At 42.1% G+C, this 115,343-nt stretch carries 97 protein-coding genes, 1 tRNA gene and 2 pseudogenes (1 of these 100 running past the window's edge); 9 read left to right on the top strand and 91 right to left on the bottom strand.

Going from position 1 to position 115,343, the window contains the following annotated elements:
- From hemW to DXA07_RS09065, 5 genes are all read right to left on the bottom strand, one after another.
- A protein-coding gene (gene hemW, locus DXA07_RS09085; protein WP_117807359.1) for a radical SAM family heme chaperone HemW crosses the window boundary here: on the bottom strand, window positions 1–880 show its 5' portion. The gene continues 335 nt to the left of window position 1, outside the view; the window shows 880 of its 1,215 coding nt (coding positions 1–880); its start codon is at window positions 878–880; its stop codon lies beyond the left edge, outside the window.
- A gap of 111 nt (window positions 881–991) precedes the next feature.
- Entirely contained in the window at window positions 992–2,806 is a 1,815-nt protein-coding gene (gene lepA / locus DXA07_RS09080; RefSeq protein ID WP_008403015.1) for a translation elongation factor 4, read from the bottom strand.
- 98 nt (window positions 2,807–2,904) lie between these two features.
- Window positions 2,905–4,059, bottom strand: a complete 1,155-nt coding sequence (spoIIP, locus tag DXA07_RS09075; RefSeq protein ID WP_117807358.1) for a stage II sporulation protein P — start codon at window positions 4,057–4,059, stop codon at window positions 2,905–2,907.
- Window positions 4,060–4,102: 43 nt separating this feature from the next.
- Window positions 4,103–5,020, bottom strand: coding sequence for a GPR endopeptidase (gene gpr, locus DXA07_RS09070; protein ID WP_117785464.1), 918 nt, complete (start codon window positions 5,018–5,020; stop codon window positions 4,103–4,105).
- A gap of 74 nt (window positions 5,021–5,094) precedes the next feature.
- On the bottom strand, window positions 5,095–5,406 hold the full coding sequence (locus tag DXA07_RS09065) for a hypothetical protein (protein ID WP_021943476.1): 312 nt from the start codon (window positions 5,404–5,406) through the stop codon (window positions 5,095–5,097).
- Between the two features lie 213 nt (window positions 5,407–5,619).
- On the opposite strand from DXA07_RS09065, the gene DXA07_RS09060 reads away from it, so the two are divergent.
- Complete coding sequence (locus DXA07_RS09060; RefSeq protein WP_118484335.1) at window positions 5,620–8,613, top strand: PBP1A family penicillin-binding protein; 2,994 nt, start codon at window positions 5,620–5,622, stop codon at window positions 8,611–8,613.
- Between the two features lie 90 nt (window positions 8,614–8,703).
- Here DXA07_RS09060 and spoVAE read toward each other — a convergent pair whose 3' ends face one another.
- Together spoVAE and spoVAD are read right to left on the bottom strand one after the other, a co-directional pair.
- Window positions 8,704–9,060: a stage V sporulation protein AE gene (gene spoVAE, locus DXA07_RS09055; protein ID WP_118484333.1), complete on the bottom strand. Its 357-nt coding sequence runs from the start codon at window positions 9,058–9,060 to the stop codon at window positions 8,704–8,706.
- An 8-nt stretch (window positions 9,061–9,068) separates the two neighbouring features.
- Window positions 9,069–10,088 (bottom strand): stage V sporulation protein AD, encoded by a 1,020-nt coding sequence (spoVAD, locus tag DXA07_RS09050; protein WP_182427464.1) that lies wholly within the window; start codon window positions 10,086–10,088, stop codon window positions 9,069–9,071.
- A gap of 147 nt (window positions 10,089–10,235) precedes the next feature.
- Between spoVAD and DXA07_RS09045 the strand changes: the two are divergent.
- Window positions 10,236–11,542: pseudogene (locus tag DXA07_RS09045) on the top strand (chloride channel protein).
- Window positions 11,543–11,630: 88 nt separating this feature from the next.
- Here DXA07_RS09045 and DXA07_RS09040 read toward each other — a convergent pair.
- From DXA07_RS09040 to DXA07_RS08885, 32 genes are all read right to left on the bottom strand, one after another.
- Window positions 11,631–13,340, bottom strand: a complete 1,710-nt coding sequence (locus tag DXA07_RS09040; protein WP_173783364.1) for a VanW family protein — start codon at window positions 13,338–13,340, stop codon at window positions 11,631–11,633.
- Between the two features lie 203 nt (window positions 13,341–13,543).
- On the bottom strand, window positions 13,544–14,002 hold the full coding sequence (spoVAC, locus tag DXA07_RS09035; RefSeq protein WP_021944472.1) for a stage V sporulation protein AC: 459 nt from the start codon (window positions 14,000–14,002) through the stop codon (window positions 13,544–13,546).
- Window positions 14,003–14,081: 79 nt separating this feature from the next.
- The gene (locus DXA07_RS09030; RefSeq protein WP_117785469.1) at window positions 14,082–14,504 is read right to left on the bottom strand and encodes a stage V sporulation protein AB; all 423 of its coding nucleotides are present in this window, start codon (window positions 14,502–14,504) and stop codon (window positions 14,082–14,084) included.
- Complete coding sequence (locus tag DXA07_RS09025) at window positions 14,494–15,123, bottom strand: stage V sporulation protein AA (protein ID WP_021944474.1); 630 nt, start codon at window positions 15,121–15,123, stop codon at window positions 14,494–14,496. Before DXA07_RS09025 ends, DXA07_RS09030 begins: the two co-directional genes overlap by 11 nt.
- Window positions 15,124–15,181: 58 nt before the next feature.
- Window positions 15,182–15,859, bottom strand: a complete 678-nt coding sequence (locus DXA07_RS09020) for a sigma-70 family RNA polymerase sigma factor (protein ID WP_021944475.1) — start codon at window positions 15,857–15,859, stop codon at window positions 15,182–15,184.
- Entirely contained in the window at window positions 15,860–16,291 is a 432-nt protein-coding gene (gene spoIIAB, locus DXA07_RS09015; RefSeq protein ID WP_021944476.1) for an anti-sigma F factor, read from the bottom strand. It lies immediately after the preceding gene.
- Window positions 16,292–16,312: 21 nt separating this feature from the next.
- The gene (locus DXA07_RS09010; protein WP_117821932.1) at window positions 16,313–16,654 is read right to left on the bottom strand and encodes an anti-sigma factor antagonist; all 342 of its coding nucleotides are present in this window, start codon (window positions 16,652–16,654) and stop codon (window positions 16,313–16,315) included.
- Between the two features lie 76 nt (window positions 16,655–16,730).
- On the bottom strand, window positions 16,731–18,050 hold the full coding sequence (locus DXA07_RS09005) for a tetratricopeptide repeat protein (RefSeq protein WP_243013747.1): 1,320 nt from the start codon (window positions 18,048–18,050) through the stop codon (window positions 16,731–16,733).
- Window positions 18,051–18,107: 57 nt separating this feature from the next.
- On the bottom strand, window positions 18,108–18,254 hold the full coding sequence (locus DXA07_RS13075) for a hypothetical protein (protein ID WP_021944479.1): 147 nt from the start codon (window positions 18,252–18,254) through the stop codon (window positions 18,108–18,110).
- A gap of 1 nt (window position 18,255) precedes the next feature.
- Complete coding sequence (locus DXA07_RS09000; RefSeq protein WP_117807350.1) at window positions 18,256–19,590, bottom strand: folylpolyglutamate synthase/dihydrofolate synthase family protein; 1,335 nt, start codon at window positions 19,588–19,590, stop codon at window positions 18,256–18,258.
- 12 nt (window positions 19,591–19,602) lie between these two features.
- Window positions 19,603–20,097, bottom strand: coding sequence for a preQ(1) synthase (gene queF, locus DXA07_RS08995; RefSeq protein WP_008402990.1), 495 nt, complete (start codon window positions 20,095–20,097; stop codon window positions 19,603–19,605).
- Window positions 20,098–20,111: 14 nt separating this feature from the next.
- Window positions 20,112–21,338: an acetylornithine/succinylornithine family transaminase gene (locus DXA07_RS08990; RefSeq protein ID WP_008402988.1), complete on the bottom strand. Its 1,227-nt coding sequence runs from the start codon at window positions 21,336–21,338 to the stop codon at window positions 20,112–20,114.
- Between the two features lie 41 nt (window positions 21,339–21,379).
- Window positions 21,380–23,140, bottom strand: coding sequence for an ABC transporter ATP-binding protein (locus DXA07_RS08985; RefSeq protein WP_118484329.1), 1,761 nt, complete (start codon window positions 23,138–23,140; stop codon window positions 21,380–21,382).
- 16 nt (window positions 23,141–23,156) lie between these two features.
- Window positions 23,157–24,938, bottom strand: a complete 1,782-nt coding sequence (locus tag DXA07_RS08980; RefSeq protein ID WP_118484327.1) for an ABC transporter ATP-binding protein — start codon at window positions 24,936–24,938, stop codon at window positions 23,157–23,159.
- A gap of 208 nt (window positions 24,939–25,146) precedes the next feature.
- Window positions 25,147–25,887, bottom strand: a complete 741-nt coding sequence (locus DXA07_RS08970; protein ID WP_008402983.1) for a YebC/PmpR family DNA-binding transcriptional regulator — start codon at window positions 25,885–25,887, stop codon at window positions 25,147–25,149.
- Between the two features lie 98 nt (window positions 25,888–25,985).
- Window positions 25,986–26,792 carry a hemolysin family protein gene (locus DXA07_RS08965; protein ID WP_021944484.1) on the bottom strand — a complete coding sequence of 269 codons (807 nt, stop codon included), beginning with the start codon at window positions 26,790–26,792 and terminating at the stop codon, window positions 25,986–25,988.
- A gap of 213 nt (window positions 26,793–27,005) precedes the next feature.
- Window positions 27,006–27,350, bottom strand: coding sequence for a type II toxin-antitoxin system PemK/MazF family toxin (locus tag DXA07_RS08960; RefSeq protein ID WP_008402980.1), 345 nt, complete (start codon window positions 27,348–27,350; stop codon window positions 27,006–27,008).
- A 70-nt stretch (window positions 27,351–27,420) separates the two neighbouring features.
- Window positions 27,421–28,587: an alanine racemase gene (alr, locus tag DXA07_RS08955; protein WP_118484323.1), complete on the bottom strand. Its 1,167-nt coding sequence runs from the start codon at window positions 28,585–28,587 to the stop codon at window positions 27,421–27,423.
- A 26-nt stretch (window positions 28,588–28,613) separates the two neighbouring features.
- Window positions 28,614–30,164: an NAD(P)H-hydrate dehydratase gene (locus DXA07_RS08950; protein WP_117821939.1), complete on the bottom strand. Its 1,551-nt coding sequence runs from the start codon at window positions 30,162–30,164 to the stop codon at window positions 28,614–28,616.
- Window positions 30,165–30,305: 141 nt separating this feature from the next.
- Window positions 30,306–31,574 (bottom strand): cell division protein FtsZ, encoded by a 1,269-nt coding sequence (gene ftsZ, locus DXA07_RS08945; protein ID WP_021944487.1) that lies wholly within the window; start codon window positions 31,572–31,574, stop codon window positions 30,306–30,308.
- A 202-nt stretch (window positions 31,575–31,776) separates the two neighbouring features.
- Window positions 31,777–32,541, bottom strand: a complete 765-nt coding sequence (locus DXA07_RS08940) for a cell division protein FtsQ/DivIB (RefSeq protein ID WP_117807344.1) — start codon at window positions 32,539–32,541, stop codon at window positions 31,777–31,779.
- 22 nt (window positions 32,542–32,563) lie between these two features.
- Window positions 32,564–33,718, bottom strand: a complete 1,155-nt coding sequence (gene ftsW / locus DXA07_RS08935; protein ID WP_226800980.1) for a putative lipid II flippase FtsW — start codon at window positions 33,716–33,718, stop codon at window positions 32,564–32,566.
- Entirely contained in the window at window positions 33,715–35,070 is a 1,356-nt protein-coding gene (murD, locus tag DXA07_RS08930) for a UDP-N-acetylmuramoyl-L-alanine--D-glutamate ligase (protein WP_021944490.1), read from the bottom strand. Before murD ends, ftsW begins: the two co-directional genes overlap by 4 nt.
- A gap of 16 nt (window positions 35,071–35,086) precedes the next feature.
- A complete protein-coding gene (gene mraY, locus DXA07_RS08925; protein WP_021944491.1) occupies window positions 35,087–36,046 on the bottom strand; it encodes a phospho-N-acetylmuramoyl-pentapeptide-transferase in 960 nt (319 codons plus the stop codon).
- 71 nt (window positions 36,047–36,117) lie between these two features.
- A complete protein-coding gene (locus DXA07_RS08920; RefSeq protein WP_117821941.1) occupies window positions 36,118–37,848 on the bottom strand; it encodes a penicillin-binding transpeptidase domain-containing protein in 1,731 nt (576 codons plus the stop codon).
- A gap of 89 nt (window positions 37,849–37,937) precedes the next feature.
- Complete coding sequence (locus DXA07_RS08915) at window positions 37,938–40,094, bottom strand: penicillin-binding protein 2 (RefSeq protein ID WP_226800979.1); 2,157 nt, start codon at window positions 40,092–40,094, stop codon at window positions 37,938–37,940.
- 108 nt (window positions 40,095–40,202) lie between these two features.
- Window positions 40,203–40,769: a cell division protein FtsL gene (locus DXA07_RS08910; protein ID WP_021944494.1), complete on the bottom strand. Its 567-nt coding sequence runs from the start codon at window positions 40,767–40,769 to the stop codon at window positions 40,203–40,205.
- A 15-nt stretch (window positions 40,770–40,784) separates the two neighbouring features.
- On the bottom strand, window positions 40,785–41,729 hold the full coding sequence (gene rsmH / locus DXA07_RS08905) for a 16S rRNA (cytosine(1402)-N(4))-methyltransferase RsmH (protein ID WP_118484321.1): 945 nt from the start codon (window positions 41,727–41,729) through the stop codon (window positions 40,785–40,787).
- A gap of 17 nt (window positions 41,730–41,746) precedes the next feature.
- Window positions 41,747–42,193: a division/cell wall cluster transcriptional repressor MraZ gene (gene mraZ, locus DXA07_RS08900; protein ID WP_021944496.1), complete on the bottom strand. Its 447-nt coding sequence runs from the start codon at window positions 42,191–42,193 to the stop codon at window positions 41,747–41,749.
- Between the two features lie 514 nt (window positions 42,194–42,707).
- Window positions 42,708–43,010 (bottom strand): transcriptional repressor, encoded by a 303-nt coding sequence (locus DXA07_RS08895; RefSeq protein WP_008402965.1) that lies wholly within the window; start codon window positions 43,008–43,010, stop codon window positions 42,708–42,710.
- Window positions 43,011–43,147: 137 nt separating this feature from the next.
- Complete coding sequence (locus tag DXA07_RS08890; RefSeq protein WP_118484319.1) at window positions 43,148–45,847, bottom strand: HAMP domain-containing sensor histidine kinase; 2,700 nt, start codon at window positions 45,845–45,847, stop codon at window positions 43,148–43,150.
- Window positions 45,848–45,885: 38 nt separating this feature from the next.
- Window positions 45,886–46,575, bottom strand: coding sequence for a response regulator transcription factor (locus DXA07_RS08885; protein ID WP_117785483.1), 690 nt, complete (start codon window positions 46,573–46,575; stop codon window positions 45,886–45,888).
- Window positions 46,576–47,265: 690 nt separating this feature from the next.
- On the opposite strand from DXA07_RS08885, the gene DXA07_RS08880 reads away from it, so the two are divergent.
- The gene (locus DXA07_RS08880; protein ID WP_117807334.1) at window positions 47,266–48,450 is read left to right on the top strand and encodes a DUF4317 domain-containing protein; all 1,185 of its coding nucleotides are present in this window, start codon (window positions 47,266–47,268) and stop codon (window positions 48,448–48,450) included.
- 70 nt (window positions 48,451–48,520) lie between these two features.
- On the opposite strand, the gene DXA07_RS13510 is transcribed toward DXA07_RS08880, so the two are convergent.
- The 5 genes from DXA07_RS13510 to DXA07_RS08855 all read right to left on the bottom strand — a co-directional run bounded on the left by DXA07_RS13510 (window position 48,521) and on the right by DXA07_RS08855 (window position 54,137).
- The gene (locus DXA07_RS13510; RefSeq protein WP_243013748.1) at window positions 48,521–48,856 is read right to left on the bottom strand and encodes an SbcC/MukB-like Walker B domain-containing protein; all 336 of its coding nucleotides are present in this window, start codon (window positions 48,854–48,856) and stop codon (window positions 48,521–48,523) included.
- 317 nt (window positions 48,857–49,173) lie between these two features.
- Window positions 49,174–50,511, bottom strand: coding sequence for a hypothetical protein (locus DXA07_RS08870; protein WP_118484314.1), 1,338 nt, complete (start codon window positions 50,509–50,511; stop codon window positions 49,174–49,176).
- A gap of 8 nt (window positions 50,512–50,519) precedes the next feature.
- The gene (locus tag DXA07_RS08865) at window positions 50,520–51,527 is read right to left on the bottom strand and encodes an SMC family ATPase (protein ID WP_118484312.1); all 1,008 of its coding nucleotides are present in this window, start codon (window positions 51,525–51,527) and stop codon (window positions 50,520–50,522) included.
- A 2-nt stretch (window positions 51,528–51,529) separates the two neighbouring features.
- Window positions 51,530–52,708 carry an exonuclease SbcCD subunit D gene (locus tag DXA07_RS08860; protein WP_118484310.1) on the bottom strand — a complete coding sequence of 393 codons (1,179 nt, stop codon included), beginning with the start codon at window positions 52,706–52,708 and terminating at the stop codon, window positions 51,530–51,532.
- 481 nt (window positions 52,709–53,189) lie between these two features.
- Complete coding sequence (locus tag DXA07_RS08855) at window positions 53,190–54,137, bottom strand: magnesium transporter CorA family protein (protein ID WP_117807331.1); 948 nt, start codon at window positions 54,135–54,137, stop codon at window positions 53,190–53,192.
- Window positions 54,138–54,340: 203 nt separating this feature from the next.
- On the opposite strand from DXA07_RS08855, the gene DXA07_RS08850 reads away from it, so the two are divergent.
- Window positions 54,341–55,126: a class I SAM-dependent methyltransferase gene (locus DXA07_RS08850; RefSeq protein ID WP_118484354.1), complete on the top strand. Its 786-nt coding sequence runs from the start codon at window positions 54,341–54,343 to the stop codon at window positions 55,124–55,126.
- Window positions 55,127–55,297: 171 nt separating this feature from the next.
- The gene (hslO, locus tag DXA07_RS08845; protein ID WP_118484309.1) at window positions 55,298–56,173 is read left to right on the top strand and encodes an Hsp33 family molecular chaperone HslO; all 876 of its coding nucleotides are present in this window, start codon (window positions 55,298–55,300) and stop codon (window positions 56,171–56,173) included.
- A 98-nt stretch (window positions 56,174–56,271) separates the two neighbouring features.
- Here the strand turns inward: hslO and DXA07_RS08840 are convergent, their stop codons facing one another.
- Entirely contained in the window at window positions 56,272–57,579 is a 1,308-nt protein-coding gene (locus DXA07_RS08840) for a Na+/H+ antiporter NhaC family protein (RefSeq protein ID WP_118484307.1), read from the bottom strand.
- A gap of 215 nt (window positions 57,580–57,794) precedes the next feature.
- Between DXA07_RS08840 and typA the strand changes: the two genes are divergently transcribed.
- Complete coding sequence (gene typA / locus DXA07_RS08835) at window positions 57,795–59,633, top strand: translational GTPase TypA (protein WP_117821949.1); 1,839 nt, start codon at window positions 57,795–57,797, stop codon at window positions 59,631–59,633.
- Between the two features lie 128 nt (window positions 59,634–59,761).
- Here the strand turns inward: typA and DXA07_RS08830 are convergent, their stop codons facing one another.
- The 3 genes from DXA07_RS08830 to aspS form a co-directional block, all read right to left on the bottom strand.
- Window positions 59,762–60,364: a TIGR04100 family radical SAM protein gene (locus tag DXA07_RS08830; protein ID WP_118484305.1), complete on the bottom strand. Its 603-nt coding sequence runs from the start codon at window positions 60,362–60,364 to the stop codon at window positions 59,762–59,764.
- Window positions 60,365–60,379: 15 nt separating this feature from the next.
- On the bottom strand, window positions 60,380–61,222 hold the full coding sequence (locus DXA07_RS08825) for a pyridoxamine kinase (RefSeq protein ID WP_118484303.1): 843 nt from the start codon (window positions 61,220–61,222) through the stop codon (window positions 60,380–60,382).
- 92 nt (window positions 61,223–61,314) lie between these two features.
- Window positions 61,315–63,066: an aspartate--tRNA ligase gene (gene aspS, locus DXA07_RS08820; protein WP_021943673.1), complete on the bottom strand. Its 1,752-nt coding sequence runs from the start codon at window positions 63,064–63,066 to the stop codon at window positions 61,315–61,317.
- Window positions 63,067–64,028: 962 nt separating this feature from the next.
- Between aspS and DXA07_RS08810 the strand changes: the two genes are divergently transcribed.
- Window positions 64,029–65,417, top strand: coding sequence for a TrpB-like pyridoxal phosphate-dependent enzyme (locus DXA07_RS08810; RefSeq protein ID WP_118484300.1), 1,389 nt, complete (start codon window positions 64,029–64,031; stop codon window positions 65,415–65,417).
- Window positions 65,418–65,539: 122 nt separating this feature from the next.
- Here the strand turns inward: DXA07_RS08810 and DXA07_RS08805 are convergent, their stop codons facing one another.
- From DXA07_RS08805 to DXA07_RS08695, 23 genes and pseudogenes are all read right to left on the bottom strand, one after another.
- The gene (locus DXA07_RS08805; protein WP_243013750.1) at window positions 65,540–66,478 is read right to left on the bottom strand and encodes a tRNA-dihydrouridine synthase family protein; all 939 of its coding nucleotides are present in this window, start codon (window positions 66,476–66,478) and stop codon (window positions 65,540–65,542) included.
- Between the two features lie 182 nt (window positions 66,479–66,660).
- Entirely contained in the window at window positions 66,661–68,112 is a 1,452-nt protein-coding gene (gene guaB, locus DXA07_RS08800; RefSeq protein ID WP_008401827.1) for an IMP dehydrogenase, read from the bottom strand.
- Window positions 68,113–68,284: 172 nt separating this feature from the next.
- Window positions 68,285–70,330 (bottom strand): LTA synthase family protein, encoded by a 2,046-nt coding sequence (locus DXA07_RS08795; protein ID WP_118484296.1) that lies wholly within the window; start codon window positions 70,328–70,330, stop codon window positions 68,285–68,287.
- Window positions 70,331–70,888: 558 nt separating this feature from the next.
- Window positions 70,889–70,960, bottom strand: a tRNA-Gly gene (locus DXA07_RS08790).
- Between the two features lie 127 nt (window positions 70,961–71,087).
- Window positions 71,088–72,068 (bottom strand): prolipoprotein diacylglyceryl transferase, encoded by a 981-nt coding sequence (gene lgt, locus DXA07_RS08785; protein ID WP_117821956.1) that lies wholly within the window; start codon window positions 72,066–72,068, stop codon window positions 71,088–71,090.
- 29 nt (window positions 72,069–72,097) lie between these two features.
- On the bottom strand, window positions 72,098–73,195 hold the full coding sequence (gene ychF, locus DXA07_RS08780) for a redox-regulated ATPase YchF (protein ID WP_117807322.1): 1,098 nt from the start codon (window positions 73,193–73,195) through the stop codon (window positions 72,098–72,100).
- Window positions 73,196–73,428: 233 nt separating this feature from the next.
- Window positions 73,429–74,130: a TraX family protein gene (locus DXA07_RS08775; RefSeq protein ID WP_008401875.1), complete on the bottom strand. Its 702-nt coding sequence runs from the start codon at window positions 74,128–74,130 to the stop codon at window positions 73,429–73,431.
- 19 nt (window positions 74,131–74,149) lie between these two features.
- The gene (rlmD, locus tag DXA07_RS08770; RefSeq protein ID WP_118484294.1) at window positions 74,150–75,358 is read right to left on the bottom strand and encodes a 23S rRNA (uracil(1939)-C(5))-methyltransferase RlmD; all 1,209 of its coding nucleotides are present in this window, start codon (window positions 75,356–75,358) and stop codon (window positions 74,150–74,152) included.
- A gap of 107 nt (window positions 75,359–75,465) precedes the next feature.
- On the bottom strand, window positions 75,466–76,068 hold the full coding sequence (locus DXA07_RS08765; protein WP_348980803.1) for a prolyl-tRNA synthetase associated domain-containing protein: 603 nt from the start codon (window positions 76,066–76,068) through the stop codon (window positions 75,466–75,468).
- Window positions 76,040–77,719, bottom strand: coding sequence for a GGDEF domain-containing phosphodiesterase (locus DXA07_RS08760; protein WP_147352409.1), 1,680 nt, complete (start codon window positions 77,717–77,719; stop codon window positions 76,040–76,042). Before DXA07_RS08760 ends, DXA07_RS08765 begins: the two co-directional genes overlap by 29 nt.
- Before the next feature lie 154 nt (window positions 77,720–77,873).
- The gene (locus DXA07_RS08755; RefSeq protein ID WP_118484290.1) at window positions 77,874–78,359 is read right to left on the bottom strand and encodes a low molecular weight protein-tyrosine-phosphatase; all 486 of its coding nucleotides are present in this window, start codon (window positions 78,357–78,359) and stop codon (window positions 77,874–77,876) included.
- Window positions 78,360–78,554: 195 nt separating this feature from the next.
- Window positions 78,555–78,968 carry a hypothetical protein gene (locus tag DXA07_RS08750; protein WP_117807318.1) on the bottom strand — a complete coding sequence of 138 codons (414 nt, stop codon included), beginning with the start codon at window positions 78,966–78,968 and terminating at the stop codon, window positions 78,555–78,557.
- A 664-nt stretch (window positions 78,969–79,632) separates the two neighbouring features.
- A pseudogene (locus tag DXA07_RS08745) lies at window positions 79,633–80,921 on the bottom strand (IS110 family transposase).
- A 115-nt stretch (window positions 80,922–81,036) separates the two neighbouring features.
- Window positions 81,037–81,780, bottom strand: coding sequence for a hypothetical protein (locus DXA07_RS08740; protein WP_117807316.1), 744 nt, complete (start codon window positions 81,778–81,780; stop codon window positions 81,037–81,039).
- Between the two features lie 39 nt (window positions 81,781–81,819).
- The gene (locus DXA07_RS08735) at window positions 81,820–82,407 is read right to left on the bottom strand and encodes a hypothetical protein (RefSeq protein WP_347475204.1); all 588 of its coding nucleotides are present in this window, start codon (window positions 82,405–82,407) and stop codon (window positions 81,820–81,822) included.
- Between the two features lie 68 nt (window positions 82,408–82,475).
- Complete coding sequence (locus DXA07_RS13505) at window positions 82,476–82,832, bottom strand: P-loop NTPase fold protein (RefSeq protein WP_243013751.1); 357 nt, start codon at window positions 82,830–82,832, stop codon at window positions 82,476–82,478.
- A gap of 405 nt (window positions 82,833–83,237) precedes the next feature.
- Complete coding sequence (locus DXA07_RS08725) at window positions 83,238–84,128, bottom strand: DNA-binding protein (RefSeq protein ID WP_118484288.1); 891 nt, start codon at window positions 84,126–84,128, stop codon at window positions 83,238–83,240.
- Window positions 84,129–84,424: 296 nt separating this feature from the next.
- A complete protein-coding gene (locus tag DXA07_RS08720; RefSeq protein ID WP_118484286.1) occupies window positions 84,425–85,471 on the bottom strand; it encodes a Fic family protein in 1,047 nt (348 codons plus the stop codon).
- Between the two features lie 119 nt (window positions 85,472–85,590).
- A complete protein-coding gene (locus DXA07_RS08715; RefSeq protein WP_117821994.1) occupies window positions 85,591–85,965 on the bottom strand; it encodes a DUF4186 domain-containing protein in 375 nt (124 codons plus the stop codon).
- Between the two features lie 73 nt (window positions 85,966–86,038).
- A complete protein-coding gene (locus DXA07_RS08710; RefSeq protein ID WP_118484284.1) occupies window positions 86,039–89,053 on the bottom strand; it encodes a diguanylate cyclase in 3,015 nt (1,004 codons plus the stop codon).
- 118 nt (window positions 89,054–89,171) lie between these two features.
- Window positions 89,172–90,005, bottom strand: a complete 834-nt coding sequence (locus DXA07_RS08705; protein ID WP_226800974.1) for a class I SAM-dependent methyltransferase — start codon at window positions 90,003–90,005, stop codon at window positions 89,172–89,174.
- An 81-nt stretch (window positions 90,006–90,086) separates the two neighbouring features.
- Entirely contained in the window at window positions 90,087–90,683 is a 597-nt protein-coding gene (locus DXA07_RS08700) for a TetR/AcrR family transcriptional regulator (protein ID WP_118484282.1), read from the bottom strand.
- A 35-nt stretch (window positions 90,684–90,718) separates the two neighbouring features.
- Window positions 90,719–91,525 (bottom strand): 4Fe-4S binding protein, encoded by an 807-nt coding sequence (locus DXA07_RS08695; RefSeq protein ID WP_118484280.1) that lies wholly within the window; start codon window positions 91,523–91,525, stop codon window positions 90,719–90,721.
- Between the two features lie 210 nt (window positions 91,526–91,735).
- Between DXA07_RS08695 and DXA07_RS08690 the strand changes: the two genes are divergently transcribed.
- Complete coding sequence (locus DXA07_RS08690) at window positions 91,736–92,410, top strand: Crp/Fnr family transcriptional regulator (RefSeq protein WP_118484278.1); 675 nt, start codon at window positions 91,736–91,738, stop codon at window positions 92,408–92,410.
- Window positions 92,411–92,625: 215 nt separating this feature from the next.
- Here the strand turns inward: DXA07_RS08690 and DXA07_RS08685 are convergent, their stop codons facing one another.
- Both DXA07_RS08685 and pflB read right to left on the bottom strand, forming a co-directional pair.
- Window positions 92,626–93,471, bottom strand: coding sequence for a radical SAM protein (locus DXA07_RS08685; RefSeq protein ID WP_008401904.1), 846 nt, complete (start codon window positions 93,469–93,471; stop codon window positions 92,626–92,628).
- A 317-nt stretch (window positions 93,472–93,788) separates the two neighbouring features.
- Window positions 93,789–96,065, bottom strand: a complete 2,277-nt coding sequence (pflB, locus tag DXA07_RS08680) for a formate C-acetyltransferase (RefSeq protein ID WP_021944115.1) — start codon at window positions 96,063–96,065, stop codon at window positions 93,789–93,791.
- A gap of 228 nt (window positions 96,066–96,293) precedes the next feature.
- Here pflB and DXA07_RS13735 point away from each other — a divergent pair, with 228 nt between their 5' ends.
- Window positions 96,294–96,422, top strand: coding sequence for a hypothetical protein (locus tag DXA07_RS13735; protein ID WP_279221006.1), 129 nt, complete (start codon window positions 96,294–96,296; stop codon window positions 96,420–96,422).
- A gap of 480 nt (window positions 96,423–96,902) precedes the next feature.
- On the opposite strand, the gene DXA07_RS13070 is transcribed toward DXA07_RS13735, so the two are convergent.
- From DXA07_RS13070 to DXA07_RS08595, 18 genes are all read right to left on the bottom strand, one after another.
- Window positions 96,903–97,049, bottom strand: coding sequence for a hypothetical protein (locus DXA07_RS13070; RefSeq protein ID WP_008401909.1), 147 nt, complete (start codon window positions 97,047–97,049; stop codon window positions 96,903–96,905).
- Window positions 97,050–97,085: 36 nt separating this feature from the next.
- On the bottom strand, window positions 97,086–97,505 hold the full coding sequence (locus tag DXA07_RS08675) for a hypothetical protein (RefSeq protein WP_147340888.1): 420 nt from the start codon (window positions 97,503–97,505) through the stop codon (window positions 97,086–97,088).
- A gap of 145 nt (window positions 97,506–97,650) precedes the next feature.
- The gene (locus tag DXA07_RS08670; protein ID WP_181986485.1) at window positions 97,651–98,412 is read right to left on the bottom strand and encodes a YoaK family protein; all 762 of its coding nucleotides are present in this window, start codon (window positions 98,410–98,412) and stop codon (window positions 97,651–97,653) included.
- Window positions 98,413–98,603: 191 nt separating this feature from the next.
- Entirely contained in the window at window positions 98,604–100,208 is a 1,605-nt protein-coding gene (gene pckA / locus DXA07_RS08665; RefSeq protein WP_008401912.1) for a phosphoenolpyruvate carboxykinase (ATP), read from the bottom strand.
- A 185-nt stretch (window positions 100,209–100,393) separates the two neighbouring features.
- Window positions 100,394–102,742 carry a ferrous iron transport protein B gene (feoB, locus tag DXA07_RS08660; protein WP_118484276.1) on the bottom strand — a complete coding sequence of 783 codons (2,349 nt, stop codon included), beginning with the start codon at window positions 102,740–102,742 and terminating at the stop codon, window positions 100,394–100,396.
- Window positions 102,743–102,762: 20 nt separating this feature from the next.
- Window positions 102,763–103,578, bottom strand: a complete 816-nt coding sequence (locus tag DXA07_RS08655) for an HAD family hydrolase (RefSeq protein WP_117807303.1) — start codon at window positions 103,576–103,578, stop codon at window positions 102,763–102,765.
- An 84-nt stretch (window positions 103,579–103,662) separates the two neighbouring features.
- The gene (locus DXA07_RS08650) at window positions 103,663–104,856 is read right to left on the bottom strand and encodes a nucleotidyltransferase family protein (RefSeq protein ID WP_117822000.1); all 1,194 of its coding nucleotides are present in this window, start codon (window positions 104,854–104,856) and stop codon (window positions 103,663–103,665) included.
- A gap of 13 nt (window positions 104,857–104,869) precedes the next feature.
- Window positions 104,870–106,594: an ABC transporter ATP-binding protein gene (locus tag DXA07_RS08645; RefSeq protein ID WP_117822001.1), complete on the bottom strand. Its 1,725-nt coding sequence runs from the start codon at window positions 106,592–106,594 to the stop codon at window positions 104,870–104,872.
- Window positions 106,591–107,061: a hypothetical protein gene (locus DXA07_RS08640; RefSeq protein ID WP_117822002.1), complete on the bottom strand. Its 471-nt coding sequence runs from the start codon at window positions 107,059–107,061 to the stop codon at window positions 106,591–106,593. Before DXA07_RS08640 ends, DXA07_RS08645 begins: the two co-directional genes overlap by 4 nt.
- 27 nt (window positions 107,062–107,088) lie before the next feature.
- A complete protein-coding gene (locus tag DXA07_RS08635) occupies window positions 107,089–107,349 on the bottom strand; it encodes a PqqD family protein (protein ID WP_117807299.1) in 261 nt (86 codons plus the stop codon).
- A gap of 50 nt (window positions 107,350–107,399) precedes the next feature.
- Window positions 107,400–108,203, bottom strand: coding sequence for a hypothetical protein (locus DXA07_RS08630; RefSeq protein WP_243013752.1), 804 nt, complete (start codon window positions 108,201–108,203; stop codon window positions 107,400–107,402).
- 135 nt (window positions 108,204–108,338) lie between these two features.
- Window positions 108,339–108,953: a hypothetical protein gene (locus DXA07_RS08625; protein WP_021944104.1), complete on the bottom strand. Its 615-nt coding sequence runs from the start codon at window positions 108,951–108,953 to the stop codon at window positions 108,339–108,341.
- A gap of 193 nt (window positions 108,954–109,146) precedes the next feature.
- Window positions 109,147–109,866: a CpsD/CapB family tyrosine-protein kinase gene (locus DXA07_RS08620; protein WP_021944103.1), complete on the bottom strand. Its 720-nt coding sequence runs from the start codon at window positions 109,864–109,866 to the stop codon at window positions 109,147–109,149.
- On the bottom strand, window positions 109,863–110,687 hold the full coding sequence (locus DXA07_RS08615; RefSeq protein WP_118484274.1) for a Wzz/FepE/Etk N-terminal domain-containing protein: 825 nt from the start codon (window positions 110,685–110,687) through the stop codon (window positions 109,863–109,865). The genes DXA07_RS08620 and DXA07_RS08615 overlap by 4 nt, the downstream gene beginning before the upstream one ends.
- 23 nt (window positions 110,688–110,710) lie before the next feature.
- On the bottom strand, window positions 110,711–111,724 hold the full coding sequence (locus DXA07_RS08610) for an LCP family protein (protein WP_118484272.1): 1,014 nt from the start codon (window positions 111,722–111,724) through the stop codon (window positions 110,711–110,713).
- 153 nt (window positions 111,725–111,877) lie between these two features.
- Window positions 111,878–112,594, bottom strand: a complete 717-nt coding sequence (locus DXA07_RS08605) for a CpsB/CapC family capsule biosynthesis tyrosine phosphatase (RefSeq protein WP_118484270.1) — start codon at window positions 112,592–112,594, stop codon at window positions 111,878–111,880.
- A 275-nt stretch (window positions 112,595–112,869) separates the two neighbouring features.
- Window positions 112,870–114,120, bottom strand: coding sequence for an ABC transporter permease (locus tag DXA07_RS08600; protein ID WP_118484268.1), 1,251 nt, complete (start codon window positions 114,118–114,120; stop codon window positions 112,870–112,872).
- Between the two features lie 5 nt (window positions 114,121–114,125).
- Window positions 114,126–115,136, bottom strand: a complete 1,011-nt coding sequence (locus DXA07_RS08595) for an ATP-binding cassette domain-containing protein (protein ID WP_243013753.1) — start codon at window positions 115,134–115,136, stop codon at window positions 114,126–114,128.
- Window positions 115,137–115,343: the final 207 nt, after the last annotated feature.

The raw sequence follows: 115,343 nt of genomic DNA, 5'->3' as shown, positions 1-115,343 counted from the left end.
GGATATACTGCTTCATATCCAATGTATTTGAGTATCTTCTTCCATTAAAAAAAGAAGCCGCGCCGATACCAAGTCCGATGTATTCATCCATCGTCCAGTATACAATATTATGCCGGCATTCATATCCGGGCTTAGCATAATTGGAAATCTCATACCGCTTATACCCTGACATCTCAAGCACCTTTCTGGTTGCCTCATACATTTCGCGGTCAGCCTCCTCATCCGGGAGCTTTGCAAGAAGCTCCGTATCCTCTGCGAGCGGCGTACCATCTTCCACAATCAGACTGTAGGAGGAGATATGCTCCGGTCTGCACTTCAATACCCGTTCCAGTGTATCCAGATAGGAATGAAGTGTCTGTCCAGGAATGGCAGAGATCAGATCAATGTTGATATTCCGAAAGCCCGCCTCCCGTGCCATCTGATAGGAAGCTAGGAACTGCTCATATGTATGGATCCTGCCAAGCATGGCAAGCTCATCATTGTGTGCAGACTGCAGTCCGATACTCATACGGTTGATCCCTGCATCCAGATATTCTGCCGCCTTGATCGCGGTCAGGGTTCCCGGATTCACCTCTATCGTGATCTCTGCTGCTTCATCTACCTTAAAGATGCTTCGAAGCGTTGCCAGAATATTCATGATCTCGCCCGGCAAAAGTATAGACGGAGTGCCTCCGCCTATAAATATCGTTCTTACAATATAGTCCTTTGATATACTTTTATAGCTCAATAATTCTCTGCAAACACTCTGGACATATGCTTTTCTGACTGCCCCACTCCGGTTGATCTGCGGATCATCCGCACCAAAAGACAGGAAATCACAATATACACACTTCTTAACGCAAAACGGAATATGTATATAAATACTCAGATTTTTTCTCATGTGTTTTTCCTGCCTTCTCATTTTTCTGTAATTTGCTTTCTTCTTATATCAAAATCACATTTGATTTATTTCATTCTAAGTGTCCCGATATAACCTGCAATTATTTTATATTTATTCCTCATCAAGTTTTAATACGCTCATAAACGCCTGCTGCGGGATCTCTACATTTCCGATCTGACGCATACGTTTCTTTCCTTCCTTCTGTTTCTCCAGAAGCTTCTTCTTACGGGAGATATCTCCACCGTAACATTTTGCAAGGACATCCTTTCTGACTGCTCTTACTGTCTCTCTGGCAATGACCTTATTGCCGATTGCAGCCTGGATCGGAATCTCAAATAAATGTCTTGGAATCTCCTGCTTTAATTTCTCACACATCTTTCTTCCGCGTTCATAAGCAGTGTCCTGATGAAGAATGAAAGATAACGCATCGACCTCTTCTTTATTGATCAGAATATCCAGCTTCACCAGCTCACTTCGTACATAGCCCTTCATCTCATAATCAAAGGATGCATATCCTCTGGATCTTGATTTTAAAGCATCAAAGAAATCATAAATGATCTCATTTAACGGAAGGTCATATCGAAGCAGTGCTCTGGTTTCTTCCATATATTCCATTCCCTGATATACGCCACGTCGTTCCTGACAAAGCTGCATGATCGCACCCACATATTCTGTAGTGACCATGATCTCTGCGGATACAAATGGTTCTTCCATATATTCGATATTCGATGGATCCGGCAGATTGGACGGATTCGTCAGTTCGATCATCTTGCCATCCGTTGTATGCACACGGTAAACAACGCCCGGTGCAGTCGTAACCAGATCCAGATTAAACTCTCGCTCCAACCGCTCCTGTATGATCTCCAAATGGAGAAGTCCAAGGAAACCGCAACGGAAACCGAAACCAAGTGCGATCGATGTCTCCGGCTCAAAGCTTAAGGACGCATCATTTAACTGCAGCTTCTCTAATGCATCACGAAGATCCGGATATTTGGCTCCATCTGCCGGATAAAGTCCGCAATAGACCATAGGCTGTGCCTTCTTATATCCCGGAAGAGCCTCTGCACACGGATTGTCGTTATCTGTAACGGTATCACCGACCGTGGTATCTCTGACATTCTTTAAGCTGGCAGTAATATAACCTACCATTCCTGCGGATAACTCATCACATGGAACGAATCTGCCAGCCCCGAAGATTCCTACTTCCACTACCTCTGCAACTGCTCCGGTTGCCATCATCCGAATGGATGTTCCACGTTTTACCACACCGTCGAATAAACGGCAGAATATGATAACACCTTTATAAGAATCATAAATACTATCAAATATAAGCGCCTGAAGCGGCTTTTCCGGATCTCCTGCCGGTGCCGGTATCTTCGTAACGATCTGCTCTAAGACCTGATCGATATTGATTCCGTTCTTTGCCGATATCCTTGGAGCATCCTGTGCTTCAATTCCGATCACATCTTCAATTTCATTTACCACACGCTCCGGCTCTGCCGAAGGAAGATCGATCTTATTGATAACCGGCATAACATCCAGATCGTGATCGATCGCAAGATATACATTTGCAAGTGTCTGTGCCTCGATTCCCTGTGCAGCATCCACAACCAGGATCGCGCCCTCACAGGCAGCCAGACTTCTTGATACTTCATAATTAAAATCCACATGTCCCGGAGTATCGATCAGATTGAAGATATATTCCTCTCCATCCTGTGCTTTATAGATCGTACGGACGCACTGTGCCTTGATCGTGATTCCACGCTCCCGCTCCAGATCCATATTATCAAGCACCTGATTCTGCATCTCACGTTCAGTCAATAATCCTGTCTTTTCTATAATTCTGTCCGCAAGTGTCGATTTACCATGATCGATATGCGCTATAATGCAAAAATTTCGTATCTTTGACTGATCTATATGAGCCATCCTGTTTTCCTCCGGTATCTGAATTTCTTTTCTCTTTTTTATTTTAAGCATGCATTCCTGCAGGCAAATAATTTCGTGTTCATTATCATAACACAATCTCACTTTCCGCTCAATACTTTGTAGAGAATTGCAGCCAGCGGCTCCATGGCATTTTTTGCTTCTTCTACTGTGTTCGTCTGACTTCCGACTTCTACTAACAACGACCGTGGTTTCAGATCCAGATTATACCGGTAACCCTTAACAAATATCTTTCTTACAAAGGAATCATAATTGGCCTGCGCTGTCAGATACATCTGCAGACTGAATGCAAGATTCTCTGTTTTGTACGGATTGGCAAGATATGCGATATCACCATTCTTATTAAGACGGCTCACTCCGTTTAAGAACATGACCTGTGCTGTTTTTTTGCCATCTATTTCCGTGATCAGATATGTATCTTCGGATACCCCATCCCTGTGAAGATCGATCACGACCTCAATGGACGGATACTCCGCAAGGATCTTCTGGACCCCTTCTCTTGCATAATCATAAGCAGCACTTCGATCTAACTCTCCACCTGTCATATCATAGGCCGTTGTATCATGATAGACTGCTACCCCGTAATTTTCTTCAAGAAGCTCAGTCAGATAGTCTCCAAGTCCGATTACGGTATCCTCAACCCTTCCCGGCTCGGAATCTTTAAAGCTCTCCGTTCCGTGTGTATGGTAGATCAGTACCTTATAATTCTTTTCTTCTGTATCGATCGTCAGATCCATGGAAGCAAGATCCTGTCCATTTAATTCTTCTCTGGATACACTTGTTGTACTGTCTATAACATAAAAATTTGATCTCATATAATCATAATCCGTCAGTTTCTCCCGCATATATCCATATTTGTCTGACATGGCGGCAACTATGGCTTTCGCCCGGTGATCCAGTGCGATCACAGTCTGCGCCGGCAGATTGTCCGTTCCTTTTTCATCCGTCATCTGTCCCGCCGACACAGTCTGATCCTTCTGTCCGCTTCCCTGTACCAGTTCTCCTGCCAGACAATATTCCTGCAGCATATCCTCCAGATATTTCCCGGATGCCGACACGGTTTCCATATTTTCGGTCTGTGTTTCGTATCCATTTCCAAAAAACAGCCAGTTCACCATCCGGTTTACCAATTCCATCCGATATGTTGCGTCACAATTTGCGAACCAGATCAGTATCGACAATCCGGCCCATAAAAGGCAGTATTTTGTTTTTCTTATGATCCGTCTGTTCTTCATCCAGTAAATACTCTTATTTTAGTTATTTACCAGTATATGTTGGTTATGTGAAAATCATGCTGTTTATTGCTTCGGATATTGTGAAGCTTATTCGTTTTACCAGTTCATCGATATTTTTTGGTGTTACAAACATATCCGCAAGCTCCGGTTCAGCCAGATGATATGCCAGCTCATATCGCTGCTGTTCGGAAAAAGATTCCATCAGCTTTTTTCCATAAGACTGGTTAAATGTATCTGCAATAACATCCAGAGAACCATCTATAATGGACGGAACTGAAATAACGGTTGGAACACCAAGAGCGATCACCTTTGCTCCGATCGTCTGTGAATTGATCTCCGTACGATGATTCCCAACACCGGATCCCGGACTGATACCGGTATCCGCAAGCTGTATCGTTTTATTTAAACGTCTGCTGCTCCGGGCGGCAAGTGCATCGACTACAACGACTGCATCGACATCAATATTGTCACAGATTCCACGGATGATCTCCACCGTCTCGATCCCCGTCTGGGCCATGACACCCGGACAGATCGCAGAGATTTCATATTCCGGCTCTTCCTGCAGGTGTATATGCTCCATCTGCAAATGTCTGGTTATAAATAAATGATCGGTCACCAGTGGTCCCAGCGAATCCGGTGTTACCTCCCGGTTTCCCAGTCCCACAACCAGGATGGAACGGGCTTCTCCCAGCATTTTTTTCAGATCATGTGCCAGCTCTTTACAGAGCGGCTTATGGATATCCTCATCAAATTCCCGGATTTCCGGACATTCAATGGTGATATAAGTGCCAACCGGTTTTCCCAACGTATCGGCTCCTGTCTGGTCATTTACATGTATAATAGTCGTCTTTATTTTTTCCTGGCTGATCCTTGTTTCAATTTCGATCCCGTCTATCTTCCCGCGGTCCTTGATATCCTCCCGCAGCTCAATGGCAAGATCGGTTCGTATTGCCCGGTTCATGTATACGCCTCCTATCTGTTATCCCAATACATATAAAATACCCGGGTGAATTTCTTTTTATTCACCCGGGCAGTTTACATGATCTTTTTTAATATACGGCTGATCACCTCAGGATAACCACAGATCGTCATGACCGGCGGATTCCATCTGACATATGCTGTATTGTAAAAACAGGTCGATACTCCTACTTCTATACCGCCTTCCATCTCGGCAGATCGTATGATACGCTTGAATTTACTCTCACTCTTTACCAGACTGAAGGCAGCTTCATGGATCGTAAAATCAACAACCGGATACCCTCCGTCATATCCTGTGACCTTCGCATCCTCAATAAAGGAAAACTCCTCTTTCCATACGGAAATTGCTTCTTCAATTGACTCAAACATCGCTGTTCTGTTTCCTCTCTGTTTATTTCTGTAACCATCATACTACAAAATCCACCTATAGTGTAACAAAAAAACTATAAAATATTTGGGATTTATCCGCATTTTTATATGTCTTAATTTTATTTCACATCAGAAGTTTTACTTTATTATTATGTAAATCTCTGCTATAATGAGTTGTATTTATGATTGAACTTAATTTAAGGAGGATTTTCCATGGATTTTAGCAAAAAGGGCGTGGAAAAGAAACAAAAAGCACTTGTTTCCAAACTACCCCGAAATAAACGAAAACTATCGGTTTCGCTGTTCAAAACACTACTGGTCATATTCCTTGCGATCATCGTACTTGGAATCGGTTCCGGTTTTGGTATGTTAAAAGGCATATTGGACGACACACCAGAGGTGAATGCCAAGGATCTGATCCCGAAAGGATATCAGACAACCCTGTATGATCAGGACGGCAAAGAGCTTATGGTTCTTGCGAGCTTTGATGCCAACCGTGAGTATGTTTACTACGATGATATACCGGAAACACTTGTAAATTCCTTCATTGCTATTGAAGATAAACGTTTCTGGGAGCATAACGGTATCGATGTCCAGGGTATCATGCGTGCCTTCGCCCACGGTCTCCAGTCCGGTGACTTTGATCAGGGTGCCAGTACACTGACCCAGCAGCTGATCAAAAACCAGATCTTCAATGTCGGCCTGGATGAAAAAACCATGTTTGACAAGATCGAACGTAAGGTGCAGGAGCAGTATCTGGCAGTTGAGATCGAAAAGGTGCTTCCGAAAAAGAGCATTGCCGAGTATTACCTGAATACAATCTATCTCGGTCAGGGACGTTACGGCGTAGAAACCGCTGCAAAATACTATTTCAATAAAGAACTGAAGGATCTGTCCATATCCGAATGTGCGGTACTGGCAGCCATCCCTCAGAACCCAAGTAAATTTGACCCTATCGTTTTCCCGGAGGAAAATGCCAAAAGACGACTGATGGTTCTTGAAAATATGCTGGATCAGAACATGATCTCCCAGTCCGATTACGATACTGCACTCGCTGATGATGTATATAGCGAGATTGAAAAGGTATCATCGATCAAGAAATCATCCCCTACCAAGGTCAACTCTTATTACATTGATGAGGTCATCAGCCAGCTTGAAGATGATTTCATGGCTATGGGCTATTCCAAGTCAGAGGCAGACAGCCTGATCTACTCCGGTGGTCTGGATGTCCGTACCTGTCAGGATACACAGATCCAGAATATCTGTGATGATGTTTTAAATGATGAAGATAACTATCCGGCTGACAGCTATCAGTTATCCTATGCACTGACACTGGTAGATGACAACGGTGAACAGTACAACTACAGTCAGAATATGATGGTAACCTGGTTCCAGGAAGAAATGGGACAATCCTCTTTCGACCTAATCTTCTCCAGTGAAGAAGATGCCCGTGCTGCTGCTGACGAATACAAAGCGCACCTGATCGAGACAACCGGTTACAAGGAACAGCTTGAAAGCTATAAGGTCACAGTGGAACCACAGATCTCCTTCACCCTGATGGATCAGGAGACCGGTCAGGTAAAAGCCATCGTCGGCGGTCGTGGTGAAAAGACAGAGGATCGTTCCTTTAACCGTGCTACGGAAGCAACCAGACAACCCGGATCAACCTTTAAGGTTGTTGCCTCTTTTCTTCCTGCACTGGACGGCTGCGGCATGAGCCTTGCAACCGTATACAAAGATGAACCATACACCTATACAAATGGCGGCGAAGTCAGGAACTGGTACAGTGGCTACCGTGGTCCAAGCACGATCCGACAGGCTATTCAGAATTCCATGAATATTCTTGCTGTTAAGACGATCACAGATGTTACTCCGGAGCTTGCTTACGAATATCTGTTAAAGCTTGGATTCACAACCCTAGTAAAAGAACGTACAAATTCAAGCGGAGGGATTGAATCGGATATCAACCAGTCCCTTGCCCTTGGTGGTCTGACAGATGGTATCACAAACCTTGAGATCACCGCTGCTTATGCAACAATTGCAAATGAAGGCAATTATATCAAACCTATCTTCTACACCGAGGTATATGATCATGACGGCAAGCTTCTGATCGATAACAGAACACCGGAAGAATCCCCCGTCATCTCTCCTCAGAATGCATGGTTATTAACAAGTGCCATGCATGATGTAGTTACGATCGGTACCGGTACTGCTGCAAATCTTTCATGTGGTCTTTATACAGCAGGTAAAACAGGTACAACCTCCAGCAACTACGATGCATGGTTCTGTGGATATACTCCATATTACACCGCTTCGATCTGGATCGGTTTTGATGTAAATACTAATTTTGCTGCTGGAAGCTATCATAAGAACATGTGGCGTAAGATTATGGATGCAATCGTGGAAGCAAAGGGTCTGGATACCTCCAAGACCTTTGAAATGCCAAGCGGAATCATACGGGCAACCGTATGTAAGGATACCGGACTTCTTCCTGTTGAAGGCTGTTCAACAATAACAGACTATTTTGCAGAAGGAACCGTTCCTACCAAACGATGTGGTGGAAACAAGAAGGTTGTGATCTGTAATGATTCCCATAAGGTAGCAACCAATACCTGTAAGGAAACAACAACCTACTATTATACAGAAGATGATGACGGCAAGATTGAGATCATTGATGCAGACTTTGAATACGACCAGAACATCCTGAAAGAGAAATGTCCGCTTCATCCGGAGGAAGAAAAACCCGAAGACCCTTCTGATTCTGAAGATCCAAATAAGACTACAGAGGACAACAAGAAGGACAGCTTCAAGATCACATCCGGTGTAGATGGAGCCGGTGGTTCTATCTCACCAAGTACAACCGTAAAATCCGGCAAGAGTACAACCTTCTATATCACACCGGATAAGGGTTATGTGATCTCGGATGTATATGTAGACGGAAGCTCCGTCGGACCGGTTTCACAGTATAAGTTCTCAAAGGTAAAAGGCAATCATACGATCACTGTTAAGTTCAAAAAGGACAAGACAGAAGAACCAACAACAGAGAAGCCTACAACAGAGGAACCAACAACGGAAGCTCCTACAACAGAAGAACCGCCAACGGAACCTCCTACAACAGAAGAACCGCCAACAGAGGAACCTACCGATGAACCATCTTCTGATGAACCTTCCTCAAAAGAGAACAAACATAAAAATACAGAAGAATAAAAACGATATATGTAAAAGGGAGCCATGAGAGATCATTCTCATGGCTCCTTTCCTGTTCCCTGGGATCTATATAAAAAAATATACTTTATACTATTTTACCATCTTTGGCTTAAAGATCAGGGATGCCAGATAAGAAAAGATCAATGCTGCCGATGTTCCTACTGCCGCCATCTTGAAGCCTCCCCGGAACAGCCCGATAAATCCATCCTGATCAACTGCCTCTTTTATTCCCTTCCAGAGATTATAACCAAATCCGGAAAGAGGAACCGAGGCTCCGCAGCCGGCAAATTCAAGAAATGGTTCATATATCCCGATTGCTCCAAGAACAGCACCGATACATACCAGGATCACCATGATCCGTCCCGGAAGCAGCTTCGTCTTGTCCATCAGTATCTGAACAAGCACACAGACAGCACCTCCGATCACAAATGCCTTTATATAATCCATAAATAACTTTACCTCCGTTCTATTATAACTGCATGTGCCACGCCCGGTATATTCTGTCCTTCATTATAGCTTACTGTGGAAAGAAGTGCTCCGGTCGGTACAAACAATACCCTCTTCCAGGTTCCGTCCCGTAACTGCTTTAATACATAGCCAGCCAGCGTAATAGCCGAGCATCCGCAGCCGGAGCCACCGGAATGTGTATCCTGTTCTTCATTATCAAAGATCTCGATACCACAATCCATATGCTGGTTGCTGATATCTATTCCATTGTCCTTTAAAAGATCAAACAGTATCTTCTGCCCGATCTTCCCCAGATCCCCGGTAATGATACGGTCATAATACGTTGGCTTCCGATCAAAGTCCTTCAGGTTCTGATAGATCACATCTGCCGCTGCCGGTGCCATACAGGCTCCCATATTAAAGGAGTCCTTTACCCCATAATCCACGATCCGTCCCGTTGTAATCCCGGTAATCTGAATTGCTCCTTCTTCCGGCTCTGCCTTACCAACAACAAACGCTCCACTTCCGGTTACCGTCCAGGTCGCAGATAACGGTCTCTGATTTCCATATTCCAGTGGAAACCGGAACTGCTTCTCTGCACTTCCAAAATGACTGGACGTTGCTGCCACTACACAGTCCGCATAACCGGCAGCAACTGTCATGGATGCCAGCGACAATCCCTCTCCACAGGTGGAGCAGGCTCCATACAACCCAAATACCGGTATATCAAGATCCTTAATACCAAATGTGGTTGCGATCAACTGTCCCAGCAGATCCCCCGCAAATATATACCGGATCTCCTCTTTCTTTTTATCCGCCTTTTTGATTGCAAGCTCGACCGCCTGCCGGATCATCTCACTTTCGCCCTCTTCCCAGGAATCCTTTCCAAATGTAGGATCTTCGGAACGGATATCAAAGTAATCCGCCAGAGGTCCTTCAGCTTCCTTTGGCCCACAGATAGAAGCCGATCCCAGAATACATGGAGGATCTGAAAAACTGACACTTTGTTTTCCAACCATTTTATTCATTTTCTGCCTCCTTATTTCCATATGTTCTTCTGTTGATAGTCATTTGCTTCTTTTCTTTATTTTATTCATATTTAATATGTTCTGGACAAATCCGCTGATTCGGGGTAATCTATGAAAGAATAAAAACAATCTGGATAGGTATGAATTATGATATTTACAAAAGAATACTGGTTAAATTGTATCGATCGAACAAAACGATACGCAAAAACATTTATTAAATGGCTGATCTGTTCTGCCATTATCGGAATCTCCTGCGGGGCTGTCGGAACAGCCTTTCATTACAGCGTTGAATATGTCACACAGTTCCGTTCCGGGCACAGATGGATCATCTTCCTGCTCCCGGCAGCCGGTCTGTTGATCGTATTTCTGTACCGTGCAGGCGGCATCAAGCATGACAAGGGAACCAACCTTGTTATCGGATCGATTCGGAATCCGGAATACAATGTGCCTTTCCGTATGGCACCTCTGATCTTTATAACAACCGTTATCACGCATTTATTTGGCGGATCTGCGGCCGGGAAGGTGCTGCCCTGCAGATTGGCGGAAGTCTGGGTGCATCGATTGGCAAATTGATCAAAATGGATGACAGCGATAAACATATTATGACCTTGTGTGGTATGAGTGCCGTATTCGCTGCCCTGTTTGGAACTCCTGTTACGGCCGCACTTTTCAGTGTAGAGGTTATCAGCATCGGAATTCTGTATTATAGTGCACTGGTACCATGTATCCTGTCAGCAACCATTTCCTATGCGATCACAGAAAAATTTCACATCACCCCTACCTATTTCATTCTGAATCAGGTTCCTGAAATGTCACTGGCAACCGGGATCCGGGTGATCATTCTCTCGGTCGCTGCTGCCGTACTCAGCATCCTTTTCTGTATGTCCATGCAGGTCATCGGAAAAACATTTAAGAAATATCTGAAAAACCAGTATCTTCGTATATTGGTTGGCGGTGTGCTACTGGTTCTCCTGACGCTTGCCGTCCGCTGCAATGATTACAATGGTGCCGGTATGAACATTATTGAACAGGCGATCCATGGAACAGCAAAACCGGAAGCCTTCATTCTGAAGCTCCTGTTTACCTGCATCACGATCGGCTGCGGATTCCGTGGCGGAGAGATCGTTCCATCGTTCTTCATCGGTGCAACCTTCGGATGTACCCTTGGAGGCTGGATTGGACTGGATCCAGGATTCGGAGCTGCTATGGGGCTTGTATGTCTCTTCTGCGGCGTTGTAAACTGTCCACTGGCATCTCTGGTCTTAAGCATCGAATTATTCGGTGCAAGCGGTATCCTGCTGTTCGCGATCGGTTGCAGTGTCAGCTATATGTTATCCGGTTATTACAGCTTATACAGTGAACAGAAAATCATATATTCCAAGCTTCGTCCTCACTATGTAAACCTGTATACCAATCAGGAGGTCAAAACAAACGAACACAGTGAAGCGGAATAATATACTATCAATAACACAAAAGAAAGCTCATATGGCTGCCTGATCCTTACGAACCGGCTTCCATATGAGCTTTTCTTTGTTTCTTTATTTAATCATCTGTCTTTGTATCATTCTTTTTCTTATTGTCTGACTTTTTATCCGATTTCTTATCATCCTTCTTGGAATCGTCTTTCTTGTCGTCCTTCTTTTCTGTCGTATCCTCAGTTGTCTTTTCCTCGGTTGTTTTTTCCTCCGTCTTCTTCTCCTCAGTCGAATTCTCCTCTGAGGTATCTTCCTTCTCTTTGGTTCCACGAAGAACTACTTTATCCCGTTTATCATACACACTGACAGATTCCGGTTCAGATGAGATTACCTCTCCATTTCCGTCATATACCGTCCGGTAGGTCTGATATTTAGTTCCTGTGATACCTGTAACGGAAACTTCCTCTTCACCTTTCTCCAGTGTATCGTCGTCCTCATATTCCGTATCATAATCATAAGTTGCTACCAGTTCACTGGACAGTGACACTCTGAAGTCCTTTAGCTTCGTTCCATAAATCGCACATGACACAACACCACCACTATAGGAGGCGGTCACCTTGAGCGGATAATCCGTATTATTTATAAAACGGTAATCCGGTCCGCCCCAGGATACTGTTGCATCAAAGCCTGCATCTACATAAGTGGATGGATGCGGATGGCAATGACGTTCTGCAATTTCCAGATTCGCATACAGACAGGCATCATAAAGAGTGGATGATACCTGACAGATACCTCCGCCGACTTCATCTACTGATTCCCCATTGACATAAGATGGAGCTGCCTGAAACCCATTCTCAATGGTTCTCTGTCCTACCACATTATTGAATGAAAACTCTTCACCCGGCATCAGTATCGTGCCGTTACAATTCTCTGCCGCCTTTGCAACATTTCCTTTTCTTGCATCCGTTCCACCTACATTGGTACTGAAGGATCCCAGCGTATCACGGAAGAGATAGGCCTGTAATGTCTCCTTCGACAGCTCCGGTTCTGTATAAACCAGATCAAAGCTGACTTCTTCTCCATCGGCTGCCGCATCCAGCTTCTTCCTGGCAGCATCTTTATCAAAGCTGATTCCTACCACAGAATCTGTTACGCTGTAATCATTTTCCGGATCCAGTGTTGCATCCGCCGGTGCTACATAAATCTGATCATATACCAGATCCAGATCGACATCACTGTATGTAAGTGGACATTCAAGCTGCGCATCATATTCTCCCTTGCTGATGCAGGAAGCAATCTCATCTGCCAGCTTATCCGAATCTACCGTATAACCTCCGCGGCCCTTTGTAACAATAACCTTGTCATCCTTCACGGTGTAAGAGGAATCTTCTACCCCTTCCAGCTTCGTCAGCCCGGACTGTTCGATCGCAGTATACAACGGCTTCTTATCCTTCAGCGATGGTCGTGCAGTATATTCTGCCTCACCAAATAATGCCTTAATAAAATTAAAACCTCTTGTTAAAAATCCATGGCTTTCATCGTTTGCCTGTTGTACCGCATCGATCACATCCAGATCCAGAGCTTCTTCGATCGCAATGCAATATGTTTTACCTTCCAACGTTACATCAATCCCGGCGTTATTGTACTCCGTTGCAAACTGATCTTCTACAGCCGCTGCAGCTTCCTTCACCGTCATGTTACTGACATCAATTCCATTTATACTGGTATTTGGAAAAAACTTTTTCTTACCAATAATTCCGCAAAATATCAGATAACACACACACAATGCAACAATAACACATACTGTTGTAGTAACACTTCTTTTTGCTTTTTTCATGATGTATCTCCATTTACTACACATGCGAGTATACGCATCCTGCTAAAGGATACAGATACCTACTATTATTAACTTAACCATTTGTTAAAGTTATCATAGGTATTTTTATCTGTCAATACAGATTCCCCTTAAATCTAATATTTCACAAAACCATCATTTTACCTTAAAACATATGTAACATTTTTGAAAAAACAGGCCGGGAATCATACCCAGCCTGCCAGCTTACAGATCCAGTATATCAGTCCCAGCACCCATGATGTAAAGATACCGTACATGATGACCGGGCCTGCAATCGTAAAACATTTTACACCTTTACCGAAGACCTCACCTTCGGTCTGAAACTCTATGATCGGAGCACAGACACCATTAGCAAAGCCCGTGATCGGTACCAGAGTTCCGGCTCCACCATATTTTGCGATCTTCTTATAGACATTCAGACCTGTGAGTACCACACTGATGAGTACAAGAACGATCGATACATAAGACGAACTGTCATCCTTATCCAGTCCCGCATATTCAAACAAATTAAATAACACCTGTCCGATCGTGCAGATCAGTCCTCCGATGAGAAACGCCCACAGGCAGTTTCTTGCCGAATTGGATACCGGAGTAATCGTTTCAACATACTGATTGTATTCCTTTTCTTTTGGTTCAAACTGCATATACTTTCCTCCTGTCTTACCGGGTTCTATTCTTCAGTATTTTCCATTTGCATGAAAACTATGCATATAAATCGCATTCCTAGACCAGTCCGGTTGATATCAGACCAAGAACAGAACCCACGAGTTTCCCTGCTGCAACCATGTATATGATGTAAGGAATATAACGCCGGATTGAAAACCGTCTGGATATGATCGGAAATACATTCAGCACCTCTGCGAGCGCACCAACCAGACAGCCTGTAAAGATACCGCCAAGCAGGGTTACAAAAGCCAGCCCAGGAATTGCAAGCGGGATCCGGATATTAAATATATATACGATATTTCCTGCCACAGCACCATATGCCAGCAGACATTCCACCAGCATATAGTGCCGGTTGCCTTTCACCTTTTCCGCCAGCTTGGGGAATACTCCGATCAGGGATATAAATGCAAAATAACCACTGGATATAGCTGCCCCTCCGATAAATGCAACCAGTGCATAACAGATATGTCTAATCAGCATCCCGCACATCCTTCTTTCTTACAGAATCCGTGATCACTGTCTGATTGATCTCCTGTTCATACTGCCGCATCTGCACCTGAAGCGGGGTCGGATCATCGGTAAATTTCTTATTGGCTCCATGATTAAAGAATACAATGATTCCAATGAACAAGCCCAGTGAATAGGCAACACCGCCAATCATGGCTCCTGATTCACTGCCTCCGGTAAATACATTCTGAAGCAGATCAAGCTGTCCGACCAGATTCACATCCGAGTTATAGGATATAATTGAAAATCCAGCACCAAAGAATGCGATCAGGCATAGAAATATAAATTTGAACTTCTGCTTTATCCGGTCCGACGGATCGAATGCCTTATAATATACAACGACATCAGGCTGTCCAAGATTCTGAATACACAGCTCCCCATCGCAGTTTTTTCTGATCTCCTCTATGATATCCAATATGGATATGACCTGCTGTTCCTTTGAACTGGTAGAAAAATTCATCAGTTCAATTTTTTCGATTTTATTTTTCAGATCCAGATTGTCGGATACGACCTTCGATACATCCCGGATCAATACCTTTCGTTTTTCCGCCAGAACACTTTCTGCCAACTGCAAATATACCATTTCTGCCATATTACGAAACCTGCTTTCCCATATTCTTACAGGATTAGGGTATCCGCATCTGTTCTTTTTATACACTTTCTTTTAATTTCTCAAGGATCCGTTTTTCCTGCCGGCTCACCTGAACCTGGCTGATACCAAGCAGTTTTCCGGTCTCCGACTGCGTTTTGTCTTCAAAATACCGAAGCTGGATCAAACGCTGTTCCTCCGGCTCCAACCGTTCCAACATCTGCATCAACGACAAATGATCAACAATCTCCTGGCTATATTCCTCCGTTTTTGAATATACACCCGGAGCATCCAGAGACTCCGGCTCCAACGAAGCCTCCATTGCCATTACGATCTCCCCTGCATCATAAGAAAGGGCAGCAGCGATCTCTTCAATCTCAGGCTCATAGCCCTTTTCCTTGATCACCCGCTGCCGGTATTGCTCTACCTTACTATTCATCTCCTTCAGACTACGGCTGACCTTGATTGCGCCGTAATCCCGCAAAAAGCGGCGGATTTCCCCCTGGATCAGCGGAACTGCATAGGTCGAAAACTTCACATCATAGTCAAAATCAAATTTATCAATACTTTTGATCAATCCGATGCAGCCGATCTGAAACAGATCCTCGATATCATATCCACGTCCTGTAAATCTTCTGGCTACGCTCCATACAAGTCCAAGGTTCTGTTCTACCAGTTTTTCTTTTGCACTGTCATCACCCTTCTTCGCCTGTAAAAGAAGATCCAGATTATTTTCCATTTATACTGCACACCCAGCCCCTATTTTTTTTGCCATCTTTACTGTCGTTCCTTTTCCCGGCTCCGACTCTACCGTAAGCTCATCCATAAAGGCTTCCATAAAGGAAAATCCCATTCCCGACCGTCCATCCTTTCCTGTTGTAAACATTGGCTCCATTGCCTTTTCCACATCCTCGATACCACAGCCATAATCGGTGATCTCTATGTACAGCTTCCGCTCTTCTATGTATGCCCGTATCTCGATTGTTCCCTCTTTTTGCCCATAACCATGAATGATCGAATTCGTAACTGCTTCCGACACGGCTGTCTTAACATCAGCGACCTCCTCCAGCGTCGGATTCGTACGGGTCATAAAGGATGCTACGACAACCCTTGCAAAGCTCTCATTTCTTGGATCACTTCCAAACTCTATTTTCATTTCATTTCTGTTCATTCTTTTCTTCTCCTTTTCATTTTATGACATATGTACTTGCTTGTACGCAGTCTCAAAATCCTCTGTCTGCTCTGCGATCTTAAATATTCCCGACATTTTAAGAATACGCTGCATTCTGTCATTTGCATGGATCACAAACACCTTTCCACCTCTGTCATATACATTCCGGAATCTTCTCGTGATCAGACCGATCCCGGAGCTGTCCATCACGCTTGTATGCCGGAAATCGAATATCACGTACCGGATCCTGCCATCCTGAAATACCTCTTCCGTTTCGTTCACCAGTATCGATGCCCGGTAATCATCAACTTCTTCCGGAAGCTCTATTAACACAGTATCCCCTATTTTCTCATAATTATTCATACGCCACCTCTTTTTTACAAAAAAAGACAAATAAGCAATATTGCTTATTTGTCTTTTGTATGATCCTGATTTCTTTTTATTCATTTGTCGGATCCATACCGGATTCCGTTGTTCCTTCCGAACTGCCTTCTGTCGTGTCATCTCCGCCATCCGGTGTTCCACTCGTTGTGTCTGTACCAGACAATGCTACTGCAACTGTATAATAAATGGAATTCGGACATTTCTGGATAAATGTATCAAAGGCTTCTTTGGCCTTATCCTCATCCTCCGTACCCAGATAGCATAGAGCTTTATAATACAGAGCAACATCATAATCCGGGCTGGTCTCCAGCACCTTGTCGATCTCTGTCATTGCCTTATCATATTGGGTATCATTATAATACTTCATGGCAAGCTGCATCGTAACCTTATCCGTATCTGATATATCTGCCTTGCTTTTTTCCTCATAATCTGCGACCTGCTTCGTAAGATCTTTATTCTTTGTTGTCAGGGAATCAACCTCATCCTGCAGAGAGGAAAGCTTGGTATTCTTATTGGCAATCTCTTCGCTGTAGGCAATCTTAACATTTCTGCTCTCATCATCTGCATTCTTATTATGCTGTGGCATAACAAGGAACCACATGACAGCCAGTCCCAATACCAGTCCTGCCAGAACATAGGCAAGCGAATATTTGTAGAAATTAATATCCTTATATCTGCCAACCGGAGTCGGTCTTCCATTCCGGTCAACATTATCGGATTCCACATATGCCCGTGGCTGGTCTTCCACAAACAGCAGATCCGCATCATAATCATCATCCGGATAATCACGAAAGCTCATGATCTCCTCATCCGTATGCCCCATCTCATTGAAATAGCGGACAGCCAGGGGATTGGTTCTGTCGATCTTGATGACACGTTTTAATGCTTTTCTTGCCTTATCATATTTGTTATCATCGATCAGTAGAAGTGCCATCAGCAGATAACCATTTACAAACTTCGGATTATCCGATAAGACTTTTCGAAGCTGGATAAATGCAAGATCCTTACTGCCCTGTCTGGCATAGTTTACTGCCTGATTGTATTTTCTTGCTGCATTGTTCGTTGTTTCAAGCTTGTGTGGATTGCCCTTCACCTCTTTGATATAACGTTTTGCAACATTTCGTCCGCTGAAATAATTCACACTGATGACCCAGTGGCTTAATGCCAGAACAACTTCACCGGTTTCATAATATACAAGCCCCAGCAGATTTCTGGCATCAATATTCAACTTGTCATATTTAAGGGCTGTCTTTAATGCATCTTCTGCACCACTCATATCACGGACTCTGGCTTTATCCAGACCAATATTATAATAATATTTGGATGTGTTCAGTGCCTTATTTACAAATTCACTCTTTAACCCACATTGCTGCAATATCCGGTAACAAGGATCTTACCGCCACAATGCTTACAATTCAGTACGTCTGCCATATTATTTCTCCGTTTCCTTTGCTACACGAAGCATCTCCTGCATAATATCTGAGATATCCTTCAGATCATTATGATAAATGGCATCTTCTGCCTGGTCTACTTCCAGAGTCGGTCTGAATTTTTTTACTTCTTCATCAAAGTTTATCATACTATTCCTCCATATTCGCAGATTTCTCTTTTATCTTTTGAAGCCAGCGTTTGACTTCTCCCACCAGATAAAGAGAACCCACACAATAGACTGCTGAATCTGTGATCTGTTCTTTATAGCGGATGGCGGCATCCATTGCTTCTGCAATATCCTCATATGCCTCCACCGTATGTCCTGTGTAATTCCGGAACCTGTCTGCGATCAGAGAGACCGGCGCCTTCCGTTTATTATCTACACTTGTAACTATGATTTTCTCAAACGAAAGTGCTTCTGTCAGATCCCGTATCATCGTATCATAGTCCTTGTCCTTTACTGCTGCAAAGACCAGGATCTTCTTTTTCTTCGTATAAAGCGTCCGAAGTGTTCTGCAATAACATTCGACTGCTTCCGGATTATGTGCACCATCTACAAACAGATCCGGTGCGATCTCCTCCATCCTGCCTTCCCATGAAAAATCAAGTAATCCGCTTCTGACTGCCTGCTCTATCCTGACATCAGCACCTGCATTTTTCCCATATTCTATATCCCTGGTCTGCATCAGGATATCAAAAGAAGCAACTGCAAGGCAGGTATTTTCGACCTGATAAAGAGACGTTTTCGGTATCCTCAAATGGTCATAATTATAATACCGATTATGAAATGAAAAATCAATGGTTTTATCATCTATTTCATTTATTATATAGTTTGATTTTTCGACCGCTGTTACGGCAGAATCCAATTCTTTTGCATGAGTCTCTATGATTCCAGACGAAACCGCATCCCGCTTGAAATATACGACCGGAACTGACGGTTTGATGATCCCTGCTTTCTCTCCTGCGATCTTAGCGATCGTATCTCCAAGATATTCCATATGATCAAGTCCTACCGATGTGATGATGCAAAGCTCCGGTCTTACGACATTAGTTGCATCCAGCCTGCCACCCATTCCGGTCTCATAAATCACATAATCCGGCTGCTTCTTCTCATAATAAACAGCCGCCATCGCAAACATCACTTCAAAAAAAGACGGATGAACGGTGAACTTCTTCCGCACCTGTTCAAATGCCCATGTAAAATCTTCGTCTGAGATCATTTCATCATCGTACCGTATGCGCTCATTGATCGAGACAAGATGCGGTGATGTAAACAATCCTACATGAAAGCCTGCATGCATCAGTATCGTAGCAAGCGCCTTTGCCGTCGATCCCTTACCGTTTGTTCCTGCTATATGGATCACTCTGCTCTTATCCTGCGGATTCCCTAAACGTTCAAGAAGACTGGCAAGATTCTCTGTGCCAATCTTCTGTGCGAACAGTGGAATGCTTAGGATATAATCAACTGTTTCCCTGTAATTCATCTGACATTCCGCCTATCTGTTATCTATCTTTTCCGGATACAGGTCATGATTTGACATTCTGTTCCATGCAACTTCTTCCCATTTTGTTCCCGGTCTTCCGTAATTACAATATGGATCGATCGAGATACCGCCTCTCGGAGTGAATTTGCCCCAGACCTCAATATATTTCGGATCCATCAATTTGATCAGATCCTTCATGATAATGTTCATGCAGTCCTCGTGGAAATCTCCGTGATTCCGGAAACTGAACAGATATAATTTCAAAGACTTGCTCTCTACCATCTTCACATCCGGAACATAGGATATATATACGGTTGCAAAATCCGGCTGTCCCGTGATCGGACATAAGCTGGTAAATTCCGGACAATTGAACTTGACAAAATAATCATTGTCCTGATGTTTATTGATAAAGGTCTGTAACATCTCCGGTGCATAGTCCATGCTGTATTTTACATTCTTATTGCCGAGAAGTGTTACATCTTCCATTTCTTCTGCGGTTCTTCCCATCTTCTGTTACCTCCTTATGCATCTGCTTCTTCTGCTGCCTTTGACACACATTTGATCAGGATCTGAACAGCCTTATCGCACTGTTCCTTTGTTACGATCAGTGGCGGTGCCATACGGATCACATTTGGTCTTACCGCTGTGATCAACAGTCTGTTCTCAACAGCCAGATGCTTTACTTCGTTTGCGATTGGTTTGGTGAATTCAACGCCAACCAGAAGTCCGCGTCCGCGTACTTCCTTCACATACGGAAGGGAATAAAGCTGTTCTGCAAAATAAGCTCCTGTCTCTTTTGCATTCTCTGCAAGATGATTGTCTAAGATCTCATCGATCTCTGCAAGTGCGGCTGCACAGCATACAGGATTGGCTGCATAAGTAGAACCGTGTGCCCCCGGTGTAAATGCACTTGCAAGCTCTGCTGATGTACAAAGTGCGCCGATCGGCATACCGCCGCCGATCGCTTTTGCCATAGATACCATATCAGGCTTCACTCCATAGGTCATAAATGCCATCGTATCTCCGCATCTGCCCCATCCGGTCTGTACCTCATCGAATAACAACAGGATGCCGGTCTCGTCACAGTAAGCACGAAGTCCTTTTAAGAATTCCTCCGTTGCCGGATATACACCACCCTCGCCCTGAACAGGCTCTACCATGATTGCAACTGTGTCTTTGGTACATTTGCTCTTGAAATCCTCAAGGTTATTGAACTCTGCATATGTGAAGCCCGGAAGCATCGGCTTGAAACCGATCTGACATGCATTATCCGGCTGTCCGGTTGCTGATAACGCTCCATAGGTTCTGCCATGGAAGCTGTTAATGGCTGTAACGATATGATAATGCTCCGGTCCGTAATGATCGGTTCCGTATTTTCTTGCCATCTTGATCATTGCTTCATTTGTCTCTGTTCCTGAATTCTGGAACAGAACCTTCTCCATACCGATCGTCTCACAAATCTTCTTTGCAAGCAGGATCATAGGAAGTGTATATGCGTAATTGGATGCATGGATCACATTCTGGCACTGGTCTGCGATCGCTGCCGCAACCTTCTTATTACAGTTACCGGTACTGTTTACTGCGATGCCGCCGAAGAAGTCAAGATATTCATTTCCTTCCTCATCGTACACATACATGCCGTCTCCCTTTTCCTCGATAAAATTCCATCTTCTGGACTGCTCGGCTAGGTATTTGTCTACTATGTCAAGTAATTCGTCTTTTGTATATCCGCTTTCACTAACTTTCATCTTCCTGTCTCCTTTATATAAATACAAATTTTTAGTTCCTACTAATGTGCAAACTGTGAATTGTAAAGGGTGTAATAGAATCCTTTCTGTGCTAAAAGTGATTCATGATTACCCTGCTCTATGATATGTCCATCCTTCATAACCAGTATAATATCAGATTCTTTGATCGTTGACAAACGATGCGCTACGACAAAGCTCGTTCTTCCCTTCATCATCTTCGCAAATGCACGCTGGATCCGGATCTCGGTTCTTGTATCGATCGATGATGTTGCTTCATCAAGGATCAGCATCGGTGGCAGATCAAGCATAACTCTGGTAATACATAAGAGCTGTTTCTGTCCCTGTGACAGTCCGCCGCCATCCTCTGATATCATGGTATCATACCCCTCCGGCAAACGCTTGATAAAGCTGTGTGCGTGGGACTGTTTTGCTGCTTCTATAATCTCCTCATCCGTCGCATCCGGTCTTCCGTATGCGATATTCTCCTTGATCGTTCCGGTCTTTAACCAGGTCTCCTGAAGAACCATACCATAGTTATCACGAAGGCTCTCTCTCGTTACCTGACGGATATCATGGTCATCTACAGAAATGGCTCCGGCATCTACATCATAGAACCGCATTAAAAGATTGATAACGGTACTCTTACCACATCCGGTCGGTCCGACGATCGCTACACGCTTACCCGGTTCAACCTTCAGATTCAGATTCTTGATCAGTTCTACATCTTTATTATAAGAGAAATCCACATGAGACAGATCCACCTGTCCATCTGCTTTCTCGATCACATAGGCATCCGCAGGCTCCGCGATCTCCGGTTCTTCATCGATCAGCTCAAATACTCTGGCTGCGGATGCAAGTGCATTCTGAAGCTCCGTTACGACGCCTGAGATCTCATTAAATGGCTTTGTATACTGGTTTGCATAGCTTAAAAAGCTGGTAAGCTGACCAACGGATATTCTTCCCTTGATCGCCATGACCGCACCGATGATGCCAACGCCGGTATATACTAAGCTGTTTACAAAACGGGTACACGGATTGGTAATGGATGAGAAGAAGGTCGCATCCAGTCCTGCCTTATTCAATCTCTTATTTACTTCGTTAAAACTGCCATTTACATTTTCTTCCATGGAAAAGGCTGTTACAACCTTCTGGTTTTCTACCATCTCATTAACAAGTGATGTCATCTCACCCTTGATCTCTGCCTGCTTTCTGAACATATGGTAGGTTTTCTTTGCGATAAATGCCGCAACAAACAGAGAAACCGGAGTGATCACAACAACCGCAACCGTGATCACAGCGTTAATCGATAACATGAAACAAAGCGTTCCAACGATAGTCATAACCCCGGTAAATAACTGTGTAAAGCCCATCAGCAGACCATCTGAAAACTGGTCTACATCTGCGATCACACGGCTTACGATATCACCATGGGTGTGAGAATCCACATAAGATAACGGAAGCTGTTCTAACTTCTTATATGCAGATGTACGGACATCATTTACAACATGATAAGTAACTTTATTATTCAATATATTCATGATCCACTGGCAGACTGCCGTAACCGCAACTACAATCACAAAACGGATTGCCAGTGTCTTTAATGCTCCGAAATCAACGGCTCCTTTTCCGACGATCTTATCTACCATATGTCCGGTAATGATCGGTGCATATAAGGTCAGAACAACGGATATCGCTGCACAGATCAGGGAAAGGACAACTAAGAAACTGTATCGTTTGATATACTTTAATATTCTGCCAAGTGTTTTCTTATTGACAGACGTACTTTTTTCTTTTTTACTCATCGTCGTTTCCTCCTTCCTATGCCATTGCATTTCCGGCAGAAGTCTTTTTACCGGATACTTCATTTGCCGATAACTGTGACTGACATATCTCCTGATATACCTCACAGGACTGTAACAGTTCCTCGTGGGTTCCGATACCTGCAACCTGTCCATCATCTAATACAATGATCTGATCGGCTCCCATGATCGTCGATGCTCGTTGGGAAACGATAAATACGGTCATACCCTTTGTCTGCTCTTTGATCGCACGCCGAAGAGCTGCGTCTGTTGCAAAGTCAAGTGCCGATGCACTGTCATCCATGATCAGGATCTCAGGCTTTCTTACAACTGCTCTTGCGATCGTAAGACGCTGCTTCTGCCCACCGGATAAGTTCTTGCCACCCTGTGTAATCTTAAAGTTCATGCCATCTGTTTTCTGATCAACGAATTCTTTTGCCTGTGCGATCGTAAGTGCCTCATTGATCTCTTCTTCCGTTGCGTCATTTTTACCCCAGCGGATATTCTCGGCGATCGTGCCCTGGAACAGAACTGCCTTCTGCGGAACTACACCTACCTTCATTCGAAGGGAACGGAGATCATAGTCCTTTACATCCACACCATCGATCTTAACCACACCACCGGTGGCATCATAGAATCTCGGGATCAGGTTGACCAGAGAACTCTTACCGGAACCCGTACCACCGATAATACCGATCGTTTCTCCCGCTTTTACCGTAAAGGATATACCGGTCAGTGAATCTTCCGATGCTTTACCATACCGTAAGGCTACGTTGTCAAATACCACCTTAGGAACATCCTGGCCGGCTGCCTTCTGTGCTTCTGATAAAGCAGAATCTTCTTCAACCTCTGTGATCGATGGCTTCGTATCAAACACAACATTGATTCTCTTTGCACATGCGATCGACTTTGTGATGTTAATGATCAGATTGGCAAGCTTTACAAGCTCAACTAAGATCTGTGACATGTAGTTGATCAGTGCAACAACCTTACCCTGTGACAGGATACCGATATCGGTCTGTCCGGCTGCGATCCAGATGATCGCAACAGTTGCAAGATTGATGATCACATATGTGACAGGATTTAAGAATGCCGAGATTCTTCCGACATACAACTGAATATCCATCAGATCATCGGTTGACTTATCGAATTCATCAACCTCTTTCTGCTGTCTGTTAAATGCCCGGATCACACGGGCACCTTCCAGATTCTCTCGGGTCAGAAGCATGACCTTATCCAGTCTTGCCTGTACCTTCTTAAACAATGGAATGCTGACAAGCATAATTCCGAATACAACGATCGACAATGCCGGTATTGTAACCACAAAGGTCATGGCTGATTTGACATCGATCGTAAATGACATGATCATCGCACCGAATACGATAAACGGAGAACGTAAGAACAAACGGAGCACCAGATTGACACCTGTCTGGATCTGGTTGATATCACTGGTCATTCGAGTAAGCAGTGTCGATGTTCCGATCGTATCAATCTCATTATAAGAAAGACTTGTGATATGACGGAACAGATTACTTCGAAGTGCCGTTCCGAATCCGGTCGCTGCTTTTGCGGAAAAATACTGTGCTGTCAGTGAACAGCTCAGGCCGATGATACCAAGTGCGATCATAACGAGACACATCCGAAGAACATACCCCATGTCCTGATTCTTAATACCGGTATCAATAATATGTGCCATTACGATCGGGATCAGCAGTTCGAAACAGGCTTCCAACATTTTAAATAATGGTGCCAGAACCGATTCTTTTTTATAGTCCCGTAAATATCTTAATATTCCCTTCATTCTACTCTCCTACTCTTGTTGTAAAATGTATATGCTCTCTGCATTTGTTTTTAACATACCATATGCCAGGCGTGCTGCCAAACGGCTTTCTGCCGTCCTGCTGCCTGCCTGGCATACATATATGGTAGAATCTCCACAACACCTTACATAAAATTGCATGTGGATTCTGTGGAAATTCTTTCATGCACAAATGGCATGAACGATATAATTATTCCTCATCCGGAAGATTTGCATTGTGATATACGGCCTGTACATCATCATCTTCATCTAAGAGATCCAGAATTCTTGTAAACTTCTTTACAACCTCAGGATCTGTCAGATCTACATAGTTCTGTGGGATCATGGTAAGCTCTGCTTCTGCCATCTTGATTCCCTCTTTTTCAAGAGCCTCTCTGACTGCTGAGAAATCATCCGGTGTTGTGATGATCTCAAAGCTGTCTTCCTCTTCACTGAAATCCTCAGCTCCGGCATCCAGTGCCATCATCATAAGATCATCTGCATCCATATCACATTCTTCTTTATCGATAATGATCTGTCCTTTATTATCAAACATATAAGATACACAACCGGTCGTTCCTACGTTTCCGCCGCCCTTTGTAAATGCATTTCTTACATTTGCAGCCGTTCTGTTCTTATTATCTGTAAGAGTATCAACGATGATCGCTGTACCGTTCGGACCATATCCTTCGTATGTATTAGCAACATAATTTACTGAGTTTGCATCACCTGCTGCTCTGTCGATACCACGCTTGATCGTATCGTTTGGCATATTGTTTGCCTTTGCCTTTGCGATTACATCACGAAGCTTACTGTTGTTATCAGGGTTTGCACCACCTTCTTTTACAGCGATCGCAATTTCCTTACCGATAATGGTAAAGATCTTACCCTTTGCAGCATCGTTCTTTTCTTTCTTATGTTTAATATTTGCAAATTTTGAATGTCCTGACATTTTTTTACTCCTTAACTCTGTAATTCTATCTTTTGAATATCCATTTTCGGATATCGGTTTCTTTTTTGAAGCTTTATAAGCCCAACTGGTTCATAATATCATACCTGATTTTCATTTTCAACCTTGGTTATCCGCACCTTATCGATCATCTTATCCTTGATCCCAATGGTCTCAAAATTATATCCCTTATATGTAATATCTATTTTTTCGTTCTCATAAGGGAGCCTTCCCAGTTCATACAGCATAAACCCGTTCAGTGTCTGAAAATCCTCATCCGGAAACTCAATTCCCAGATGTTCCGACAATTCATCCAGTTCTGCTCTGCCGCCCACGATATATCCATGACCCGCAAGTGCAATATCATCGTCATCATCATCGTATTCATCAAAAATATTGCCGACAATTTCTTCCAGAATATCTTCCATCGCTATGATGCCTTCTGTCTGACCATACTCATCCACCACAATAACCATATGAATTTTCTCTTTCTGCATCCGTTTGAATAATTCCGATATATTCTTTGTCGGATGCACAAATAGCGGCTCAACCATGATCTGTTCGATCGTCTGATTCTTATCCTTTAAATACGCTTTTACGAAATCCTTAAAATAAAGGATTCCGACTATATTGTCCAGATCATCATCAAACACCGGATATCTGGAATAATTATTCTCCAGCATGATCTTGATCGTTTCATCCATTGTAGTATGTTTGTCGATTCCAACTACATCGGAACGCGGCGTCATAACATCCCGGACTTCTTTCTCACTGAATTCAAAAATATTTGTGATCATCTCTACTTCGTCATCATGAATGAGCCCCTGTTCATTGCCCTCATTGACCATGGAAATAATCTCTTCCTCAACTTTTTCTTCATCAGCTTTTCTGTTATTAAATAATTTCATATACCAGACAGTCTCTGTCTACAAATCACCTCTCCTGTTCGTTTCATTCTGCATTCACTCTTAATTCCACACGAATGCAAATATAATGGAAATATATCATTAATTCCAACATTCGTCAATTTTTTCATATGAGAATCTGTATAATCCGTATTCATATGGGAATCTGTATAACTGTATGATTATACAATGTCTATAATTACCATGCCACAAAGATCAATACAGATCCAGACTGATCTTTAATGCAATATCTACCTTTTTCAGAATGTCATCTCCCATATGGCATACTTTTTCTTTTAATCTCTGTTTATCGATCGTACGCACCTGTTCCAATAGAACAACCGAATCCTTTGCCAGATCATACCGGCTGGAATCAATCTCAACATGTGTAGGCAGCTTCGCCTTGTTCATCTTGCTGGTGATCGCTGCACAGATCACAGTAGAACTGTGTTTATTTCCCGCTTCATTTTGTATGATAAGTACCGGTCTGACTCCTCCCTGTTCCGAACCAACGACAGGCCGTAAATCAGCATAAAATATATCGCCTCTTCTGATTACCAATTCTTTTCACTCCATTTATTTATTAATATCTTCTGTTGTGAAAAGTATTTCCAATTCTATTCTATGATATTCAGTTTCGACGTAGATAATTCACTTCCCCGACTTCTTTTCCACCCCTAATATAGACTCTTGGTACACGTCTTCCGATATTACAGATCAGTTCATAGTTGAAGCTGTTTGCCGGTTCCGCAACTTCTTCCACCGTGATCTCTTTATCTCCACATTTTCCGATCAGAACAACTGTATCACCGACTGACGTCTCCGGTATATCACTTACATCGATCATAAACTGATCCATACAGACACGTCCGGTGATCGGTGCATACTTACCATGAATGATCACACGCCCGATATTGGACTGTGCTCTTGGATATCCGTCAGCATAACCGGCAGACACGGTTGCTATTCTCATATCATGCGGTGCGACAAATGTCCATCCATAGCCGATACCTGTTCCTGCTTTCACATTCTTCACATGAACTACCTTGGCAAGTAGTTCCATTGCCGGCTTAAGTACCGCGATCGAATGATCGACCTCATCCGATGGATATAGTCCGTATGTTACGATACCGGATCTTACCATATCAAAGCCTTCATTATCCATCTCCATGATTCCTGCGCTGTTTGATATATGCTTTACAGGAATCGATATCCCCCGTTCTTCTAATCTGCCGATTACAGACCGGAATAACGCAAGCTGTCCATTTGCAGCTGTTTTATCGTATTCGTCCGCCTTTGAATAATGTGTAAATATTCCCTCGATCTCAATTCCCGGCATATGCGCGATCTCCACGATATCATTGATACCTGCATCATCACACTGAAAGCCGATCCGGCTCATACCGGTATCCATCTTGATATGGATCTTTGCTTTTGATCCTTTCTTTACCGCATCATCTGAGAGAATGGCACATTCAGCTTTATCATACATCGCAGGTCTTACATCGTATGTGATCAGTTCATCATACTCTGATGGGTCTGTATATCCAAGTATCAACAACGGCTTCTCACATCCTGCATGACGAAGCTCTACCGCCTCATCAATACAGGCAACCGCATAAAAGTCTGTCAGATCAGAAAGGGCTCTTGAAACCTCTACTGCTCCGTGGCCATAGGCATCTGCCTTGATCACGGCAAGCATCTTCATACTCTCCGGCACACATGCCTTCATCATTTTTATATTTTCTCTGATATTATCCAGATTGATATCTGCTTCTATTCTTCTATATTTATTCATTTGTCTGCGCCTCTGCCTATTATATTTTATACATAAGAACTCATGATCGGACCGATCTCATCGATCAGACTGCCGGCGGTTATAGCCGCCTTTCCATACCGTTTCTTTGCACGATCCCCTGCAAGCCCGTGTATATACACCCCAAGTCTTGCTGCCTCTGTCGGAGATATTCCACCGGCAGATAGCCCTGCAATCATTCCGGCAAGAACATCCCCTGAACCTGCTGTTGCCATACCATCATTTCCCGAAGTGTTCATGTAAGTATGCACGCCTCCGTCACTGACACAGGTTCTTGCATCTTTTAATACACACACGAGTGTTTCTGCTTCCGCAAATGTCCTGCACTCACGAACCGGTGCTTCTTTTAATTCAGCCACTGTCTTTCCTGTCAGTCTGGACATTTCTTTTACATGAGGGGTGATAACAAGTGCTATATTCCCTGTCTGTCTGCTGATTTCCCCTGATGCAAGCAGCTCCTTATGTGCTGACAAAAGATTAAGTCCATCTGCATCAACAACGATCGTTCCTTTGAAATTCTCCAGCACTGTCTTAAGCATACATTCCGCTTCTTTTCCGGTTCCGATACCCGGTCCGATCAGAATGACATCTGCCCATGCACATGCATTCTCCGCACAGATAACTGCTGTTTTCTCATCCTGATATGTCATCATCAATGCTTCCGGCAGATATCCCCCGACAATCACTCTGTTATCCTTATGGGTATATACCTTTACCATACCACTTCCAACCCGGTAGGCTGCTGATGCCGCAAGACAGGCTGCTCCCGATATCTCCTGACTGCCGGCTATGACTGCAACTTTTCCAAAGGTTCCTTTATTTCCATCCGGTCTTCGTTTATTCAGCCGGTTCAGATCCCCTTCATCATATGTAAATATCTCCGGCATCACCATATCAACTGCCTTATCCGGAAATCCGATATCTTTTACAAGGATCTCTCCACAATATCCATGTCCCGGATAAACGGTCATACCGACCTTCATTAACCCCATTGTTACTGTAAGATCCGCCTTTACTGCAACATTCATTACCCGTCCGGTCGTAGCCGATATACCGGATGGGATATCTACTGCTACCACATATGCCGGCATATCATTGATATGATCAATGACCTCTTTATGGATTCCTTCTATGTCACGCTTTAATCCAACTCCAAAGATTGCATCTACGATTACATCATATTCTCCATTCGGAAAATCCTCTGTAATCTTGATCCCAAGCTGTCCAAGTATACTCTCCTGAACCTTATAACTCTCTGTTGCTCTGCTAACCTGTCCGATACAGTACACATCTACCAGATATCCTTTTTCTGCCAGCATCCTTGCTACAGCCAGACCGTCCCCTCCATTATTGCCGCGTTCTGTTACAACAAGGATCCTGGTATATGCTGTCCGTCCGGTATCATGTTCTCCTGTTTTTATCCGTGAAAATCTTTTTTCTATTTCTTCTGTTACAGCAAGTGCTGCACGTTCCATCAACACCAGACCGGGAATTCCAATCTGTTCAATGGAGATCTGATCGATCTTCTGCATTTCCTCTCCGGTTGCCAGGAATCTCATATCTGTCTCCTTCCATGTTATGATTTTTATATCCATTAACTGATGCAGATATTATTTCTACATAACAGCTTATTGCACAAATGCCATGGCAATATCGCCATGGCATCCGTACATATACATATCTGTCCGCATCTCTGCTATTTATCTTTTCTTTAAAAATTCCGGTATTCTGATACTGTCATTTGACTGTACAGTTGGTCTTGCCGGTTTTGGAGACGGAGCTACATGCGGCTCAACCGGAGCAGCTGTTCTTGTTGTATTTGGAACTACCGGCTTTGCTGTCTGTGATGCTGCTCCTGCATCTGACAGGAAAGTAGGACGGATGGAAGATGATCCACCAAGTGCCTGTCCACCATAAGTAGGTGTTGTCTTTCTTGCTTCTCCAAATGATGTTGTATTAACTGTATCAAGCTTTGGAGCTGCAGTTCCTGCGAATCTGCTGACAGGTGTAGTTGTCTCTGCTTTCTCAAGGCCTGTAGCAATGATCGTAATGCTGATCTCCTCACCCATGTTATCATTGTCAACTGTACCGAAGATGATATTTACACCATCACCGGCCTGTTCAGTCAGGTAAGTAACTGCATCGTATGCTTCCACGATACCAATATTTCCTGAGAAGTTTACAATAATATCGGTTGCACCGGATACTGTTGTCTCCAGTAATGGTGAATCCATAGCTTCCTTGATCGCATCAACAGCCTTGTTCTCACCGCTTGCGGAACCGATACCGATATGTGCAATACCCTTGTCTCTCATAACAGTCTGGATGTCTGCAAAGTCGAGGTTGATAAGACCCGGTTTATTGATCAGGTCTGTTACACCCTGAACGCCCTGCTGAAGAACCTGGTCTGCTTTCTTTAAAGCATCCGGAATACTGGTTCTCTTATCACAGATCTGTAATAACTTATCATTTGGAATAACGATCAGTGTATCAACATTCTCTTTTAATCTTGCAATTCCTTCCATCGCATTCTTCATACGAGGCTTTCCTTCAAAACCAAATGGCTTTGTTACAACACCAACTGTCAGGATACCAAGATTTCTTGCCATCTCCGCAACAACAGGTGCTGCGCCGGTTCCGGTACCACCACCCATACCACATGTTACGAATACCATGTTGGCATCTTTGATAATATCTGCTATCTCTTCTCTATTCTCTTCAACTGCACTGGCACCGATCTCAGGCTTTGCACCTGCACCAAGTCCCTTTGTCAGCTTCTCACCAATCTGAATCTTTGTTGTAGCTCTGCTTAATGAAAGTGCCTGTTTATCCGTGTTGATCGCTATCAGCTCCACACCTTCTACATTTTCATCAATCATTCTGTTTACTGCATTGTTACCAGCGCCACCTACTCCTATTACCAGTATTCTAGCTGGTGTTCTCTCATCGTTAGACTTTATTTCGAGCAAGGTTGTTTCCTCCTTCTATATATTTCTTTATAATTCCTGTACAGCTCCCTCCCCCGGTTGTCTTCATTCTGTAAGCAAATCACAGGCTGCAGATCTGGCACCCGCAACCCAAAGTACAGGGAGTGTACATCTATATAATCGCATTAATATCTTAATAATACGATTTTTTCATAAATAACGCAACAACTTTTTGTTTTAAATTTTACTTATTTTCCTTAAATATTGCGTTTCCACTGCTTGCCGAATAATCCGACAGATCCAGGGTTCCACTTTTCCCTTCCAGTTTAGAAAGAATGCTTTCCAGATTCATAAGCTTGTCCTCCAGCCCGGATCCGCTTCCAAGCTCTATTTTGATCTTGTCCTTATACAAGATGATCTCATTGTCATTATTAAACCGGATCTCATCGATCAACAGCTTGTTCTTATCGATCAACTGTGTCATCGTCAAGATCTCCTGAAACATATCCTCGTTCGTTACAGGGAGCTTTTCACCCACAACGATACGGTCAAATTTCAATCCCTGAATACACGGAACATCCTCCAGCTTTTCGGAAGACGTTTCAAGCACGCGGCCATCATTATCAAAATAAATATACTGATCCATATAGCTCACACAACCAGCCATGGACTTCTCATATACTGTGATCGTTATGGTATGTCTTCCAATCACTTCAATCTGAAATTTATCAATAAAGGTTACATCCTCTACCGGATGCATTCTGTTGTCCAGATAGAAAAACAGGGTATTATCCGCTTTTTTCCCTTTTGTTACAATATCTATGATCTCATCCTCTGTATAATGCACATTGCCGGACACCTGTATCTTGGTCAGACTGTAGCATTTCAGGATATAGACATAGGCACTAAGGCATATAAGCAGCAGCGCACCAAGAATGATCAACAGAATCTTACCTGCCTTTCTTCCCTTTTTCTTTTCAGTTTCGCTCTCTGTTCTCCTGTTCTGCATCTTTTATATCTTCCTATCCATTTTATCTTCCCGGCTTCATCTGTCTGGCAACAGCAAGCACCAGTCCCATCTCAAGAAGCATGAAACATATCGAGCTTCCACCATAACTGATAAATGGAAGCGGTACACCGGTCGGGGGTATCGTATTTGTTACAACACTGATATTGATCAATACCTGAACAGCAACATGTGCCATAACACCGGTTGCGATCAGACCTCCAAACCGTTCACCGGAATTGATTGCGATCAGTGCGCATCTGTATATCAGGACCACAAACATTGCGATTACAAGTGCCGCACCAAATAAACCAAGCTCTTCACAGATAACGGAAAAAATCATGTCATTATGGGACTCTGGTATAAATCCCATCTTCTGGATACTGTTCCCAATGCCTCTTCCAAAAAAGCCTCCGGATCCGATCGCATAAAGGGACTGCATCGTCTGGTATCCATCATCGTATTTTTCCGGTGCAAGCCAGATACGGATACGATCTGCACGATAGCCTGCTGTTGCAATAAATATCACGCACATCAGGATTCCGATCAGCCCCATCAGCACAAACGGCCATTTTTTCGGGCTGGCGACAAATACAATGATCACCACAATGCCAAAGCATATGATCGCGGTACTTAAGTTCTCGATCGCGATCAGTATGATCGTTACAAACGGAAGCAGAAGCATCTTCGCCAGACCCTTCAGTGTATTCAGGCTTCTGGGTTTTCTGGTACAGATATCTGCGGTATATACGATCAGCGCAAGCTTTGCAAATTCCGACGGCTGGAATCCAAATGCACCAATATAGATCCATCTGGTCGATCCATGGCTCGCACTTCCTATAATGTAGACCAGCACTAAAAGTGCCATTGCCACATACAGAAAATATTTGGAATATCTTGCATATCTGCGATAATCGATCTTCGATACCAGAAACATTCCAAACAGTGCAACAAGTTCAAAAACAAGCTGTCGTTTTGCAAAATATGTACTGTCACCATACAGTTCATCTGCCCGGTAGGAACTGGTGCTGTAAACCATGACCAGTCCAAACAGAACAAGCCCCAGTACAATGCCAAGCAGCGGATAGTCAAAGTAACGTCCGCTGTACCATAACGGCTTTCTTCTGCTATCTATCTCATTTGTATCTGTGTTCCTGTTTCTGTCATTCAAATATTTCACTCCTTAAAATCGCGGACATATTCTTTGAACATTCTTCCTCTTTGCTCGTAATTATCAAACATTCCCCAGCTTGCACATGCTGGAGAAAGAAGAACTGCTTCTCCATCCTTTGCATTCTCATGACAATATTTTACCGCTCCTAACAGATCGTCTTCAAATACAATATTATGGAATCCGTGTTTCTTGGCAGTCTCTGCGATCTTCTTCGCCGTCTGACCGATCAGAACCAAACATCTGACTTTTCCGTCAAATGCATCGATCCATTCATCATAGGTAGAGCCTTTATCATAGCCTCCACCGATCAGATAAGTCGGTTTTACCATTGCCTGAATTCCCTTGATGGCTGCATCCGGATTGGTTCCCTTGGAATCATTGTAATAATCCACACCAGCCACTGTCTTTACATACTCTATTCTATGCTCTACGGCTTTAAAACTGACTGCAACATCACGAATGACATTGACCGGCACTCCCATATAATAAGAGATACCAACTGCAGCGAGCACATTTTCAACATTGTGGGAACCGAGCAGGATCAGATCCTTTAATGCAAGGACATCGATCTTTTCTCCATTTGCCTCGATCACAATGTGACCATCCTCTACATATACACCGCCTGCAGGCTTCTCCAGTCTGCTGAAATATACAACTCTTGGGCGGATTCCCTCTGCCATTGCTCTTGTATGATCATCATCATAGTTTAATACAACCACATCATCTTCTGTCTGATTCTTTGTGATCGACTTCTTGACATTTCCGTAATTTTCAAATGTATAATGACGGTTCAGATGATCCGGTGTCAGATTTAAGATTGCACTGACATTCGGATGAAAATCCACGATCGTCTCTAACTGGAAGCTGCTGATCTCTGCCACTGTTGCACTGTCATCATCGGTTGTATCACAAAGCTCGGTATATGGAATACCGATATTTCCAACTACGATCGTCTTCGGATTCCACGCCTTTACGATCTCGCCAACAAGTGCCGTCGTCGTTGTCTTGCCATTTGTTCCTGTGATCGCAGCGATCTTTCCTTTACCAAAATAATATGCAAGCTCAATCTCACTCCATACCGGAATGCCTGCTTTCTTTATATCCTCTACAAATGCAGAATCAACCGGAATACCCGGGCTTATAACCATAATATCTGTCTGCTTTAATACTTCATCCGTTAATTTTCCAAGCAGGATCGTAACAAGTTCTGACTGGGAGAGTTTCTCCATCAGATCATTTTTATCTCTTTTTTCATTTTCATCAAACAGCGTAACCTTTACGCCATGAGCGATCAGCAGCTTTGCTGCACTGATGCCGCTCTTACCTGTACCAGCCACTAAAGCATTTTTAAAATTCATCTTCATATCCTCCGTATTAAACAGCCAGTAAACCTACAACACAAAGTACGGCTGTTACTATCGCAAATATTGATACAACCTTTGTCTCAGGCCATCCGGAAAGCTCAAAATGATGATGGATCGGTGCCATTTTGAACACTCGTTTTCCAGTCAGTTTGAATGAAACTACCTGGATGATAACCGATAATACTTCTATAAAATAAATGAATGCCACGATCAGAATAAATAATGGCATCTTCAGCATGTATGCGATCGATGCTACAAATCCGCCAAGTGCAAGAGAACCGGTGTCACCCATAAACACTCTTGCAGGGTATACATTATATACAAGGAATCCTAACAAGCTTCCCATTGCTGCACAGGAGATAGGTGCAAGACCGGATCCGGTTCCGATCGCAACAACTGTAAAGAATGTAGCGATCAATGCTGTTACGGAAGAAGCAAGACCATCCAGACCATCTGTGAAGTTTGCACCATTTACTGTTCCAAGTACAACAAAGAATAACAAAACGATATAAACCCATTTATCAAGAACAACTGTCTTACCGACAAATGGAATAATGATCTCGTTGTTGATCTCGGTATATTTCTCAATATAATATGCAAAAACTGCTGTTACAACGAACTGTCCGAGCATCTTCTGCCATGCACGAAGTCCCAGGGAACGCTTCATAACGACTTTGATATAATCATCCAGAAATCCGATCAGCCCAAAACCAAGTGTTACAAACAATACCGGAAGGATATCCGGATAATCCTTCATATAAAATAACGAGGTAATCACCAGACTCAACAGAATGATCAGTCCGCCCATTGTCGGTGTTCCTGATTTCTTCAGATGTGTTTCCGGTCCATCATCTCGTACAAACTGTCCAAATTTCAGTTTCTTTAAAAATGGGATCACGATCGGGCTTAACACCACGCTGATTCCAAACGCTATAAGTATCGGTAAAATAATTGAAAAATCCAAGTTCATTTCTTTGTACTCCTTACCCGTCATTTCATTTTGAAATGGCTATATTTTTCCTCACGTATGAGGTAATTTTCTTATTCCTCTTTTGGTATTCCCAGATATGGAAGGATATTGGAAAATACCTCCTGTATGACAGGGGCTGCTATCGTTCCTCCATAATATACTCCTGTCGGTTCATCGATCATAACAAATGCCATGACCTGCGGATCATTTGCCGGTGCAAATCCTAGGAAAGATGATATGTATTTTCCGGTTCCTCTCGGATACTTCTCACTGGTTGCTGTCTTGCCGCCAATCCGGTATCCCTCGATCTGCGCCTTGCTGCCTCCGCCTTCTGCCACAACAGACTCCAACAGATCACGCATTGTCGCCGATGTTTCACTACCGACCGCCCCTTGGGTGACCGGATATTGAAGCTCCGTCATAACCTGACTCTCCGCATCCACCACCTTCATACCGATATGTGGTGTGATCTTATTCCCACCATTTATAACGGTTGCTGCAGCAGTCACAAACTGGATCGGTGATATCTGAAAGGACTGTCCAAATGACATCGTTGCCAGTTCTACCGGTCCGATATCGGAAAGCTTATGCATAATGGAATTTGCCTCACCCGGAAGATCGATCCCGGTTTTCTGAAACAATCCAAGCTTCTGATAGGTCTGATACAGATTCGTGGCTCCTGTCCGTTCTCCGATCGTCATAAATGCCGGATTGCAGGAATTCATCAGTGCATGCCGGAAGTCCTCCGAACCATGTCCTGTCGTCTTATGGCACCGGATCCTGCGATCCTCCACGATCTTATATCCCGGACAGTAAAAGGTATCCGATAAGGATACGGTTCCAGCCTCAAGGGCTGCTGTCGCTGTCACGATCTTAAAGGTCGATCCCGGTTCGTACGTATCACTGACTGTAAAATTACGCCACATATTGTTTAACGCATCCATCTTCTCACCGTCAGTCATACTCTCGTATCCAGCCAGATCCGTGTTCAACTGAAATGGCTGGTTCAGATCATATTCCGGCACATCAACCATGGCATAGATCTCTCCATTCTGCGGATTCATAATGATCATTGCCACACGTTTTGCCTGCTTCTCTTCCATAACGGAAAGAGCCGCCTGTGTTGCATATTTTTGTATTGTCAAGTCCAGTGAAAGTACCAGGTCATCTCCCGGTACAGGACTTACTCTCGTTTCTTTTACATTTGGCAGTTCGATTCCCTTTGCATCCGTTACTGTATGAATGCTTCCGTCCTCTCCTGCCAGAATTTCATTATACCAGACCTCAAGGCCAACGATTCCCTGATTGTCTGCTCCTGTAAAGCCAAGAACCTTGGATGCAAGGCTTCCATAAGGATAATACCTTTTATAGTCCTCGTCAACCTTAATTCCGGCAACATTTAATTCTCGGATCTGATCTCCGGTTTCCTTCGCAACGTTTGTTGCGATCAATTCACGGGAGGATACCTTGGTTACTTTTTTGCGTATCTCCGCTTCTCCCTTATCCAGATATTCATTCAGAACCTGTATAACTGCTTCTTCATCCTCAATCTGGCTGTGGATGACCGATACGGAACAGACTGCTTTATTATCAGCCAGGATATTTCCATTTCTGTCGTATATCCTTCCTCTTGGTGCTTTGATGCTTCGTTCTCTTTCATGAAGCCCGGTTGCTGCACGATTATAATAATCCGCTTTTGCAACCATCAGATAAGCAAGTCTTCCCATCAGAAAAACCGCAGTCATTACGATCGCTATACATGTAAAATATATCTTTCTCCGATTATAACTATAAAGCTTCATTCTGCCCGCCGGATTTATTTATCCTTATATCTTATTACTTTTTCCGGACAAATATGCCTTTTCTGTCAGTCTGCCAGATATTCCCTTGTTTATTCATCCTGAACTTTGGCTTCTGTTGTTTCTTCGGAGGTTGTTTCTTCTGAAGTGCCATTTTCAGATACTGCTTCTGTTGTTCCCTCAGAGGTTACATTCTCTGAACCGGTATCTTCCGCTGTTGTATCTCCCTCTGCAGTGCTTCCTTCTTCTGTTGTTCCCTCGCCTGTTGAATCTTCTACATTGCCTTCAAATGGAGAGCTGATCGGCTCATCTTTTCCATTATACGTTACATCTTCATCACTGCTCTGATATACATTCATATATGGGAGCAGATCTTCCATGATCGCATGGAATAACAGTGCTCCGGCACCGGATGTAGACTGACTTTCTACATTTGGTTCGTCAACTGCAACATACAGCATGATCTGTGGATTCTCTACCGGTGAGAAACCGATAAAGGATAATACATAATTGCCCTGATTTCTAGGAATCTTTTCTGCTGTACCTGTCTTACCGCCGATCGTATATCCATCAACGGCTGCTCTGGAACCGGTACCTTCTGTAACAACACCTGCCATATACTGCTTCATCAGATCTGAAGTTGTCTTTGAAATCGTCTTGCGGACAAGTTCCGGTTCATTATTCTCTATAATACTTCCATTTTCATCTAAAATCTGTCTGACGGTGTGAGGCGTATAATAATTTCCTCCATTGATCAGTGAACAGAACGCTGCTGCCATCTGGATCATTGTTACATTAATACCCTGCCCAAAGGATGAAGTCGCAAGCTCGACCGGATTCAGTCCTTCTTCATCATACACCAGACCGCTTCCCTCCCCGGAAAGATCAATTCCGGTCTGATTACCAAAATTAAATATATCCTGATATTTGGAAAATGTTTCTCTTCCTTCTGATTTTGCGATCTGCATCAAAGCGACATTACAGGACTGCTCTAGCGCCTGCTTTAATGTAATCGTGCCATCACCACTTCGGTTATGACAATAGATCGGAGATGTTCCCTCTGCAACGATCTCATAGCCTTTACAGAAGAATGTATCGCCGTCTTTCACAATTCCGTCCTCAAGGGCACCTGCAATCGTAAAAGGCTTAAATGTAGAACCCGGCTCCAAGATATCACTGATGCAATAATTTCTCCATACAGCATCTAATGCTTCATACGTCTGATCACTTGTCAGGTCATCAATTGCTTTCTGGAATTCATCATCTGTCATAGATGAAAAATCATATGTGATCTTTTCCGGGTCTTTCTGTTCCTCGGTTGTTGCTTCTGTCGTATCTTCAGAAGAACCTTCCTCGCTGCTGTCTTCTTCTGTTGATGGTTCTTCCGTACTTTCTGTAACGGTAACCTCCATATTACGAAGTGCATCCGTATTCATCGGTTCGTTCGGATCATATCCATAAGAGGTACTCATGCCAAGAACCTCTGCCGTATCCGGATCCATTGCGATAACACCAATCTTCTTTGCACCAGTCGTCTGCATATATTCTTTTATATTATCTTCAATGATCTTCTGGATATTCAGATCGATCGTAGACACTACAGTATAACCATTCTGTGCAGGTACTGTAACGGATTCTACGGTATTATCATTTGTCAGATATCCATATGTCTTTCCATTTACACCATTCAGGTAACTGTTATAATAACCTTCGATTCCACCCTGTCCGACATTTCCGCTTACGGTATATCCAAGCAGGTGACAGGCAAGACTGCCATTTGGATATTTTCTTTTGTATTCCTCCTCAAACCGCACACCAACGACATCTGCACCATCTCTTGTATTGCAATATTCCTGAAATGCTTTTACATCTGCATATTCAAGCCCTTTCATGGCTACCTTATAAAAGGAATCTGTGTTCTGCATACATTCATCGAACTTTGCATCTTCCATTCCAAAATATTTGATCAGCGCTGCCTTTGTTGCCTCTTTTCCCTTATCCGTACGCAGGATATTTTTGGGCTCCAAAATCAGATTGTACACTTTCTCACTGGTGGCAAGAATATTTCCATTTCGATCCACAATGTCTCCCCGTTCAAACGGAATATCCAGACTGTCGTAGGTCTTCTGATCCAGTACCTCTTCCTGATACTCCTGTCCTTTTGCAAGGCTGATATAGATCACACGTCCGATAAGCACAACAAAAAAGAGTAATGCGATACCAAATATTATAACCAGTCTCTGTTTCATTCTCCTAAGAAAATTCTTTGCTTTTGTCGACATATTTTTCCACCTTTGATTTTATTTTTATATTCTGTATCTTAACAGGTTCGGGTATAACGCAAAATTTCCTGAGACTTATTTGGTCTCAGGAACATTTTTGTACTGTATAACATAATCGTCACTGTTCTGTGGATAGTACACAGTCTGTCCCGGCTTCGAATATACCATACCAAGCTCAGTTGTTGCAATCTTATATATTTCATCCAGATCTGTCATGCTGTCAAGTCCTGAACTGTATTCTGCATTTACATTTAACTGTTCATTCAACTGGCTCTGCAGTGTACTAACTTCATTTTTTCCTTCTTTTACATCTGCCATTAATTTCAGCATTACAAAGCACAAGCCTACTGCACATATTACAGCAAATGATAAGAATAATCCATGTCTTAATTCATCGACCCATCTTCTGTCTCTCTGTCTGACAGCCGGCGCCTGTTTGGTTCTTACCTGTTTCTTTCTCTGTGGCATCTGCTTTCTTGCAGGTGTTGCTGTCTGTTTCTCCTGTCTTCTTCTGGCAGGGCGTTCTGCCGGCATCTCTGTTCTTCTTGCCGGTTCATATTCTCTTCTGACCGGTTCTGCTGAATAATCCAGCTTCCGGACTGTACTTCCATCTATGTAGTAGTGATTCCGTCTTTCTGACATTTTAAAACACCCCTTTTATATATTCATACCTTTTTCAAATACCCGGAGTTTTGCGCTCTTGGATCTTGAATTTGCTTCCATTTCTTCTTCTGTTGGAAGAATTGGTTTCCTTGTTATCACTTTTCCTTTTGATTTTCTTCCGCATGTGCACACCGGAAAATTCGGTGGGCAGATACATGGATTTTCATTTCTACGAAATGCATTTTTTACGATTCTGTCTTCTAACGAATGGAATGTGATGATACATAATCTTCCGCCTGGTTTCAAACAGTCAATCATTCCATCAATGGAATTCGTTAGTACTTCAAGCTCATGATTTAATTCAATACGAATTGCCTGAAATGTCTGCTTGGATGGATGTCCCTGTGCATTTCGTACTTTTGCAGGAATTGATCCACGGATGATATCGTTTAATTCTTCTGTTGTTTCAATCTCTTTTTTCTCACGATACTTCACAATATGGTATGCAATACTTTTTGCAAATCGTTCTTCGCCATATTCTTTGAGTATATGAAAGAGTTCCTGCTCGGTATATCCATTTACAATATCCTTTGCAGTCTTTGTCTGGCGGTCGTCCATCCGCATATCAAGGGGCGCATCAACCCGATATGTGAATCCTCTATCCGCATTGTCGAGTTGATATGAAGATACGCCAAGATCCAGCAATATCCCGTCCACTTGAAGTATATTTAGCTCGTCTAGTATGCTTTTAAAATTCTGATAGTTATCTCTTACAACTGTAATGCGGTCACCGTACTCCGCCAGTCGTTCTTTTGCTGTTATAATCGCCTCACCATCCTGATCAATACCGATCAGATGTCCATCCGGTCCAAGTCTTTTGGCTATCTCTTTCGAATGTCCGGCTCCTCCAAGAGTTCCATCCATATAAACACCATCCGGTCTGATATTCAGATTTTCAATGGTTTCATCCAGTAAAACCGATGTATGTTTAAATTCCATAACTACCACTTCTGTCCTTATATTCTGAAATCCAATTCATCCAGCTTGTCTGCAATCTCATCCATATTCAGGGATTCTTCATTGTTGATCTCGTCCCATGCTTCCTTATTCCAGATTTCTGCTTTCTCTCCGTTACCTATGATGACAACATCTTTTTCAATGTTGGCAAATGTACGAAGTGTCTGTGGAATGATCACTCGTCCTTGTGCATCTGTTTCGCACTTTACAGCTCCTGAGTTGAAGAAACGCTTGAACTGTCTTGCACTCTTATTCGTCATCGGGAGCTGGTTCAACTTATCCGCAAACTGCTGCCATTCATCATTTGGATAAACGTACAGACAATTGTCCAGACCTTTTGTGATCATGAAGGTGCAACCGAGTTCTTCTCTAAGCTTGGATGGCATGATAAGTCGCCCTTTGGTATCTAATCTGTGTTCATATTCACCTGTTAAACACTTGGACACTTATTCCACCTTCTTTCGACTCATTTCCTCCACTTTGTGGCACTAATCCACCACTTCACTCCACTTATAGGGTAATTCTATACTACTTAACTAAAAAAAGCAACCACAAATATGAAAATTTCACATTTGTAGCTGCCTTAATTTTTCATGTAATGTCTGGAACTTCAAGATGGTATGGCACTGTATATAAACACACGACCTGCTGCGTTTCTATTCGACTCGCACGCCGATTTGTCAGCAGTCGCCCTAACTCACCCTTATGGGTTCAAACAAGGGCTTGGTGCTGACAGCTAGTGCAAGTCTCATAAACGAAACTACGCAAACGTCGATGTTGTTTATATACAGCGCCATACCATTCTGAAATTCCAGACTTTTTAAAAAAACAAGCAACGTACCCCTTAATTTTATCTTTACCATATAAAAAGGACATCCACGCCATTGTGGATGTCCCATTTGTATGTTTGTATGTGTTTTTACACCTGAGTGTACGTTCCGGTGGAGGATGATCCCATTTTTAGAAACACGCAACCTTGTACATATTCTTTCTGCTGATCACACCGATGTCTTCCAGAGTGTTCACCATCCTGTATACCGTTGCGATTCCTATACTGTCATCTCTCTTGACAGCCTTGTAATATATTTCCTTACAAGAAGAACAGTCTTCATCCAGAATAATATCTAACAGAATGCATCTCTGTTTTGTAATGCGAAAGCCCTGTTTTCTAAGCTTCTCGATCACTGCATCCTTCCGGTTTGGTTCTCCCTGATATCTTACATAACCAAACACATTGTCATTACGGATTTCCTGAACAATCATTTTATTCCTCCATTTTTATATCAATAAATATAACTACTACGTTCTTATGTTGGTTAGTATATTCTAACATTCGTTAGTTGTCAATAATTATTTATATATTTTGTGAACAAATAACTGTTTTTTTCGAATCCCGGTGACTACTGTTCAATATCTATGGCTTCTGCAGCTTCTGTCTGATCCACATCCTGATCTTCCTGTGGTTCTTTACAGTATGCAAATGTGATCACAGCCTTAAACAGATCTCCATCGATCACGATGTTAAAATCCGCATGTTGAAGCTGACACAAGCTTCTTGTAATGGATAAGCCGAGTCCGCTTCCCTCTGTATTTCTGGAACTGTCACCTCTTACAAAGCGTTCCATCAGTTCATCACTTGAAATATTCAGTGGTGCTTCTGATATGTTCTTGAACTCTATACATACCTTCGCAGGTTCTTTGATGCTCTTTGTAAGATCACGGATCACATTTCCATCTTCATCGGTTATATAAGTATTTACATATAACCGAGTCCCCGGCATCGTATATTTGAATGCATTATTTAATAGATTATCAAATACTCTCCAGAGGTGTCTGCCATCTGCTTCGATCCCTGCGCGATCCTTTGCGAGATTCGTTACTAGCGTGATGTTCTTCTGCATCAATTTGTCAATATATTCACCGGATGCCTGTTCTGCGATCATATTTGCATCCATATTTACAAGCTCTACCTTTACATTTCCGGTCGAAGCCTTAGAAGCATCCACCAGATCCACGATCAGCTTCTTTAATCTTGCCGACTGTCTTGCTATTACTTCTATATAAGAAGCCTCAGGTTCTTTTTCGATATCCTCCTTCTGAAGCAGATCGACATAGTTAATAATCGAAGTAAGCGGTGTCTTGATATCATGCGATACATTCGTGATAAGCTCCGTCTTCATCCGTTCACTTTTCATCCGGTCATCTACCGCAAGCTGGACACCTTCATTGATATGATTCAGATTCTCGCCATGTTCTTTGAACTTTCCAAACATGAATCTTGTATTTACCTTGTGACCGTACTCGCCCTTTGCAAGCTGGTCTCCACCCATGAAAAGCTCCTGCATCATACAGACAAATCCCATATAGGCAATTGCACAGACAATCTTCAGCAGCATTAATACAATAAATCCAGCTTCATTTATATATACAGCATTAATAACAAGCAATGCCACTATAATTTCAACGATCGTAATTACGATATACAAAAGGATCGCTTTTATTATAAATGGAACCCTGCTGAATACATACCGGAAAAATGCGGTTATCTTTCCCGATTTTCCAAACAACTTACGACCCAGTCTGACAATCCATGATGTATTAAGCAGATTCGACTGTTTGACTCTTGCGATCAGATTGTTGATCAGTAAAAGTCCGACCGTACAGATACAACCCAAACCGATCAGACATACAATAGTCTCAATATCATGTCCTGTAATACTGCTATCAATAAAATAATGAAGCCGGTCTGTACCGCTGTAACTATAATAAGCATATGATAAGGAATAACATATATTCTGTGCAAAGGCAATCAACAGACTTATCAAAACGACTATTCCAGCCAATATAATTTCAACCGGAACCTTTTCTGTTTTTCTTACAACACCGTCTTTACCGGATAATACCATACTTGTGATCATGAATATGATACACAAAACAAAATCAAGTCCAAAGAAGAGCAGGATTCTGTTCTTTCCCGAAGCAGCCTTGCTGATCGCCTGTAGGCTCTTATTCATACGTGAAAAAACGTCAGATGTGCCGTCGATATATAAATTACCGGAAGCATATATCGTAATATCGTCTCCTGCATTATTGCCAACGATTACGGTATATCCATCTTTTATGATCGGATAATACATATCATCCTCCGCATAATACTCGTACTGCTTTGTCGTTCCGTTTGCTGTGATCGCTATCTGATCACCGTTATAGGAAATAGTTACCCCCTCCGGCGTGCTGTATGAACCGGAACTCTCTATTTCCTCCTCCATTGTTGTTGAATCTTCTGATGTTGCAGACTCTTCCGATATTCCTGAATTCTTGGTTTCGGCTTCCGCATCTGTGGTATATTTCTCCAGATCACTCAGATCAATTCCATAATCATCAGACACCTCTGACCTGGAAAGAGCTGCTTCATCCGGCATACGCAGGTTAACATAATTATAATTGTTTCCTTCTTTTTCCACACCGATACTCTGTGCTTCCTTATAGGTATCATATCTCAGAATCTTTCCTGTAGGAATACCGGTCGTCGTACTGACAACTGCTTTCTCTCCTAAAACTCCATATACTAATGCTTTTTCCGGCAGATTATCTGTCTGCGCCAGCATAATGGAATTTGATTCACCCGTTTTTGAAGAATCCCAATCATCACCAACACTCACATACAGATCTGTTTTCGCATATCCATATGTTTTCTCCAAATCCTCTTTATAGGTACGATCATATTTATCAAATGCATTTTCCTTTTCCGACAACAGCATCAGAAAATCACTTGCATCGACAACATTATCATGATTCATATCCTTTTTCTGCAAAGCATCGGGATCGTATTCATAGTCTCCCCATTCATCATCACTGTAACTGATATCCAGAGTATTTCTAATATACTCGGCACCACGATTCACACAGGTAGTCAACATCTCGCTCTGATAATCCGCTTCCAGTTCTGCCCGCAGCTCCGATTCCGATCTGCCCTGAAATATTCCGGCTTCATACATATCAAGCAGTACATAACCCAATATAAATCCAACGCTGCAGGTGATAAAAAATAACGTATAGATCAGTAATTTAAAGGGATTGTTATTTTTTAACTTATTCATGTTTCACATTCTCCATTCCTGTCAGACTGTATAGAGGTTTACTGATATTCCATCTTATAACCTCTGCCCCAGATCACCTTGATATATCTTGGTTCTCCGGGATTGATCTCTATCTTTTCACGCAAATGACGGATATGGACAGCTACCGAACCTTCGGCTCCAAGCGGTGTTTCTTTCCAGACTTCCTTGTAAATATCTCTCGGTGAAAATACCTGTCCCGGATGTTCCATCAGAAGTCTTAAAATATCATATTCTGTCGGTGTCAGACTGACCAGTTCGCCATCGACCGTAACCTGCTTGGAATTATCATTCAACTCAATTCCCCCGATCACAATCGCATCTTTCTTGATCTGTCCGCTTCCAAGCTGCATATATCTTCGAAGCTGCGATTTCACTCTGGCGATCACCTCTACCGGATTAAACGGCTTGGTAATGTAATCATCTGCTCCAACCTCCAGTCCGAGGATCTTATCTGTATCTTCACTCTTTGCGGTCAGAAGGATAACCGGCAGATTCGTCTCCTCGCGGATCTTTAACATCGCTGTGATCCCATCCATCTCCGGCATCATGATATCCATTAACACCAAATGGATGTCATGCTCTTTGATCTGCTCTAACGCTTCTTTTCCGTTGTAAGCTTCATAAATATTGTAGCCGGATGTTTTCAGGTAAATCTTTAAAGCTGATACGATATCTTTCTCATCATCGCAAATTAATATATTATACATTTTTCTCTCCTCGTCTGAAAATATGATTGTTGTCTGCATCTTATCGGGTACGTGTGCGCACCACGCATTCCTTTTTAGGATACAGCAAACCGCTGATATTTTCCATATCTTTCTTTGACGGTATCATTGTAAGGCTTTCTACCATTAAGATACAATTTGGGATATTCTTAAGATTTATTAAGATGTGTCTATAAATAACCGAACGATAGAAGTCTGGAATGATATATCTTCATTTCGAAAATCTATCAAGCAAATTTTTGAATCAAAATGAAAGATACATTACATATTATTCCGTAAGACGCTTCCGCTCGTATCTTCGTGCAGCGGTACATAAAGTTGCAAAAGACGCAACTTAAGTACCGGCCTCAGATAATGCTTACTACATAATAGTAATGATATCTTTCATTTTTCCTTAAAGCATTAACACACAGATAGATTTTCCGCATGAAATATATCATTTCAGACTTCTATCTGTATATTGGTATGGCAATATAATTATTACACATTTGTTTTTACAAATCTAAATATCATTGTTAACCATGTAAAATATTAAAAGTTATAGATGTCAATTCTTGTCTTTGTTTTTTTTAGGTGATACACTTATTAGGCTTATTTAAGATTTTTCAAATGCATAGAATGCATGAAACACATAATGCACTATTAAAGTTTTTATAAAGGAGTTTGATACATATGACAAAGAAAGAGGTTCTGGAAATCCGGCATCAGTTTGCGCAGGCTACCTGTTCGATCGATAAGATCTGTGGCTGCTATGTGGATGGTGACAGACGTAAAATTGCGACAATGAAGGAAGCGTTTCTCTCTCTGCCGGAGGAGGAAGCTTTTAAATATTTTGAGATTTTTAAGAAGAACTTGTCCGGCTCGATCGGAAAGAATCTGATCACGATGCCGTTTCCCACAGATTCGGAATTCGACGGCGGTACGCAGGAATTTCTGTTAAAGCTGCGCAACAGCAAATTAGAGGATGATGAACTGATTGACCAGTTCTATGATAAGGTAATCGAGAATTATGACTATACCGGAAACTATCTGATCCTGCTGATCCATGATACATATGACGTACCCGGAAAGACCACAGACGGACTGACAATGGATGATGCCTCGGATGAGATCTACGAATACATCATGTGCTGTATCTGCCATGTTAATCTGTCAAAGGCAGGACTTAGTTATTTTGATTCGGAGAACACCTTCCACAACCGTATCCGCGACTGGATCGTGGATGTTCCCGATATCGGTTTCCTGTTCCCTGCATTTATCGACCGGACAGCCGATATCCATAATGTCCTCTACTATACGAAGAAGCCGGAGGAAATCCATGAGGAATTTATCCGCTATATTCTCGGAACGGGAATGCCTGTAACTGCCGGTAATCAGAAAGAGGCGTTCCAGACGATCATCACCGATACACTCGGAATGGACTGTGATTATGAAGTGATACGAAATATCCATGAGAATCTGAATGAAATGATCGAGGAACAAAAGGATAGTCCGGAACCACTGACCTTATCCAGGAATTCATTAAAGAATCTTCTGGAAACCTCGGGAGTATCCGAAGAAAAACTGCAGACCTTTGATGCAAACTTTGATCGCGCCGCTGCTGCTTCCGTGAACCAGCGTCCGGTTGCCGAAGGTTCCGAGGAGACTCTTCCTGCACCGGCTCCGGGAAAAGTACAGCTCTATGCAAATAATATCGCCAGTACAAAATCATTTGAGGTAAAGACTCCGGAGGTTGTGATCAAGGTCAATCCTGACCGCGCCGATCTCGTAGAGACCCGTGAGATCGATGGACGGAAATGTATCGTAATCGAGATCACAGATGAAGTATCTGTAAACGGAATTCCTGTAAAATATTAAAAAATGCCCCACTAATCATACAAATGCCTGTAAGCAGATATCTTCCTATGATCAGTGGGGTATATTTTTTTTACACCTGTATCTCCACATGACTGCCGCCCTGATGATCCTTAGTAACCAGGATCTGGCGGTCGATACGATGCTTCAGCTCTTCCACATGAGATATGATACCAACCAGATGATCGGACTCGGACAACTCAGCCAGTACATTTAATGCCTGCTCCAGAATATCAGAATCCAGAGAGCCAAAGCCTTCATCGATAAATAATGTATCAATTCTTACACCTGCCGCATTTGCAGATACAATATCGGCAAGTCCAAGTGCCATAGACAGAGATGCTACAAATGCTTCCCCGCCGGACAGTGTTTTGACATCTCTTTCTTTTCCTGTCCGATGATCCAGCACGAACAGATCAAGACCTCTGTTTCCTGCAGTCTTCTGTCCGCGTTTCAGCTCAAACTGGTTGCATACAATCTGGCACAGTCTGTGATTCGCACTGTCTATAATGCGGTCAAAATAGACCTCCTGTATATAGGTTTCCAGCTTATAATTACCAAGTGCAGCCTGTGAAAGATCCTGAAGCTTACTGTATCTCTTATAGATATTCAGATACGCTCCATAATCCTTCTTTAATTTGCTGTATGCTGCCTTATTCTTAACTAATCGTTCCGCGATCGCATCATGCCTGATGGCAACACTGTTTTTCTTCCGGATCGAGCGTTCTATCTGCCCGGATATCTGTTCAAGCAGAACCGTTGATGCCGTACAGAAATGTGTATAACATTCTCCGTAGCTGCCTGCCTGCTTTTCCAGTTCCTGTTCATCTGCAAAATCATTTTCTTGATTGCTGTCAGGAGCTTCTGTATCACACTTTCGTCATTTACAGATGTGTTCATTTCTCCGCTGTCCGTTTCAAGTGCAGAAAGAACATCTTTCTCCAACTGCCATTCCTGTCTGTATTGCATATTCTGATCTTCTGCATCACGTTTCAGATTTGTTTCCAGTGCAGAGAGTTCCTTTGCAAGTTTATTATAAGTATCTCTTGCCTCTGTCTTCTTCCGGTTCACCTCGGCAATCTCATTTCTCACCTGTTGCAGTTGCTTCAGGATATCCGACTCATCCCCCCGGATCTCCTGTCGCATCTGTGCCGCGGCTGCCTGCTTTGCCGTGTAACTCCGGTCTGCCTCCTGATATTCCTCTGTTACCCGCACTTCCGTTTCTTCCAGTTCTTTTATCTGCAAACGAAGCTCGCCAAGCTGCCTTTTATGTTCCTGATAACTTCTGTGCTCTTTCTCAAGTGTCCGCAGTCTGGCTTCTGTTTCCTCTGTCCTTTTCTCCCAGATTACATGCAGTTTTCTGACCTCATCTATCAGAACATCAGCCTGTACTGTCTGATCCGGTATGGTAAAGGCTGCCATCTCCATAACCGCTGCTGTTGTCTGATTCCGTTTTTCTTCCAGACGACCATTCAGGCTTCCAAGCTCATTTTCTTTTCGCCTGAATGAAGCATCCGCCTGATCAAAAGCAGCCCGGAGCTTCTTTACCATTTCTTCTGTTACAACAGCTCCGTCACAATGTGCCTTTTCCGGATGTGTCTTACTTCCACAGACCGGACACGGTGTTCCCTCCTGTAGGTTCGCTGCCAGTTCTCCACAGATCTGATCATTCCGATTTCTGATAGCTTCCTCGTAATTCGCATTTGCCTGATTCCGCTTCTCAAATGCACTCCGATTATCAACCACCATCTGCTGTTTCTTAATTTCCAGATGATCAATCTCCAGACATTCTTTTTCAAGCTCCTGTAACCGCTGCATACGTTCTGCAATCTGTTTCTTTTCTGTCTGAACCTTCTCAAGCTTCACCTGTGAAGTGTCACCCGGATTCACGATCTGTTCCAGCTCCTCGGTCTGCTTCTGAAGTTTCTTCTTTGTTTCAAGAATATCCTGTCTTTTCTTTCCTGCCTGATGGTATACCTGCTCTACAAGCAGCAGTTCTTTCTCCATCTCATTTAGCCGCACAAAAGAATCTGCCTGTTTCTGAAGCTCCGCCTGTCTCAGCATAAGCGGTTCTATAGACCGTGCTCCATACTATGATTCTGTGCTTCTGCACTGACAAATTCCTGCTTCACCTGTCTGTATGCATCAAGATGTGCCACATAGCCATCATAGGTCTGACCAATGATCCTCTTATTTTTCTCGATTGCTGTATACCAGTTGTCATATTGGTTATTGGTCTGTGTATAACTCTCGATCTGATGATGCAGATCACCCGCCTGCTTTTCTTCGATCTGATTCAGGCTGTGCAGCTCTTCCAGAATATCATCAAATGCCAGATGACGGTTTTCCAGATGCTCCGGCAGATCCTGAAGTCCTGTTTTATAAAGCTCCGTTTCATCCGGCAGCTCTACTCCCTCTATCGTACGATCTACCTTTGCAACAAGCTCTGTATAGACCCCCTCTGCCTCTTTACAGTCCTGTGCGATCCTGTTCTGGATATATTCATAAATCTTCGTATCAAATATCGTCTTAAAGATATCGCTTCGGGTCTTCGTATCCGCAACTAACAGCTTCTTAAAATCTCCCTGTGCGATCATCGCAACCTGTCGGAACTGATCGGCCGTAAGTCCCAACACCTCTCTTACCCTGCCGATCACCCCTGCTGTCCGCTTACCATCAATATCTGCCGCTTTCAGCTCTGTCTCCTGTCCATCCTCCATCCAGCGCACTTCTGCCTGCTTCATGGATTTGTATCCCGGTCTCTCATACGCTGGACTTCGCCAGACCTTATATTCATGACCGCCGCTTTCAAATAACAGCTCTACATAGGTAAGCTGCTTTGGATCTGCAAAATCACTTCGGAGCATTTCACCGTTTCGTCCGGTGTTATTCTTCCCGCTTCCTGCGCTGGTCTCTCCGTAAAGGGCATACATGATTCCGTCAAATATCGTTGTCTTTCCCGATCCGGTATCTCCCGAGATCAGAAAAAGCCCCTGTTTCCCAAATTTTCGAAAGTCAATCTCCGTTTTTTCTATATACGTTCCAAACGCTTCCATTGTAAGTACCAGTGGCCGCATCATCTTCACCCCTGTCTCTGTTCATAATAATCCCGGATCAACTGTCTGATATAAACTGCATTTTCATCGGACAGCTCCCGTTTCATCTTTCTGTTATAGAAATCCGCAAATGCCTCATCAGGTGCAAGATTCTTCACGTCCTCAAGTGTCCGTTCCTGTTCCGGTCTGCTGCCATCTGCCATCTGGAATTCTACTGACATCAGGTTCTTATACACGGTCCGAAGTCTCGCCTGAACATCAATAATCGTTTCCTTATCCGTTAGCACAATTCTCGCATAATCTTCATTTGCTTCCCGGCTCATGGCTTCATCAAGTGTACCCGTAAAATTGTACCACGCATGAAGCTGGTGCAGGGGCAGTTCACGGATCGAAAGCTTTCCTTTTTCTCCAAGCTCTACCACTGTGACAGATTTCTGATCGTCGGCTTCCGACATAGAATAGATAACCGGTGTGCCACAGTACCGAATCTCCGGCTTTCCGATCTGCTGTGGAGAATGGAGATGTCCAAGTGCCACATAATCAAATATGTCAAATACTGTACGGTCAATATTATCCAGTCCACCAATCGATATTGTCTCCGAATCCGACCGCCGGTTCACTCCACTATTTGTTACGTTCTGATGGGCGATCAGTACATTCCTTTTCCCCGGATCAACTTGCATGGCTGCAACTGCCTGCTGCATGGCTTCTGTATATGTTAAGGCTGCTGACTCTTTCTCCGGTTCTTCTGTTAAATCCGATAATGTATTTTTTACGTTTGAAGGCTTTACAAACGGCATCAGATAAAAATTCACATCTCCCCATTTATCCTGCAACGTCACCTTCATGGCTTCTCCACCATAGGTTCCTTTCATATATATATTCTGCTTTTTCATGATACTGCTGGCAAAATCCAGACGTTCTGCCGAATCATGATTGCCACTGATAATGAGGATGATCGTTCCGCTGTCTGCAAGTTCAGTCAGGAATTCATCAAATTCTGTTACTGCTTTTGCGGATGGAACTGCTTTGTCATAGATATCTCCTGCGATCATCACAGCATCCGGCTGTTCTTCTCTTACATATGCAAGAATCTGGTCAAACACATAACGCTGATCTTCCCACATCTCATATCCATTTACGATCTTGCCAATGTGCAGATCCGACAAATGAAACAGCTTCATCGTTGTTATCTCCTTTCCCATACATGTTTTCCATGTTCCCCGGACGAAAGTTTCTATCCTTAGTAACTTATTACGCAAATCGCTCTCGCTCTGTTTTCATGCAGCGGTTCTAAGCTCCCACTTCGTGGATTGCTAAGTACCGGCATTCAAACAGGTTTGTTCCATAAGTTCTAAGGATAGAAACTTTCTGTCTCTGAAATGAATACCTGTTTTTCAAGTATATTCAGTTTATCATTATGAATTAACGAGGTCAACTTTCTTCGAACTTTCGAAATCGCTTCACACATGCGCATTCCGGACTATCGTCCTTCATGCTTATGTGTCACCCTCCCTCTACCTGTAAAAATAATACGATTTCTCCGTTCTTCGAACTTTCGAAATCGCTTCACACATGCACATTCCGGACTATCGTCCTTCATGCTTATGTGTGTTTATCCGTCAAATAAATAAGCAGCGTTGTCTGTACACAGACACGCTGCTTATTTGCTTGACGGATTTATTTTTACATCTTGAACATTTTCTTTTTCTTGAGGATTAGCGCTATGATAATGCAGATCAGAACTATGATTCCGCATACAATATAGAAACCATATGGAGTCTTCGCAAGAGGCATCCACTTACCTGATACGTTCATTCCATAGATACCGGATATAATCGTCGGGATTGCCATTACGATGGTGATAGCCGCTAAGAACTTCATGATATTGTTCAGGCGGTTATTAATAATCGTCGTCATCAGTTCTCTTGTACCGCTTATGATATCTCGATAGATTCCGGTCATCTCGATAGCCTGTTTGTTCTCGACCATAACATCATCCAGAAGCTCCTGATCCTCCGGGTACTGCTTGATGCTGCTGTATCTTGCAAGCTTATCTAACACAACTCCGTTTGCACGAAGTGAAGTTGCAAAGTATACAAGGTTGGATTCCAGTTCGTGAAGATCAATCAGATCCGCATCCTCTGTCTCATCCTGGATCCGCTGTTCGATCAGGTTTCTTCTACGATCCATAACTCGCAGATAATACTGATAAGTCATGCAGTTTCTATATAAGATCTGGTACATGAAACGCATCCGTTTCTTTGTACTGAATTCCTTTACCTTTGACTCAATAAATGCATCCAGAACAGGTGTATCCTCCGCGCATACCGTGATCAGAATGTCCTTTACGAGGATAATACCCAAAGGAATAGTTGTATATGCTTCGCGTTCATTTCTCATCTCGATCGACGGAATATCGACAAGGATCAGTGTATAACCATCTTCGACCTCCACACGGGAGCTCTCCTCATCATCCAATGCAGCTCTGACATCTGCCAGATCAATCTCAAAATCTTCTGCAATCAGTTTGGTCTCATCTACTGTAGGTTTCGTCATACAAACCCACATATTGTCTTCATATTCTGTTATCTCTGACAAAACCTTATGATCTGTTCTATAGAACTTTATCATGCCAAACTACCCACTTTCATATATGGTTTCTTCCATATGAGGATTTCTAACCGAATTTATATTAACACAAAAGCCCACCATGTTCAATCTCAAACCTTATTTTTTACATTCTGTCTGCCGCAGCAAATAGAAAACTGCTCCAAAAGAAACGGTTGTTTTTCCTTTCTGAGATGTATATAATGGTGGCATTGAGATTTTATGAAATGAGGTTTTTCTATGGATGCCTATACAGCTTCGCGCAGGTATACGATGAGCTGATGGATAACATTCCTTATGACGAATGGATATCTTATATCACCAGCCTGCTCCATGAATACAATATCACCGAAGGTCTGGTTGCCGAGCTTGGTTGCGGAACGGGAACGATCACGGAAGGACTTGCAGCCGCAGGCTATGATATGATCGGAATTGATGTGTCTTCCGATATGTTGGAGATTGCAAATGAAAAAAAGATTGCGAATGGTTTCTCATCCATTATGTATCTCCAACAGGATATGTGTTCCTTTGAATTATATGGAACAGTAAATGCCATTGTATGCGTCTGTGACAGCATCAACTATCTGTCAAATACAGATCAGATCACTACCGTTTTTTCTCTTGCAAATAATTATCTGGAAGCAGATGGCATCTTTATCTGTGACTTTAAAACCAAACACTATTTCCGGGATGTCGTTGCAGATTCAGTGATTGCTGAGGACCGGGATGATGTCAGCTTCATCTGGGATAATTATTACGATGAGGAACAGAATGTCAACGAGCTTGCACTCAGCCTGTTTCTGAAAGAGGAGGACGACCTGTACCGAAAAACGCAGGAATTCCATTACCAGATCGGACTGACCTGTGAGGACATGATTCGTTGTGTAGAACAGGCAGGTATGGAACTTCTTGCCATGTATGATGCATTTACGCACACGCCAGCAACCGATGACAGTGAACGTGTCTATGTGATAGCCAGAGAAAAACATCACGAAGGCAAATTATATATCTGATCTCCTGCCGTAGTGATTTTAGTCATCAATTTATTATTAAGCACTACTTTTATAGATACAAGTATTATTTTGTAATTAATCAGCACTTTATAAATGCAGGTATTATTTTTAAAAAGGCACCTTAAAAGTGCAATATTTTACATTATATATAGAAAGAACGAGGAATAACATATGAGTGATTATATTATCAGAGGTATGGCGGCAGATGGACAGGTTCGTTTCTTTGCCGGCACCACAAAGAAAATCGTTGAAACAGCAAGAAGTATTCACAATACCAGTCCGGTTGCTACTGCTGCCCTCGGTCGTCTGCTAACCGCAGGTGCATTGATGGGGGCTGCATGTAAGAATGACTCCGATCTGCTAACGCTCCAGATCCAGTGCAGTGGTCCGATCGGCGGACTGACAGTGACTGCTGATGCGCACTGCAATGTCAAAGGCTATGTCAACAATCCGGAGGTTATCCTGCATGCAAATGAAAAGGGAAAACTGGATGTCGCTAAAGCTCTTGATATGGGCGTGCTCTCCGTGATCAAGGATATCGGTTTAAAAGAGCCTTATATCGGTCAGACCCAGCTTGTTTCAGGTGAGATTGCAGAAGACCTGACGTATTATTTTGCAACCTCAGAACAGATTCCAACTTCTGTAGCTTTAGGTGTTCTGATGGAGAAGAACAACACAGTAAAACAAGCCGGTGGCTTTATCATTCAGCTTATGCCATTTGCATCCGAGGAACTGATCTCTGATCTGGAAAAACGTCTGGGTGAATTCACATCCATTACCGCTCTCCTCGACCAGGGTATGGAACCGCTTGATATCGTGAAGCAGATCTTTGAAGGCTATAATGTAGAAGTTACCGATACCATTCCTACGAAGTGGCACTGCAACTGCAGCAAGGAACGTTTCTCGCAGGCTGTTATCAGTCTTGGCAAAAAGGAGATCGCAAATCTGCTCGCAGACAATAAGCCGATCGAGGTAAACTGCCAGTTCTGCAACTCGTCTTACACCTTCTCACCGGAAGAACTGGAAAATATGTTACTTGGCAAATAAAACAGAAAACGCTGATCTGTTCCTATGTGAATACTACCAAAAAGTTTATTGGCAATGTGAACAGATCAGCGTTTTCTATATTCTTTGAATTGTCTCTATTATTTATCACTTCTTATTATGGTAACGAGTGATGTCAGCAGCAAGAACATCGGATAAAAAAGCTTCGGCATGATCTGAAAAGCAGAAATGGAATCACCCAGTTCTCCTACCGCGGCAATTGCAACTAACATCTGCGCACCATATGGGATTACCCCTTGAAAGATACAGGAAAAGGTATCAAGCAAAGAGGCAGTCTTCTTCGGAGAGATTCCATATTCCTGTGCCATTTCTCCAGCAATCGGATTTGCCATAACGATCGCTACCGTATTGTTTGCAGTTGCAATATCCATTGTTCCGACTAACAACCCCATTCCGAGCTGTCCGCCTTTCTTTCCACGAAAGATCCTGTGTATCCAACTGAGAAGTGCATCGAAACCACCATATTCCCGGATCAGTGCACATAACGCCGCTACTAATATTGCTACCATACAGGTTTCAAACATTCCGGAAACACCGGAGCCCATATTTGTCAGAAGATCAACAGGTGCAGTATGTCCCCATATCAGCATAATAAATGCTCCGGATACAATTCCCATAAGTAATACGATAAATACATTCAGCCCTATAATTCCACCGATCAACACCAGAACATACGGTATGATCTGCACCAGATTATAAGTCTGGCTGACCTGACCCTGTATGTCGGTCTGAAATGAAAGTACAAGAATTAATATCAGCGTTATAACCGCTGCCGGAAACGCAATCCAGAAATTCTCCCGGAATTTGTCTTTCATCTCACATCCCTGTCCATTACATGCCGCAATCGTCGTATCTGAGATAAAAGAAAGATTATCCCCAAACATTGCTCCACCCATAACCGATGCAACACAAAATGCCATATCAAAGCCAGATGCCCTCGACACTGCTACAGCAATCGGCGTTAACAATGTGATCGTTCCAACCGAAGTTCCCATAGCAACTGATACAAAGCAGGCAACAACAAACAAAACCGCTACTGAAAATCTTGCCGGAATCAGTGTCAGCATAAAATATGCTACACTCTCTGCGCTGCTTCTTCCGACTACCCCGACAAACGAACCCGCTGCCAGGAAAATCAACAGCATCGTTATAATATTCTTATCCCCAACTCCCTGTGCCATAATCTCAAGCTTCTTATCAAATACCAATTCCCGGTTCTGGATACATGCGACCAGGATAGCTGCAAGAAATGCCACGATGATAGGCACATTATAAAAGCCCATCGGAATTTTCATCACATATTCAAATATAATCCCAAGTCCCAGATACAATAACAGAAATACACCGATCGGCAACAGTGCGATCGCTCTGCCCTTTTTCTCATTCATTTTAATACCTCTCCAAATCACTTATTTAGCAGGAACCGTTCCCGCCTGTCATACTTTCTAATAATAACATATTTTTGTACAGTTCGGCGCATTTTACCGAATATTTTGGTGTAATTTTCGGCTATCATTTCCATTGAAATGCTTTTTTTCGTATGCTAGAATGGTAAACGTTGTATTGTAAGTAATTTTAATATCATAAAGAAAGAGTGAAAAAAATGAAGATTACCAGAGATGATATCAGAAATGTTGCGATTATTGCCCATGTTGACCATGGTAAAACAACATTGGTGGATGAACTTTTGAAACAGAGTGGTGTATTCCGTGATAATCAGGAAGTTACCGAGCGTGTCATGGACTCAAATGATATTGAACGTGAACGAGGTATCACGATTCTTTCCAAAAACACTGCCGTCCGTTATGGTAAGACAAAGATCAACATTATCGACACTCCGGGACATGCTGATTTCGGCGGTGAAGTAGAACGTGTCCTGAAGATGGTAAATGGTGTTATTCTTGTTGTTGATGCTTTCGAAGGTGCCATGCCACAGACCAAATTCGTTCTGAAGAAAGCATTGGAGCTGAACCTCAGTGTTATTGTATGTGTAAATAAATGTGACCGTCCTGAAGCTCGTCCTAAAGAGGTTGTAGATGAAGTTCTTGAGCTTCTGATCGAATTGGATGCAAATGACGATCAGCTTGACTGCCCATTTGTATTTGCATCAGCAAAGACAGGTGTTGCTTCTCTTGATCCAGATGAACCGGGTACAGATATGAAGCCACTGTTTGATACCATCGTTGATTATATTCCTGCTCCTACCGGTGATCCGGATGCAGGTACACAGGTTCTGATCAGCACGATCGACTACAATGAATATGTAGGCCGTATCGGTGTTGGCAAGGTTGACAACGGTAAGGTCGTTGTAAATGAGCCTGTTGTTATTGTTAATGAACACGACCCTGACAGAATGTTAAAGGTTAAGATCGGTAAGCTCTATGTTTACGAGGGTCTGAATAAAGTAGAAGTAAATGAAGCAGACATCGGATCGATCGTAGCCATCTCCGGTATTGCAGATGTTAATATCGGTGATACGATCTGTTCTCCTGAAAATCCGGAACCAATCCCATTCCAGAAAATTTCAGAGCCAACTATTTCCATGACATTCATGGTAAATGATTCTCCTTTCGCCGGTAAGGAAGGAAAGTTTGTAACCTCCAGACATTTACGTGACAGATTGTTCCGTGAATTAAATACAGATGTCAGTCTCCGTGTAGAAGAAACAGAAACAACAGAAGCTTTTAAGGTATCCGGTCGTGGCGAACTTCACTTATCCGTCCTGATCGAGAACATGAGACGTGAAGGATATGAATTTGCAGTCAGCAAAGCCGAAGTTATCTATAAGACAGACGAACGCGGTAAGAAGCTTGAACCATTTGAGATTGCATATATCGATGTTCCGGATGAATTTACCGGAACAGTTATTAATATGTTAAATTCCAGAAAGGGTGAGCTTCAGGGTATGGCTCCTACCGGAAACGGTACAACCAGACTGGAGTTCCTTGTACCTTCCCGTGGACTGATCGGTTTCCGTGGTGACTTCATGACTGCTACAAAGGGAAATGGTGTTATCAATACGATCTTTGATGAATATCTCCCATATAAGGGTGATATGAACTATCGTTCACAGGGTTCTCTGATCGCATACGAGACCGGTACTTCTATCACTTATGGTCTGTTCAATGCACAGGAAAGAGGTACACTGTTCATCGGACCAGGTGAACCTGTATATGCCGGAATGGTTATCGGTGAAAATGGACGTACCGATGATATCGAAGTAAATGTCTGCAAGAAGAAACAGTTGACCAACACTCGTTCTTCCGGTGCTGATGATGCATTAAAGCTGACACCTCCTAAGGTACTCAGTCTGGAGCAGGCACTTGACTTCATCGATACAGATGAGCTTCTTGAGATCACTCCTAAGAGCTTCCGTATCCGTAAGAAGATCCTTGATCCTACACTTCGTTTCCGTGCTAAGAGAGATGCCGGAAATAAATAAGCATTTATGTTATAATAATAAATATTACAGTAAGACCGCAGGCAGCCTGATCGCTACCTGCGGTCTTTATTTGTAGGATAACAAGAAAAGCCCTGTATTTTCATACAGAGCTTTTCTTATCAGATTTATTAATCCTCCCATGGGCGGATTCTGTATTTTGCACCGATTGAATCACAGATTCTCCGGCATTCTTCCTCTTCCTCTTTTGTAATCGTGGTATCTACAGTCGTCATAACTACATTTGGTACATACTTTGTAGAACTTCTTGCAAAGCCAAGCATCGCATCAAAGGATTTATCTCCAAACTTACTTCTGACCAGTTCATGATACCGATCTGCATTCGGCGTATTCAAGCTGATCGATACCGTATCGATCAGGCCTTCCATCTCCGGTGTGATATCTCTGCCATTCACAAGATTTCCCAACCCATTCGTATTCAAACGCATCGGCATATGATAAGTCTCCTTTACAAATGCCGCAACCTTCTTCAACACCTCAAAGGCTTCCGTCGGTTCTCCGAATCCACAGAACACAACCTCATTAAACCGGCTCATATCGAATTTTGCAAATTCAGCAATCACTTCTTCTGCTGATGGTTCCCTCTCTAACCACAGACTCTTTGATTCACCAACATGATCCATGTTCTGTCTGAGACAGAATGTACATGCACATGGGCATTTATTTGTCAGATTTACATACAGATTATTATGAACTTTATATAATATCTCCATACTATTCGCCTCCTGTTATCTGGCAAGCTTGTACAGACATTCCTCAAAACACACTCCATCGGTCAATGGAAGCTCCATCTCAACGGAACGTTTGATACATTCTTTAATAAATACACTTGCCTTCTTAACTGATTCTGTAAAATCTACATTATTTACGGCATCCGCCGCAAGAATCGCCGAAAAGACATCTCCGGTACCGGAGCGCGACTCTCCGATCTTCTTTGTCTTCACAACGGTTACTTTTTCATTTTCATAGCAGAAGTTAGCAAGGAAGCTTCCCCGCCTGATTCCTGTTATCACAACTTTTGCCTGTCTGCTCTCTGACTGTGCTACCAGCTTCTCCGCCATAACTTTCAATTCATCCATATGCCAGTCATCCTTATATGGTGTATCCGTCAGAACACATGCCTCTGTGGTATTTGGAGTAAGGATATCAGCAAACCGCACCAGCTTTTTCATCTGCTGGCACAGTTCGTCTGTATAGGTCGGATATGGTTTGCCATAGTCGCCCATTACCGGATCCACGATCACCTTTGTCTCCGGTCTTTTAAAATCCGTAAGAAACCGTTCCACTATACTGATCTGCTCACTGGAACCCAGAAATCCGGTACAGACACCGGAAAACTGCAGATCCAGCTTCTTCCATTCATCGATATACCTCTGCATATGATCTGTAAAATCTTCATAATAGAAGCTTTCAAACCCCGTATGATTGGAAAATATCGATGTCGGAACCGGACAGCACTGAACCTTCATTACAGAAATGATCGGCATTGCTACTGCTATGGAGCAGCGTCCAAATCCTGAGTAATCATTTATAACTGCTATCTTTTTCTGGTTATTATGCGAGCCCTGCATATCTTATGCACCTTTCTAACATAAAATCTTGGGTGTATATCAAAATAATCTTCTATCCGGTCATCTTATACATAAATACCTGATTTCCTCTGTTACTGTCTTACCTTGATATGAACCTCACGGAGCTGCTGCTCTGTAACCTCACCAGGAGCGCCACACATCAGATCCTGTGCATTTCCGTTCATAGGGAACGGAATGATCTCACGAATATTTTCTTCATTACGAAGGAGCATGATCATACGATCAACACCAGGAGCCATACCTGCATGTGGTGGTGCGCCAAACTGGAATGCATTGTAAAGTGCTCCAAACTTTGTCTTCAGATCTTCTTCTGTGTATCCTGCGATTTCAAATGCTTTTACCATAATCTGCATGTCGTGATTTCTGACAGCACCGGATGAAAGCTCGATACCATTGCATACGATATCATACTGGTATGCGAGAACATCTAACGGATTCTTCTCATTTAGAGCTTCCAGACCACCCTGTGGCATGGAGAACGGATTATGTGTAAAGATGATCTTCTTTGTTTCCTTATCGTACTCGTACATAGGGAAATCGTTAATATAGCAGAATCTGTATGCATTCTTCTCGATCATATCAAGTCTTGCACCGATCTCATTACGAAGCTGTCCAGCAAAGGAAGCTGCCAGTTCTTCTACATCGGCAATGAAGAAGATAGTATCTCCTGCTTTCAGATTTGCAAGCTCTGCGATCTCGCTCTTCATATCATCCGGAATGAACTTATCGATTGGTCCCTTGTATGTCATATCGTCCAGAACTTCCAGATATCCAAGACCACCCATACCGATAGACTGAGCATACTTTAAGAGCTTCTCATGCTGTCCCTTTGACAGTTTCTTCGGTACATTGATCGCACGTACAGTCTTGCCGTGGAATGGCTTAAATGTACATCTCTGGAAGAAATCTGTCAGATCGATGATACGAAGCGGGTTACGAAGATCCGGCTTATCCGTACCGAATTCTAACATTGCCTGCTTATAGCTGATGATCGGATAAGGAGCCTGTGTTACAACAGAGCCTTCCGGTGCAAATTTCTCAAATGTTGCTGAGAGGACTTCCTCTCCTACTTTAAATACATCTTCTTGTGTTGCAAAGCTCATCTCAAAATCGAGCTGATAGAACTCACCCGGTGAACGGTCTGCTCTTGCATCCTCGTCACGGAAGCATGGTGCGATCTGGAAGTATTTGTCAAATCCTGCAACCATCAGAAGCTGCTTGTACTGCTGTGGAGCCTGTGGCAGAGCATAGAACTTGCCTTTAAATTTTCTGGATGGAACAATATAGTCTCTTGCACCTTCCGGTGATGAAGCACACAGAATCGGTGTCTGGATCTCTAAGAATCCCATCTCTGTCATCTTCTGACGAAGGAAGCTGATCACCTGTGAACGGAAGATCATATTATCCTTTACTTTTTTATTTCTAAGATCCAGATATCTGTATTTGAGTCGGACATCTTCCCTTGTCTCCTTGGATGTCATGATCTCAAACGGAACCTGCTTGTATACTCTTCCAAGCACTTCTACGGAATGTGCCTCCAGTTCGATCGTTCCTGTCGGGATCTTTGGATTGTATGTCTCCTCATCTCTGTGCTCGATCACACCTGAGATGGATACACAATCCTCTTTTGTAAGTCCATCTAATAATGAAGTGTCTCTCATAACTACCTGAAGAACACCATACATATCTCTCAGGTCGATGAAGGATACACCACCATGGTCACGGATGTTCTCGATCCATCCTGCCACCTTCAGCTCTGCGCCAACGTCGCCTTCGCTGATCTCATTTAAGGTTCTGTTACGATAAATGTTTGAAATGGTCATTGTCTGCATTATCTCCTTTAACTGATTTTTATATTTCACAGGTTGCATAAAAAAAGAACTATGCCTGCCCTGCATCCAGGACGAACATAATTCATATCCGCGGTACCACCTGATTTACTGTCTCTTATCTGACAGTCCCTTTCCTTGTTTCACGCACAATTGCGGCGCACCTACTACTGTGAGATCCATTTCGCAGAACAACCATCTCGCATTTTCCGGTCATCTTTGCAAATGTCTTCTTCACGGGTTCAGCTTGCAGCTGTTAGAGTGTTATTCACGCTTATTCATTCTGCCGGATTCTCACCACCGCCGGCTCTCTGGGAGCGATAAAAAGCGCTACTTCTCTCCGTCTTCGCCTTTTCAATGTGTCAATTATATAGCAGGGAAAATGGCTTGTCAACGGACTTTTCTTAAAAATACACCCCCATTCATAAAAAAATACTTGCCACATAAAAACAATTATGCTAGTATTGCTTTAAACCGTTGAAGGAGAGTAAGTACATGATGTGACAAACATCCCAGAGAGCTGCCGCCGGTGGAAGGCAGTATGTTTTCCATGATGGAATGGACTCCCGAGGGCAAGCTGAACGATGTGGTACGATTCCTGTATATGCATTCTGTATGTAAGCCGGAGATGATACTCCGTTAAGAACGAGATATCTGTAATGTATGTATTTGCAGACAATGAGCGGGCGTATCTGATACGTCAAGCCGGGTGGCACCGCAGGAAACAGTTTCTAATGAACAATCTCCTGTCCCAGCATTTTTATACTGGGGCAGTTTTTTTATGTCTTAATATCTATCACAAATCCATGCAAAATTCTTTGCCCACAAGGATGATGATTTTGCAAAATGCATGACATTATAAAATTCCCCGGAACATATTTATATATCCCATCAAAGATAACCGGGATAACTTAAACTATTTATACAAATGAATCAAGCATTGGAGGGTTATGATTATGAAAAAAGATGCAAACATTCCTTACAAAATCTATTTAAGTGAAAACGAGATCCCAAAAGAGTGGTATAACGTACGTGCCGATATGAAGAACAAGCCGGCACCTCTGTTAAATCCGGGAACACTTCAGCCAATGACAGCCGATGATCTTCGTCCTGTATTCTGTGACGAACTGATCGCGCAGGAGCTGGATGACACCACTCCATACATCCCGATTCCACAGGAAATTCAGGACTTCTATAAAATGTACCGTCCTGCTCCACTGGTTCGTGCATACTGTCTGGAAGAAAAGCTGCAGACACCAGCTAAGATCTACTACAAATTTGAAGGAAACAACACAAGCGGCAGCCACAAATTAAACTCCGCTATCGCTCAGGCTTATTATGCTAAGCAGCAGGGTTTAAAGGGTGTTACAACCGAGACCGGTGCCGGTCAGTGGGGAACCGCCCTCTCTATGGCATGCTCCTACTTTGGTCTGGACTGTCAGGTATATATGGTTAAGGTTTCCTATGAACAGAAGCCATTCCGTCGTGAAGTTATGCGTACCTACGGTGCAACCGTAACTCCATCTCCTAGTACCACAACAGAGGTTGGCCGTAAGATCCTTGCTGAGCATCCTGGAACAACCGGAAGCCTTGGCTGTGCCATCTCAGAAGCTGTTGAAGCAGAGTCCAAGCAGGAAGGCTATCGTTATGTACTCGGAAGTGTACTGAATCAGGTATTACTTCACCAGACTGTCATCGGTCTTGAAACAAAAGCAGCACTTGACAAATATAACATCACACCGGATATCATCATCGGATGTGCCGGCGGCGGTTCAAACCTCGGTGGTCTGATCTCCCCATTTGCAGGCGAGGTTCTCCGTGGCGAGAAGGACTACCAGATCATCGCTGTAGAACCGGCATCCTGCCCAAGTCTGACAAGGGGTGTCTATGCCTATGATTTCTGTGATACCGGCAAGGTATGTCCACTGGCAAAGATGTACACCCTCGGAAGCGGATTCATTCCTTCACCAAACCATGCAGGCGGACTTCGTTATCACGGTATGAGCCCTGTTGTATCCCAGCTCTATCATGATGGCATCATCGAAGCCAGAAGTGCTGAACAGACAGCAGTATTTGAAGCAGCAACCCAATTTGCAAGAGTGGAAGGTATTCTTCCTGCTCCTGAAAGCAGCCACGCGATCCGTGTTGCTATCGACGAGGCACTGAAATGTAAAGAAACCGGGGAAGAAAAGACGATCGTCTTTGGTCTGACCGGAACCGGATATTTCGATATGGTTGCTTATGGCAAATATAACGATGGTGAGATGAGCGATTATATTCCTACCGACGACGATCTGAAGGCAGGTTTTGACGGAATCCCTCATTTTCCCGGAAATGAGTTCTAAACTTCCCCTATAAAAAAGGAAGCTGGCAATACATATTATTGTCAGCTTCCTTTTTCTAGTATCAACTTATAGGATATACTTCATGCTAATATCTTTTTCTCATTTTTATTCTGTTTTCTTCATTACCGCAACAGCTTCCGGACTTCGGTGTTGTAGGTATCCGGATCGTTGGCTTTGCGGATCTTTTTTAATATCTTCTGCTGGTCGGGAGCTTCAAAAAGACATTCCATAAACGACCACAACTCTTTCATCTTAAACATGACATTTCTCGCCCCAAGCCCTGCTTCCATATAACCGGCAAACAGTTCATCGTGGAATGCCAGAAGGATTCCTGCGTTATAGCAGCACCTCTGTTCTGCAATCTCCTGTGGAAGAAACGGATTTCCTATGATTCCACGTCCGATCATGATCTTATCAACCTGTGGATATCGTTTCTGAATATTTTTATAGCCGGCAACATCGGTAATATCACCATTATAGCAAAGGACACTTTCTGTCTGCTCTCCGTATCGTTCTACTGCCAGATCGAACATAGCAAGATCTACGCTGCCACCATAATAATCTTCTCTGGTTCTTGGATGAATGATCACTTCGGTAAATGGATATTTCATTAATACATCCAGTATATCCGGGAATTCATCTGCAAATTCCATTCCCAGTCTGGTCTTTACCGATATTTTGCAGATACCGGCTGCAAATATCTCCTCAAGGAAATGATCCAGCTTTGTGGAATCTGCCAGCATTCCTGAACCTTTTCCTTTTGAAACAACCGTACCGGAAGGACAACCCATGTTTATATTGATCTCATCATATCCCATATCAGCTAAAGCTTTTGCCGCTTTTATAAAGCCTTCTGAATGATTCGTCAGAATCTGCGGGATCACTGTTATTCCGGTATTATGTTCAGGGAGAACATCAGTCAGCTCACGATGTCTGAACGGTTTCCCCTTTGCCGGAGCAATAAAAGGCGTAAAATACCGGTCGATTCCTCCAAAGTATTTCTGATATGCATTTCTGTATATATATCCGGTTATCCCCTCTAAAGGTGCCAGATAAAGCATCTTAATTCTCCTTCCAATTATTAAAACATATGTCATCATGATAATCGCAGATACAGACGTCTTATACTTTTATGTCATCACAGCTGTCGCCAGGCTCAGTACTCAAATATAGCCAGTGATATATGTTATCTGCATATTCTCACCGGCTATATTCTGACTTATATTTCTATTATATACTTTTATTACTCTACACTGTAGTTTGGAGCTTCCTTTGTGATATGGATATCATGTGGATGACTCTCTTTTAATGACGCTGCTGAGATCTTAACAAACTCTGCTTTCTCATGTAATTCAGGAATGTTATGAGCACCACAGTATCCCATACCGGAACGAAGTCCGCCAATCAACTGGAATACAGTATCTTCTACAGAACCCTTGTATGCAACACGTCCTTCTACACCTTCCGGAACAAGCTTCTTTGCATTCTCCTGGAAGTATCTATCCTTGCTGCCGTTCTCCATAGCTGCGATAGAACCCATACCTCTGTATACCTTGTACTTACGTCCCTGATATAATTCGAAGTCACCAGGAGCTTCATCTGTACCTGCAAATAAGCTACCCATCATACATACATTTGCACCTGCTGCAATTGCCTTTGTGATATCTCCTGAGTACTTGATACCACCATCAGCGATAACAGGAATACCTGCATTCATAGCTGCATCATATGCTTCCATAATAGCTGTGATCTGTGGTACACCGATACCTGCAACAACACGGGTTGTACAGATAGAACCAGGTCCGATACCAATCTTAACTGCATCTACACCCATATCGATCATTGCCTGTGTACCGGCCTTAGTCGCTACATTACCGGCGATAACCTGAAGATCCGGATACTTCTCCTTTACCATCTTGAAAGTACGAAGTACATTTGCTGAATGTCCATGTGCTGTATCAATAACAATAGCATCAACCTTTGCTGATACAAGTTCAGCGACACGATCCAGAATATTTGCTGTACATCCAACGGCTGCTGCACAGAGAAGTCTTCCCTGTGGATCCTTAGCAGAATGTGGATATTTGATCGTCTTTTCAATATCCTTAATTGTGATAAGTCCTTTTAATCTGAAATCATCGTCAACGATCGGAAGCTTTTCTTTGCGAGCCTTTGCAAGAATCTTCTTTGCTTCCGGTAATGTAATGCCTTCCTTTGCTGTGATCAGACCTTCTGAAGTCATTGACTCGCTGATCTTCTTGGAATAATCTTCTTCAAACATCAGGTCACGGTTTGTAATGATACCGACTAATTTGCCATCCTCTGTGATAGGCACACCTGAAATTCTGAACTTTGCCATAAGTGCATTTGCATCGGCAAGTGTATGCTCAGGAGATAAATAAAATGGGTCAGAAATTACACCATTCTCAGAACGCTTAACCTTATCTACTTCCTCTGCCTGCTCCTCGATTGACATATTTTTGTGAATAACACCGATACCACCCTGACGAGCCATAGCGATAGCCATTCTGTGCTCTGTTACGGTATCCATACCGGCACTCATAAGAGGAATCTGAAGCTGTATTTTCTTTGTTAAGTTAGTTGTTAAATCCACGTCATTTGGAAGCACCTCAGAATATGCAGGTACTAATAATACGTCATCAAATGTAATTCCTTCGCCTATGATCTTACCCATTTTTTTCTCTCACTTTCTTTTTTTTATTTGTAAGTTGATATAACAGGAGCATTCAAACGAACGCTCCTGTTATATCCAAAATATATGATGCTATGCTATCAAATAACCTATTTAATGTCAAGATTATTTATTACCAAAAAATTTCTTTTTTATGAGGAATTATCAGTTATCTTTAATTTTCTGCTACCGGAGCCTGATAAATAAACGCTTCCGACTTTCCGATATCAATGCTGTCATCACCAACCTGAGCAACATAGACTTCCTCGCCATCGTCAAACGTGATATCAGGAATAAACAGAGTATTCCGGTCTATATAGATTGTTTCCTTCTTGAATCCGTTGTTGATCCAAACAAAACTGCATTCATTGAAATTCTCACCCTTGATATAATATCCATGGAGCTGCTCCGGCGCTTTCTCCGGGTCATCGGACAATTTCTGATAATCGCCTTCTTTTATATCCGTAATATAGATTGGTTCTACACCATACTGCATATCGGTAGGCTCATATGGCCAGCCATCCGGATACATATATCGCTTACCGTATAACATATCATATTCTACATTCCACATTACATCGCTGTATTCAGGATCATCTTCGCTGTAAAGTGTATGCACCTTCTGCATGGCACTCTTTTCAAGTCCGATCACATCAAACAGCTTCGTACTCAGATCATAAGCCGGAATGTCTTCATCTTTATCAATGAAATGCTTCATATTGCTCCATATGAAATATTCCGTCTGGTACAAATTTCCATTCTCTACGTCATCATTTGTCAGTTCAAATCCCGGTAAATGATCACCATACATTACCAGTACTACATCTTCATCATAATTCTTCAGTTCTTCAATTAAATCCTTGATAAATTCATCCATCTCATGAAGCTGATTGCAATAATATGTCCATTCATTGTCCAGTTCTTCACTTCCCGTACCTGTTACTTTTACCGGATAAGAATAATTCTCATAATCTAATTCACTCGGATATCTTCCATGTCCCTGAACACTGACCGTGAAGATAAAATCCCTGTCCTCTGTAGATTTCAGGGTCTTCATGATCTCTCCGGTCAGTACATTATCCTTTTCCCAGTTTTTCTGGGTATGCTCTACGTCATACATGTATTCCATAGGGGTAAATGTATCAAAGCCAAGATTCTTGTATACGATATAACGGTCATAGAATGTACCGTCATGGTTATGCATCGCATGAGTAGAATAACCAAGCTTTTTAAACTGTGTCGCCATCGTCTCACAGGTTGTGCTTCCAAGTACCGTCTTATATGGATATTCACCAGCACCGAAGTATGCCACATCAAATCCGGAAAGCACCTCAAATTCCGAATTTGCCGTTCCCGCTCCGATTGCAGGCATCGTAAGGAAACCGGACGAACATTCTTCTTTTAATTTTGTGAAATTCGGAATCGGATTCATATTAAAAGATAATTCTTTTACATAAGATGGATCCATGAAAGATTCCAACTGAACTACAATTACGTTTGGCTTTCTCTTTGCAAATTTTGCTCCCGAAGCTTTCACCGTATCCAGATCATCCTTGATCTCAAGCATCTTTTCTTCACTGTAATCTGACGGCTCGCTGATTCCGACATCCACTACACTGTTTGAAAAGCAATATACAAAACCATATTTATCGTATGCTGTTGCCAGATTTGCAAAGTTATCCGAGATTGCCTGTGCATTTAATGCAATCTTTGTAAACAGCATAACCATACAGAAAGATGCAACGATCAGAACCGTTGTACGAATCCTGTAAATATTTCCCTGGATTGTCGGGGACTTTAAGAACAATATGATAACCGCTGCCAGTGCAACAAATAACGCTGCACCGATGAATACAATCTGCCATACTGAGAAATACTTATCAATGATGGTGATCGTATTTCTCGCCATCAGCATATCGATCGCTGAAAACGGAGTGATACGAAAACCTAAAACAATACAGTTCGTTACACCACAAAGCAGCCATGCAAATGAAATAATACCATAACCAAACACTCTCTTACGCATCAGCAGTGCCAATGTCAAAGTAAAAAAGATAATGGAACAGTTATACAGGAACACCAATGGTTCATTCACAATATATTTCATCGTATTGATAAATGAGTGTCTTCCCAATATCTCCAAAATAATATCCAGCACAATTGCAATCGCAACACACTGGAATATAGCTGTACTACACAATTTCTTCAATTTGTCTTTCATCTAAAACTCCATTCTGCCGTGATTCGGCAACCACTAACCAAATACTTAATGCAATCCTGTTATCTTATTCATAAACCGGTAATTTCAGAATAAGATTAAACCGGTTTCATTATAGCATTCCTTTCTTTTTATTCAATCCGCAAATTTTACAAATAATTACCTCATTTTTTCATTTTTTGCGTAATTTTTACTTACTTTTCTTCTATCTATATCTTTGGGAATGCTTTATATGATGGAAAATATCATATTTCGGAGGAAACTACAATAAAACAATTATTAAATCTTCTTTAGGATTATTAAGATGATTAAGACTTTGAGCCCAAATGAGCCACTGCCATTTATCGTAAAACACGCATGACTCTCCTCCTTTCGATTCCGATCCGATCTGCATGGAACGCCGGGCACGATAAATTCGTTGTGCCCGCGTTCCAGCATCGGATCATCGAAAGTCAGTCGTCTATGCTACTGTTTTTCTGATAAATGGCAGTGGCTCATTGAGGTTCAAAGTATCAACCATAAAAAAAGAAGCCTTAAATCTTAAGACTTCTAAAAAATAAGAGCGCGAGACGGGGATCGAACCCGCGACCCCCTCCTTGGCAAGGAGGTGCTCCACCGCTGAGCCACTCGCGCATTTTCCATTGTTGTGATTTGTTTGCCTCACAACAATGGATATGTTATCATAAGACGTTGTATCTGTCAACAACTTTTTTCAACTTTTTTAAATATTTTTTTCACGCAATGAATTACCGCATTGAGCCTAGTTGTTTTCATCCTCTGAAGGCGCCTGAACAGACTCATTTTCAATGGTCTGCAACTGCCCTTTTGCTCTGCGAACATAGCCAACGATGAGCACAACTGCACCAACTAAAAAGCATGCAAATCCAAGAAGCTGTGATACACGGATACCGGAATTGCCGATCATTAAGGAATCTGTACGAAGTCCTTCAACGATACATCTTCCAAGTCCATAGCCTGCTACATAGATAAATGCGAATTCACCTGTAAACTTCTGATGCTTTCTATATATAAGAAGAAAGATCAGCAACATCAGATTCCAGAGTGACTCATACAGGAACGTAGGATGTACTGTTATACATTCCATACCATGAAGTGTCTGTGTATTTGCAAGCATGGTATCTGAGATCACTCCACTGTTGATCAGACTGTTTAGTGTTCCTTCATGTCTGTAATAATCAAGAGGGATTCCCATCGCAAATACAGAATCTGTATACGCACCAAACGCCTCCCTGTTGAAGAAATTGCCCCAGCGTCCAAGGATCTGTCCGATCAGCAGACCAAACGCTGCTGTGTCGGCAAGCCGAAGCACATTTACCTTCCGCTTCTTCGCAAAGATGCATCCGGTAATAACACCAGCAATTACACCACCATAGATCGCAAGTCCGCCACCTCTGATATTTAACATGCCAAGGATGGTTTCTTTTATATTTCCCGCCACTATATACTGATCCAGCCGGAACAATATATAATAAATTCTTGCGCCTAAGATTACCGGAATGATCAGGATCAGGATAAAGTCCAGATACATTTCCGGATCCTGTCCTGTTCGTTTCGCTTCATTTGTCACAAGGAAGTAGGCAAGGATAAATCCACACATAATGATGATACCATAAAACCGGATCTCAAAGCTGCCAATGGATATATGATCACCTACATGCTTCAGGAAGATTCCCAAATGCGGAAAGATAATACTGTTAAAATATTCTGAAATTGTTTCCATTTTCTTGTTATCTCCTAAAGGAAGCTGTTTTATACATTGAACTTAAAGAGGATGACATCTCCGTCCTCTACCACATATTCTTTACCTTCCTGTCTTACCAGACCTTTTTCTTTGGCAGCTACCATATTGCCACATTCCATAAGATCTTTATAGCTTACAACCTCTGCCTTGATGAATCCACGCTCAAAATCAGAATGGATCTTGCCGGCTGCTCCCGGCGCTTTTGTTCCCTTCTTGATCGTCCATGCTCTGGATTCTGTCTCACCGGCTGTCAGATAACTGATCAGTCCAAGCAGTGAATAGCTTGCCTTTATCAGTTTATCAAGACCGGATTCTTTTACTCCAAGATCTTCCAAAAACATTTTCTTTTCTTCGTCATCCAGTTCTGCCAGCTCCTGCTCGATCTGTGCACAGACAACAAACACTTCTGAATCAAATTCTTTTGCGTATTCTTTTACTTTCTGAACATGCTCATTTGATGCTCCATCATCTGCTACATCGTCTTCGCTTACATTTGCTGCGAAAATAACCGGTTTCCATGTAAGAAGGTTGTATTCCTCGATCCAACCCTGTTCGTCCTCATCTGTTACTTCAAGAGTCTTTGCAAGCTTGCCTTCCTCCAAATGCGCTTTGATACGCTGCTGGAAATCCAGCTCCTTTGCAAGCATCTTATCATTTCTTGCACCTCGTATCGTCTTTGCTATTCTACGATCCAGAACTTCGATATCGGAAAAAATCAGCTCCAGATTGATTGTTTCAATATCACGGATCGGATCAACCGAACCATCTACATGAATAACATTTGTATCTTCAAAGCATCTGACAACATGAACGATCGCATCTACCTCTCTGATATTTGCAAGGAACTGGTTTCCCAGACCTTCGCCTTTGGATGCGCCCTTTACGAGTCCTGCGATATCTACGAATTCAATAACTGCAGGAGTGGTCTTTGCTGAGTGATACATCTCTGTCAGCTTGTCTAACCTCTCATCCGGTACTGCAACAACACCTACATTTGGGTCGATGGTACAGAATGGATAGTTTGCTGATTCTGCACCTGCTTTTGTCAGAGAGTTAAATAATGTACTTTTTCCAACATTGGGAAGTCCAACTATGCCGAGCTTCATGGTTATAATTCCTCCTTAAAACCTTGATTTATAAGGTCATACAACTCATACCATTCAGCCATATTACATTATGTCAGATGGCCGTTCAAAGTTGATGCCACAAGGTAATTTTTCTCTGTATTCTTGTTCTTTACCTGTATAATGGCGCAAAAAAGCCCCAAAATAGCACGATGATTATACTACATTGGGGCATAAAATTCAATGATTATCAGCCGGTTGCCGTCAAATTACTGTCAAATTCCAAGACACATTCTCAGAATTCCCAATATCAGAAGATGCACCGGATAAAACAAATAGTTCACAAGCTTATTCTGCTTTCCACGCTTTCCATTATAAGTAAGCATCAGGCCAAAACCCAGAAGTGCCCATGGTTCCTTATACATCGATGCAAAATTAAACGGAATAGCAATAATCGGTCTGTCATGAAAAAGATACAGAAAATAACCGATCAACACCGCATGGGAATCATAATCCAGACTCAGATTCATGGCTATCAGACAAGTTACTGCTACAATTATAAAAGATACAAGATACCACAAGAACTTGGGCAGTGTCTGCATCTTTTTTTTCAGGGCATCAATAATCCAGATCATCGCCAACACCAGCGCAAGCGTAAACATGATATTATTCCAGTTTGGTTCAAAAAATACATTAGATGTACACATATCAAACGGAACCTCTGATATAATTCCAAATACCAGGAGTGTTCCCAAATATCTCCATCGATTTCTCGTTTTAAAATATCCCTCCACCAACAGGGAAATAAAGATAGGAAATGCGATCCTGCCTAATATATCAAACAGTTCACTCATAACTATTAAAGCCTTACTGTTAAAATATATGAAAAATGTTTTATTAACATGATCGATCAACATTGAAGCAAATGCTATATATTTCAGTTGTGCACCGGATAATAATTTTATCTTTTCTTTCATCTTTAATAACGTTCCTCTCCTACTTAAAAATAACTCTGTCTCTCGTCAATAGCGTAACAACCTCTGTATGCTCAGTAAATGGAAAGAGATCAAATGGTGTGATTTTCAACACCTGATAGCCATGTGTGGTCAGATACTTCAGATCTCTCGCAAGGGTATCCGGTCCACAGGAAATATAAACTACCTTACGCGGAGATAGAGTTACAACAGAAGAAAGAAATTCTTCTGTGCTTCCTGAACGAGGGGGATCCATAAACACAACATCAATCTGCTCATCTGCTTCTGCCAGTTCTACCATAAACCTGCCTGCATCATTTGCATAGAACTCGATATTTTCTATCTTATTCATCTGGCTATTGATCTTCGCATCGCGGATTGCTTCTGCATTCAGTTCCACACCGATCACTCGTTTTGCCCGGTCGCTTGCAATGATACCGATCGTTCCGATTCCACAGTATGCATCTATCACTGTCTCTTTCTTTTTCAGATCCGCATATTTGATCGCCTTGTTATATAATTTCTCCGTCTGAACAGAATTGATCTGGTAAAAGCTTCCCGGCGACAGACGAAACCGTTTGCCACAGAGAATATCTTCTATATAGCCCTTGCCATAGATGACCTGATTCCGGTCACCTAACACCATATTCGTATCCTTTGTATTAATATTCTGAACAATCGTTGTAATCTCCGGATGAAGCTTCAAAAGTGCATTTGCAAAATTCTTCTTCGACGGAAATACCGGAGATGCCGTCACAATGATCACCATGATCTGTCCGGTCTGATGTGCTGTTCGGATCAGCACATGACGGATCAGTCCATATCCGCTGTCTTCATTATAGATCATCATTTTAAATGACCGGAACAGCTCTGTGATATCCTGAATGATCGCATCCGCCCGCTGATCTTCGATCTTGCAGCCTTTTGTCTCTATGACATTATGAGTACCCTCCTGATATCGGCCGGAGATGATCGTACCATTCTTCAGTTTTCTGAATTCCGCACATACTTTGTTCCTGTAATAATACGGATTTTCCATTCCCACGATTGGATCGACCGGTGCAAATCCTGAAAGCAGCTTTTCCATCTCTGTCTGCTTCTTTACAAGTAATCTCCGGTATTCTTCGTCTGTATATTCGTATGCCACGGGGTTAGGTTTCTTATTTGGGGACTGGACTTTTCTGCCATCCGGTTTTCTATTTCCCGGCTGTCCCTTTATATTTTCTTTCATATTTTATTTCCTTTCAAATCTCTCGTCTAAACATAGCAAAAACCAAACACATGGTCAACAACATTTCCTTGAATGTATATGACTTATGGCCTGGTTTTTTCTTTGCTCTATGCTTTACCTGTCAGGACGACTTTTGTCATATCGTGTCCGACCGCATCCAGATACAATCCGAATACATCTGTCGTGTGCATCCGCAGACTGGATGTATTCACACATGGGTGGCAGCCAAGATACTCGCCTTTTAATATGTCTTCATCCACCAGCAGCCGTACATGATGCTCCGTATCATTCATCAGTCCCATGACACTGACAGCCCCCGGTTCGATATCCAGATATTTCTCCATGTCCTCAGCCGATGCAAATGACAGTCTTGCGCTCCCGATCTGTGAAGTGATCTCCTTCGTTTTAAACGGCTTGTCTCCCGGCATCATCAACAGATAAAACTGTGTCTTCTGACGATTGCACAGGAAAAGATTCTTACAGATTGTCGCCTGCAACATCTTATCAATCTCCTCACATACTTCCATCGTAAATGCCGGTTCATGGTCGACTCTCTTATATTCTATTCCAAGATGGTCAAGAAAATCATATACCCGAATCTCCTTCTCCAATCTTCCTTCCGTATTCTCCGGTCTTCCATCCAAAAGTTCCAACAGTACTTTGTCCTCCCGTTCCTTATATCTACCTCTGCTGCTCTGTCTGCTGTTCATCCAACATATGCTCAAACTCCGGAATCGGAACAGGCTTGGAAAAATAAAATCCCTGAGATACACTACATCCATTATCATAAAGGAAATCTGCCGTTCCTCGATTCTCTACGCCTTCTGCTATAATACTTAAGCCCAAATCATTTGACATGGATATCACATGAGAAATGATCGTCTTACCCTGTTTACTGTCCAAACATTCATCCAAAAACTGCCGATCCATCTTCAATACGTCAAATGGTGTATTCTTCAACATACAAAGGGAAGAATAACCCGATCCGAAATCATCCATTAACAATGTAAATCCCGCCTGTTTCAAACTATTGATATAAGACAATGATTCTGCATTCTCCGTTGTCTCCGTGATCTCTAACTGGAACAGCTCCATCGGAATCTGATATTTGTCGATCAGATTCTTGATATATCCTGCAACATCTTCTTTCTGAAGATAGGTTCTCGACACATTTACCGAGATTGGAAGTGGTTGCCTTCCGGTATCCAGCCATCTTCTGATAACTTTACATACCATCTCCCACATGAAACAGTCTAATTTGTATATAAATCCATTTGCCTCAAATACCGGAATAAATTCCATCGGCGACTTGCATTTTCCATTTGCATCAATCCAGCGCACAAGCGCCTCTGCTCCGACGATCTTCGCATGGCTTCTGTCATACTGGTACTTCGGCTGAAGATAAACCTGAAATTCTTCCCGTCTCAGAGCCTCCTCCTCAACTTCCTCGATCGCTCCCGTCTGTTTCACATGATTCATCAGCGTATCCTCATAGAATACAACCTTATTCAAAATCGTCCGCTTACCCTCTGCACGGGCAAGTCCTGCTTCATCTCCATGCTTGCGATATGCCGTTGAGCTGCCCGGTACGATATTCACTCCATATGTAATGCTTAACTTGATATCACCATATCTCCGAATTTTTTCATCAAGTTTATCAATAAATTCCATGATTTCTTCTCTGGAATTATAATAGGTCACGATCTGAAATACATCCGCTGACAATCTACAATGCAGATGTTCCTTATCACACATCACATCCAGCGTGTCATATATATACCGAAGAATATTATCTCCTGTATCACTGCCATACTTCTCATTGATATACTTAAATCTACGGACATCAAACTGAATATATGCATACTCCCGCTCTGGATGCTCTGCCTGAAAACGCGCAATCTTCTTGAGAAAGAATGCCGGATTCTTATCATTGCTAAACGATGTCACAATCTCCCGATTCTCTAATTCCTGTTTGCGCATGATCCGTATCATGCCCACATACTCCCGAATCAATCCTTTTTCATCTTTCTCAAGGTAACAAAGGACTGCCATCAGAGCTTTCTTCCCTGATCTGGTCTCAAGATGCACCCATGTCTCCAAATCATCCATCTTGATCGGCTCTTTTGTTCCCTGCTCAATCTGTCTATACAAATTGCACATTTTATTCTTCTCTGTTTCTTCTATACATGTGCAGTCGCAAAATGCTTTTAGTAAATTTTTATCATCCGGATTCAACTCATCAGGCAGAATATCATTTTCCTCAATCGTGTAAAACCGATCTTGCAGATTCGCGTAAAAATATATGGCGTCGCGGTGATTTTTCCTTATTCTGTTAATCTCTCTCCATGATTCAAATGCCATAATAATATCTTCTCCCAACAATGAATACTTACCTAATTTTACATGTTCTGTTCCCACCGGAACTTGCTATTATATATATATTAACATGTTCTTTAGCAAAAAGAAAGTTTGCATCCGACTTAATTATTCGGAAATTAAGTGAAATTTGGGTTAATCAATTACTTAATTTCTTGTTAATTGTCAACCAGTCAAGAAACGCCTGACAGCCTTCTACAACATCTTCATAAGTCTCCCGAAAATTTCCACTGTACCACGGATCTCTGACATCTGCATCTCGTCCGGCAAACTCCAGCATCTTATAGATCTTATCCCCACGTCTGTGTCCGGTCATTCGTTCAATATTCCTCATATTCATAGAATCCATACCGATCAGATAATCGTAATGATCATAATCTGAGGCTGTAAGCTGCACCGCCCGTTTGCCTTTGCAACTTATCCCATGTCTGGCAAGTTCTTCTCTTGCCGGCGGATACACCGGATTCCCAACACCATTCCAAATCTCTTCTGTGCTGGTGGCTGCCGATGTGATCTCAAACTGATCGGCAATACCACGTTTTGTTACTATATCTTTTAATATGAATTCTGCCATGGGGGAACGGCAGATGTTGCCGTGGCAGATGAAAAGTACGCGTATACTCATAAAAACTCCTTTCAAAATGCGCTGTTCTGCTGCCATTTGCAGCGATTTGCGCGGTGTTAATTCTTCTTTATGTATCGGTCATTTCTGTACATAAAATGCAAACCTTAGCAAAATATCGTAAGATGTGTACAGCAAACGTAGTAGAAACGGAGTAAAAAGTGGGTGGGGTTACTACTCCTTCATACCTGTATCCTTCTATACATTGTAACTAATATATTCTGGAATCTTACCTTCTTCCTGATATTTTCTAAATACATAAAATAAGATGCGGCATACCATCACATCGATATTCAGCTTGCCCTCCGTAACCTGCCAGCAATTACTACAATTTTCTACTTTTATTAAGCCTTCTTCCAACATTTTCCCATAATCAACTGATATAGGTATGCGCTTTGAAATAACTTTCCTCCTACCTGATTGCATCTTCTTTATTTTTTCATGTATCTCAGGTTCTACAAAACATTCTCTCGAAATAATAATCATTCCATCATATAAATGATTTTCGTTATTATATTCCAAATCATTCAGGTTATACCCACCATATTCGTATATTACATTCTGCTCATCTTCAAGAATTAAATTTGCGTGAGCGCCAATTCCTCTACTCATAAGATTATACCTATTTTATATTTCTCACTTCGCACTTGATATCTCTATTACATTTTGGACTTCAAGTACCAACTAATGCATTTTTTCTTTCTGTAATTGTTCAAATACATCGTCCCATTCTTTTTCATTTCGCCATTCATCATTCTTTTCTCTTACAGTTGTACCAACAGAATTGTATTTTGTGTTTTCTGATGCCAATTTATATACTTTATCATCATATTCATTTATTCTCTCTATTCTTTTTAGTGCATGTTCAACAAAAGCCTTGATTTTACTTGGTTTGTTGAACAGTTTACGAGTTACATATATTTACAAACTAGAGTTTCCCGGATACGAAGTAGCTTCAATGAGCTCATTTCTGATGATTTTGAGTACAACAAATTAAACGTCTTTGTTTTTCTTTATGAAGGCTTTCTTGTTCTCCCAAATTCCTCCACAGTAACTAACCTCTCATATCTACCAGGATCACCTGCCTCTGCCGGGTCCTAAATTCCTTCGTTCTGCTTATCCATAGTTGGGTGCTGCTTATGCTCCTACAGCAGGGTCTTTGCCCTATAAAAAATGTCAACGCAGCTACTAGCTCTACTTTGTTTTATATACTTTTACATTCCTGTTTCACAGCACCATTGAAGGCGGACGCTTTCCTGTTTACAGTACTTCTTTCTTATGCGGCTATAACTCCTCTTTCATGATGAATATCTGACATCATTTTAAACCGGTCATAGTCCACACCTTTTGTTAATACCGCATAGAATACGCGAATTAACTTACAACTGACAGCAATCATTGCCTGTCTTCGTTTTAATGGATTTTTTACACGAGTCACATAATAATCATAGATTGTTCGAAACTCTTTGTTCCTTGCCAACAATGGTATCATTACCTGATACAAGATCTTTCTGAGTTTTCTTCTTCCTCGCTTGCTGATTCTCGAGCTTCCCTTATGCTTTCCGGAACTGTTTTCTACTAATTCCAAACCGGCATACCTTTGGATCTGTTTCGGCGACTTAAAACGTCTTATATCACCTACTTCGGCAATAAATCCTGCTATTGTAACACTTCCTACTCCTTTAATGGCGAGTAACTTCTCCACATGCTGTACTTTCCGAATAGTCTCTTCCAGTACCTTATTCACAGCTTCCAGTTGTGAAGTCCATAATTGATGTTCCTCAAGCAGCATATATAACTCACTTCTTGTTCCAATTCCTCCATCCAGACCAACACTATTGTATGCAGCTTCTACCAGGTTCTTTGCCCTATCTTCTGTAACGCCTCTGCCACGCATCTTCTTATCGTGCCAGATCTTTCGGATTCCTTCTACTCCAAGTGCAATTACATCCTTCGGCAATGGTGCTTTTTCAAGCACCGCCAAACCACTTGCGGCATCAAATCTTGTATATAATCCCAGATACTCCGGGAAGTGTATTGCAAGCCATCTCTGGATTCTGTTTGCAGATATGTTATGCTGCTTCATAATCCTGTCACGGCTGTATACCAAATCTCTTATCTCGGCATAAATGCCTCTGGCATGTATGGAATCGAATATCTTCCATCCACAACCAGCTTTGCTATTGTCTTCGGATCTTTTGCATCCGTTTTCTTTGGACTATTATCATCAAGTTCCTTGATCTTCTTAACAGAGAATGGATTGACCATTACCAATGTTTTCTGATGATCCTGTACATACTTTGCAAACGCAAACCAGTAATGACCAGTCGGCTCACAGCCAATCAGAACTGCAGTCTTTTTATTCTCATTTTTCAGTTTTTCTGTCCAAAGCTGAAAGAAATTAAATCCTTCGATATCATTCTGAAATGAAAAAACTCGTTTTGTAAGCTCGCGCCCTCTGTTATCAAAAGCTCTTGCATAATGCGTCTGGCTTCCAATATCAACTCCAACAACCAATGTTGTATCTGTTACTTGCTCAATTTTTTCATTCTGTGTATAATTCATGTTGAACCTCCGGTGTTTTGATTGTTTTGTTTACATCCGCCAAGATGCAACTCAATCATACCTTGAGGTTCTTTTTTATTCAATTGGTGCTTTTAATGAATTACAGGAATGCTCCTCATACAAAGTCTATCTCAAAATAGTCCTGCAAATAATTTTCTAACCAATCATACTTTTCTTTTATTGATATGCTCAACTTTTCATCTTCACGCTTTTTGCTTCTTTCAATTTGGCATAAGCGAAAAATCTTCATAGCAGTTTCATCTGAATCCGGTATAAAAGAAATGCTATTTAAATAATTCAAATAATACAATCCGTCTGTATCTTTTCTAATAATCTCCCCATTTATTTCTCGTTGCATTGCATTATCTCGATACATTTTTTCATTATAATCCATAAGCTCTTGCGCATACTCTGGATCAATAATTATCCTTGGAAACCTAGCTTTTTTTGCCTCGAGAAAGTAGGCTTTATTCATACCTGGTCCAAACCAAACATTTCTTTCATTATCATAATATATCTCACCATAAGTAATGGCTCCACGTGCTATAAATCCATTCTTTAAAAATTCATATAACATTTTCTCTGTATTATAACAAGCAATGCACATTAAAGCATTCATATTTTTTCTCTCTTCTTCCACTCCTTCTTTATAATCGTAAATTATATATGCACAATCAGAAAATACATGAATTTCTCTTTTATATATAGTCCACGGATGTGCTGTATCCAGTTCTTTTTCACGTTTTACAGCCTCGCTGAATATCCTCATAATATTATACCACTCATCAAATCCTTCCCTATCTTGAGAGCCTAAAATATCAACAAATATTATTACTGCTTTTCTAAATCCTTTTTCCATTGCCTATTACCTCTTTTTCATTCAAATTTTCTTTTGCTCCTAGTACAGACGATACATTGTGCATAGTTCAACAAATAGTCTTCCATTTTGATTTTTTATATTATCCAATAACAACGCCTGAAACAAAACATCTCCCACATTCTCCAACCTTACCATTCCATATTCTTTCTCTGTAAAACCATCAACCTGCATATCCTGCATGGCAGCCTCTTTCCTTGCCACCAAACAATGCGTATACAATGCCATGATATACTTGTCCGACATCAAGAAGGCATATGTTTCGTTCCCTTGATATGTATATCGGCACTTTTCCAGATTTTCTTGCGGTATATCGAAATAACATCTGACCATTTCCAGATATACATCTCCATTATACTGCGTCTTTAGCTTTTTTGCATACCTTCTGATTGTTGAGAATATATTATTTCTTTCCATAGCTGTCTTGGTTCGCTTGAATACAGGCTTTTTCCCTCGCAGGTCCATATAAACATTATTTAGGATAGTCTTTCCGGCATACTGTTTGAAATCACCTATCCACAACAAATACGATAACACCTCCAGCAATTTCTTTTTTGACGTTATCTTCTGATACGAATAATCTCCAAATTCAATATGATCCAGCTTCAAAGGGCAGCTCCCCCTCGCTATCTCACGCTCCATTACCCTGTTAATATCTCTCATTGAATGTTGATAAGTTAAGAGCGGAATATCAGGAACTGATAACTTGGTTTACATCTATCCAATTCATCTATGAAAACTACGAGCTGATTTCCCCTTTCAACCAACAACTCCATATAGAAATTTTTTATATTCTCGTGTAAATCTTTTTCTTCTTTAACATTTGTAAGAGGATTTTCACTTTTTAAATTTTCAATAATACCGTTTATGTTTCTACCAGTAAGTGCTTCTAACACAGCGCCAGCCAACTTGAATGCATTGCTATTATCCTCAAAAGCATAATTTATTCCTAACTGCTTTATTATTTCATACACTAAAGATAACACAGGGTATGTATCATTATCATTTTCCCATGCGTCATAATAAACTGCCATATCATAATTCTCTAACACATCCTCAACTTTCTTTGGGAATGGAAGCGCATACACAATACTTGCTTTTTCCCATCATCCATATCACTCATCGGATTTTTTGCATTTATTAATAGCATCGATTGTTTCACAAAAAAAGTCCCACCGGGTTGCGCATAAAAATCAGAGGCGTGGTGGGTTCTGTTAATATTACTGTACAGCATTCAATGTTACTGTCAAGATTTCTTTTGTAAAAAAATCAGCAGCCTTTTTATTTCTTAAAGTTGTGTTATCATTCATCAATTCCTAATTTTCAAAACATATCTCTTGTCATTCCATACATCTTGTCTACCGATCCGATCTTCCAGAAGTAGCATATCCGCATTCACAGGAACTGTCGCACGATATTGTGCCGCAGTATTTTCACTTTTAATATGCAATTCTAAAATAATCCAGGTATGCTTTATATCTATCTTGTGCTGTCAGGCAAGTATCAGTCAGATACCCTTTTTCATTGTCCCATTCTTTCAATCCTCGATAATAAAACATTTTCAAATTATCCTCGATAATAAATGGAACAATATTGTATTTCAGGCATTCCTTGAACATAATCAAACGTCCCACACGACCATTTCCATCCTGAAATGGATGGATACGTTCAAACTTCACATGAAAATCCAGAATATCGTCAAAGGTCTTTTCTTCCTTGTTATTGTACTCTGACAGCAATTTCTTCATCCTGTCTGCAACTTCTTCCGGAAGTGCGGTTTCCATACCGCCGACTTCATTTGGCATTTTCTTGTAATCACCGACAGCAAACCAATCCTTTCTGGAATCACTGGTTCCATTTTTCAGAATCAGATGCAGCTCCTTAATAAACTTTTCCGTCAATGCCAATTTTGCATGATCAATAATCATATCAATACACCGGAAATGATTTGCTGTTTCAATCACATCATCTACATTAAGCACTTCTTTTTCTATACCAATGGTATTCGTCTCGAAGATATATCTGGTCTGATCGTGGGTCAGCCGACTGCCTTCCATATGGTTTGAATTATATGTTAAATCAATCTGTGTCTTATGATAAATGCCTCCAGCATATTTATTCGCCTTCTCATCCTGCAAAACATCCAGTAAGGTCGTTGGTTTTTCTTTCTTCTTGTTAGTGCGCTCCGGCTTTTCTGCATTTTCCGGAATATTCCATGTCTTTCCGGTAAGAAATGCTCCCGGCACACGACCATGGGCACAATAATTTCTTACACTACGTTCAGATACATCCCATTTTTTTGCCATTTCAGCAACTGAAAGATATCGCATCTGCCGCCCTCCTCCTTTCACACGATAAAAAGCATATTCTGTGAGCCTTTTATTATCATGATTTCAAAAATCACGTTTACTATAGTTAGTATACCACATTATCGGCAACAAATCCATATTTTGTTCTCATTCTTCTGTTGTTTTTGCCGACGCAGAAAACTCTAAAAAAATACCAACCATCGAATTTGACGGTTGGTACTTATATTTTAGTTTTGGTCATCTGGATAAGTATTCAGACAAAATCCTGTTATGAATCCACCCCTTACCCCAATTCATATTTACAAAAAATCAACCACCTACCTCACCCCAAAATAGCAGGTATTTTTTCCTTTTCCTTCTTTCCTCAATTCTCCTGATGCAACCAATTTTCGCAGTGCACCTTCAATAGAACTGTCACTGAGTGTAGGGCATAGCTCCCGTATATCCTGCTTATTGAAACGTCCAATTTTATTATGACTTGCTCTCCGTACCATTTCAAGTGCAGGTAGTTTTATTTCAACCAACGCCATTCTGTCTTCAAAATCTTTATAGGCAGCAAGGATGGTTCCAAGTAAATATTTGATAAATGGCACTACATCTTCTGTTCCATCATGCCAGCCCGGCTGAGCCGCAGCAAGAGCCTCATAGTACAGGTCTTTATTCTTGGCAATCTTTGCTTCCAATGAGACATACTTTCCAACATAGAATCCACTCCGATACAGCAGTAATGTAGTGAGCAGACGGCTCATTCTTCCATTTCCGTCATTGAAAGGATGAATGCATAGAAAATCATGTATAAAAACAGAAATGGCAATAAGTGGCTCCAATTCCATATTTCCTATGACACGATTGTATTCCTCACAGATTCTGTCGAGTGCCTCCTGTGTTTCAAATGGAGCAAGTGGTGTAAACAGCACTTCAACATGTCCATCTGGATAAGTAGCACTAATATAATTCTGTACATTCTTTGTTTGCCCTGCAAGCGGATTGTTCATATGGCTATATAACATCTTGTGCAGTTGCAAAATATAATTTTTTGTAATAGGAATCGCATCAAAGCTATCATGAATAACATTCAGCACATCACGATAACCCGCAATTTCCTGCTCATCCCGGTTCTTAGGTGTTGTCTTTTCTTCAACAAGCTGACGAATTCTGGTACTCGTCGTAACAATGCCTTCAATAGCATTAGATGCCTCGGTACTTTGTATTTTTGCAATCTCTACAAGTTTATCAAGTTCCTCTGGACGCTGCTTCAAATACATCTCCTGTTTTCCAGCTTCTTTATAAATAGCAGCAATTAACCCTAAAATCTCTGAATCCCATTTCTGATATTTAATTGCAGAATAATTGAAGTTTCGCATTCCCTTACTTCTCCTTTCTTTTCCTTAAATAATAGTGTTAATTAAGGGAATAGTCAACAAATTAAGCGAATTATCTCATAGTATTCTATCCCAATTAAAGAAATATTATTTTTACCTATCTAATCCTTATTCCTCTCCATCTCTCTCTGAATCCAGGTCATGATCACATCCACAAGATACTCCTGCTGTATCTGGCTCAATTTCCTGCCCGGCTGTATCTTATGCCATTTTCGGATGCACTCCCTGCAGCAGGTTGCAGTTGCATGCTGTGCGATAAATACCGGATGCCCTTTCATCGGCGTCTGTTTTCCATCGTTTGGAATAACCGCCGGAGCTTCCCGCTTTGCAATGAAATCCTGCGCATGCTGCCTTATAGTATCCAGTCCTTTTTCATTTATGTAATCAATGTCCTTCTGCTTTAAATGAAAGCTGCTTCGGAACTTGGAATTACCAAGTCTCTCAAATAGCTGCTTATACCATTCCTCTTTTGTCATTAAAATTCTCCAAACTTCTTATGGCATCCTAACACTTCCTGTTAGAATGCCATCTATAAACATAAATACTATATTATTTTTCCCCATGCTCCTTCACGACCAGTCTGCCTCTTCCGCTTTCCTTCGCCTCGTATAATGCATTATCTGCCTCCTCATATAACCGGTTAAAGGTTGCTTCTGACTTAGCGATGACTGCGCCCATAGAGATGCCGGTACCTCCCTCTGCAGATTTTACTGTCAGATTTACTTTGTCAAATATCTGCTGGGCATGTTCTTTGATCGCCTTCTCCGGCACATTCTTATTGAAGAACATCATTACCGCAAATTCGTCCCCACCCATACGACTGGCAAAATCTTCATTTCGTAAAGACACAAGCAATGTCTGGGCGACTAAGATCAGATATTTATCACCATTATGATGACCATAGGTATCATTATATTGCTTAAATTTATCAACATCTATCATGATCATCATTGCATTAAAATCACCTGATAACAGCTTCATCTCCATATCATTCCGAAAAGCCGCATGGTTCAAAAGGCCCGTCAGGGAATCTGTGCGATATGTATTCTCCCAATTCCGCAATCTGACTTCCGCCTTATTCTGCTCTGCATCTGTCAGGATCTTCATGGAATAAGTACTCGATACGTCTGAAATAATAATCTCTGCACGATCCTGTTTAACTGCCGAATCGTAAAAGACACGTCCATAGCAAAAGACATAAATATCCTTTCCATCCTTTCGATGGAGTCTGTGTTCCTGCAATACATATGTACTCTTAGCCAGATTAGCATTTGTCCGGCACAAATATTCTGTCCGATCAGCTTCAGGGATCAGGTCCATCTGATTCATGGAATTTTTTTCTACATCCTCACCGGAATAACCTGTCAGCTTCTCGAAATTATCATCCACAGACAAAATATTCCATGAACCATCCAGCAAATATCTGCTGCATTGCACTGTATGTACACAGAATGCTTCCTGAAGTGTACTGTTCTCCTCCGGTTTTGCCACTTGTTTGCGTTGAGGCTTTTCCTTCTCCTGTCTGAACTTATGAACTCCCTTTACGGTATCAGAATAATTCTCTGATATCATTTGAATAAACTCGGAAACAATAAACGGATCAAATTGTGTTCCGGCGCAATTTTTTAATTCTTCAAGTGCATCGGATACAGGCATTCCATTTCTATATGGACGGTCACTTACCATCGCATCAAATGAATCAACAACAGCAATTACACGTGACAGTACCGGTATACTCTCCCTGCTCAGTCCGTCCGGATAGCCCTTTCCATCCCACCTTTCATGATGATGTCTGATTTCCTCTGCGATCTGCTTCAATTCTACATTACTGTTTGCAATATCGTAGCCCTTTTCAACATGTGAACGCATGATCTTCCATTCTTCATCGGTAAGTTTTCCCGGTTTGTTCAATATCTCCATCGGAACACCGATCTTTCCGATATCATGAAGCAGACAGAGAAGGGACAAGCGGCTTTGCTGTATATCGGATAACTCTATACGTTTACCAAGCTCTGCACCCATAATCTGTGTACGGCGTACGTGATGCTCCGTATCACTGTCACATTCCTCAAGTGCCCGTATCAGAGATACCAGCATATCCGAATGAATGGATTTGCTGTCTACTAATTTCTTTGTACGCATAGCTTTAGTTGTATTTCGAATGCTTTCAACTATACTGTGTGTCTCATCTTCTACCACACTGACTGCATACTGAATACTTCCGTCGAACTTCTCCTTAAGTTTTCCGGCACATACTGCCATCTCATCTTCACTGCTTCGGCTACACAATGCTATAAGATGTGCCTCGGTTCCTCTGACATAATATGCCCTTTCAGGAAAACAGGTTCTCATATTTTCCGACAACAACCGGATTTTCTGATCCCCTGCTTTTTTTCCAAGTGTGCTGTTGATAACAGACAAACTGTTAATATCACATACAGCAACTCCTACCGGGAACGTAAAATGATCATTTTTTTCCAATGCAAGCTGTTTGAAATTTTCCCATTTCTGAAATCCTGTAAGCATATCCGTCTCAAGTGCGATATCTGTAAATACAAACATCTGACCAATCTTATGGCCGTTTTTATTTTCAAGCTTCTTTACATCACACCGCAATGTTTTTTCTTCCGTTTCCGACTTAATATAGCATTGCAGGGAAAAGCTGTCGTCATCTGATTCCGGATCAAACGACAATCCATATACATCCAGAAAACTCTGAAGATCTTTACATCCGGTCAACAGTTTTTCTCCCAGGAAAAAATCAGCCCTTTCATTATGCAGAATCAGGCGCTCGTCATCATCAAACAAAACGATGCCCTGCCCTATATTTTCAAATATACTTGTCTTCAATTTATTCAACATCCCATGTGTGGAATAATCAAAGCAGCTCCAATAAATGATAAATGATACTATACTGTATCCTCCGATCGAGTAGTCCAGTAAATTCACTACGGATTCGCCCGGTAAAAATAAAAAGATTGCATTTATCCCTACAATAATAAGAATTCCTATGATAACACTTAAATACTGCCAACGATACTCATGCGGAATCTTACAGATCTTCCGAATCAATAAACCTACCACCAATAACACCATTACATACGAAAATATCAGATGGAGCTCATACAAGGGCTTCATCTGATAGCTATACTTTGCAATCAGCGTATCCCGTGGTTTATATTCAATTGCAATTTCCATAAATGGATTAACTGCAAACACGATCAATTCATATATACAATATAAAAAGCAGAATGCTACCATCCATTTCCCATATCCGGAAAACTTTCCTTTTGTGAAATAAACCATGAAAATTAAAAGAGAGACAAGCATAAAATCTATACTTATAAAATATATACTCGACATAACCGCCATGCACATATAGGAATCACTTATGATACTGATCAGATAACTAATATCTACAATAGCCGCACCCATACAGGCAAACCCCAGAAATCTACCTGTTGTTTTATTCTTTTTAAAAGATTTTACCGCTAATAATATATCTGTAGCAGCAATAATAATTGATATGACTATATATGCATTGATCACAACTGTCTCATTCATAGTAAACCTCCAATATTCAGACAAAATCTGAGTTTATTTTACTATTTTTGAGGCAGCATGGCAACACCTATGCGTATCACAAACGCCGGCAATTTACCAAATCCGTTAAATTCAACTCTTATCGTTTATTCAGTATCAGAATCTTGTTTGAAAAATTCCTTACAGCCGGAATCTTTCCAAGCACCTTATATACAGGAACAAATTCCTTCATTCCTTCTACCAGACTGATATCTTTTTCGCTCCGGAAAGAAGGTGCCACACTCTGAAATACTTTTCCGCTTTTCACACCCCAGATGAATTTCGCCTGGCTTCCCTCTATGGACTTCTCTTTCATATGCTTCACAACAAATGGTGCCATTACCTCAACCAGAACCTTTGCCTGTGTAAATGTCTGATCAATAATCTCAAACATCTTACGCACATCCTGCTCCGTTAAATACATCGTAAGCCCTTCTATGACCACCAAAACCGGTTCTCCATGATACTCGATATCCAACGTATACGATGGATCTGTTGCAGACTTAGCAATCTGGTAAATCGGTCCATTCTCCTCAAGAAAACGACTTCGGATATCCATGGTCTCAGGAAGATCGATATTGTACCAACGCTGATATTTTCCCTTCATCCGGTAACACCGGGTATCCAGTCCACAGGCAATATTTACAACAATGGTATCCGGATGCTTGGTCAGATAATCATTTACCAGACGATCCAGTACGATCGTTCTTGCAATTACACCGCTGCTCATCAACTTATCGGATTCCGCCTTTGAGAAATCATAATCCAACCTGGATACGATCTCGATTGCTTTCTCGTCATAGATATTGTGATTTTCTTTTCTGGATTCTGCTGCTCTTGCAAATAAAGTCTGCAGCATCGTCTCCGGTACTCCCTGTACACTGACCTTTGTCTTATTCTGATTTTCTGTCTGCATTGCTTTTCCTTCACTCATTGTTTTATTCTCCTTTTCTGCATTTACATAACAAATGTTATTTTTTGTTATGTTGTAAAAAAAGAACCCCACAGCTACATATCACATGCTGTGAGGCTCTCTTAGATTCTGTATTAATTTGTCTGTTCCACCCATTGAGTAGATCCCGATCTTCTCAACCAGGTACAAACTATCTTCCATACTGTAATTTCCTTTAATAATCTCCAGACATCCATCCAAACGGATCTTTGCCAGTATCTTTACAAGCTTCTCATCCGGCTCACATTCCATCCGGCTCTTATAAAATGTATATATCGACTGCTCCATCAGTTGTTCTACCTTGGAACGATACATTTCATAACAGCTTCCTTGCGCCTTCTCCAGAATGACCACCGCTTCTTTTCGGTGTTCCAGAATAAATCGCATCATCTGAACATCCAACTGCGTGCCAAGCCCCGGTTCTGCAAGCTCTAACTCCATATATCTGACAAGCAATTCTTCATACTGCACAACCAGTGGTTCAAAAATCTCCCGGAACAACGCTTCTTTATTCTTAAAATAAAAATACATTGCACCGGTTGTAACTCCTGCCCGGCTGCAGATCATTCGAAGACTTGCTTTATTATAGCCATACATGAAGAATTCGTCTAATGCTGTCTGTTTGATTTTCTCTATTGTGTTTTCCTGATCATTCATCATAACACATGTTATGTTAGATGCTTCTAACTAAAATGTCAAGCATTATTTAACATAATTTTGCCATCTGTTGAAATTGTAACCACATTCCACGGAAGGAATTTGCCGCTGTTCTGAAGAGCATTTTTTACAGCCATCTCAATACCACCACAACACGGGACCTCCATTCTCACAACCGTAACGCTCCGGATATTATTATTCCGGATGATTTCTGTCAGCTTTGCAGAATAATCTATCATGTCAAGCTTCGGACAGCCAACCAAAGTGATATGTTCCTTAATAAAATCCCGATGGAAATTCGCATATGCATACGCTGTACAATCCGCCGCAACAAGCAGCTTTGCTCCATCAAACCAAGGGGCTGTCACCGGAACAAGCTTGATCTGTACCGGCCACTGACGCAGCTCTGACTCCTGCTGTCCCATCATCGATGCTAGCTGCTGTACAAGCTCAGGTGATACTTCACCATTTTGCACAGTCTTACTCCCTGCTTCAACAGTTCTTGTCTTTTTGTCATACCGATCTCTATTAAATGTCTTCATAGCCGTACCCGGACAACCACATGGTAGTGGTTCTCCTGACGGACTGCCTGCTCCATTTACTGTCTTCTCAGCTTTTGCCGCCAATACCGCTGCCTCATCATAGTCCGCTGCTTCACGTTCAACAAATGTAATGGCTCCGGTCGGACAGGTAGGAAGACAGTCTCCCAGTCCGTCACAATAATCATCACGAAGCAGCTTTGCCTTTCCATTCACCATCCCGATCGCGCCCTCATGGCATGCCGATGCACATGCCCCACAGCCGTTACACTTTTCTTCATTAATTTCTATAATCCTGCGAATCATCGTTTTTCCTCCTGAATACCCGATACCTGATCATTCTATGATATTTGCTGTTATATCTGTCGCTTCTTTGATCGACATTATACATCGCAGCTTACTTTCATCACTTAACTGTCAATCAGGTTCTTGATTTTATGTGTTTATTCTAATATACTTATTTCAAAATGTATGTTGGATTTCCAACAAAATAGCATTTAAGGAAATGGAAATTTTATGAACAAACACGATCTTACATCCTATATTGATATCCTGTCAGCCTGCCGCCTGTTTACCGGCATCGATGAACAGGATCTGCCGGCTATGCTTACATGTCTGGACGGAAACCATATTCATGTAAAAAAAGGGAATCCCATATTCGTAGAGGGCGATCCGGCACGCTTTATCGGAATCATTCTTACCGGAACAGCGCAGGTGATCCGTGAAGATTATTATGGGCACCGAAGCGTCATGACAGATCTACAACCCGGTGATCTGTTTGCAGAAGCCTTCTCCTGCGCAGGTCTTTCTACTGTACCGATCAGCGTCTTTGCCATGACTGACAGTGATATTCTGCTTCTGGACTGCCACCACCTTCTGACCTCCTGTTCGAATTCCTGTGAGTTTCACAACACCCTGATCCGGAATCTGCTATACGAAATTGCCCGGAAAAACCTTGCGTTAAACCAAAAAATACGCTATATGTCAGAGAAAACAACCCGTGATAAATTAATGGCATACCTCTCCGACCAGGCAAAACAGAATCATTCGGATACCTTCACTATTCCTTTCAATCGTCAGGCACTCGCAGACTATCTCGGTGTAGAACGCTCCGCCATGTCCGCTGAAATCAGCAAACTAAAAAAAGGCGGAATCATCGACACTCAAAAGTCGACCTTCCACCTACTCTAAAAACATGCTTGCAAAGAGCATTCTTATTATATAAGTTCGTGACATAAAACATCACACGGACGGTATATATATTTTATGAAGCAGACCTGTCCGAATGTCGGTCCTTAGCGATCCGCTATTAAGCGGGAGCTTAGTACCGTTACATGAGGATAGAACGAAAGTGTTCTGCGTAATAAAGATATATATACCGTCCGTGTGATGTTTTTGTTCATTTCCTATTTTTCAAGAATGCTCTTTGCCAGCTTCTGCTGCTCCTCTGTTGGAGGATCGATTCCCTCTAATTTATAAGGAATTCCAAGTCTCTCCCACTCCTGAATACCCAGCTTATGATATGGAAGTACCTCTACCTTATCCACTGTTTTAAGAGTATCTATAAATTCTTTTGTCTTCTTCAGATCATCCTCATCTGTCGTAATTCCCGGAACAAGTACATGTCTGATCCACATATGCTTGCCCTGATCGGACAGATACTGTGCAAGCTCCAGAATATTCTGATTTGAGAATCCTGTTAATTCACGATGCTTATCATCATGGATCTGTTTGATATCAAGTAGAAAAAGATCTGTAAGGCTCATCAGTTCGTTGAACTTTGAGAAGAACGGTTCTTCTCTGGTAAATGGATTTCCGGCCGTATCGATCGTAGTATGGATACCCTGCGCCTTTGCCAGCTTGAAAAATTCGATCAGGAAATCCATCTGAAGTAATGCTTCACCACCGCTTACAGTGATACCACCCTGACCTTTCCAGTACGGCTTATAACGAAGTGCCTGCTTTAACAGATCTTCCGGAGTTCTGGCCTCGATCTTAACACCCTTATCTTTGAGCAGTTTTGTATTCTCTTCAATTTTTTTCTCAAGTGCTTCTCTTTCATCATCGCTGACATCGTCAGCATACAGTCTGCTGTAATCTGTTACAAGATTCCATGTCTCAGGGTTATGACAATATTTGCATCTCATCTTGCATCCCTGTAAAAATACAACAAATCGAATTCCCGGACCATCGACTGCTCCAAAGCTTTCTGTTGAATGAATATATCCTAAAATCTGTTTCTTTTCCGGCATGTTCCACCTCTAAGTTCTTTCTATTATTTTACACAAATACACATTAAACAACCACGACTATGCATCTGTTTCCACCACTCACAGCTTCATAGTCTCTTTCTATTTTCTCTCTGATACACAATTTTCATACATGATATAATGAACGCAAAATTATTTGCTCGCAAGAATGCTGATTTTGCGGAATGCATAGAATGTGCGAAGCACATGATATACGGATAAAAATCCGTCTGCCTTATGCTGTAAAAAAGTCCCGGAGATAGACTCCCCGGGACTCCAATCTTTTACTTATCTGTTAAAACATTCAGACTGTGTAAGATTTACAGTGAGTCATGGAATGTTCTGTTGATAACGTCGAGCTGCTGCTCACGTGTAAGTGAGATAAACTTAACAGCATATCCTGATACACGGATTGTGAAGTTAGCGTACTCTGGCTTATCCGGATTCTCCATTGCATCAAGGAGCTTATCCTTACCGAATACGTTTACATTTAAGTGGTGAGCACCCTGATCGAAGTATCCGTCCATAGCGCTTACAAGCTTCTCAGCTCTTTCTTCCTCGTCATGTCCGAGTGCTGATGGGTTCATTGTCTGAGTATTTGAGATACCATCTAATGACCACTCATAAGGAATCTTAGCTACTGAGTTCAGTGAAGCAAGAAGTCCTGATGTCTCTGCACCGTAACTTGGGTTAGCACCTGGTGCGAATGGTGTCCAAGCACGTCTTCCATCCGGAAGGTTACCTGTGTACTTACCATATACTACGTTTGATGTAATTGTCAGGATAGATGTTGTAGGCTCTGAATTACGATATGTGTGTCTCTTCTTGATGTCTGTAAGGAACTCATGAAGAAGCCATACACCGATGTTATCAGCTCTGTCATCATCATTACCATATTTAGGGAATTCTCCCTCGATCTCAAAGTCTTCTGCAAGACCTGTTTCTGCGTTACGAATAACCTTAACCTTAGCATACTTGATAGCTGACAGTGAGTCAATTACGTGTGAGAATCCGGCAATACCTGTTGCAAATGTACGACGTACATCTGTATCGATAAGTGCCATCTCTGCTGACTCATAGTAATACTTATCATGCATGTACTGAATCAGGTTCAGGATATTTACATAAAGTCCTGCTAACCAATCAAGCATCTTCTTGTACTTAGCAAGAACTTCATCATAGTCAAGATACTCTGCAGTAATTGGAGCATACTCAGGACCAACCTGCATTGGCTTGCCTGTCTTCTTGTCTAAGAACTTCTCATCTTTACCACCGTTGATAGCGTAAAGGAGACACTTAGCAAGGTTTGCACGAGCTCCGAAGAACTGCATCTCTTTACCTGTCTGTGTAGCTGATACACAGCAGCAGATTGAATAGTCATCACCCCAGATAGGCTTCATAACATCATCATTCTCGTACTGGATTGAGCTTGTTCTTACTGAGATCTTAGCAGCATACTTCTTGAATGTATCCTGAAGAGCTGAAGAATAAAGAACTGTAAGGTTTGGTTCTGGAGCCGGTCCCATGTTCTCAAGAGTATGAAGGAATCTGTAGTCGTTCTTTGTAACCATTGAACGTCCGTCAACACCGATACCACCAACTTCAAGTGTAGCCCATACAGGGTCACCTGAGAACAGTTCGTTGTATGACTTAATTCTTGCGAACTTAACCATACGAAGTTTCATTGTGAAATGATCGATAAGCTCCTGAGCCTCAGCCTCTGTAAGCTTTCCGGCCTTAATATCTCTCTCAATATAAATATCAAGGAATGTTGATACACGTCCTACTGACATAGCAGCACCATTCTGAGTCTTGATAGCTGAAAGGTATCCGAAGTATAACCACTGAACAGCTTCCTTAGCGTTTGAAGCAGGCTTAGAAATATCATAACCATATGACTGAGCCATAACCTTCATCTCCTGCAGACGTCTGATCTGCTCTGCAAGCTCTTCTCTCTGACGGATAACATCATCAAACATATTACCATCGCCACAGTTAGCCTTGTCTTCCTCTTTCCAAGCAATCAGCTGATCGATACCGTAAAGAGCAACTCTTCTGTAGTCACCTACGATACGTCCACGTCCATAAGTATCAGGAAGACCTGTTACGATATGTGTATGACGTGCAGCTTTCATCTCTGGTGTATAGGCATCAAATACTGCCTGGTTATGTGTCTTGTGATACTCTGTAAAGATCTTATGGAAGTTCTCGTTTGGCTTGTAACCATACATCTCAAGAGCTTCCTCAGCCATCTTAATACCACCATAAGGCATGAATGCTCTCTTAAGTGGTTCGTCTGTCTGAAGACCAACAACCTGCTCAAGGTCCTTTGTCTCAGGATCAATATATCCAGGGCCGTATGCTGTGATGCTTGATACAACATCAGCATCCTCCTTTAATACACCGCCGTTATCTCTTTCTGCTTTCTGAAGAGCCTGAAGCTTGTCCCAGAGCTTGTTAGTAGCATCTGTTGGTCCGGCAAGGAAGCTCTCGTCTCCGTCGTACATTGTGTAGTTGTTCTGGATGAAGTCTCTGACATTACATTCTTCTTTCCAGAGTCTACCTGTGAATGAATCCCATTCCTGATTCTGTAACATAATAATTTTTTCTCCTTTCAATTTTATATTATGTGAATATATAATACACTCTAATGGTATTATACAGAATCTTTTTTTATAATTCAACAATCCTTATCATTTTTATTGTATTTCTTTTCGTACATTCGCATAATTTTTACAAATTTTTTTAATCTCTGAAAAAAAGCTTGACACAGAGTGAACTCCAAGAACTATCATTTAATTATCAAAGACAAGGAGGATCGTCAAATGAATAAATTATCAGACACATTTGAACTGAAAAATAAAGTATCAATTCCATGCATCAGATATGGAAATGAGATCAGCGTTGGCAAAGGAATTGCCGAAAGTGGAATTGCGATACATGGAACGCCATGACAGATTTGTATAAATCCGGCAAAATCAGTAACACCATATCGAATCGTTGAAAATGCCAACATGTGCTTATCATATTGAATACCGGTTGTTTTCCTGCCGGCACATCCAGTGCCAACCGCAGCTTGGTCGCCGGCTTTATATCTATCGTTCCTGCCATTTTATCCCTTACTTTCTTCTTTATATATCGTTCATTTTGAACAGACGAATCTATACTTTATCTCCCATCCTGATTTTTGTCGATTTTTAAGTATATGTGACAAATATTTAAACATATTGTAAACAGAAAATCCAGTATTTTATATCAGGAATGCGTTAATTACGGCAAATAACTGCATACGTGAAAAAAGCTGCCGGAATCCATCATATATCTCCCTTTTCACCTGCATTATATCAGGCAAAACCGGTTAATAAATGACCAATTCCGACAGCTTTTTGTCTCAGCTATTGTTTCTTATAATATCCCATATAATAGTATACTGCTTATGATTCTCTGCTGTTCTTCTCTGCATCTGCAGATATCTTATCGCTATCCGATTCTTTTTTAATAAATGTCTCATTAATGAAAAAGAATCCTCCGAGACCGATTGCAACAACGCCAAAAACAATAGCAAATATATCCATACCCATTTTATTATTCTCCTTTTCTTCTTACATATTCGGTTTTCAAATGTAAGAAGTCAGGAGTTTCTTTCCGTCCTTTTTATGTATATACTCAAGCCTTCGATACCATTGAGATGCATGCACCAGTGTGCCGATCTTCACCCACCATTTTCTGGTATCACAAACGAACCCTGATAAGGTAAACAGAAACGGTAAAACCAGGATCCACAGATCAACTGTTTTCTCTGATTGAAACGATTTCAAGTTCTGCGTTTCAAACACTGTACGAAGAACGCTTCCTGTCGGAAGTATCCCTATTTCATTAATTGATGTCGTCCGGACTTCACGAAGCACCGATTTATTCTGTTCAAGCCCCCGCTCCATTCTGGAGCTTTCTATATCACCTATGCCCAAAACGGTGGCAGCTAATATCAATATGATACAATATATCACACATATTTGTTTCTTCTGTTGTTGAAGCATAGCTGCCACCTCACTTTCTGTAGATTTCTTTCTGCATATCCTATACTTACTGCATGCCGCATAATCAGCACACTTGAGAACGAATAATTTCGCGTTCATTATCTCATAAATATAACAAAATGAATATTCTTTATTTTACTCTTATCTATTTCTTAATTTCTTCGCGGAGCTGTGTTCCAAGTTTCTGAATATCTTCTTCCAGGTCATCCTCCAGCTCATGCACATCTTTTTCAAGACGATCCTTAAACATCAGAAGGAAACTGATAAGAAGCAATCCGCTGGATACCCAGATAGCATGGAAGCCCAGATGTACCGACAGAATGCCTCCGATTCCGGCTCCGACCGCAAAGAACAGGATCACACCGAAATAATACAGTGACATTTCTAACTGCTCCGGTTTCTTTTCTCTTAAATATACAGATAAGGCTGCTGTTCCACTCCTGAGATTTCCGATACACATCGTACTCGCATAAGAATGTCCGTTGACTTTCCGGAATGTCTGAACCTGCATTGCACAGGAGAAAGATACCAATACCGTTGCCAGCATGTTCCATCCTTCTGTTAAAAATCCAACAAAGAACAAAATAAAGATCTCCATCAACAAAATGGATTGCCTCCAATGAAGCTTCTTTGCGTATTTGAACCGTCCCTGTACCTGTTCTGCAAAGAACACCCCAAATGCAAATGCAAACAACGGATACAGATATCGAAGTCCTGCCTGCCATTCACCCATCATAAAATGCTGACTCATCAGCACTACATTTCCTGTCTGTGCATTTGAAAACACTTCATCTCTTGTAAAATATGTATAGGCATCCTGAAATCCACCGGATAACGCCAGAAACACACTGGTAATAAACGCTTCCGACATCTGCCGTTTCGCCTGTCTGTTCTGCCCAACTTTCATCTCGATCAACTCTCCGTTCTTCTTCAAATACTATCAGACACAATATAGTTAGCAAGAACGATATGCCATGCTACAAAGAAAAACCGGATGTGAAACCCACACCCGGTTCTTCTTTGTCCGAAGTATATCCTGACGTTATAGTGTCTCAGGTGTATCTCACGAACATATATTGTATTCTGATCATTCAGATATTATTTCTGAGGACCTGCTGCAACTAATGCCTTACCAGCTTCGTTGCTCTCGTACTTAGCAAAGTTCTTGATGAATCTGTCAGCAAGATCTAATGCCTTTGTCTCCCATGCAGAAGCATCTGCATATGTGTCACGAGGATCAAGAATTGCCGGATCAACACCCGGAAGCTCTGTAGGTACTTCAAAGTTGAAGTAAGGGATCTTCTTTGTAGGAGCTGAAAGGATAGCACCGCTAAGGATAGCATCGATGATACCTCTTGTATCCTTGATTGAGATACGCTTGCCTGTTCCGTTCCATCCTGTATTTACAAGATAAGCCTTAGCTCCGCTCTTCTCCATCTTCTTAACAAGCTCTTCAGCATACTTTGTAGGATGTAACTCAAGGAATGCCTGTCCGAAACATGCTGAGAATGTAGGTGTCGGCTCTGTGATTCCACGCTCTGTACCGGCAAGCTTAGCTGTGAAGCCTGACAGGAAGTAGTACTGTGTCTGCTCTGGTGTCAGAATAGATACCGGAGGAAGTACTCCGAATGCATCTGCTGAAAGGAAGATAACATTCTTTGCTGCAGGAGCTGATGAGATAGGACGAACGATGTTCTTAATATGATCAATTGGATAAGATACACGAGTATTCTCTGTAACGCTCTTATCTGTGAAGTCGATCTTACCATTTGCATCTACTGTTACGTTCTCAAGAAGAGCATCTCTTCTGATCGCATTATAGATATCCGGCTCTGAATCCTTATCAAGGTCGATAACCTTTGCGTAGCAGCCACCTTCGAAGTTGAATACGCCGTTGTCATCCCAGCCGTGCTCATCATCACCGATCAGGAGACGCTTAGGATCTGTTGAAAGTGTTGTCTTACCTGTTCCTGAAAGACCGAAGAAGATAGCTGTGTTCTCACCGTTCATATCTGTGTTTGCTGAACAGTGCATAGCTGCCATTCCCTTAAGTGGAAGGTAGTAGTTCATCATTGAGAACATACCCTTCTTCATCTCTCCGCCGTACCATGTATTGATGATAACCTGCTCATGGCTTGTGATGTTGAATGCTACACATGTCTCTGAGTTAAGACCAAGTTCTTTATAGTTTTCTACTTTAGCCTTTGATGCGTTGTAAACAACGAAATCCGGCTCGAAGTTCTCAAGTTCTTCAGCAGTTGGCTTGATGAACATATTTGTTACGAAATGTGCCTGCCAAGCTACTTCTACGATAAAACGGATAGCCATACGAGTATCAGCGTTTGCTCCACAGAAAGCATCAACTACAAATAATTTCTTATTTGAAAGTTCCTTCTTGGCAATATCCTTAACGGATGCCCATGTCTCTTCTGTCATTGGATGATTATCGTTCTTGTAACCATCTGTTGTCCACCATACAGTGCCCTTTGAATTCTCATCAACAACAATATACTTATCTTTAGGTGAACGTCCTGTATAAATACCTGTCATTACATTAACAGCGCCAAGCTCTGTTTCCTGTCCTTTTTCATATCCTTCAAGAGTAGATTTAGTCTCTTCCTCGAAAAGTGTTTCATACGAAGGGTTGTAAACGATCTCTGTAGTTCCGGTAATGCCATACTTGCTTAAATCAATATTTTTCATTGTACACAAATCCTCTTTTCTTTCTAAGTATTATTCTATGGAGGTTAGTTTGTACTACCAACTTCCACAGTCAATTTGTATTATAGCCATCCCTAATCAAAAAGTAAAGAAAATCTTTACCGGATATGACTTTTTTACATTTTTTTTATAATCATCACGCCTGTATTTTATAATTTATATTTGTTTTAGAAACACAGACAGATTGCATAGACAAGTGCCGCCATGATCCATGCAACAACACACTGTCCGACCACAACTACCAGTGCCCATTTGCTTCCAAGTTCCCGTTTTACGGAAGAAACGGCTGCTACACATGGAGTATACAGCAGACAGAATATCAACAATGACAGAGCGGATGCCGGTGTCAGGATCTTATGGATAACATCCATGCTTCCGGTCAGCACAGACAATGTTGATACTACACTCTCCTTGGCCATAAATCCAGATATCAGTGCCGTCGATATCCGCCAGTCTCCGAAACCAAGCGGTGCAAATACCGGTGCGATCAATCCTGCGACAACTGCAAGGATACTGTTCTGTGAATCTGCCGTCAGGTTAAAGTGCAGATCAAAGCTCTGTAAGAACCAGATCACGATCGTTGCCACAAAGATAACCGTAAATGCCCGCTGTAAGAAATCCTTTGCCTTTTCCCATAATAACTGCAATACATTTTTCAATGCCGGCATTCTGTAGTTTGGAAGCTCCATAACAAACGGAACTGCCTCACCCTTGAATAATGTCTTTCTGATAATAAGCGCCACAAGGATTCCTATCAGTATTCCCACAACATACAACCCGACCATAACAAGTACTTTATACTTTGGGAAAAACGCTGTTGCAAAGAATGCATAGATCGGAAGCTTTGCAGAACAGCTCATAAACGGGGTCAACAGGATCGTCATCTTACGATCACGCTCCGACGGAAGGGTACGGCTCGCCATAATGCCGGGAACCGTACAGCCGAAGCCAACCAGCATCGGCACAATACTTCTTCCGGATAACCCAATCTTTCTGAGTGGTTTGTCCATGACGAAAGCAACACGAGCCATATATCCACTGTCTTCCAATAACGAAAGAAATAAGAACAGCACCACTATAATCGGAAGAAAACTCAGCACACTTCCAACTCCCTTAAAGATACCATCGATCACAAGTGAATGAATCACCGTGTTCACCGACCATGCAGTCAGAAGCTGATCCATCTGCGCTGTCAGATAATCAATCCCTTTCTCCAGCAGATTCTGAAGTACCGCTCCGATCACATTAAAGGTCAGAAAGAAGACTGCTCCCATGATCAATATAAAGGTCGGTATCGCGGTATACTTTCCCGTAAGAACCGCATCGATCCTCCGGCTTCTGATACGTTCCTTACTCTCTGCCGGTTTGACAACCGTTTGTCTGCAGATCCGCTGTATAAAATCGAACCGCATGTCTGCAATTGCTGCTGCACGATCAATTCCACGTTCTTCTTCCATCTGGCTTACAATGTGTTCTATCATCTCCGTCTCATTCTGTTCAAGATGCAGAGATTTTTCCATCTCTGCATCCCCTTCTGCCACCTTCGCCGCAGCAAAACGAACCGGGATTCCCGCATTCTCTGCATGGTCTTCGATCAGATGCATGATTCCATGCAGGCACCGGTGCACCGAACCACCATGATCTTCCGGATCACAGAAATCCTGTCTGCCCGGTCTCTCCTGATATCTGGCGACATGAACTGCATGTTCGATCAATTCATCTACACCCTGATTCTTGATCGCAGAGATTGGAATAACCGGAATTCCAAGCATACTTTCCAGCTGGTTAATACGGATTGATCCTCCGTTCTCACGAACTTCATCCATCATATTCAGTGCCAGCACCATCGGTATATCAAGCTCCATCAGTTGCATCGTCAGATAGAGATTTCTCTCAATATTGGTTGCATCCACGATATTGATTATGCCCTTTGGTTTTTCATCGAATACAAACTGTCTGGTTACAATTTCTTCGCTACTGTACGGCGAGAGAGAATATACACCCGGAAGGTCGGTTACTCTTGTGTCCGGATATCCTTTGATCATTCCCTCTTTCCGATCAACCGTTACTCCGGGGAAATTACCTACATGCTGATTCGAGCCTGTCAACTGGTTAAATAATGTCGTCTTGCCACAGTTCTGGTTACCAACCAGAGCAAAGGTCAGGATCTCATCCTTCGGCAGCGGATGTTCATCTGCTTTCACATGATACTTTCCGCCTTCGCCAAGTCCCGGATGTTCTACTAAAGCTTTATCCTTTTTGTTATCTTTCCTATGTTCGTCTTCATCTGATTTTTTATCTGATACCTCGATCTGCTCAGCATCCGCCAGTCGGAGCGTCAGTTCATAATCATGAATACGGATTTCAAGAGGATCGCCCATTGGTGCATATTTGATCAGTTCAACCTCAATACCGGGTATCACGCCCATGTCAAGGAAATGCTGTCTCAGTGCTCCATCACCGCCAACTGTACAGATGGTTGCGGACTGTCCCTCTTTCAAATCTTTGATCGTCATTTGTATCGCCTCTTAACTCTTTATAATAAATATTTATCAATTGCTTCTGCACATCCATCATGGTCGCAGTCATTGACAACAACCGCAGCAACTGCTTTTACATGTTCATTTGCATTTCCGACCGCAATCGCTAATCCTGCAGTTTCCAATATATTCAGATCGTTATCTGCATCACCAACCGCAATCGTTTCATCGATTTCAATACCCAGGTGCTCACACAGCCGGAACAGCCCGGTTCCTTTGGTAACTCCTGTCGCCGAACATTCCAAAGCGGTCTTCTCCGCATCCGCAAGAACAAGATCCAGTCCGGCAAGTCTCTTTCTGGTTCTCTCTCTGCCTTCTGCTGTCGCATGATACAGGTTCAGCTTCGGGACCTCAAATGGATGTTCCTTATAATATTCATAGATATCATCGACCTGTGTTGTAACCTTCTCATACATTGGCCGATAGACGCCCATCCCAAAGCGTTCCATCTGGGGTATGTCCTTTTTCTGCACTATGGATTCGATTGCAAGCAGATGCACCATTAGATCTTCTTTTTTACTTTCTGCCAGAATCTTCTCTGCCAGTTCAATAGAGATTGCATTCGAATACAGGATCTTCTCCTCTTTCACATCATACAGAATCGCGCCGCTGGAGCAGACAACATAACGCAGTCCCGGTATCCGCTTAAAATATTCCCGAAGCTCTGCCACACATCTTCCGGTCGAAAGGATCACTTCCTTTCCTGCATCAAATGCGCGGTTCACAGCTTCCAGTGTCTGCTCTGATATCCGCTTTTCGGAATTTAATAAGGTTCCATCCATATCAAAAGCAATCAACTTGTATTTACTCATATCCATGTCTGCCTTTCTGTTTTTATATTCAGATCTGTTTCATTCCGATACTGTTATTCTCTTTCATTTATATTTGTTTTGTGTTTATTTTTTTCTTATTGCTTTAATCTCTTCCGTAATCTTTTTTCGGTTCTTTATCAATCCACGCACCCAACGGAAAACAGTATAAAACGGCAACAGAATCTTATGACGGTATACCATCGGTACATTCTCTTTATAAAATCCCATATCCGGGAAAAGTCTCCGCCACATATACCGCCATTTTGTTCCGGTTGTGATTGTGTCTCCATCTGCCTGAAGTTCTTTCAGCGCCCGTTCCACCATGCCGGCGACCGTTCCGTATGTGCCAGAATACATCAGTTCGGCAAGAAGCTCCCGCTCCTGTTCTGTAAGCCGGTTCTTTTGCCCCATATCCTCCGATGCAAATATCTTATGTGCAAGACTCCGCAGCGTCTGCTCAAATTCCGCTGCTCCAAATACAGCTAACTCCTGCCCGATGTATTCATAATCAAAATGATCGACATATGCTTCATTCAGAATATAGCAATCTGTAAGTGTCCGTATTCCGGTTCCTGAACCTTTATGATGCTTATAAGCATGGGCGATCACATAAATATACAGATCATTTTCTTCAAAATGATAACCAAAGGAATTGCTTTCATCTTTTATCAGTCTGTCCTTCACATCCTGATAATATTGATTCCATTCTGCTCCCGGCTTCTCTGAAAACAATACCCGGTGCATCTCGAAATTATAGACCGGTTCTTTCAGATAAGTATCATGTGCTCCAACGCCATAAGCTTCCGTCTGATATCCGTGTTCTTCCATATACGACCGGATCTTCTGACTGTATACAGGATCAAACAAGATATCATTATCTGACATTTCCCTCATTCCGGGCGTCTTATACAGATCCTTTATGATGCTCCCCTTTAATGGCATATACCAGATACCTTCGGCTTCCATATATCTAAATAACTGCTTTCTTGCAGCATCTAACAGCATATTCTTACGCAACGCCTTATCCCTTTTCTCCCGCCATGCCGCAAGAAGCTGCGGATACTCTGCCGCAAATGTCTGGTCCACCTTTAACGCAGGTTCAATGGCGTCATAAACCAGAGCGCCTAACATATGATATTTGCTCCACTTCCAGACAGCCTGCAGATCCATCTGATGCAACCGTTCCGTTGATACCGGTTTCATATGAAGTCCACACGCCACTAACTCCAGAAAATCCCATTCATTTTTTCCAAGTGTCCTGATGTTATACTGAATCATATTATCTCATTCCTCATTCTTCCCTGTCCGTCATCATTGCTATCGTACGGTCACACACCTGCAAAGCTGCCGGCCGGTGGGTAACGATCAGGACAGTCCGATCTGTCATTGCACGGAGATTGGAAAGCAGCCGTTTCTCTGTCTGTTCATCCAGTGCACTTGTCGCTTCATCAAGGATCAGAACCGGGTGTCCGGAATAAACCGCCCTTGCAACTGCCAGACGCTGGATCTGTCCCTCCGATAATCCATGTCCCTGTTCTCCAAGTGGAGTTTCCATCTGTTCCGGAAGCTGATAAACAAATTCTGCGCAGGCAGCTTTGAGTGCCTGTGTCAGTTTCTCCGTGTCGACATGCTCACCAAATGCCACCGCTTCCTTTATTGTTCCACTCATCAGATGATTTCCCTGCGGTACATAAGCAAACAAAGACCGGAAGCCTGCATGCATCTTATGCCTTTCACCGCCAAATATTACGTTACAATCCCCGGAATCCAGTGCATACAGACTCATTAATATTTTAAGCACTGTACTCTTTCCACACCCGGATGGTCCGGTCAGTGCCAGGAATTCTCCTCTTGCAATATGCATATTAAAATGCTCCAGAACCTTTCTTTCACAGTAGTCTGTATCTGTCTGTGCCTGAACACCCAGCAGATCCGTATCTCTCCGATAGGCAAAGGAGCCATTCACAATCTCAAGAGCCATAAACTGTTCCCGGAAATCGGAAGGGAGTATCTCTGATCCCGTTCTGTCCGGTTCAAAGGTTTCTGCCTGCATCAGCCGTTCTGCACTGGCAAGGCAGGCAAAATATTTTGGGAAATACCCAGACAGATTCGCAAACGGTGTCTGGATCTGTGCGACAAGCTGAAGCACTGCTATAAAGGTTCCATAGGAAACCTGTCCTTTCAATATTCCATACCCACAATATATGGCTCCCAGAATATAAGCTCCATTCATTGCTGCACCGAACCCGATATTACAGATATTGGAAAATCTGTTTTTCTTCATCCGGCTGCCCTGATGTGCATTCATATACCGGTCTGCTTCATCTGCCGTTTCCTGTTCTTTTACGAATGTGTGAAGGATCACCAGACCGGATAACCGTTCCGATAAAAAAATCCGTAATCTGCCATCTGCCTCCTGCACTTTTTTATGCAGACGTTTCAACACCCGCCGGAATATCCAGGTCAGAAAGACAAGCAGAAGACCTCCCGGTATCAATACATAAGCAAGTTCCGGCATAATACCGATCAGCAGAACAACCGCGATCAGGATCCGTGTCAGCATCCCGCATACACCGGGAACGATCTGCGCCAGTCCATCCGCCACGATCACAGTATCTGAAGTCAGGCGGTTCATCCATTCTCCGGAATGGATCTGTGTGACTTCGCGGTAACTTCTTCCCATAAGTTCCGAAAACAATCGTTTCTTCCAGATATTTTCATAAGTTGACCGTGTTTTTTCTTCCAGATAACGGTCAACCGCCCGGAACGTGATCTGCAGGATCACAAGCAGTACAAGTCCTGTTCCCGCTGCCACAAAACCGGAACGTTCTCCTTCCACCGCATGATCGATCAGATTCCGGAGCAGTAATGCGAGCAGGCCGCCGGACATACCAAGAAGGACAGATATTATAAGCAGGAAAACGATATAATACCGCTTTCCTGCTATACCCTGCCACATCCATACAAATGTTTTCCTGTTCTGTTCACCCTGCATCATCCTGCTTTGTTTCTTCATCTGCTCTTACCCATTTTCCTGCGCAGCCGAGCAGCTCTTGCCTTTACAAATAAAATACCTGCCCGGATATAAAAAAGATCACACCATATATGCACATACCATCTGTATCGCTTATCCGTAACCGGAATCTCTTTTCCATCCCGTATCACCCCGGTAAGCACTCCGATAATATCCGGATCTGTAATATCATATTCTCTCCTGTAATTGTGATCCCCACAGATCACATAACCATCATTTCTTACAGAAAGTATCCTGTGCAGGATATAATGATCTCCCCTTTTATAAAGCACCGCATCATACTTTTTAAGCCGTCCTTCCGGTCTGGCCTTTATGATCATAATATCACGATGTTCCCGAAGGAGAGGCATCATACTGCGTCCTACATTGGTATATATAATAGTTCCATATTTGTTTAACTGTTCCTCATAAGTAGAACAGCTATCATATCCCTGTTTCTCCGTTTTCATTTTCTCTCTTTTTGCTGTTCCGGCTTCTTAATATTCGATCGCACCAATGGAATCCAGCTTCTTCAATATTCCCTTCACATCCCTGCGGACAACAGCCTCCGGTGCATCATATGCATCTGTCATTGCATGAACGATATCATCCTCTGTCACAGTTTTTTTCAGACATTCTACGATAAAGCCCGCTGTCTCATTGCTTCTGACCAGACCGGAAAAGCTGTCGGTTCCGGCAGCTACCATGATCTGTTCTCCATCTGTTTCATATGTAATAAATTCATCTTTTAATTTCATTTACCGCTCCATTATTTCTGTATATTTTCGTTTTGTTGTTTTATATGTTTTTAATCTGCATAATCTATATCTGTATTCATTCCATTGTAGGAAGTCTCCACTGCCTGCATGGACATATTGCAGCCCAGCCGGTACAGCTTTGTTTTATCCATGATCTGCTCCGCCAGACGGATTGTCGATGATAATACCGCCGGCTGATCTGAACGATAACTCTGCTGTAATATCATCTTCCATGCATCCCGCTTCCTGATCTGTTCGATATGATTGACCGTATCCCGTTCCAGAATACATACTGCCTTTAATGGAACCATGATGTTGTTCTGCAGATGATCCTTGCCCGCCCATGGGGTTCCGCATGCCAGCACGCCTTTGCCGGTTACTTTCAACAATGGCTTATCGTCATTTACCATCACAGCACGATTTCCAAAATATTTGCGCCACAGCTTGGTATGCGTAGATTTTCCGGTTCCACTCTTCGCCGTGAACAGATACGCTTCTCCATCCACCGCTATCACCGAACCATGAAATAACAAAGTATTGTATGCGATCATCTGATCTGCGATCTTCCGGTATAACGCCAGCGTTTCCAGATATGCATCACTGTAGTATCCAAACCACGATCTTCCCGGTCCTTTCCTTCCACCGACCTGTTCCTGCTTCTCCGACCGATCCCGTTCCGCTACGATATCCCTCTGTGTGATCATCACCGAAAATGCCTCCGGTCCCGTTGTCAGGTAGTCCCGACAATATTCTCTTGTACTTCTGTAATTCGCATAGATCTTTATCGTTACATCTGCAAGCCGGATCCAGAATATAAATTTTTCATTCCCAAATCCCATCTTTTCATTCTTCATGTTCCATATACCACCATCATTTAAAATCCTGCCTTAGTTTACCACACAGTAAGGATGACGTGCAATAAGAAAAAAGACACCCTCGTGGCCAGGGTGCCTTCAATGCTATAGCAATTTAATGTATTGTGTTAAATATTATTTAACTTTGATCTTGATTGTCTTTGTTGTTGCTTTGTAGTTCTTTGTTGCAGCAACCTTAACAGTTACTCTGTAAGTACCTTTCTTGATACCCTTAGCCAGAGTGATCTTGCCTTTCTTTACAACAATCTTCTTTGAGCTTCTCTGATAAGTTACTTTAGCCTTATCCTTTACACCAGAAACCTTGAATGTATAAGATTTAGCTTTCTTCTTAAATGTTGAAGCTTTCTTGGTCTTATAACCGTTTTTAACTGTCAGCTTCTTCTGAGTTGCCTTCTTAATTGTGTATGAAGATGACACTTTTCCGGCATACTTGCCCTTACCAGTGATCTTTACTGAGTAAGTACCAGCATTTTTGCCGCTTGTAACTTTAACAGTATAGTCTGTACCGGCCTTTAATGTTACTTTCTTGCCGCTCTTGGTTTTATACTGAACCTTGATCGTCTTAGGAGTCTGTTTCTTACCTGTATAAGTAAGTGTAGAACATGTAATTGTTGTGTTCTTCTTTGTTAACTCCTGTGAAGTAACTGACTCTGTTGCAGCCATTGCTGTACATGGAATCATAAGAGCGATAACCATGATAATAGCAATCAGCTTCTTTAAATTCTTCATATTGAGTTTTCTCCTTCCTAGCACATTTTCGGATAAAAATCGTTCTGATCATTTTGAAAACTGAAGTTCTCTCACCACTTTAACCAGAACATCTATGATAAAACAGCCGTCTGCCACGTATCGGCCGAATCATCCAACCTGAATCCATCTGCCAGATCCTGTTGAACGGATCCGCTATCTATCTGGATCTGTTCTATTTTCCACTTTTCTGGTCTTTTCCATAGCCGTATCCATAGCCATAGGATTTATATTTTCCATAATAACTCTTGTATGCACGTCCGGACACTTCTACCCGGTTCAGGATCACACCCAGCAGTTTACAGCGAACCTGTTCCAACTGCTGCATGGATTGTTTTATCACGTTCCTGGACGTTTCACCACTACGGACAACAAGTACTGCACCATCACATAAGGAAGCAACCTGTGCAGCATCTGCGACACTGCCAAGTGGCGGCGAATCTATGATCACATATCTATACTGCTCTGCCAGTTTATTAAGCAGTTCTGCAAAACGATCATCCTCCAATAATGCAGATGGATTCTCTAACAGATTGCAACATGGCACGATATAACCATTTGGGATATTTGTTTCATATACAACATCCTCATATTCTGCCTGCCCGGACAGATAATAGCCCAGATCCTTGATCTCGCCTTCTGTCTGGATATTATGTCTGCTCTTGATCACTGATTTTCTCAAATCCACATCAAGAAATACAGTCGGAAATCCGGCTTCTGCCATCATCTTCCACAGATTCATGGAAATGGTACTTTTGCCTTCATTTGGCAGACTACTTGTGATCAACAACTTCTTTGTATTTTTCCCACAAAACTTGATATTTATACGAAGCCTGTTCATTGCTTCTTCGACAGCATACGGCATTTCTTTAAAATCAATATTTATCTTTTTCATTTGCTTCGTCTCCCTTTCAATCCAGATTTTGTTTCTCCATATTCAGCGCCGTCCTCATTCTGTTCCAGTGACTCACTGTCTGGAATTGAAGTAAGCGGAACAATTCCAAAGTATTTTTCCATATCGGATGCTGTATGGATCGTATCATCCAGGAGATATCGTATGATCAGGATCAGACAGTAAATAAATGCGCCCGCCAATGCTCCGATCAGTGTATATTTCAGATAACTTGGTCCTGCCTTCTGATCCGGTATTCTTGCAACCTGAGCAATATTCGGTGCATTGGTACTCATTGTATCCGGAAGATATTCTACCGCAATCTCAGCCAGTGTGTTTGCTATGTCTTTTGCCTGCTCCGGATCTGTACTTGTAACTGTTATCTTCAGTACTCTTGTATCCGCCGGATTCTCAAGTGCGATCATCTGTGCAAGCTCTGCCGAATCCATTGACAGATTCAATTTGGAGATTACCTGATCCAATACAGGATAACTGAGCATTAATTCCTCATAATCCTTTGTCAGCGACATACCAATATTCAGATCGGACAGATTTACAACGGAATCCTCCGATGCAGATACGACATACAGTTTTGCGGTCGACTGGTATGTCGGTTTGATCATAAAATATGCATATGCATTTAACAGGACTGCACCAAGCAAAAATGCAAGTATGATAAAATGTAACTTATCCATCAGTGCATATCCCAGATCGACCAGATCTATCTCTTTATCGTCATCATCAACGGTCACCATCGTCACCTTATTGATCTTTTCTTCTTTTCCATTGTCCGACATCGGTACTTTTTTATTTTCTGCGCTCATGTTCTCCTCCATCCAAAGTATCTCTATTCTGTATATTCTTTATAAAACAGCTCTGCGATCGCTGCATTCAGACTTTCCTCATCTGCCTCAAAGGTAGCGAAATCAAGTTCATCCAGCCCTTCTGTTCCGGAAATAGATACCTCGCCCTCATCCTTCTCTTTCACAACAAGAAGTGCCAGCTTGCTGAATTTATTTGCCGATATATTCGTCACCATATAATCTCCCAGTGCATTGTACAGATCCAACGGATAGGTACTGTCTGTCTGACATTTCTCTTTTATATTTTTCTTAAGCCCTTCCATATATACGGACTGACGTTTCATTCTGTTTTCATTTGTTTCATCAGCGACATCCCAACGGTCATGTACATAATGTACCGCCTGCTCATCACTGAGCCGAACCGTATCTCCAATCTTAAGGGATGGATCCACTTTGGAAAAATCATCCTCAATCGTAACTGTTACTCCTCCTGCCATATGATTGATGATAGAAATTGCTCCCATATTTACAGCAGCATATCCGTCAATCTTCTGACCACCAAGCAGCTCTGATACAGCATCCACGGTATTCTCGCAACTGGCTTCCAGTCCATCTCCGCTTGCATGTGCAAGTGCAATCTGTACAACAGAATCGCCCAGATAAGAATTGTCGAGATCCAGGGATTTTACATTTGTCAGTGTATTTCTGTTGATTGCCAGAGTCTTAAATGTCCCTTCACTGATATCTCTGACCATCAGCATAAGCACATCACTCTGCCCGGATTCTCCATAGTCCTCTGCTTTTTTTACTTTATCCAGTGAATCGATACCCATGAACAGATAGGTCTCTATATTCTTCTTCGGAAGATATTTCTTGCCATTTATACGGACAACTCCCTGCTCTGCCTCATATGCCTCCTGCTCCCGGAGCTTCTGCCGGTCAATTGCCCGGAACACAATAACTGCCGCTAAACAAAATATGATAACTGCTGCAATAGTAATTGTCAGTTTTTTATATAATTTCAGTTTTTCCTGTCTGGAATGTATCCTGTGTGCCATCTTTCTTTCTCTGATCAGAACAGATTCCCTATCAGATCAGATCCTCCTGTCGGCCATGTTTTCTCACATATGATAAGTGCTGTCAATATAATAAACAGTATAACACTGATTATGATCGCTACTTTTTTTGACATCTGTCTATCCTCCAACCTTTTATCTCAAACCAAGAAGCTGACATCCATATGCATCTATCTCTGCAAGAATGCCTGCGCCTGCTTTCTTTTCCAGTCTCTGTCGTCCCTCTATCAGATTCGGAGGGCGGTGATGAACGCCATGACAGTCACTTCCCAGAATATGTGCCTGCCTCTTTTGAAACATGCGGATCAACACCCCGCCCTGTTTCCAGTCTGACAAACTTTCTGCATTGATCTGTATGGTAACCGGAAGCTCCATCAGCTTTTTTATGTACGGCTTATTCCCTGAAATCTTCATGAACCGTTCCAGATGTGCGATAATGATCCGGAGCTGTCTCTCATGGATCAGTTTTTTTACCTGTAAAAGATCTGCATCCGTCCACGTCCGGAACGGCATCTCAAGCAGCAGAAGCTCTGTTCCCCGGATCGTCAGCCGGTCAACCTTATCTGCATCTCCGATTCCATCAAAAAAAGCAACTTCCGCTCCCAGCAGAAGCTGTGGGGTATCCGATATATTTTCAGTCCTTACTGCCTCTATCAGACTTTGATATGCATGTTCCCGTTTTTCAAGAAAATGTTCGATCCGATCCTCGTCCGCATAAAAGTGCGGTGTCGCGATCATTCTGTCTACACCGGCATTCCGACTGAGCCGAAGCATCTCTATGGATGTTTCTATATTTCTGCTTCCATCGTCAATTCCCGGAAGAACATGGGAATGGAAATCGATTACTTCCATATTTTACTGTAACCTTTCTTTTTAAGCCATTGAAATTATATTCCAGAAGCGAACAGATATTGCAGCCACTCTTTTGCACTGCGAATTTAGAAATTGCTTTCATTTCTATTTTATTTTACCCTGTCTCCCCTGTATACCCGCACCAAGTGCGTTCAATAATTTCACATGAAATTATGCCACATCCGCCTTTTAATGTAAAGGTATCAGGATTATTTTCTACATTTTTACATCAACACAGCACGCATGTGGCCTTTTTATTGTCTTATTTTTATATCTTATTTTTCTCTTTTTAATTCTTTTAATGCTCTGGATAACCTGATTGGATTGCCATACCGAAGTGTTGAATTACGGAAGATCTTACCTCCCAGAACACCCATACCGATCACCGATATATATAAAATTATTGCTGATATAACAACTTCCCATGTTGCTACATCTCCCATCGCAACTCTTGCAAACATTGCACTGTAAGAACTGATCGGTAGATATGAACAGATCCTGATGACCAGTCCGTCTACATTTGTCAGGTTCATCAGTACGACAAAATACACGATCATTACGATCATCTGTGCCGTACCGGCTGATTTGTTCAGATCCTCAATCTTCGATACCAGTGCCCCAAGTGCTCCATACATGAATGCATAGAACAGGAATCCACCAAGTCCGAATACCGCAAATGCGATCAGAACATCTGATGGGATATTTAATACAGAACCCATAAAGCCGCCCCAGTAGTCTTTATTAAAGTTGTATGAGATCAACAGGGCTGCCATGATCAATCCGACCTGAAAGAACGTAGCAACTGTTCCGGCAAATACCTTTCCAAATAAAATATCTCTGGAGTTCGTTGTTGTTACCAGAATCTCGATCGAGCGGTTGCTCTTTTCATTTGCCACACCGGTTGCGATCGACATTCCATACATAACGATCAGCATGAAGATCACGATAACCAGAATATAACAATACCAGTAATTGCTTGTGCTGTCCTTACCGAGGATAACTTCTTTTGCCTGAATATCTGCATAATCAAGACTCATAAGTTCATCAAAATCCAGATTATGTGCTTCACTATACTGTTTCTTGGCCAGCATGGACAGATAACTGTCAAAGGTACTGGTGTAATCATCAAACATGCCTTTATTATAAACATAATAGGTATATTCTGACGTACTATAAACTACATAACCAAGTTCCGCATCTTCACTTTTAACCAGCGACTCTACTTCTGCTGCATCCTTACATTTCTGCAGCTTAACATCCGGATATACCTGCGCCAGCAAACCTTCATCCATAATACCGGATGCATCATAATATGCATACACGGATTCATTCTCCTGATCCGATTCATCCTCTGCATCTGTCTCTTTATCAGACGAAGGACTTCCACTTGTAAACGATTCCTTAATTCTCGGTGCGAACATGATGCCTACGCAAAGAAGTGCCAGTAAGATCGTTGAAATCAGATAGGATTTACTGCCAAAATAATTACCGAGTTCAAACCTTAATATTGTACCAATCTTTTTCATATATCTTAACCTCTCTTTCCAAACAGACCCTTTTTCTGCTTTGGTTCAAATTCAGAAAAAGAAGTTCCGATATTATTTTTTTCTTTTATATCTTCCGGTGTCTCCTCATCTCCGACTGCCGATACAAATATATCATTCAGGGAAGGCTCATAAACTCCATAGCTCTTAAGCCTGATTCCCAACTCTTTAAAACGGGAAAGCACCTGCCATTCATCCTGTTCCGGCAGAATCTGTGTCACAACATGATGCTTGTTATGGCTGATCACCTGCACCTGATCTGCAAACTTATCACGAAGAATCTGTTCCAGTTCTTCCGACTCCATTCCAACAGCCGCAACTGCTTTATGTCCTTTTCCGTATTCTTCCTTGATCTTGTCAAGGTTGCCTGCCAGCGCCACTTCACCATGATTGATCACTACGATATCTTCACAGAATTCTTCCACATAGCTCATCTGGTGGCTAGAGAAGATAACGATCTTTCCGTCTGCGATCCGTTCATTTATAACATCCTTTAAGATCTGGGAATTCACAGGATCTAAACCGGAAAACGGCTCATCTAAGATCACGATGTCAGGATCTGCTACTAATGTTGCTGCAAGCTGTACCTTCTGCTGATTACCTTTCGATAACGTATCCAGTTTCCGGTTCTCGTACTGGATCACATCCAGACGAGTCAGCCACTTCCGCATATTCTCTTCCGCCTGCTTCTTATTCATCCCACGAAGCTTTGCCAGATATACTAACTGCTCACTGATCAGACGTTTCGGATATAAGCCACGTTCCTCCGGCAGGTATCCGACCTGCCCCGGCTGATAGACAAAGGGGGCTCCATCTAATAAGACCTGGCCTTCATCTGCATGGAAAACATCCATGATGATCCGGATCGTTGTGGTCTTTCCTGCGCCATTTCTTCCCAACAGTCCGAGTGCGCTTCCACCCTCTACCGAGAAATTGATCCCATGCAGGATCTCTGTGCCATCAAAGCTCTTTTTGATGCCCTGTAATTCTAATTTCATATCTCTCTCCTTTTTATGAACCGACATTCATATCCCTGTTATGAATGTACGATCAGTTTCAGGTTGCAATTTCCATCTACTATATCATAATTCAACTCTGAAACAATCTTTAATAAGCTTAATTATCGTTTGTAACGGTTCATATTTTTCTCTATTCCAGTTCTATTCGAAAGTAAGGAAATCCTCAAATTCTATCTCGGATGGCAG

The organism is Clostridium sp. AM54-37XD (assembly GCF_003478225.1).
Classification (GTDB): Bacteria; Bacillota; Clostridia; order Lachnospirales; family Lachnospiraceae; genus Coprococcus; species Coprococcus ammoniilyticus.
Note: the sequence above shows the minus strand (reverse complement) of the source record. Positions and strands in the feature narration are given on the sequence as shown.

Excerpts from the sequence above, each read along its gene's own strand:
- rlmD (WP_118484294.1), bottom strand. The coding sequence starts at position 75,358 with ATGAAAGAAAATATAAAGGGACAGCCGGGAAATAGAAAACCGGATGGC.
- DXA07_RS08950 (WP_117821939.1), bottom strand. The coding sequence starts at position 30,164 with ATGAGATTCCTGGCAACCGGAGAGGAAATGCAGAAGATCGATCAGATC.
- DXA07_RS08740 (WP_117807316.1), bottom strand. The coding sequence starts at position 81,780 with ATGGAAAAAGGATTTAGAAAAGCAGTAATAATATTTGTTGATATTTTA.
- DXA07_RS08855 (WP_117807331.1), bottom strand. The coding sequence starts at position 54,137 with ATGATAAAGTTCTATAGAACAGATCATAAGGTTTTGTCAGAGATAACA.
- DXA07_RS09040 (WP_173783364.1), bottom strand. The coding sequence starts at position 13,340 with ATGAAAAAAGCAAAAAGAAGTGTTACTACAACAGTATGTGTTATTGTT.
- DXA07_RS08860 (WP_118484310.1), bottom strand. The coding sequence starts at position 52,708 with ATGGGAAAGGAGATAACAACGATGAAGCTGTTTCATTTGTCGGATCTG.
- DXA07_RS08715 (WP_117821994.1), bottom strand. The coding sequence starts at position 85,965 with ATGACAAAAGAGGAATGGTATAAGCAGCTATTTGAGAGACTTGGTAAT.
- guaB (WP_008401827.1), bottom strand. The coding sequence starts at position 68,112 with ATGGGTAAGATCATAGGCGAAGGAATTACATTTGATGACGTATTATTA.
- DXA07_RS08865 (WP_118484312.1), bottom strand. The coding sequence starts at position 51,527 with ATGATGCGGCCACTGGTACTTACAATGGAAGCGTTTGGAACGTATATA.
- DXA07_RS08840 (WP_118484307.1), bottom strand. The coding sequence starts at position 57,579 with ATGAATGAGAAAAAGGGCAGAGCGATCGCACTGTTGCCGATCGGTGTA.
- DXA07_RS08695 (WP_118484280.1), bottom strand. The coding sequence starts at position 91,525 with ATGATTCGCAGGATTATAGAAATTAATGAAGAAAAGTGTAACGGCTGT.
- DXA07_RS08720 (WP_118484286.1), bottom strand. The coding sequence starts at position 85,471 with ATGCGAAACTTCAATTATTCTGCAATTAAATATCAGAAATGGGATTCA.
- queF (WP_008402990.1), bottom strand. The coding sequence starts at position 20,097 with ATGGGAAGAACCGCAGAAGAAATGGAAGATGTAACACTTCTCGGCAAT.
- DXA07_RS08775 (WP_008401875.1), bottom strand. The coding sequence starts at position 74,130 with ATGAAAGAAAAGATAAAATTATTATCCGGTGCACAACTGAAATATATA.
- DXA07_RS08825 (WP_118484303.1), bottom strand. The coding sequence starts at position 61,222 with ATGCAGGGCTCGCATAATAACCAGAAAAAGATAGCAGTTATAAATGAT.
- alr (WP_118484323.1), bottom strand. The coding sequence starts at position 28,587 with ATGAATAAATATAGAAGAATAGAAGCAGATATCAATCTGGATAATATC.
- DXA07_RS08885 (WP_117785483.1), bottom strand. The coding sequence starts at position 46,575 with ATGTATAATATATTAATTTGCGATGATGAGAAAGATATCGTATCAGCT.
- DXA07_RS08690 (WP_118484278.1), top strand. The coding sequence starts at position 91,736 with ATGAACAAACACGATCTTACATCCTATATTGATATCCTGTCAGCCTGC.
- murD (WP_021944490.1), bottom strand. The coding sequence starts at position 35,070 with ATGAATTTTAAAAATGCTTTAGTGGCTGGTACAGGTAAGAGCGGCATC.
- DXA07_RS09025 (WP_021944474.1), bottom strand. The coding sequence starts at position 15,123 with ATGGCAGAAATGGTATATTTGCAGTTGGCAGAAAGTGTTCTGGCGGAA.
- lepA (WP_008403015.1), bottom strand. The coding sequence starts at position 2,806 with ATGGCTCATATAGATCAGTCAAAGATACGAAATTTTTGCATTATAGCG.
- DXA07_RS08650 (WP_117822000.1), bottom strand. The coding sequence starts at position 104,856 with ATGATTCAGTATAACATCAGGACACTTGGAAAAAATGAATGGGATTTT.
- gpr (WP_117785464.1), bottom strand. The coding sequence starts at position 5,020 with ATGAACCGGGCAATACGAACCGATCTTGCCATTGAGCTGCGGGAGGAT.
- DXA07_RS08605 (WP_118484270.1), bottom strand. The coding sequence starts at position 112,594 with ATGGAAGTAATCGATTTCCATTCCCATGTTCTTCCGGGAATTGACGAT.
- DXA07_RS09060 (WP_118484335.1), top strand. The coding sequence starts at position 5,620 with ATGGATTTTAGCAAAAAGGGCGTGGAAAAGAAACAAAAAGCACTTGTT.
- mraY (WP_021944491.1), bottom strand. The coding sequence starts at position 36,046 with ATGAACTTGGATTTTTCAATTATTTTACCGATACTTATAGCGTTTGGA.
- DXA07_RS08850 (WP_118484354.1), top strand. The coding sequence starts at position 54,341 with ATGAGGTTTTTCTATGGATGCCTATACAGCTTCGCGCAGGTATACGAT.
- DXA07_RS08910 (WP_021944494.1), bottom strand. The coding sequence starts at position 40,769 with ATGTCAGAAAGACGGAATCACTACTACATAGATGGAAGTACAGTCCGG.
- DXA07_RS08700 (WP_118484282.1), bottom strand. The coding sequence starts at position 90,683 with ATGATGAATGATCAGGAAAACACAATAGAGAAAATCAAACAGACAGCA.
- ychF (WP_117807322.1), bottom strand. The coding sequence starts at position 73,195 with ATGAAGCTCGGCATAGTTGGACTTCCCAATGTTGGAAAAAGTACATTA.
- DXA07_RS08670 (WP_181986485.1), bottom strand. The coding sequence starts at position 98,412 with ATGAAAGTTGGGCAGAACAGACAGGCGAAACGGCAGATGTCGGAAGCG.
- DXA07_RS08765 (WP_348980803.1), bottom strand. The coding sequence starts at position 76,068 with ATGAACAGCAGACAGAGCAGCAGAGGTAGATATAAGGAACGGGAGGAC.
- typA (WP_117821949.1), top strand. The coding sequence starts at position 57,795 with ATGAAGATTACCAGAGATGATATCAGAAATGTTGCGATTATTGCCCAT.
- DXA07_RS08600 (WP_118484268.1), bottom strand. The coding sequence starts at position 114,120 with ATGAAAAAGATTGGTACAATATTAAGGTTTGAACTCGGTAATTATTTT.
- DXA07_RS08755 (WP_118484290.1), bottom strand. The coding sequence starts at position 78,359 with ATGAGTATACGCGTACTTTTCATCTGCCACGGCAACATCTGCCGTTCC.
- spoIIAB (WP_021944476.1), bottom strand. The coding sequence starts at position 16,291 with ATGAACAGAAATGAAATGAAAATAGAGTTTGGAAGTGATCCAAGAAAT.
- DXA07_RS08980 (WP_118484327.1), bottom strand. The coding sequence starts at position 24,938 with ATGAAGGGAATATTAAGATATTTACGGGACTATAAAAAAGAATCGGTT.
- DXA07_RS08620 (WP_021944103.1), bottom strand. The coding sequence starts at position 109,866 with ATGAAAAAGATAAATATTGATTTTAAAGAAATGCCGTATGCTGTCGAA.
- rsmH (WP_118484321.1), bottom strand. The coding sequence starts at position 41,729 with ATGGAATTTAAACATACATCGGTTTTACTGGATGAAACCATTGAAAAT.
- spoVAD (WP_182427464.1), bottom strand. The coding sequence starts at position 10,088 with ATGAATAAAATGGTTGGAAAACAAAGTGTCAGTTTTTCAGATCCTCCA.
- DXA07_RS09010 (WP_117821932.1), bottom strand. The coding sequence starts at position 16,654 with ATGAATAATTATGAGAAAATAGGGGATACTGTGTTAATAGAGCTTCCG.
- spoIIP (WP_117807358.1), bottom strand. The coding sequence starts at position 4,059 with ATGAAGAACAGACGGATCATAAGAAAAACAAAATACTGCCTTTTATGG.
- DXA07_RS08810 (WP_118484300.1), top strand. The coding sequence starts at position 64,029 with ATGAAAAAAGATGCAAACATTCCTTACAAAATCTATTTAAGTGAAAAC.
- DXA07_RS13075 (WP_021944479.1), bottom strand. The coding sequence starts at position 18,254 with ATGATAAACTTTGATGAAGAAGTAAAAAAATTCAGACCGACTCTGGAA.
- DXA07_RS08965 (WP_021944484.1), bottom strand. The coding sequence starts at position 26,792 with ATGAAATTATTTAATAACAGAAAAGCTGATGAAGAAAAAGTTGAGGAA.
- DXA07_RS08890 (WP_118484319.1), bottom strand. The coding sequence starts at position 45,847 with ATGAATAAGTTAAAAAATAACAATCCCTTTAAATTACTGATCTATACG.
- lgt (WP_117821956.1), bottom strand. The coding sequence starts at position 72,068 with ATGGAAACAATTTCAGAATATTTTAACAGTATTATCTTTCCGCATTTG.
- feoB (WP_118484276.1), bottom strand. The coding sequence starts at position 102,742 with ATGACGATCAAAGATTTGAAAGAGGGACAGTCCGCAACCATCTGTACA.
- DXA07_RS08710 (WP_118484284.1), bottom strand. The coding sequence starts at position 89,053 with ATGAATGAGACAGTTGTGATCAATGCATATATAGTCATATCAATTATT.
- DXA07_RS13070 (WP_008401909.1), bottom strand. The coding sequence starts at position 97,049 with ATGGGTATGGATATATTTGCTATTGTTTTTGGCGTTGTTGCAATCGGT.
- DXA07_RS08630 (WP_243013752.1), bottom strand. The coding sequence starts at position 108,203 with ATGAAGAATGAAAAGATGGGATTTGGGAATGAAAAATTTATATTCTGG.
- DXA07_RS08625 (WP_021944104.1), bottom strand. The coding sequence starts at position 108,953 with ATGAAGAATTTAAAGAAGCTGATTGCTATTATCATGGTTATCGCTCTT.
- pckA (WP_008401912.1), bottom strand. The coding sequence starts at position 100,208 with ATGAAAAATATTGATTTAAGCAAGTATGGCATTACCGGAACTACAGAG.
- DXA07_RS13735 (WP_279221006.1), top strand. The coding sequence starts at position 96,294 with ATGAATAAATTATCAGACACATTTGAACTGAAAAATAAAGTATCAATT.
- DXA07_RS08985 (WP_118484329.1), bottom strand. The coding sequence starts at position 23,140 with ATGAGTAAAAAAGAAAAAAGTACGTCTGTCAATAAGAAAACACTTGGC.
- DXA07_RS08805 (WP_243013750.1), bottom strand. The coding sequence starts at position 66,478 with ATGCTTTATCTGGCACCTTTAGAGGGGATAACCGGATATATATACAGA.
- DXA07_RS08595 (WP_243013753.1), bottom strand. The coding sequence starts at position 115,136 with ATGAAATTAGAATTACAGGGCATCAAAAAGAGCTTTGATGGCACAGAG.
- DXA07_RS08760 (WP_147352409.1), bottom strand. The coding sequence starts at position 77,719 with ATGGCATTTGAATCATGGAGAGAGATTAACAGAATAAGGAAAAATCAC.
- DXA07_RS09020 (WP_021944475.1), bottom strand. The coding sequence starts at position 15,859 with ATGGAAAATAATCTGGATCTTCTTTTACAGGCGAAGAAGGGTGATGAC.
- DXA07_RS08725 (WP_118484288.1), bottom strand. The coding sequence starts at position 84,128 with ATGCGATATCTTTCAGTTGCTGAAATGGCAAAAAAATGGGATGTATCT.
- spoVAC (WP_021944472.1), bottom strand. The coding sequence starts at position 14,002 with ATGCAGTTTGAACCAAAAGAAAAGGAATACAATCAGTATGTTGAAACG.
- DXA07_RS09000 (WP_117807350.1), bottom strand. The coding sequence starts at position 19,590 with ATGAATTACAGGGAAACAGTTGATTATATCCTAAGCATTCCACTGTTC.
- DXA07_RS08615 (WP_118484274.1), bottom strand. The coding sequence starts at position 110,687 with ATGAGCGCAGAAAATAAAAAAGTACCGATGTCGGACAATGGAAAAGAA.
- DXA07_RS08675 (WP_147340888.1), bottom strand. The coding sequence starts at position 97,505 with ATGCTTCAACAACAGAAGAAACAAATATGTGTGATATATTGTATCATA.
- DXA07_RS08635 (WP_117807299.1), bottom strand. The coding sequence starts at position 107,349 with ATGAAATTAAAAGATGAATTTATTACATATGAAACAGATGGAGAACAG.
- DXA07_RS08940 (WP_117807344.1), bottom strand. The coding sequence starts at position 32,541 with ATGCAGAACAGGAGAACAGAGAGCGAAACTGAAAAGAAAAAGGGAAGA.
- DXA07_RS08895 (WP_008402965.1), bottom strand. The coding sequence starts at position 43,010 with ATGATTGTTCAGGAAATCCGTAATGACAATGTGTTTGGTTATGTAAGA.
- DXA07_RS08970 (WP_008402983.1), bottom strand. The coding sequence starts at position 25,887 with ATGTCAGGACATTCAAAATTTGCAAATATTAAACATAAGAAAGAAAAG.
- DXA07_RS13505 (WP_243013751.1), bottom strand. The coding sequence starts at position 82,832 with ATGGCAGTTTATTATGACGCATGGGAAAATGATAATGATACATACCCT.
- spoVAE (WP_118484333.1), bottom strand. The coding sequence starts at position 9,060 with ATGGATTATATAAAGGCATTTGTGATCGGAGGTGCTGTCTGTGTGCTT.
- DXA07_RS09030 (WP_117785469.1), bottom strand. The coding sequence starts at position 14,504 with ATGCTGATTAGACATATCTGTTATGCACTGGTTGCATTTATCGGAGGG.
- DXA07_RS08705 (WP_226800974.1), bottom strand. The coding sequence starts at position 90,005 with ATGAGTGAAGGAAAAGCAATGCAGACAGAAAATCAGAATAAGACAAAG.
- DXA07_RS08870 (WP_118484314.1), bottom strand. The coding sequence starts at position 50,511 with ATGCTGAGACAGGCGGAGCTTCAGAAACAGGCAGATTCTTTTGTGCGG.
- DXA07_RS08830 (WP_118484305.1), bottom strand. The coding sequence starts at position 60,364 with ATGGAGATATTATATAAAGTTCATAATAATCTGTATGTAAATCTGACA.
- DXA07_RS08880 (WP_117807334.1), top strand. The coding sequence starts at position 47,266 with ATGACAAAGAAAGAGGTTCTGGAAATCCGGCATCAGTTTGCGCAGGCT.
- DXA07_RS09065 (WP_021943476.1), bottom strand. The coding sequence starts at position 5,406 with ATGTTTGAGTCAATTGAAGAAGCAATTTCCGTATGGAAAGAGGAGTTT.
- DXA07_RS08795 (WP_118484296.1), bottom strand. The coding sequence starts at position 70,330 with ATGAAAGACAAATTGAAGAAATTGTGTAGTACAGCTATATTCCAGTGT.
- DXA07_RS08920 (WP_117821941.1), bottom strand. The coding sequence starts at position 37,848 with ATGAAGCTTTATAGTTATAATCGGAGAAAGATATATTTTACATGTATA.
- DXA07_RS08655 (WP_117807303.1), bottom strand. The coding sequence starts at position 103,578 with ATGAGTAAATACAAGTTGATTGCTTTTGATATGGATGGAACCTTATTA.
- pflB (WP_021944115.1), bottom strand. The coding sequence starts at position 96,065 with ATGTTACAGAATCAGGAATGGGATTCATTCACAGGTAGACTCTGGAAA.
- DXA07_RS08685 (WP_008401904.1), bottom strand. The coding sequence starts at position 93,471 with ATGCCGGAAAAGAAACAGATTTTAGGATATATTCATTCAACAGAAAGC.
- aspS (WP_021943673.1), bottom strand. The coding sequence starts at position 63,066 with ATGACCATTTCAAACATTTATCGTAACAGAACCTTAAATGAGATCAGC.
- DXA07_RS08610 (WP_118484272.1), bottom strand. The coding sequence starts at position 111,724 with ATGGCACACAGGATACATTCCAGACAGGAAAAACTGAAATTATATAAA.
- DXA07_RS08990 (WP_008402988.1), bottom strand. The coding sequence starts at position 21,338 with ATGAAAGTTAGTGAAAGCGGATATACAAAAGACGAATTACTTGACATA.
- DXA07_RS08915 (WP_226800979.1), bottom strand. The coding sequence starts at position 40,094 with ATGAAACAGAGACTGGTTATAATATTTGGTATCGCATTACTCTTTTTT.
- DXA07_RS08645 (WP_117822001.1), bottom strand. The coding sequence starts at position 106,594 with ATGAAGAAACAAAGCAGGATGATGCAGGGTGAACAGAACAGGAAAACA.
- hslO (WP_118484309.1), top strand. The coding sequence starts at position 55,298 with ATGAGTGATTATATTATCAGAGGTATGGCGGCAGATGGACAGGTTCGT.
- DXA07_RS08750 (WP_117807318.1), bottom strand. The coding sequence starts at position 78,968 with ATGAGTAGAGGAATTGGCGCTCACGCAAATTTAATTCTTGAAGATGAG.
- DXA07_RS08640 (WP_117822002.1), bottom strand. The coding sequence starts at position 107,061 with ATGAAAACGGAGAAACAGGGATATGATAGCTGTTCTACTTATGAGGAA.